This is a genomic window from Kitasatospora sp. NPDC018058, assembly GCF_044327205.1.
Classification (GTDB): domain Bacteria; phylum Actinomycetota; class Actinomycetes; order Streptomycetales; family Streptomycetaceae; genus Kitasatospora.
Genome location: NZ_JBIRFA010000016.1, coordinates 1 through 113954, shown reverse-complemented (window position 1 = coordinate 113954; position 113954 = coordinate 1). Strand labels below are relative to the sequence as shown.

The following is a 113954-nucleotide window of genomic DNA, read 5'->3' as shown; positions in this document are numbered from 1 at the left end:
CTGGTCACCGGACTGCCGGTCCCCGGGCAGGCCATCACCTTCAGCACCGGCACCCAAGCCCTGGGCACCGCCGTCACCAACGCTCAAGGCATCGCCCAACTCTCCGAGGCGATCACCTTCCCGCTGATCCTCGCCAACGGCGGCTACACCGCCGCCTTCACCGGCGCCCCAACCTGCTGCCCTCCACCGCCCACGCAGGCATCATCACCCCTTAGCCCCGACGGACTTGCCCTCATCGTCACCAACGCTGCTCCGTGTGCTCGCCCTCCAGGGATCGCACACGGAGTGGCTGCACGATGCGGGCCTTCACCGCGTTCCTGCGCCCGGGCGCCGGAGGAACCGGTGCCCCGCCTGGCCAACGATCCCGACCTCGAGGTCCGCGCCCATACGATCGTCAGCCCGCTGTAATCATCACCCTGTCCAGCGAACCGGTCTTGGCCTGGTCGAGGAGGTCCTGGAACTGGTCGACGCTCAGCTGGATCCGCTGGCCGAAGTCGTCGGTGATGCGGATCCGGCGCTCTTCGGGCGCGTCGGGGTCGACGAACACCTGCGGGCAGCCGCAGTTGCAGTTTCCGCAGAACCTCGCCACCGGCTCCTGCACGGACTCGGACACGGGACACCTCCGCTGGTTCATGGCGGGCACCAGGCACGGTGCCGCTCCGCAGGGTGTACCCGTTCGCTCGGCCATGCTCACCCATTGCGCCGTTCCGGTGGCCGAAAGTGTCGGGTTGGGAACGATACGGGGGAGCCCGCCCGGGGTGGTGGACGCGGGTGCCATGATGTCCCGGCCATGTCTGCCCCGAGAACCGAGCCCGTGCCCACGCCTGTACGTGCCGCCGCACTCGACCTTCGCGTACTGCGGGCGCTGCCCTTCGCGACGGTCTGCGTCGCGCTGGCCGCCGCCGGGCATGCGCTGGCGTCCGGCCGCGCGGTACCGCCGGGTGCGCTGCTGCTCGGGTGGACGCTCATCGGTACCGTCGCAGTGCTCGCGGCAAGGCGGGAGCGCTCACTGCGGGCCATCGTCGGTGGCCTGGCCGCAGGCCAGGGCGGCCTGCACGTCCTCTTCCACGCCGCGCAGTGCGGTCGGCAATCTCCAGCGACCGCCGGGCCGACCAACCCGTCCTCCTCCATGGCCTCGATGCCCGGGATGCATGGCATGTCCGGCATGGCTGGCATGTCCAGGGCCCTGTCGGTGGGCAGCGGGCGGCCCGGTCCATCAGTCACCCACGTCACAGTGGGAAACGGCGCCGCTCCGCACGTCGTCGTGGCGGCGACGCACGTCTCCTTCTGGAGCCACGCGACGCTCCTGGGGCTGAGTCCCGCGATGCTCGTCGCGCACCTGGTGGCGACCGTCGCCGCGGGGTGGTGGCTGTGGCGGGGCGAGGTGGCCGTCTGGCGGCTGGTCCGGCTGACCGCCGGGACCGTCACCACGGCGGTTCACGCCCGCGCGGCATCGCTGCGCGGGGCGCTGGCCCTGTTCGCGATGCTGCGCGGCGGGATGGACGGGCGGTCGCAGGCCGCTGCGACGCGCTTCGTGCCTGCCGACGGCCGGTGGTGGCTGCCGCAGTGGACGCTGTTGCGGCACGTGGTTATCAGGCGCGGTCCGCCGCTCGTGCCGGCCGCCTGACCGGAGCGGAACCGCTTCCGGGTCGCGGCCCTCCGCCCTCCCACCTGATCACACACGCGTGCTCCGCCTCCACGGGCAACGGCGCCGGGTCTCCCGCGCGCCCGCCGCCTGTGCGCACCGGTGTGCGCGTGCCTCCGACCTGGAGAGCACACAGCCATGAGCCTGTCCCTGAAGAAGCGTTTTGCCGCCGCCTGCGCGCTGGGCGCCGCGACCGTACTCGGCGCGGCCGTACCGGCGTCCGCGCACGTCATCGTGCAGCCGAACAGCGTGCCGAAGAACGCGACCGACCAGACCTTCGCGTTCCGCGTGCCGAATGAGGACGACAAGAACAGCACGGTGAAGGTGGAGATCGACTTCCCGACCGACCACCCGATCCCGTCCGTCAAGGTCGCGCCGGTGCCGGGCTGGACCGACAGCATCCAGACCACCAAGCTCGCCACCCCGATCCACACCGACGACGGCGACATCACCGACGCCGTCTCGCAGGTCGTGTGGACCGGCGGCCAGATCACCCCGGGCCACTTCCAGGACTTCACCGTCGACCTCGGCGCGCTGCCCGACGGCACGGACAAGGTCGTCTTCAAGGCCCTGCAGACCTACAGCGACGGCAATGTGCTGCGCTGGATCGAGGAGCCCCAGGCCGGCCAGCCCGAGCCGAAGAACCCGGCACCGGTGCTCAAGCTGACCGCCGCGACCGCCGGCGACTCCGATGCTCCCGCGGCGAGCGCCAAGGCCGACCCGGCCCTGGCGAGCACCGCGACCGCGAAGGCGAGTGGCAGCGACTCCACCGCCCGCGCACTGGGCATCGCGGGCATCGTGGTCGGCGTCCTCGGCGCGGTGACGGGCGTCGTGCTCGGCCGTCGTGGCCGTGGCACCGGCGCGGACGCCTCGGCGTAAGGGCCCGGGGTCGGTGCGGGACGCGCGTCCCGCACCGACCCCGACCGGCAATCGCGCACCGGCGGGGTCAGAAATCGAACAGGCCGTGCCAGACTCGGCCGCATGGAGCCCGGGACAGCGGTCCGCACAGCACGCGCGGGAGTGTTCACCGCGCTGCTGCTGGCACTGTCGGCCGGCGGCCACATCCTGCTGACCGGGACACCGCTGCCCGCCACCGTCATGGCCATCGCCGCCGTGGTGGTCTTCGGCACCGCGCTCCTGCTGTCCTCCGCCGAGCGGGCTTTCATCCAGATCGCCGTGGTCCTCTTCCCGCTCGAACTGGCGCTGAACGCCGTCTACAACGTCGGCCAGAACACCTGCGAAACCGACAGCCGCCCAAGCGGTGGCCTGCTGCCCGACCTGCTGTGCGGCGGTAGCCATCACCCTCACCCTGGAGAAGATCCGGCTCCTGGAGAACCCCGCCCACGTCCCCAGCTGCAACATCAACCCGATCATCAGCTGCGGCTCGGTGATGCGCACCCCCAGGCATCGGCCTTCGGCTTCCCCAACTCCCTCATCGGCGTCGGCGCGTTCGCCGTCGTCGCCACCATCGGGGTGTCCGTGCTGGCCGGAGCAACAGCTGCCGCGCTGGTTCTGGCTGGGCCTTGAAGCCGGCACCCTGTTCGGCGTCGGCTTCGTCCCCTGGCTGATGGACCAGACGCTGTACGAGATCGGCGCGGTCTGCCCGTACTGCATCGTCGTGTGGATCACGGATCGCCACCATCCCGCTGTTCTGGTACACCACCCTGCACAACGTCAGGCACGGGGTGATCCCGTTGCCCGCACGGTGGCGCCCGGCGACCGAACTGGCCGCCCGCAACCACTGGGTCGTCCCGGCCGTCTGGTGCCTGGTGATCGCCCTGCTCATCCTCAACCGCTTCTGGTACTACTGGCACACCCTGCTGTGAACCCGCACGGCAGCCGTGCACAGCGTTCTCGCCCGCCCCAACGGGAAGAAACGCCGCCCTGCTTGCGACTTTCCCACGGGTCACGCCGTCGGCCCGGCCTGCTTCAGGGCGCGTTTGCGACCGGGTTCGTTTGTATTCGATCGGCGCCCAAGCCGTCGGTGCCCCACCGCGCGGGAGGATTTTTCGGACGTTCTTCGGAACTTTCCCGGGCCTCGATCCGACTACCAGTGCCGGGTCCGCATCGGCTGGCCCCCTGCCCTCGGATCGTTCCAGGAGAGTTCCATGCGTTCTCGTGTTCTGTGCGGCATGGCCGCCACCGTCGCCCTGCTCGTGACGGGCTGCGGCAGCGATGGGGGCGCCAAACCTGGCGACGCGGGCGCCGCCACGGCCGCCGCGCCGGGTGCCGGGGCCTCCTCGGCCCCGGCCGTCTTCCCGGTCAAGGTCAAGGACTGTGCCGGGAAGGAGACGGTCTTCGGCTCCGCGCCGAAGAAGATCGTCACCAGCAACGCCTCCAGCCTGGAGATGCTGCTGAAGCTCGGCGCGGGCGACAGAGTCATCGGAACCGGCTTCCCGCCCGGCAAGGGCACGCTGCCCGCCGACGTCGCCGATGCCGGGGCGAAGGTCCCGGTCCTCGGTGACATGGTGATCCCGAAGGAGAAGCTGCTCGGCTCCGGCGCGGACCTGTACGTGGAGACCTTCGCCGACATGAGCGGCGGCATGGGCGGCGGCATGGGCACCGCCCCGACCGCCCAGGAGTACCAGGCCGCCGGGATCAAGCGGGTCTTCCTGCACTCCACCGCCTGCACGGCCATGGCCCCGGCCGCGGTGCAGGACCTGACCGGCGTCGAGGGCGACATCAAGAACCTCGGCCAGGTCACCGGCACCTCCGCCAAGGCCGACGCGCTGGTCGCGGACATGGAGAAGAAGGTCGGCGCCGTGAAGACCGCGCTGGCGGGCGTGGCGGCGGACAAGCGCCCCGGCTACTTCTTCTTCGACTTCGACGCGGGCACCAAGCAGCCGATGGCGGTGGGCGACCGGCAGGTGGCCAACGCGGTGATCACCCTGGCCGGCGCGCGCAACGTGTTCGGCGACGTCGACGGCGACTTCAAGCCCGTCTCCTGGGAGGACGTCGTCGCCAAGAACCCCGACTGGATCCAGCTCGGGGTGCGCAACCGGGGCAGCGACGCCGAGAACAAGAAGGCCTTCGACGACGCGGAGAAGTTCCTGCGTGAGTTCCCCGCCACCAAGGGCCTCAAGGCCGTCCAGGAAGGCCACTTCGTGCGCGTCGGTTCCGAGGTGACCACCATCGCCGGCACCCGCAACGCCGACACCGTCCAGCAGATCGCCCACACCCTCTTCCCCGACCAGGTCAAGGACGCCCAGTAGATGACCGCCGCCACCGCGGCGACCGGCCGCCGGCCCGCGCGCACCGCGCGGGCCGGCCTCGTCGCGTCCGCACTCTCCCTCGCCCTGGTCCTCGCCCTCACCCTCGCCGTCTCCCTCGGTGCGGTGGACATCCCCGTCCGGGAGGTATGGACCGTCGTCGGCCACCGGCTCACCGGTTCGGCCCCGGAAGCCGGCACCCGGGACCTGATCGTCTGGCAGCTGCGGGTGCCCCGCGCCCTGCTGGCCGCGATCGTCGGAGCCGGACTCGGCCTGGTCGGCACCGCCGTCCAGGCCCTGGTCCGCAACCCGCTCGCCGACCCCTACCTCCTCGGTATCTCCTCCGGCGCCTCGCTCGGCGCGGTCGCCGTCATCGTCCTCGGCGCCGGCACCGGCTTCGCGTTCGGCTTCGGCGTCTCGGCCGCCGCGTTCGCCGGAGCACTGGCCTCCTTCGCCCTCGTCTGGGCGATCGCCCGGCGCGGCGGCGGCTTCGCCCCCATGCGCCTGGTCCTCGCAGGAGTGGCCATCGGGCAGTTCCTCTCCGGCTTCACCAGCTTCCTCGTCCTCCAGGCCGGAGACGAGCAGCAGACCCGGGGCGTGCTGTTCTGGCTGATGGGCAGCCTCGGCGCCGCCACCTGGGACCAGCTCGCCGTCCCGACCGCCGCCGTCGCCCTGGGCTGGCTGGCCCTCCAGGGCCGCGCCCGGCACCTCAACGCGCTGCTGATGGGCGACGAGACCGCCGCCGGCCTCGGCGTCGACACCGCCCGGCTGCGCCGCGAAATGTTCGCCGTCACCAGCCTGCTCACCGGCGTCCTGGTGGCGGTCTCCGGCGCGATCGGCTTCGTCGGCCTGCTGGTGCCGCACGTGTGCCGGCTCGTCGTCGGCGGCGACCACCGCCGACTGCTGCCGCTCTCCGCTCTCACCGGCGCTGTCCTCCTGGTGGCCGTCGACACCGTCGCCCGCACCGCACTCGACACCCAGGAACTGCCGATCGGCGTCGTCACCGCCGTCATCGGCGCCCCCGTCCTGCTGTACCTCCTCGACCGGAAGTTGGAACGCTGATGAGGATCACCGTCGAGGACATCACCGTCACCCTCGGCGGGCGCGACGTCCTCTCCGACGTCGGCCTGATCGCCGCCGAGGGCGAGATCGCCGGTCTCGTCGGACCGAACGGCAGCGGCAAGTCCACCCTGCTGCGCACCGTCTACCGGCATCTGCGCCCGCACGCCGGGCGGGTACTGCTGGCCGATCGCGACGTACGGTCCATGGCCCCGGCCGAGGCGGCCCGGCACATCGCGGCGCTGCCCCAGGAGCGCGGCTCGGACTTCGAGTTCACCGTGCGCGAGGTTGTCGCGATGGGCCGGACCCCGTTCAAGCGGGCCTTCGCCGGGGACGACGAACGCGACCACGCGGCGGTGGCCGAGGCCCTGGAGCGGGTCGGTCTCCAGGCCTACGCGGAGCGCCGGTTCGCGGAGCTGTCCGGCGGCGAGCGCCAACGGGTCCTGCTCGCGCGGGCGTTCGCCCAGCAGCCGGATGTCCTGGTGCTGGACGAGCCGACCAACCACCTCGACGTCCAGCACCAGGTGGAGCTGCTCGCCCTGCTGCGCGAACAGCGCCGCACCACTCTGATCTCGCTGCACGACCTGAACGCCGCGGCCTCGCTCTGCGACCGGCTCCACGTCCTGCACGACGGCGCTCTCGTCGCCTCCGGGACACCCCTGGAGGTTCTCACCCCGGACTTGCTGGCGATGGTGTTCGGGGTGCGGGCCGCCGTGGTCGAACACCCGCTGACCGGGGATCCTCTGATCGCCTTCGACCACCGGAAGACCATGCCCGCCCCGCCTGCGGAGGAGTCACCCGTCACGGTGTGAGATCGGTGCAGGTGGCCCCCGTTCCCCCCACGGGACCGGGGGCCACCTGCACTGCCGGAGGTGGTCAGGAGGCCTCGAAGTGGCTGGGCCGGCCGTCGCGTAGCACCAGGGTGCCCTGCCGCTCGGCGTCGGCCCGGCGCATCAGCTGCCAGCTGCCGTCGGGCCGGTGGAGGACGGCGGAGTGCCACGGGGTGGTCCAGGCGTCGGGGGCGTCGAGCAGGCGGATGCCGAACTTGGCGGCGCCGCGCGGCTGGGGATGGATGGACAGGCGGACGGTGCGGGGGTGGTGCTGGGCGATGAGGTCGCCCCAGGCGCGGCTGCGCTGGATGACGCCGTAGGCGCGCTGCCGGCATTCGCGCTGGAGGGCCGACTTGGTGCCGGTGAAGTCGACGGTGTCCTCGGTGAGGAAGCGGGTGATGCCGCAGTAGAGGGCGAGGGCGTGGTGATCGCTCTTCACCTCGGCGCGCAGTTCCTCCACGGTCGGGGCGTGGGCGGCGTGGACGCGGGCGCGCTTCTCGTCGTACGGGAGGTCGCCGAGCACGTCGCGAAGGTCGAAGACGGACAGGTGGGTCAGGCCCTCGCGCCGGATCATGGCGGCGAGCTCGTCGGAGTAGGCGTCGATGTGCGGGTCGGGGACGCGGATCAGGTCGCCGAAGATGTGGCCGTCGGAGCAGATCTCCATCCGCGCGCCCGGCTCGTACACCTCGCCGACCGCGCGGCACAGGTCGTCGAGGAAGGTGAGGGAGAGCCGTTCGCCCTCGTCGGGGAGGTGACCGAGGACCTTGTCGGGGCTGGGGGACTTGCAGGGGAAGCCGGGCAGGGTGAACACGATCGGGTCACCCTGCTCGGCGAACTCGCCTATCTGGCACAGCTGTTCGGGGAAGTCGTCGACGGTGGCCGGGGTGGCGGTGTCGGTGGCCCGGCGGTGGGGCAGGAGCAGTTCCAGGATGGCGGCGCTGATCTGCCGGACGTCTCTGGACATGGGCGTGGCGGTACCGGTGGTGGTCATGCGGCTTCTCCGTGAGGGCATGGCGGGATGGCGTCCCGGCGCCCGCACCCTCCGGTGGGGGCGAGCGGGCCAGGACGCTTGAGATGGGCGAGTCGGGGCTCGCAGTGTGGCCGGGTCGGTCAGATGCGCTTGTCGTAGGCGACGGGAAGCTGGTTGACGCCGCGGGCGAGGACGGCCGGGATCCAGGTCAGGTCGTCCAGGGAGCCCGCGGGTCGCAGGCCGGGCAGGCGGGTGAGCAGGGTGACGATGGCGATCTGGAGTTCGGCGCGGGCGAGGGCGGCGCCGGGACAGAAATGGATGCCGTGGCCGAAGGCCAGGTGGGAGTTGGGGCTGCGCTCCAGGTCGAGCGTGTCGGCGTCCGGGAACTGTTCGCCGTCGCGGTTTGCGGCGCACAGCGAGACGATGACGGAGTCGCCGGCCGGGATGCGGGTGCCGTGCAGGTCGCTGTCCTCGGCGAAGAAGCGCCAGGTGGTGAGTTCGAAGGCGCTGTCGTAGCGCAGGAGTTCCTCGATCGCCCGGGGCATCAGGGCGGGGTCGTCCCGTAGCCGTTCCAGTTGGTCGGGGTGGCGGAGCAGGGTGATCAGCATGGTGGTGATCTGGTTGGTGACGGGCTCCTGGCCGGCGACCAGCAGCTGGAAGATCATCGAGTCGAGTTCCTCCTGGGTCAGCTCCTTGCGGTCCTTGGCGACGACCAGGCGGGAGAGCAGGTCGTCCTCCCAGTGCTCGCGCTTGTGGGCGACGACGTCGGCGATGTAGGTCTGCAGGCCGAGCAGCCGGGCCTCGTAGGCGGGGCGGCCCGGGTCCTGGGGGCCGACCGGCTGGACGACCTTGCCCCAGTCGCGGTCGAAGCGGGCGGCGAGCTCCGGGGGCAGGCCGATGACCTCGGCCAGGACCCGGAAGGGGTAGTGCGCGGCGAAGCCGGCGACCAGGTCGGCGCCGCCCTCGGCGGGCAGCTCGTCCACCAGGGCGTCGGCGATCTCCTGGAAGCGGGGCCGCAGGGATTCCACCCGGCGCGGGGCGAAGGCGTCCAGGACGAGGCGGCGCATCCGGGTGTGCTCCGGCGGGTCCTGGTGCAGCAGGTGCACCTGGAGCTGGGAATGCTGAGGCTCCGGCATGATCGAGGCGAGGGAACGCCAGTTGTCGTTGCCCAGACGATGGTTCTTGCCCAGGCGCGGGTCGTTGAGCGCGGCGTGGGCGGCCTCGTAGCCGGTGACGAGCCAGGCGGCGATGCCGGAGGGGAAGCGCACCCGGTGGACGGGCCCGGCGTCGCGCATCCGCCGGTAGAGGTCGTACGGGTCGGTCTTGTACGCGGCGCCGTAGAGCGGTATCGGTTCGCCGGCGGTGGCGCCGGTGACGGGGCAGCGGCCCTCGGTGCGGTCGGGGGTGGTCATGTCTGGGTTCCTCCGGGAGGGGTGGTGCGGTGGAGAGGTTCAGAGGGCGAGGGCGGGGCGGTGGTGGTCGAGCCAGAGCGCGAGGTCGACGACCCGTTCCAGGCGGAGGCGGTGGCCCCACTGGAGCTGGTCGGCGGGCGTGTCGAGGCTGGTCTTGATGACCGTCTCGTCGGCGATGTCGCGTACGTGCGGCGCGTCCAGGGCCTCCCGGGCGAGCCGTTGGAGGCCGGCGTTGTAGTCGGCGTGGTGGGTGGCCGGGTAGTGGTTCTTCGGCCGCCAGAGCACCGAGTCAGGGGCGATGCCCTGGCCGGTGTCGCGCAGCAGGCTCTTCTCCCGGCCGTCGTGGTTCTTCATCGCCCAGGGGGTGTTGAAGGCGTACTCGACGAGGCGGTGGTCGCAGTAGGGGACGCGGACTTCCAGGCTCTGGGCCATGCTCAGCCGGTCTTTGCGGTGCAGGAGTTGGCGCAGCCAGCGGGTGAGGGAGAGGTGTTGCATCTCGCGCTGGCGGTGCTCGGCCGGGGTCTCGCCGTCCAGGTGCGGGACGGCGGCGAGGGAGCTGCGGTAGGTGTTCTCGCGGAATTCGCGGATGCGCAGGTGGGCGGCGAGGTCGGGGTCGATCGGCATGGCGGCGTCGTCGCCGGTGACGAGCAGCCAGGGGAAGGTCTGCGCGGCGAGCGCCTTGGGGGTGTGGAACCAGGGGTAGCCGCCGAACACCTCGTCCGCCGCCTCGCCGGAGAGGGCGACCGTGGAGTGCTTGCGGATCTCGCCGAACAGCAGGTAGAGCGAGGTGTCCATGTCGCCGACACCGATCGGCGAGTCGCGGGCGACCACGACGGCCCGCCGGTTGTCCGGGTCGAGCAGGGCGCGCGGGTCGAGGATGACGGTGGAGTGATCGGTGCCGATGAAGGCGCCGGCCTCGGCTGCGAACGGGGTGTCGTGGCCGGTGCGCAGCACGTCGCCGGTGAACTGCTCGGCCTGGTCGCTGTAGTCGACGGCGTAGGAGCGAAACTTCGCCTCGGGGCCCTGGGTGCGGCGGATTTCGTCGGCGATGAGGGCGGTGACGACGGTGGAGTCGAGGCCTCCGGAGAGCAGACTGCACAGCGGGACGTCGGCCTCCAGCTGCGACCTGGCGGCGCGGTTGACGAGCTCGCCGATCCGCTCCTTGGTGACGTCCAGGTCGTCGTCGTGCGGGCGGGCGGTGAGCTCCCAGTAGCGGTGCTCACGGATGCCGTCGCGGTCGAGGACGAGCAGGCCGCCGGGGTGGACCTCGCGGACGCCGGCCCAGACGGTGGGGCCGGTGTTGAAGAGCAGGCTGTACGCCTCGCGCAAGCCGTCGGCGTCGACGGTGGGGGTGACCTCGGGGTGGGCGAACAGCGCCTTGGGCTCGGAGCCGAAGACCAGCCCGCCGTCGACGGCGGCCCAGAACAGCGGCTTGACGCCGAGCCGGTCCCGGACCAGCAGGAGCCGCTGCTCGCGCTCGTCCCAGATGCCGAAGGCGTACATGCCCTCCAGGTGGTCGACCAGGGCGTCGCCCCACTCCAGGTAGGCGCGGAGCACGACCTCGGTGTCACTGCGCGTCTCGAAGCGGTGGCCTCTGCTTCTGAGCTGGCCACGCAGTTCGTGGTGGTTGTAGACCTCGCCGCTGTAGGTGAGGACCACCTGCGGTTGATCGGTGCGGTCGGCCATTGGCTGGGCGCCGCCGTCGAGGTCGATCACGGCGAGCCGCCGGTGGCCGAGTGCGGCGTTGCGGCCGAGCCAGACGCCGGCGGCGTCGGGGCCGCGCAGGGCCATGGTGGCGGTCATCGCCTCGATGACGGGGGCGCTGTGGCGGACGTCCTGGTGGAAGGACACCCAGCCGGTGATTCCACACATGCGTGTGCTCCTGACGGTGAACGGGGTCGAAGAGGAGGGTTCAGGCCGTACGGGGCCCGGAGCGGCCGTGCGACGCCAGCAAGGGGACGGCGAGGCAGGCGCCGGCTGCGGCGAGGCCGAGGCCGGCGTGCAGGCCGGCCGTACCGGTGCCGCCGAGGCTCCAGGCGGCGGTGGCCAGGGCCGGACCGAGGGTGAAGCCGAGGCTGCGGGCGAGTTGGACGGTGGAGCTGGCGGTGGCCGTCGTCGCCGGGGTGGCGGCGCTCATCACGAGGGTCTGGGTCGGCCCGCCGTACAGGCCCATCCCGGCCCCGGCCAGGGCGAGGCGCCAGGCGATGTCCGGCAGGCTCCAGGTGTCGCCGAGCGGCACGAGCAGGAGGAAGCCGAACGCGGTGAGTGCGACCCCGGCGGTGGCGGTCGGCCGGGCGCCGAAGCGGTCGGCCAGTCGGCCGCCGAGCGGCCCGCCGATCCCCATGGCGAGGGGGAAGCACAGGATGGTCAGGCCGGTGGCGGTGGCGCTCTCGGCCTCGTCACGCTGCAGGTGCAGGGCGAGCAGGTAGTGGACGATCGCGAAGGCGGCCGCGACGGCCAGCACGGCCGTATTGAGCCCCACTGTCCGTCTCTCGCGCAGGACGGCCCGGACCGGGCGGCCGCCGCCCCGGCGCAGCCACCACAGGACCAGCGGAATCGCGGGAGCCGCCAGCAGCAGCCAGGCGGCCGCGTCGGCCGACAAGGTTAGCCCGAGCAGCAGCGCGGCCACGGATCCCCCGATCAGGCCCGCGTCGGCGAGCTCGGCCCGGCCGGGTGCGCGCAGGACGCCTCCGGCGGGGACGTGGCGGCGGGCGACCAGCCAGGCGGCCAGGCAGACCGGGAGCTTGACGAGGAAGATGGCCCGCCAGCCGAAGTGGTCGAGCAGCAGCCCGCCCAGGGCGGGGCCGGTGACCGCGCCGAGCGGCCCCAGCGTCGCCGGCACGCTCATCGCCCGGGCCCGCAGCTGTGGCCGCACCGAGCGCATCGCCAGCACCGGCATCAGGACGAACAGCACCGCGCCGAAGGCCCCCTGGACCACGCGCGCCGCGATCAGCACGCCGGCCCACGGCGCCGCGGCGGCGGCGACGCTGCCCAGCGCGAACCCGGCGACGGCGGTGAGCACGGCCGACCGGGTGCCGACGGCGTCCAGCCACCGTCCGGCGGGCAGGAGCAAGGCCACCAGCGGGAGTTGGTATCCCAGGACGGCCCACTGGGCGGTCTGCGCGGATATGTGGAAACCGTCGCCGATGTCCGCGAGTGCGATGTTGACGATGTTCATGTCGAGCATCGCCACGAACGACAGCATCCCGGCGACCGCGACCAGGCTCCAGCGGTCCGCCGCCTGCGGCACCTCCTGTGCCGTTGGCGCGCTCACCGGGCGATCCCCTTGACTGCGAATCTGCACCGGCGCGGAGAGCGTTCGTTGAGCCGCATACCCTGTCCTTCCTCCTGGAACCGGGCGCCGTCTGCAACGGCACCCGGCACACGAGTCGGACCGGAACCCCGGGAAGTTCCGAACACCTGCATGATTCTTTTCCGAACAGGAGAACGACCCCGAGTCGGGAGGCCCCACACGTCGCGCCGGGTCCGGCGGGCGAACCCCTCGACGGACGCACCCACAGCCCGAGCCCGCCGTCACCGCAAGGCCCGTCACCCCGTCGTCATCGGCGGTCAGCCCCAGGCGGACGCCGGAACGTGACCGTGGCCCTCTACCGCCACCCGCACCGTTGACGGACTATGGGCCCATGAGCTGCGCCGACTTCCGGGACGCGATGTCCGCCCACGTCGACGGCGAGGACACCGAGCGCCCCGGCTACCGCTCCGACCTCGACTCACATCCCGCGCGCTGCGCGGACTGCGCACACTGGCTGGCAGCGGTCCGGAGATTGAAGGAACTGGCTCGATCGGCCCGGCGCGTCCCGGCGGGCTGGTCCCTCCTGCCCTTCGAAGGGCTCGGCAGGACACCGTAGCGCGGCAGCCGCCGGCCCCGTGTACCAGAGCTGCTCCCGCACGAGTCCGGGCGGGTCGGGGCCAGGACCCGACCCGCCCGGGGAACTGCTCATCAGCGTCCTCGGAGTCAGCGGCCAGGTTCGCCGAGGCCGCCCGGCGGGACGGCCAGGGCATGCACCACCAGGTCGGGGGTGTCCTGGAACCGCAGGGTCAGCTCCAGCCGGTCGCCGGGGCGCAGCGCGGGCGGATGCGGCAGCAGCAGATCGGTTCCCTCGGGGCTCATCCGCAGCTCGCCCCGGGCGGGCACGGTCGCCGCCGCGACGGGTGTCCAGCTGCCGGAGCCGCCGCGGTGGACGTGCTCCTTGAGGACCGCCTCGCCGTCCGCGCCCCAGCGGGCCCCGGTCAGGCGGTCCGGTATGTCGCCGGGGTTGCGCAGGACCACGAGCGCGGCCGTGGGCGCACCTGGGGACGCGGGCACCAGGATCTTGGCGTCCACCGCCTGCACGGGCGCTCCCCGGCCGGCCTGGCCGGCCGCGCTCCAGGCGGTCAGCAGGACGAGGGTGGCGGCGACGGCGAGCGGTGGGAGCGCCGCCACGGCGCGGCGGCTCACCGGGTGCCCCGCCGGGCCGGAACGGGCTGCCAGGCGCGCAGGCGCAGGCTGTTGGCGACCACCAGCACGGAGCTGGCGGACATGGCGAGCGCCGCGATCATCGGGTTGAGCAGTCCGAGGGCGGCGAGCGGCAGCAGCACGGCGTTGTAGCCGAAGGCCCAGGCCAGGTTGGCGCGGATGGTGCCGAGGGTGCGCCGGGCGAGGCGGGCGGCCGTGACCAGGGAGTCGATGTCCCCACGTACCAGCGTCAGCCCGGCTGCGCCGATCGCGGCGTCGGTGCCGGAGCCCATGGCGATGCCGAGGTCGGCGGCGGCGAGCGCGGCCGCGTCGTTGACGCCGTCGCCGACCATGGCCACGCTCCGTCCGGCGGAGCGGAGTTCGGTGACCACGGCGGCCTTGCGCTCCGGCGTGGCGGCGGCGTGGACGGTGGTGATGCCGAGCTCGGCGGCGACGGCGCGGGCCGGTCCGGGGCGGTCCCCGGTGAGCAGCACCACGTCGGCACCGAGGTCCCGCAGTCTCCTGACGGCCCGCCAGCTGCCGGCCCGCACGGTGTCACCGACGGTGACCACGGCGGCCAGGCGGCCGTCGACCTCGACCAGGACGGCGGTGCGCCCTTCCTCCTCGGCCTGTGCCAGGGCGTCGCGCAGTGCGGCCTCCTGTGGTGGCGCCCCGGGTCGGCCGATGCGGACGTCATGGCCCTCGACGGTGGCCCGCACCCCGGTGCCGGCGGTGGCGGCGAAGCCGGTGGCGGCCGGGAGCGGGCCCGTCCGCTGCCGGGCCGCGTCCGCGACGGCACGGGCGATCGGGTGTTCGGAGTGGTGCTCGACCGCGCCGGCCACCCGCAGCACCTCGTCTGGGTCGACGCCCTCGGCGGGGGTGAGTCGGACCAGCTCCATCCGGCCAGTGGTGAGGGTGCCGGTCTTGTCGAGCACCACGGTGTCGATCCGGCGCAGGCTCTCCAGCACCTCGGGTCCGCGTACCAGCACGCCGAGTTCGGCGCCGCGCCCGGTGGCGGCGAGCAGCGCGGTGGGGGTGGCCAGGCCGAGTGCGCACGGGCAGGCGACCACGAGCACGGCGACGGAAGCTGTGACGGCGGCCTGGGTGTCGGCGCCTGCGCCGAGCCAGAAGCCGAGCACGCACACGGCGACGGCCAGCACGGTCGGGACGAACACGGCGGCGACGGCGTCGGCGAGCCGCTGGGCGCGCGCCTTACCGGCCTGGGCGTCCGTCACCAGGGCGGCGATCCGGGCGAGCTGGGTGTCCGCGCCAACCGCGGTGGCTCGCACGACCAGCGAGCCGCCGACGTTCAGGGTGGCACCGGTCACCCGGTCGCCCGGGGCGACCTCGACGGGCACGCTCTCGCCGGTCAGCACGCTGACGTCCACTGCCGAGCCGCCCTCGACCACCACGCCGTCGGTGGCGATCCGCTCGCCGGGGCGGACGGTGAACTCCTGACCGGGTATCAGCCATTCGATCGGGACGGTCCGCTCGTTGCCGTCCTCGCGCAGTGTCACCTCGCGGGTGCCGAGTGCGGCGAGCGCCCGCAGGGCCGCGCCGCCGCGATGGCGTGCCCGGCCTTCCAGCAGCCGCCCGCCCAGCACGAACAGCGGCACGCCGACGGCCGCCTCCAGGTACACATGCGCCTCGCCGCCGGAGGCGGTCAGCGACAGCGGCATCCGCATGCCGATAGCGCCTGCACCGCCGAACAGCAGCGCGTACGCGGACCAGCCGAACGACGCCACGACGCCCAGGCTGACCAGCGTGTCCATGGTGGCGGTGGCGTGCCTCAACCCCTGCCAGGCCCGCCGGTGGAAACCGGCGGCGCTCCAGCTGACCACTGGCAGCGCCAACGCGAAGCACAGCCACTGCCAGCCGGCGAACTGCCAGCCGGGCACCATCGACAGGGCCAGCACCGGCACCGCGAGCACGGCGGTGGCCAACAGGCGCAGCGGATCGCCGCGGTCCCCCTCCCCCTCCGCCCCGGCGTCGGTCGGCTCGTCGGTCACCGGTTCCGCGGTGTAGCCGGCCCGTTCGACGGCGGCGATCAGCTCGGCCGCGGGCAGCCCGACGGGGTGCAGCACCCGGGCCCGGCCGGTGACGAGGTTGACGCTGGCGCTGACGCCGTCCAGGCGGGCCAGGCGCTTCTCCACCCGGCCCACGCAGGCGGCGCAGGTCATCCCGCCGACGACGAGGTCGGTGACCTGGCTCTGCGCTGTGGCGCTCACCGACCGTCCTCCCCCATGCCGTCCATGCCGTCCATGCCGGGCATCCCGCCGTGTCCGCGTCCGGTCTCGGGTCCACTGGTGGTGGGGCGCAGGCCGGGGGCCACCGGGCCGACGGCGTGCCCGACGGCGTAGGAGGCGGCGAAGACGGCGGCGAGCAGCAGAGCGAAGCCCGCCAGGACAAGGGGGGGCCGGAGGGCCGGCTTGACTGTGTTCACGACCCACCAGTCGGGGCGGGCCCGGCCCGAGTTCCCGCTGTGACCGTCATCACCCGAACGACCCCGGCCGGAGCCAGCCGGTCGGGGGGGGGCGGATCGCGGCCGACCGGCCGGCGTCGCGGTGGGCGGCTGGCCTCGCCAGACGGGCGGTCAAAGGCGGTCCGCCAGGACGAACCCTGACTCGTCGACGGCCACCCGGACCCGGTCCTCGTCGACCGGGCCGGCGACGCTCACCGCCCTCGACGCCGCAGCCGTGCTCTGACCGACCACCGGCGGGGACGCCGGACCGGGCCGGGCTCACCCTCGCCGATGTCGGCGCCGTCGCCGCCACTGCCGGACCGGGCCTGTCCGGGGCCCTGTAGGTCGGCCTGGTCGCCGCCATGGGCTACGTCTGGCGTCCCGCTCTACGGCGTCCACCACCTCGCCGGGCCGAATCGCGTCAGCGCCACGGAACGGGCGGAGACCGCCGCGACGCCGAGCGCCACGATGCCCACGACGTTCCAGGCGAGCGTGGCGTACTCCAAGGCGAAGCCCCGGCGGAGCAGAGCGGCACGGCCGGTGTCGTTCACGGCCACCGCCCGAGTCTCTCAGGTCGCCCCGAGGCGCCATCGGCCCGGTTACACAGCGCATCCACTGCGGCAGGCGCTGGCCTACCGCCGGTCAGGTGCCGTGTGTGTCGGGGGGACAGCCGATTTCGGCTGTCCCCCCGACGGAATCGGTTTGCCGGCTGAGTCAGCTCACTGTTACGTCGTCGTACAGCGTGTACGTCGAGTCGCCGCTGTAGTTGTCGTCGTGCGAGGTCAGCGTGAGGGTGTAGGAGTGTCCCGTGGTCAGGGCGCTGCTGGCCTGGGTCCAGCCGGAGCCGGTGGCACAGGTCTTGGCCAGGACCGTGGCGGTGGTGTTGGTGGTGTTGTCCTTCAGCGTCGCCGTAGCCCAGTCGTAGCTGACCGTGTCCGGGCAGGTGACGTTGTACCAGAAGTGCAGGGTGCCGCCGCCGGTGGCGGTGAACGTCTGCGACGCGGAGGAGTCACCGTTGGTCGGGCCGGTGCCGCCGAGCTGGGCGGCGTAGGTGCCCGAGTGCGCACCGGAGTTCACGACCGTCGCGGTGCCTGCGGTGGTCCAGCCGGAGTACGAGCCGGTCTCGAAGCCTCCGTTGGCGATCGGGTTAGTCGGAGGGGCCGAGGCGCTCAGCGCGACATCGTCGTACAGCGTGTACGTCGAGTCGCCGCTGTAGTTGTCGTCGTGCGAGGTGAGGGTCAGGGTGTAGCTGTGCGCCGCAGTGACCGGGGTGGACACCTGGGTCCAGCCGGAGCTGGCGGCACAGGTCTTGGCCAGGACCGTGGTGCTGGTGCCGGCGGTGTTGTCGGCGAGGGTGGCGGTGGCCCAGTCGTAGGTCACGCTGTCCGGGCAGGTGACGTTGTACCAGAAGGACAGCGTGCCCATGGTGGATGGCACGGTGAAGGTCTGTGCGGCGCTGGAGTCACCGTTGGTTGCCGTGGTCGACCCCAGTCGTGCTGCGTACGTGCCGGAGTGGGCACCGCTGTTGACGACCGTCGTGGAAGCGCCGGAGGTGGTCCAGCCGGTGAGGTTGCCCGTCTCGAACCCGCCGTTGGTGATCCCGGGGCCGGCGGTGCCGTTGACCGTCAGCGAGAAGGTGGTTGTGTGAGTCGTTGAGGTCCCGGCGCCGGTGACGGTCACCGTGTACGTGCCGGCCGGCGTCGAGGTGGCGGTGCTGATGGTCAGCTGGGACGTACCCCCGGCTGACACCGAGGCCGGGTTGAACGACGCGGTGGCGCCCGCGGGCAGGCCGGAGGTCGACAGGTTCACCGTCTGCGCCGAACCGTTGGTGAGCGTGGTGGAGACCGTGGTGGTCAGCGAGCTGCCCGGGTTGACCGCACCCGAGCTCGGCGAGACGGCGATGGAGAAGTCGTTGCCGACGGTGCAGGTCGGGTCGCCGGACTGAACTGGGACGCTGACGGCGTCCCATGCGGCCTTGACCGTGTCGAACTGGGCGCAGGAGGGGTCGAGGTTCTTGGCCGCCTGCAACGTCCAAGTGCGGTACATCAGGTACGAGCTGGCGGAGTTCTTCATCAGCTGGGCGTTGTACAGGATCTTGAGGGCGTTCTGGATCCCGATGCCGGTGACGGTGGAGCCGTTGCAGGTGGGGCTGGTCGGGCCGCCGGCGGGGTTGGAGCCCTGCGCGAGCAGGTAGAACCAGTGGTTGCCGGGGCCGGCCGCGGAGTGCACCTCAGCGCTCGGAATGCTGCTGGAGTAGCAGTTCGGGTCGTTGTTGACCAGCGACGGGTTGTACATGTTGCGGATCGGGCCGCTGCCCACCAGGTTGACCTGGTCACCGACGAGGAAGTCGGGGACAGCGTACGGGGACGGCTCGTTGATGAAGAACTCGGTCGAGGCGCCGTAGACGTCGGCGATCCATTCCTGGGTGCCGTTGCCGGAGATGCCGCCGGGGGTGTGATCGTCGATGCCGTGGCCCATCTCGTGGGCGAGGACGTCGACGGCGCTGATCCACTGGTTGGCGTTGTTGTGTCCGACCTGGACCTGGGTGCCGTCGTAGTAGGCGTTGACGTCGGCCAGGCCCACGCGAATCGGCCAGGCTCCGCCGTTGCCGTCCATGCCGTTGCGGCCCAGCCACTGCGAGAGCATCCGGAACTCGCCTTGCGCCACGTACTCCGCGTCGACGCAGCCGGTCTCCTTGTTGGTGGCGTCGCCGTTGCCCCACGTGTCGGTGGACTTGGTGAACGTCGTGTTGGTCGCGGCGTCCTGACACGGCATGTTGGCGATGTTGGTGGGGCTCATCGAGAACGTGCCGCCGGAGGACGTGGTGTTGATGGTGAGCGGCTCGGGGCCGTTCCAGGCCCCGGTGCCGCTGCCGTGCATCACGTGCTCCTGAGTGTGCAGCACGGCACCGGTGTGCGCGTCGACGTCCACGCTCAGCCGGCTGTAGCCGTCGTCGCCGACGCCGTCCACGGTGGACTCCCACGCCAGGGAGGCCGGTGCCGTGCCCAGCGCGTACACCACCAACCGGGTGCCCTCGACCTTGGACACCGACTTCAGCTGCGCCGACGCCACTGATTCGGCCCTGGCACTGCTGAGGGTGGGACTGACCGACAATGTGCCGATCGGGTGCTCCTGGGCGACGGAGTTGAACATGACCTGGCCGGCGCTGTTGGTGACGATCACGAAGTCGCCGCCGATCACCGGAATGCCCGAGTACGTGCGCTCGTAGGGCACGTACTGCGTACCACCCGATGAGGCGACCTGATGCCGGGTGAACTGTTCGTTCGCGCTGGAGTGCAGGAACGCCGGACGGCTGGCCACAAGCTCGTCGGCGTTCTGGGCGGCCAGCGCCTGAGACGAATCGGATGTGGGCGGCGGCACTGCCGCGGTCGATGTCCCGGCGGCGGTCAGAGCGGCGATCACGAGTCCGGCGGCGGAGAGCGCCGCTGTGCCGGATCGGCCTATGCGGCGGCGATGAGCGTTTCTGGCATGAGTGTGCAACTGACGGCCCTCCCATATGGGGGTCGGAGCCTGGTGCGTGGGCATGCCTTCGTAGGGCTGCCGGTTGACGTACAGGCCCGAAGGTGGGGGAACGCGCACGTGCAGACGGGCCCAGACAGCTCGGCAGAGGTTCGGGACGTCAGCAGCAGCTGGTGACGGGTGCTCAACCGATTGGGGCGCCATGGGCATGCCGCGGGTTGGTGCTGAGCGCCTGTTGCGTCCAGCTGCAGAAAGGTAGCGGAGCGCGAACGGGCGAACAAGGCTGTTTCGGCGCCTCGATGAGCCATGACAAGGCGGGCTGTCGCCACTGGCGTCCTTGCGCCGATCCGCCGGCCGGTCGTCAGCGCTCGGTCCGCGCACTGACGCTGTGCCCGAACTCATGCTTTACCCACGGCAATGGACGCGGGCCGCGTAGGCGTTCGCTCAGCCCGCTGAGGCCGGTGCGGGGTTGGCGATCAGGTGGATGCGGTCGTAGTCGAACACGTTGCGGCTCGTCGAGGATGGGCCGATGCGGCGCAGACTCGCCAGCTCCTCAAGGTGCTCAAGATCCGTGTCGAGACCGGCGAGGCGCTCATCGACGGGTGTCGCGAGGGGAGCGACGACGTCGCCCCCTCCCCATCGCCGGCCGGGTCCCTGAACACGGCCGTCCGCAGACGGTGGGATGCCTGTGTCCGGTCTCGATGTGGCAGTACGCGTCATCATCCGTCCAGGGCGCCGCTCGACTCCGACTGCAGACCCCGAAGCACCCGTGTGCCGAGTCGTCGAGTCACGCGTTCCGTGAGGACTCGGCATAGACCGGTGGCCAGGCACGACACGAGGTCCTGGGAGCATGTCGGCCCCGGAACCACCACTGGTGCTGTCAGCGATCCAACGATCGGCCTCGTGGGTGATGCGGATGGGAACTGCCGTGAGCAGGGCTGCAGTGAGCACGTTGCCGATGGTCGGCGCATTGTTATGGGCGATCAAGATCGTAGCGACCACCCTGGGGGAGTCGGTCCGTCCGCCGCGGCTGTGCCCCCGCCCCCGGACCGGGCGCCGATGGGGTGGTGTCCAGGGGGCACACGGCGGGAGCAACCTTCAGGAACGCCCGCGGCCCGGGCAGGGGGCGGGCCGGGACGGCTGGGTTCAGCCTCGAGCGGGGTGGGTGAGGGTGTGCCAGGCGTTGTAGCCACCGATGAGGTCGGAGATGTCGGTGTGACCGTGGTGGCGCAGCAGGCTGGCGGCGATGGAGGAGCGGTGGCCGCTGGCGCAGTGGACGACCAGGGGGCGGTCGGTGGGGATCTCGTTCAGGCGGCGGGGGAGGTCGGCCAGGGCGATGTGCAGGGATCCCTCGATGAATCCTGTTTCGCGTTCGCCACAGCTGCGCACGTCCAGGACAGTAGGGGGCTGCTCGCCGGCGAGTGCGGTCCTGAGCTGGTCGGCAGTGAGGCGGCTGGCGGGGGTGACCTCGTCGGCCAGGGCGGACAGGGCGCTGCTGGGGCTGCGCAGGTAGCCGGCGATGCGATCGAAGCCGATGCGGGCGAGGCGGGTGATGACCTCGTTCTCACGGTCCTGCGGCGCGATGATCGCGATGGTGCTGTCAGGGGTGAGGACGGTGCCGGCCTGTTCGGCGAAGCGGCCGTCGATGGGGACGTTGATGGCGCCGCGGATGTGTCCCGCGCCGAAGTCCTGGGGGCTGCGGGCGTCGAGGACGACGGCGCCTGCGGCGCGGACTTCCTTGAAGCCTTCGGGGCACAGGGGGCGGTCGGCATTCGTGCGGTCGAGCAGCGGGTGGTCCTGCCGGTTGAGGGCGGCGTCGTGGCCGAAGTAGGCAGGGGTGGCGGGCTGACCGGCGGCGACGATGCGGACGAAGGCGTCCTCATCCATGGGCTGGCAGGCGTAGTTGGTCCGGCGCTGTGTGCCGATGGTGGACTGCTTCTCGGTGGAGAGGTTCTTGCCGCAGGCGGAGCCGGCGCCGTGAGCGGGGAAGACGCGGACCTCGTCGGGCAGGGCCATGAGCTTGCGGTGAACGCTGTCGTAGAGCATGGCGCCGAGATCCTCGGCGGTGACGCCGGCGGAAGCGAGCAGGTCGGGGCGGCCGACGTCGCCGATGAACAGGGCGTCGCCGGTGAGTACGCCGTAAGGGGCTTCGTCGGTCGCATACTCGTAGACGAGGATGCTGATCGACTCGGGGGTGTGTCCGGGGGTCTCCATGATCTGGAGGGTGACGTCGCCGAGGGAGACGCGTTCACCGTCGGTGAGGTGGCGGATGGGGTACTCGGTTTCGGCACGGTGGCCGTAGCCGATCCAGGCGCCGGTGCGGGCGGCGAGTTCGAGGTGGCCGGCGAGGAAATCGGCGTGGAAGTGGGTGTTGATGACGCCGACGACGGTCAGGCCACGCGCCGTCACGTCGGCGAGGTACTCGTCGACGTCCCGGCGGGGGTCGACGATCACAGCCTGGCCGGTGGTCTCGTCGGCGATCAGGTAGGACGCCTGGGAGAGGCAGTCAAGGTAGTACTGACTGAAGATCACGGGGTGTCTCCTTCGTTGGGGTCTGACCAGCTGGCCACACACTCAAGCATACCCCTGGGGGTATCTATTCCGACGGGCGCAACCGCCCGGCCCGCCTCTGTCGAGGTACGGCTCCCTACGATCGGCCACGTGGCCGCCGACGCCGATACACGAACCTGCTGGAGCCGCTCCCCTCTTGCCCTATCACGCGGCGGCGGTGCGACCGAACCGTCCTTCCCCCTCGATATCCGGGCTCCGTGAATTCGGTTGATCACCCCAGGGGGAACCCGTGCATGGCCCTGAGCTGGGGAGGATCCTCGAACTCGCGATAACTGGGCGAAGTACACGGGGGACCCTCCTGAGCGGCGTCGGGCGTCGCAGCGCGGTCGCGGATACCGAGATACCCCCCTCGGTATATGGGCCAGCATACGACCTCCGGGTCGATACGGGCGGGGGTATCGCCGAACAATTTCGACAATACCCCCGGGGGTACTATGGTGGACGTCGAGGGGGAACCGGCCGCCGCCGGACCGGACACCGTCCGGGTACGGGCGGAGCCGAGGAGAGGCCCGTGCCACCGCCACCGCCCGTTCGGGCACCCGCGTCGCGCACCGCGGCACCCCCGACGCGCCGGACCACTGCGGTCCGGCCCGCATCACTGGAGGAACCCATGTCCCCGCTGCCGTCCGCCCCCGGGCAGACCACCCCCACCCAGGCCCATGAACTGGCCCGCACCGGCGCCGCCGTGCTGCTCGACGTCCGCGAGGCCGCCGAGTTCCGTGCCGGGCACGCCCCCGGCGCGCTGCACCTGCCGCTGATCGGCCTGGCCGCCGGAGTCGAGCTGCCGCCCGAGGCCACCGGCCGGACCGTCCTCGCGATCTGCCGCTCCGGAAACCGCTCCCAGCGGGCGGCCGAGCTGCTCGCCGCGCGCGGTGTCGAGACGCTCAACGTCGCCGGGGGCATGGGCGCCTGGCAGCGGGCGGGCCTGCCGGTCACCACGCCCGACGGCGGCGCCGGACACGTGATATGACCACGCTGATCCTGGCGCTCGCCGCCGGCGCGGTGGTCGGGCTGGCGCTCGGCGGACTCGGTGGCGGCGGCAGCATGCTGGCCGTACCCGCCCTGGTCTACCTGCTCGGCTTCTCCCCCGCACTGGCCACCACGGCGAGCCTGGTGATCGTCGCCGCCACCTCGCTGACCGGCCTGCTCGCCCACGCCCGGGCCGGGCGGGTGCGGTGGCGCACCGGCGCGCTGTTCGCCGCCGCCGGACTGCCCGCCGCCGCGGCCGCCGGGGCACTGTCGGCCCACCTGCCGGGCGCACTGCTGACCGGCGCCTTCGCGGTACTGGCGGCGCTCGCCGCCTGGCGGATGCTGGTGCCGCCCAAGGCGGAGCGGCAGGAACGACCCGCCGCCGGAGCGGGCCGCTCGACGGCGGCCGGCGCCGGACTCGGTGCGGTCACCGGACTACTCGGCGTCGGTGGCGGCTTCCTCGCCGTGCCCGCGCTGGTCTCGGTGCTCGCCTTCACCATGGCCGAGGCGGTCGGCACCAGCCTGCTGGTCATCACCGCCAACTCCCTCGCCGCCCTGCTGCCCCGCCTCGGCACGACCGGCGCGATCGACTGGGCCGTGGCCGCGCCCTTCACCGGCGCCGCGATCCTCGGCGCCCGGGACGGCAAGCGGCTCGCCGACAAGCTCAGCGGACGCACCCTGCAGCGGGCCTTCGCGATCGCCCTGCTCGCCGTCGCCACGCTGATGCTGGTCACCACCCTCGGCTGACCCGCTCCCCTGCTCCGGCCACGGCCGGTCCGCCCATCCATCCCGAGAGGACCCCCACTCCCAGGGCGGCGTCCGGTTCGGCCGCGTCCATGACGTCGACCCGCCGTGCGCGCACCGGCACCGCCGCGCTGGCGGAGAGCAGGGCGGCCGTGCGGCGGGCGGCCTCCAGGTCGCGGTCGGCGATCACCAGTTCCTGGACGCCGGGGAGCCCGGCGACGGCACGGGCGGCGACGCGGCCCACCTCTCCGGCTCCGCCGAGGGCGAGCACCTTCATGGTCGGCATCCCTTCCGCTGGTTGATCGGGTTGACGGAGGTCGGGAACGGCCATGATGATGAATCTATCGCCATAGTTACGAACGTATAATTGCTGAACCTTTTGCGAGGGCGCCTATAGCTCGGCGGTCGCACCCGCCACGGACGGCGCCTCCTCCTCCGGCACGGCGGGCTCCGGCAGGGTGCGGAACAGCGCCCAGCCGAGCACCGGCATCGCCACCAGCGGCAGCAGCGCCGTCCGCAGCGAGGTGGCGTCCGCGACCGCGCCGATCAGCGGGCTGACCAGGCCGCCGATGCTGACCGTCAGCCCGAGGGTGATCCCGCTCGCGGTGCCGATCCGGGACGGCAGGTAGTCCTGCCCCAGCGTGACCTGCAGCGAGAACGGCGCGTACAGACCCGCCGAGGTGAGCGCCGTGAACAGGTACAGCGCCGGCCCCGGCACCAGCAGCACCCCGGCCACCGCCACCGCCGCGACCAGGTACGACCAGCGCGCCACCGCGACCCGGCCCCACCGGTCCGCCAGCGCGCCGCCCAGCACCGAGCCCACCGCGCTGCCCGCGTACAGCACCACCAGCGCCGCGGTGCCGGCCGCCGTCCCGCCGCCGAGGCGCTGGGTGGCGAACAGCGACAGGAAGGTGCTCAGGCCGATGAAGACGATCGAACGGCACACCACGGCCAGCGACAGCTTCACGAAGGAGGCCCGGTCGTCCCGGCCCGGCTTGCGCGCCGCACCCGCCCCGGCGGCACGCCGCCGCGCCAGCTCGCGCAGCACCGGCAGGCACAGCGCGGCGCCCGCGAGGGCCGGCACCGCCAGCAGCGGGGTCAGCCGTAGCCCGCCGGTGCCGACCACGGCGGCGACCAGCAGCGGCGCCGCCGCGAAGCCCAGGTTGCCGCCCAACGAGAACCAGGCCATCCCCCGGTGGCCGGCCCCGGCCCCCTGCGCGACCGAGCGGGCCACCCGCGCCGACTCCGGGTGGTACGCGGCCACCCCGACACCGGACAGCGCCACGCAGGCGAGCGTCAGCCCGTAGGAGCCGCCCACCCCGCTGAGCGCGATGCCCGCGCCGCCGAGCAGTGTGCTGACCGGAAGCAGCCAGGGCAGCGGCCAGCGGTCGGTGAGCATCCCGAACAGCGGCTGCGCGACCGAGGAGAGCAGGGAGGCGGCGAGCACCACGCCCGACACGGCGGCGTAGCCGTAGCCGCGCTCGGCCACCAGGAAGGGCACCAGGGCGGCGACGGCACCCTGGTAGACGTCGACGCAGGCGTGTCCGACGGACAGCAGCGTGATCGACGTGTGGTACAGCAGGCCGGTCGGCTTCTCCGACGCTTCTTCTGACGGTGGTTTCAGCACCCCGCCATGCTGGGGTCCGCGCCCCCGGTCGCACTTCCGATAATCTGCCAGCTGATGTCGAAGATCCGCCACGATCCCGTCGCCCCGACCCGCGCCCAGCTGCTGCCCTCCGGGACCGGGATCGACGCCCACCGCCACGACGACCACCAGATCGCCTACGCCGCCCGCGGCGTGGTCGCGATCACCACCGATGCCGGCTCCTGGGTCGCCCCCGGCAACCGCGCGCTCTGGATCCCGGCCGGCACCATCCACGCCCACCAGGCGCACGGCGACCTCGAACTCCACCTCGTCGGCCTGCCCGCCACCGAGAACCCGCTCGCCCTGGACCGGCCCACCGTCCTCGCCGTCGGCCCGCTGCTGCGCGAACTGATCATCGCCTACACCCGCGCCCCAGAGGACGACAGCCCCGAACGCTCCCGACTGCGCGCCGTCCTGCTCGACCAGCTGCGCGCCTCGCCCCGGCAGCCGCTGCACCTGCCCACCCCGACCACGCCGCTGCTCCACGCGCTGTGCGGGCTGCTGCACGAGGACCCGGCCGACCGCCGCACCCTCGCCGAACTCGGCCGCGCCGTCGGCGCCAGCGACCGCACCCTCTCCCGGCTGTTCCGCGCCGACCTCGGGATGACCTTCCCCCAGTGGCGCACCCAGCTGCGGCTGCACCACGCCCTGGTACTGCTCGCCGAGGGTGTGCCGGTCACCGCCGTCGCCCACCGCTGCGGCTGGGCCTCGGCCAGCGCCTTCATCGACGTCTTCCGCCGCACCTTCGGCCACACCCCCGGCGGCCCCCCGGCGCGCTGAAAGCCCCGGTTGTCCGTCCCGGGTGGCAGGCTTGGGGGCATGTGCGGCCGCTTCGTCTCCACCACCACGCCCCAGGACCTCGTCTCGCTGCTCGGAGAGCTCCGCTGGGACCCGGCCGAAACCTTCGCGCCGAGCTGGAACGTCGCGCCCACCGACCCGATCCCGGCCGTGCTGGAACGCCTCGACCGGGAGACCGGCGAGGTGCTGCGCCAACTGCGTCCGCTGCGCTGGGGGCTCGTCCCGTCCTGGTCCAAGGACCCGTCCGGCGGCGCCCGCATGATCAACGCCCGCTCCGAGACCGTCGACACCAAGCCGGCCTTCCGCAAGGCCTTCACCGCCCGCCGCTGCGTCATCCCCGCCGACGGCTACTTCGAGTGGCGCGAGGTCCCCGCCACCGCCGACCACAAGAAGTACAAGCAGCCGTACTTCCTCAGCACCGGCGGCGTGATGCTGATGGCCGGCCTCTACGAGTTCTGGCGCGACCGCACCCGTGCCGACGACGACCCGCTCGCCTGGCTCGCCACCGCCACCATCATCACCACCGACGCCACCGACGCGGCCGGCCGCATCCACGACCGGATGCCGCTCACCATCGCCCCCGACGACGTGCCCACCTGGCTCTCCCCCGCCCACACCGACCCGGCCGACCTCCACCACCTGCTGCGCCGCCCCGCCGACGGCGCCCTGCGGGTACGCGCCGTCCCACCCACCGTCAACAGCGTGCGCGCGCCCGACGGCCCGGAGCTGCTCGACACCGCCCCCGACCCGCTGGGGCTCGCCGACTGACGCCCCTCCCGCCGCTGATTCCGCTGACAGCGCGTTTGCTCTGCACTACGGTGGGCGGGCTAATGAGTTCACGGGGGTGGGGGCACCGAAGTGTTGATGGCCATGACGACGCACGTCCGGCCCGAGAGCGGCATGCCCGACCCGGAACCGTACGAGCAGCGGCGCCGCGCCTCACCGTCGGCGGCGGTGGGCGACCCGCACGCCGCAATCCTCCCGGCCGAAGCCGCGCAGGCCGCCGTGACGATCGCGGCGACCGCCCCGACTCCCAACCTGCCACCCCGCACCGCCGACCAACTCGTGGGCCGAAAGGCCGAGTTGCGGGCCGTCACCAAGGCCCTGGCGCACGACGACGGCGGCGGCCTGGTCACCCAGGCGACCACCCTGCACGGCCTCGGCGGCGTCGGCAAGACCAGCCTCGCCCTGCACTACGCCTACAGCCAGGCCGAGCACTACCGGCTGATCTGGTGGATCACCGCCGAGTCCGAGGGACAACTCGCCGAGGCCTTCGCCGGACTCGCCGTCCACCTCCACCCCAGCTGGGCGCTCACCGCCCCGCCCGGCCAGCAGGTCGAATGGGCCATCGCCTGGCTGCGCGCCCACGACCGCTGGCTGCTCGTCTACGACAACGCCGAGGACCCGGCCCACCTCACCCCCTACCTCGGCCGGCTACTCGGCTGCGGCCACCAGCTGGTCACCAGCCGCCGCGCCGGCGGCTGGCACCCTGGCATCCGGCCGGTACGCGTCGACGTCCTCGACGCCCCCGAGGCCGCCCAGCTGCTCTGCGGCACCGCGTACCCGCGCGCCGCCGTGGACGCCGCCGAGCGGAACGAGGCCCGCGCCCTGGCCGACGAACTCGGCCACCTGCCACTGGCCCTCGCCCAGGCCGGCGCCTACGTCCAGCAGACCGGCACCACCTTCGCCGCCTACCGCGAACTGCTGCGCGCCACGGGCCCGGTGGGCCCCGGCGCCGAGGACACCGTCGCCCGGCTCTGGCAGACCACACTCCGCACCGTCCAACACACCGCCCCCTTCGCCGTCGAGCTGCTGCGGACCCTGGCCTGGTACGCCCCGGAGGCGCTGCCGCGCGCGGCCCTCACCCCGTTCGGAGCGCGCCGGCCGGAGGAGGTGGAGCGCGCACTCCGGCTACTGGCCGACTACAACCTGATCACCCTCGGCGACACCGTCGCCGTGCACCGGCTGCTCCAGGCGGTGCTCCGCGACTCGGAGGGAGCCCGCCGACTACGGCAGCGGGCGGAACGGCACCTGGCGGGAGCAGCCGCCCGGCTCTGGCCGGACGCCGAACCGGGGCTGCGGCGGGCACTGCTTCCGCACATCCGCGGGCTGGCCGCCGGCGGGCCGTCGGAGGAGCCGACGGCAGAGACCGTCGCGCTCTACGGGCTGGCGGCGGGGGAACTCACCGACCGGGCGCAGCGGGTGTACGCCGTACCGCTGGTGGCGGCGATGGCGGACGGGCAGAGGCGGTTGCTCGGCGAGGACCACCCCGACACCCTGACCGCCCTCGGGCGGCTCGGCAAACTGCACGCCCAGACCGGTGAACCGGCACGGGCGGTCGAGCTGTGCCGGGAGGTGGTCGCCAAGCGGACCCGGGTCCAGGGACAGGACCACCCCGCCACCCTCGCCGACCGGCACACGCTCGCCCAGGCGTACCGCAAGGCGGGCCAACACGCGCTCGCGGTCCGGGAGTTCCGGACGGTCGTGGCCGAGCGTGCCAGGGTGCTTGGGGCGCACCACGCCGATACCCTGTGGAGCCGCGCAAGCCTGGCCTACGCGCTGCAAGTGGCTGGTCGACACCGGGAATCCGTGGCCGAGTTCGAGCAGTTGGTGGTGGACACGGAACGGGTGTTCGGCGTCGACCACCCGGACCTCCTGGCCCGCCGAAACGGGCTCGCCTTCGCCCAACTCGCGGCGGGTCAGCACGGGTTGGCCATCACGCTCTACGAGCAGGTGGTCGCCGACCGCACCCGCGTCCTGGGCGCCGACCACCCCGACACCCTGAACACCCGCGGCTGGCTCGCCGCCGCCCACGCCGAGGCCGGCGACTACCCGGCGGCGATGGCCGCGTACGAGGCGGTGGTCGCGGACCGCACCCGGGTGCAGGGCACCGACCACCCGCAGACCCTCCACGCACGCGGACGTCTGGCCTCCGTCCACCGAAAGTCCGGTCAAGCCGTCACCGCCGTCGCCGAGTTCACGGCCCTCATCGCCGACCACACCCGGGTGCTCGGCCCCGACCATCCGCACACCCTCGACGCACGCACCGGCCTGGCCCGCGCCCACCGCGAGGCGGGCGCGCCCCACCGCTCGGTCGAGCAGCACCGCCTGCTGGTCCGCGACCGCGCACACGTCCAGGGCGAGAACCACCCCGACACGCTGGAGGAGCGCAGCTACCTGGGGTACGCGCTACGCGCCGCCGGGGCGCCGGGCCTCGAAGTCGAGGAGCTGGAACGCCTGGTGGCCGACCGGGCCCGGACCCAGGGCCCCGACCACCCGGACACCCTGAACGAGCGCTCCGGTCTCGCCCGGGCCCTGCACGCCGCGGGCCGCCCGCGCGAGGCGCTCGCCGTATGGCAGCGACTCCACACCGACCGCGAGCGGCTCCACGGCCCCGAGCACTACGAGACCTTCGGTGCCCGCCTCGCCCTGGCCCGGGCCTTCAGCCACGTGGGCGAGCACCGGCGCGCGGCCAAGCTGTGCGACGAGCTGGTCGCCCACCGGGGGCGGGTCCTGACGCCCGACCACCCCACCGTCCTCCACACCCGGATCTGGCAGGCCTGGCTGCACGGCGAGGCCGGGAACCACCGGCTCGCCGTACAGCTGCGCGAGCAGCTGGTGGCCGACCGCACCAGGGTGTACGGGCCCGAGCACCCTGGCACGCTCGACTCCCGCAAGGGGCTCGGCTACGCCCTCCAGGCAGCGGGCCGCCTCCGGGAGGCGCGCGTCGTCCGCGAGGGCCTGCTGGCCGACCGCACCCGGCTCCAGGGCCCCGACCACGTGGACACCCTCAACGCCCGGCTCAACCTGGCCATGGCGCACGCCGAGGCCGGCCACCACCGCCTCGCCTTCGAGCTGGCGGCCGAGCTGGTCGCCGACCGCACCCGGCTGCAGGGCCCGGACCATCCGGACACCCTCGACACCCGGTTCTGGCTCGCGTCGGCGCACGGCGACGCCGACGACCACCGCCGCGCGACGGAGCTGTGCGACGCGCTCACGATCGACCGTGCCAGGGTGCTGGGCCCCGACCACCCCGACACCCTCAACACGCGCTACTGGCTCGCCGACAGCTGCCGGGAGGCCGGCGACCACCGACGCGCCATCGCCCTGTTCCGGACGCTCGTGGCCGACCTCACCCGCGTCAACGGGCCGGACCATCCCGAGACTCTGAACGCGCGCCTGGGCCTGGCCCAGGCGGTCACGGGCGCGGGTGACCACCGGCGGGCGCTGGAGTTGCACGACCTGCTGGTGACGGACCGGATCCGGGTGCACGGCCCGGACCACCCGTTCACCCTCAACGCCCGCTGGTGGCGGGCGAACTCCTTCACCGAAGCCGCCCACCACCGCCTCGCCGCCGAGCTGTACACCGAGCTGGCGGCCGAGCACAACCGCGTCCACGGCCCCGAGCACCCCGACACACTCCTGGCCCGCTGGTGGCAGGCCATCGGACACGTCCAGGCGGGCGACCACCGGCTTGCCGTGGAGCTGTACACCGTGCTGGTGGCCGACTGCATCCGGGTCCATGGCCCCGAGCACGCCCGCACCCTGGCCGTCCGGGGCGGCCTGGCCTGGGCCACCTCGGCCGCCAAGAACCACCACTGGGCCCGGGCCCTGTACGAGACGCTGATCGCCGACGACACCCGCGTCCTGGGTGCGGACCACCCGCTCACCCTGGGCTGCCGCAGTTCCCTCGCCTCGGCGACCGAGGAGGCCGGCGAGTTCGCCAGGGCGCTCAAGCTCTACGAGGACGTGCTGACAGACGGGACACGGGTCCGGGGTGCGGACCACCCGGACACACTGGCCACCCGGCGCTCACTGGCGTACACCCACCGCGAGGCGGGCGACCACCGCCGGGCCGCCGAGCTGTACGAGCGTCTGGTCCCGGACACGGAGCGGGTGCTGGGCCCGGATCATGTCACGACCCTGAACACCCGGTTCGGTCTTGCCCGGACCTGGCAGGAGGCGGGCGACCACGGCCGGGCCGGAGAGCTGTTCCGCGCCCTGGTCACCGACGCGCTGCACGCACTCGGACCGGGCCACCCCGTCACCCTGGACACCCGTCTCGGGCACGCCCGCTCGATGGTGGCGGCGGGCGGCTTCCGCGCCGCCCTGGAGCTGTACACGTCGCTGCTCGCTGACTGGGAGAGGGCGCAGGGCCCCGACCACCCCGAGGTTCTCAGCGCCAGATGGTGGCACGGCGCCGCCTGTCGCGAGGCCAGCGACCACCGCCGGGCCGCCGAGCTGTTCGGCGCCGTGGCCGTCGACCGCGCGCGGGTGCTCGGCGCCGACCACGACGACACCCTGAACACCCGCTGGTGGCAGGTCTACTCGTGCCGTGCCAGCGGTGACCTCGGGCGTGCCCTGCGGCTGTGCGAGAGCCTGCTCGCAGACCGCCTGCGGATCAACGGCCCCGACCACCCGGAAACCCTCGCCGTCCGATTCCTGCTGGCCTGGATCCACCGGACGTCCGGCGACCACCCGCTCAGCGCCCGGCTCAACGAGGCCCTGCTGCGCGACCGGATCCGTGTCCAGGGCCCCGACCACCCGGCGGTCCTCACCACGCGGAGCGACCTCGCCGACGACCGCCGGATCGCGGGGCTGTACCGACAGGCCGCCGCCCACCGCGAGCTGCTGGCCGCCGACCACGCCCGCGTCCAGGGGCCGGACCACCCCGACAGCCTCGCCGCACGATCCCAACTGGCCCGGGACGTCGGCGACATCGGCGACCTCGACCGCGCCGCCGCGCTGCTCACGGAACTGATCGCCGACCGGACCCGGATCCAGGGCCCCGACCACCCGGACACCCTGGACGAGCGGGGAAACCTCGCCCTCCACCACCGCCGCGCCGGCCGGCGCCGCCAGGAGGTCGGCGAACAGCAGACACTGGTCGCCGACCACGAGCGGGTCCACGGCCCGGACCACCCCGACACGATCACCGCCCGCGACAGCCTCGCCCACGCCCTCCGCCACCGGTGGAACCACGACCGTGCCGACGCGCTCTACCGGGCCGTCCTGGCCGATCGCGCCCGGATCCTGGGGGCCGACCACCCCGACACCGTCGACGTCTCGGACAGCATCGCGCTCAACCTCTTCGAGGCCGGCCGCTACGCCGAATCCGCCGCGTGCTACCGCGAGACGCTGGCCGTCGCCCGCCGGGCCTTCGGCCCCGAGAAGAACCTCCTCCTCGGGCTTCGGCACCACCGGGCCATGGCCCTGGTCCTGAACGGGGACCACGACGCCGCGATCGCCGAGCTGTCGCCGCTCGCCGACGACTGGACCCGGCCCGGCGGCATCGGCTTCCCCGACCTCGTCATCACCGGATGCACACTCGCCTTCGCGCGGCACCTGAGCGGGGAACACGAGGCCGCCCTGCGCCTGGCCGCCGACCTGGTCTCCGCTGCCACCGACACGCTCGGCAGCCCTTCCCTCGCGACCGTCACGGCCCGCGAGAGCCAGGCGCTGCTGCTGGCCTGCGGTGCCCGACCGCTGCGGGCCGTCGTCCGGCTGGAGGAGCTCGCGGAGGCCTGCGCGCAGAGCCACGGCGCGCGCCACCCCGTCACCCTGAGCGTCCGCCAGAGCCTCGCTCACGCACGGCTGCGGGCGGGGGACCCCGTCGGGGCGGTCCAGGTGTACGAGCGCATCATCGCCGACCGGGTCGCGGTCGCAGGCTCCTCGCCGACCGCCGCGCTGCTCGCCGGGCACCGGGAGGCCGACGACGTCGCCGTCTGCATCGGCGCCGGGCGTCCCGGTCCGCTGCCGCTGTTCCCCACCCTCGCGGTCGGCCTGGCCCAGGCACTCGCCGACGGCGGGCTCCGTGCTGCCGCCCGGGAGCTGCTGGAGGCCGTCCTCACCGGACGCGAGGCCCTGATGGACCCGGGCCACCCGCTGGCGGCCGAGGCCCGCGCCGCGCTGTCGCAGCTCGACCGCTCCGCGCCGGCAGCGGCCCCGCCCGCGCCCGTCCGCCCGGAGCTCAGCCGGAGCGCACCCGCCCCGGTCCCCCGCCGCTCCCGCGGCTCGATGCACCGCTCCGCCCAGCCGGCCGTCGACCGCCCCGCCTGGCGGCCCCGGCTCACCCTCACCGACGACCCCGCCGTGGGCGCCACCACCCATCTGGAGCTCCGCCTGGAACCCGCCGAGGACACCCCGCACGCCGATCCGGGAAGCCTCCCCGACCTGCGCCTGGTCGCCGCCGTGACCGCCGACGCCGCGCTGGACCCGCCCGTCGCCGACTACACCCCGACCGGCGAGCCCGCCCGGTTCGCGCTGACCCCGGCCTCGCCCGGCCCGCACACCCTGCGGATCACCGTCTTCGACCGGAGCCATGGCGCCGTCCTCCAGGACCTCTCCGCCGTGGTGGACGTACCTCAAGCCGCACGAACCCAGGAGCAGGAGTAATCAGCGTGCCCCGGGAGCTCCACGTCGACATCCTGCAGAACCCCTCCGCCGACTACACGCGGCTGCCCCGGCAGGCGGTCCCCGCGGCGGACCTCCCGCCCAAGGGCCGAGCCCCGCTGGACCTGGTGGTGTCGCTCAGGCGTCTGCGCGATGATTCCGTGCAGATATCCGCGTTCCGTCCCGGCGAGCGCACCCCCAGGACCCGCAGCCACTGGGCCTATCTCGCCGTCTCCGCGACCACCCTGCTGGCCAGGGCGGCCCGGCTGCGCACCGTCTGGCGCGACCGCCTGATCGCCTACGACCCCGACCCGCTCAACCCCTACCCCTTCGCGACCGCCGTCGACTTCAATCCTCTGGCCGCCGTCGCCGAGCGCAAGGTCGCCGAACTCGCCGAGGAGGGGCGGTACTTCCTGGAGACCATGTTCGAGGGCACCGACCCCGACCTGGTGCTCTTCCGCGAGTACCTCAACCGCACCCTCACCGAGCACGGCTCGCTGCGGATCAGCTTCGACTCCGACCTCCACCTACCCTGGCCGATGCTCGCCGTGGAGAGCGCCCAGGCCGACCCCTGGGCGGACTTCCTCGGCCACCGCCACCAGGTCGAGCAGACCGGCGCCGCCTACCCGCTGATCCAGCCGCCGTACCCGGCCCGGGCCAAGCCCGTCACCAGCCTGAACACCGACGACCAGCTCACCGGCATCGGCCGGGCGCCCGAGGTGCGCAAGCTGCTGGAGGACCGCTCCCAGCTGACCGTGCGCACTGAGTCGGACCTGCTGCTGGAGGCGCTGTCCACGGCCGTGCTGGACGAGGACGTCATGTACTTCTGGTGCCACGGCCAGTTCGTCGCCAACGACTCCCCGTACCAGCAGCTCGCCGTCCGGCTCTCCGACGAACGGCACATCGACGCCGAGCTGGTGCGCCGCCACCGCCGTCGGCACCTCAGCCGGCCGGACGCCGTGTTCCGGCCGTTCGTGCTGCTGAACGCCTGCCACACCGGGCAGTCGGCGGCAGCCGAACTCGACCACCTGGGGCGGGCGTTGGTGGACCTCGGCGCGGACGGCGTGCTCGGGCCGCAGCTCCAGATCCCGCAGGAGTTCGCCGCCGAGTACGCCTTCGCCTTCCTCGACCTCTACCTCACCGGCAAGTTCACCGCCGGGGAGATCACTCAGCAGCTGGTCCGGTGGTTCGCCCGCGAGTACCGCAACCCGCTGGCGCTGGCCTACTCCCTGCACTGCGGCATCGACAGCATCCTGGAGCTGAACCCGTGACGGCACCCCTGCGACCAACGCCCCCGACCGCCGTAGGGCCCGCGACCACCGTGCGGCCCGCGACCGTGGACCTGGACGAGAGCGGCCGCCTGCTGGTGCCGGGGACGAGGACCCCCGCCCCCGAGGCGCGGGTCGCCGACCACCTCGCCCGCCATCTGCGCATCCCCGAGTGGGCCACCGACCTCTTCGTCTACGTGCACGGCTGGCAGACCAGCCCCGAGGCCGCCGAGCGCACCGCCGCCGCGCTGATCGGCCGGGCGGCCGACCTGCACCGCTCGGCCCCGGCCGCCTACCCGGGGCTCGCGGCCGGGTTCCGTCCCTGGTGCGTGGTGGTGCGCTGGCCCTCGTCGAGCCTGCCGACCCTGGGCGGCTACCGGCGGATCCGCGAACGGGCGCACGCGATGAGCGCCCGGGGGCAGGCCGGGCGGATCCTCGGCCATCTGCTCGGATACCTCGACGCGGGGCGCGGCCGGCCGGACGCGCCCCGCGTCCTCGCCAACCGCCACGGCCAGTACCTCCACCTGCTCGGGCACTCGTTCGGCGGCCGTTTCCTCTGCGAGGCCGTCCAGTACGCGGCCGCCCGCCCGGCCGGTCCCCCGGTGCTGAGCTGGAGCCGGCCCGGCGACCCGACCCGCCCGTTCACCGTCGACAGCGCCCTGGTCTTCCAGATGGCCGCGCCCCGGGACGCCTTCGTCCGGCTCTTCCCCCGACTCTTCCTCGGCCCGGGCCGTCCCGGTGCCCCGCTGCGCGGCCCGCTGGTCCTCACCCACTCGCGCTGGGACCGGGCCACCGGTTTCTGGCACCTGCGGGCCGAGGGCCTCCCGGGCATCGGCCACTCCGGCACGGGCGCCGCCCCGGTCCCGCAGTTCAGCACCCGGCTCCGCGCGGCCGACTCGCCCTATCCGCACGCCGAGCTGGACCACCCGATCGTCAACATCGACGCCGGGCACGTCTACCGGGGCGGCCTGGCCACCCGGCTGCACCCCTCGGGCGCGCACTCCGACTTCCAGCACCCGGAGTCCGCCCACCTCCTGCTCAGCCTCGCCTCCCACTCCCGCTGAGCGTCCGCCCGGACGCGGCCGGACACCCCCGGGTACGGCCGGACGCCCCGGATACGGCCGGGGCCGGGTGCCCATGAGCACCCGACCCCGGTTCCGACCCCGCTGGCCGTCAGCGCTGACGCACCGAGGTGAAGCCGCAGACGGGCGTGCAGAGGGTGACGATGCCGCTGTAGCGGTGGGTCGTCCGCCCCCGGGTGATGCTGTGCACGGTCAGCTTCTCCCGCAGCGTCGGCTGGTGGCACCGCGGGCAGATCGCGGCGACCGGCTTGCCCCAGGGGCGGTTCGGGTTGAGCCTGGTGGCCGCCACCACCATCAGGACCACGGCGAGGCCGGCGCCGCCGAAGCCGACCACCCGCCACATGTCGTTCGAGGACTCCCGGCGGTCGATCATCTCGTCGTAGCTGTAGGTGCCCCCGCCACCGTGGTTGGACCAGATCCGGCACTCGGTGTCCCGGGTCATGGTCTTGCCGTCGCAGGTCGGGGCGCCGGTCGGGTCGGACTTGCCGACCACCAGCGCCAGGAACAGCCCGAAGCCGGCGAGGAGCCCCAGCACCACCAGCGCCGTCGTCCGGCTACGACCGCTGTGGAGACGTGTGCGCTCTTTCACCGCCGTATCGATCACAACGTGCGCCATGTTGCTGCCGTCGACCGCCACCGCAGATCTCCTGTTGTTCGGTTCTGTGCCCGGATGTTTCCCCCGGTCGGCCGGGGTTGACACGAACCCACCACGGTCGGGCCGCGTTCGCACGGAACTTGGCGATACCGTGACCTCGGACCGACGCCCCGTCGGACCCGCGGACCGGCGGTCAGGCCTGCGGCGCCACCGAGGCCAGATAGGCCTCCGACTTCCCCGGGTCGAGGAACCACTCCTCCAGGTCCGCCGGGTCGTCGAAGGCGTTGGCGAACCGGTCCCTCACGGCCGGGAGTTCACCACCCGCGACGAGCAGCTGGAGGACGTGCAGGGGCGGCGGCATGAGCATCGCGTTGCTCCAGACCGTGGCGACGCGCCCGGCCGTCGTCCAGAAGCGGTCGAAAGCGGCCTGCTGGAAGTCCCGGTCGAAGGGCTTGTCGCCATGGGCGAGGATCGCCTCCAGGTAGCCGGCGGCGCACTTGGCCGCGTTGTTGGAACCCTGGCCGGTGATCGGGTCGTTGGTGACGACCACGTCCGCGACGCCCAACACCGCTCCGCCGCCCGGAAGTTCGCCGACCGGACGGCGGACCGTCGGAGCGAACCGACCCGCCAGGGTGGCGCCGGGGTCGGCGAGTTCGACGCCGGAGCGGGTCCGGTCGTACTCCCAAGGCGTGAAGGTCTTCATCAACTCCAGCATCACCCGCAGGTGTTCGGCCGGGTCGCGGAGCCCGTCGAAGGCATCCGCCGGACCGCCCGGGACGGCCTCCCACAACAGGGCGTCGCAGGGCCCGGCCGCGGTCAGCACCGGCATGACGAAGAGCTCCCCGATGCCGGGCACCACGTTGCAGCGCACCGCCTGGAAGTCATGCTCAGGACGCGGCGCGAGCCCGTACACGTAGGCGGCGGCCAGCGCGCGCTGCGGCCGGGTGTACGGGGACCGCTCCTCGTCGCGCTCGAACAGCGAGGCCAGCGATCCCTTCCCGGAGGCGACCAGCACCAAGTCGTAGGAGCCGGCGAGGTGTTCGAGGTCGGCGGCGCTGACCTGCCGCAGTTCCACCCGGCCGCCGCGATCGGCGAACAGCTCCAGCCAGGTGGACATCTTCAGCCGCTGGTCGACGGACTGCGCGTGGCCGCCCAGCCGCCCGACCCAGTCGATCACCCGCGCCGACTCCGGCCCGCTGACCGACACGCCGACCCCCTCGATCCGGGGCGCCTCCTCGGCCCACAGGTCCAGGCCGAGGGTGCGCTCGGTGCGCAGCGCGGCGTCGAACATGCACTGGGTGGACATCACCCGCCCGTCCCGCACCTCCTGCGCGTCACGGTCGGTCAGCAACGTCACGTCGTACCCGTGGGACTGCAGCCCGAGGGCCAGTTGGAGGCCGGACTGCCCGGCGCCGACGATCAGGATCCTGCGCATCGCCCCTGCTCTCTTGATGGTCCGTCCGAGCCCGGCCGCCCGCTCCGCCCGGTTGCCAGTGGTCTGGATATCAGTCCTGGGCGCCCGCGTCCACGGCGCCGACACGCCGAGGCGGCATCCGGTCGATCGGGACGCCATCGGGATGTCGATTTGAAAAATTCTTCAAGTTCATACAGGGTGGCCTGTCGCCGACACCCCGCACCGACGGCCCGGACAGCACAGACAGTGCAGACCCACAGACAGGACAGCCAGAGCCAATGAGCGACAACCTCCCCCCGTGCCCGCAGTGCTCCAGCGAGTACACCTATGAGATGAACGCCCTCATGGTCTGCCCCGAGTGCGGCCACGAGTGGATGCCCGCCGAGGGCGGCTCCGAGCAGGCCGCCGGCGCCCGCGAGCGGGTGATCCGGGACGCGGTCGGCAACGTCCTCAGCGACGGCGACACCGTGACCGTGGTCAAGGCCCTCAAGGTCAAGGGCAGCGCCTCCGGCATCAAGGCCGGCACCAAGGTCCGCAACATCCGCCTGGTGGACGGCGTGGACGGCCACGACATCGACTGCCGGATCGAGGGCTTCGGCGCGATGCAGCTCAAGTCCAGCGTGGTGAAGAAGGTCTGAGGCCGGGAGCCTGAACAGCCGAACGGTGACGGCCCGTACGAGCATCCGCTCGTACGGGCCGTTTCCGCTGTCACTCCCCGGCGCGCTCTTCATCAGGCGGCGGCGCGACCGGGAAGAGGATCGGGCTGAGCAGGAACGGCTCCCGCCCCAGCGCCGGCCCGTTTTCCAGTCGGGGCGCCAGGACGGCCAGCAACTCCCCACCCAGCTCGGCGAGTTCCTCCGGGGTGAGCCAGAACGTGCCCTGCCGGTAGGACACCCCCTGTGCCGCCGGGTCCGCGTCCTCCTGGTCCAGGTAGGCGTTGAATTCCGCGAGCAGGACGGCCATCGCGGCCGCGAAGCCCCGCCGGTGGTCCTCCTTGGTCATCGCGGCGGCAGCGGCGGCGTCGATCACCGGGCGGTCCTTGCGCAGCCGATAGTGCCGCTCCACCGCACCGCGCACCCGCTGCTCCTGCGCCACCTCCAGGAACCCCGCCTCGGCGAGCAGCGCGACATGCCGGTAGACGGTCACCTTCGACACCCCCGACCTGCCCGACGATCCTGCTGTCCGCCGACCGCCCCCGCCGCGGCGGCGAACGCACCCACCCCGCCCTCCAGTCGCACCAGCGTCAGTGGGCGGACGCACTGCCGGACGGACGCTACGAAGCCGTCGACTCCGGACACTTCATCCAGGCGGAGCAACCGGCGCTGGTCGCCGACCGCATCCGCGAGCTGCTCGACCGGGGCTGAGGCCGAACTACCGATCCGGGCGTGCCAGTGGGGCCTTCGACGAGCGGGCCAACCAGCTGACCGCCCGCAATCTGACGCTGTCCCGCGAGGTCGGGGCGAGCAGGAACGCACCGCTGGGTGGGAGCTCAGCCCGGATCCAGGGGAAGCGCGCCCGGCCGGACTCCGACGAACCGCCCAGGGCGCTCAGCCGTTCTCCAGTGCCCGAAAGGCCTCGACGTTACGCGCGCGCCAGTCCGCGAAAGTCCGGGGCTTGCGTCCGAGCAACCGCTCGACCGTGTCGGTGCGGAACCTGACGGTGTCGGCGCGCAGGAGGACGAACGCCGGGCCGATCGCCATCGATCCAGACTGCGGCATTAGGCTTGTCCGGGCCCGAACGACCATTCGACCGACCGCACGGTCCGGGCATCGGGGCGCGGGCGGGCCTGTGACCAGGACATACACAGGGGGGACACAGCAGGATGCACGAGGAACAGGAGTACACCGACTTCGCCGAGCACGCGAAGTACGAGGAGTACGAGGAGTACGAGGACGAGCCGGCGCGCCGTTCGACCGCGCGCCGGGTCGCGTTGGTGGCGGTCGGAGGGGTGTTCGCCGCTCTGGTCGGGGTCGGCGGGTACGGCGCCTACAACCTGATGAGCGCCGTGTCGGGCGGCTCCTCCGGGGACGGGGGCGCCGACACGGCGGCCGCCGCGACGCGGTCGCCGCAGCAGCCGCCGGACGCGGCACAGGCCGAGGCGGTCGCCAAGGACTTCCTGGCGGCCTGGGGGCGGGGGGACTTCACGGTCGCCGCCGGGCTGACCGACCGTCCGGAGGCCGCGCGGATGGCACTGAGCGCGTTCCACGACGGGGTGCCGGCCAAGTCGCTCGCCCTGACCGGGACGGGCCCGGCCTCGTCCGGTACGCCGAGCGAGCCCGCCGTCGGCTTCAAGGTACGGGCGGAGTTCGACGGGGCCACGGAGGCCTGGGAGTACGACAGTGTGCTGGGCGTCATGCGCGCGGCCGACGGGCGCACGCTCGTACGGTGGGCGCCGAACGTGGTCCACCCCAAGCTCGGCGCGGGCAGGACGATCGCCGTGCGGCCGCTGCCCAACCCGGTGTCCAAGCCGACCGACCGCAAGGGCCGGCCGCTGGACTCCTTCCCGTCGCTGCGCAGCGTGCTGCCGCAGATCGCGCCCCCCGACGGCGCCACGGTGGTGACCGGGCAGGCCGTGGTGCTGTCCGGCGGCGGGGCACAGGATCCGGAGCAGTTGTTCGTTCTCACTCCGCCGAGCGCGCCGCAGGTCAAGCTGACCCTGGACGCCGACCTCCAGCAGGTGGCCGAGGAGGCGGTCAAGCAGCAGTCGGCGGGCGGAAAGCCGGCCTCGCTGGTGGCCGTCCAGCCGAGCACCGGGCAGATCCTGGCGATGGCGTACGCCCCGCAGGGCGGCTTCAACCGAGCGGTCGGAGGCGGGCAGGCGCCGGGTTCGACGATGAAGGTGATCACCTCGGCCGCGCTGTTGGAGGCCGGGGTGGGCCCGGACACCGTGGTGCCGTGCAAGGAGACCACCCACTCCCCCAGGACCTGGCACAACGACGAGCCCGGGGACTTCCCCAACTACACGCTCACCGACGACTTCACCCGCTCCTGCAACACCGGCTTCATCGACAAGGGTCTGGAGAAGCTGCAGCCGGGCATGCTGGCGACGGTGGCGCGCGAGCAGTTCGGTCTCGGCTTGCAGTGGCGCATCGGCATCCCGAGCCGGGACGCCACCATCCCGGTGCCGGGGAACAAGGACGAGACGGCCGCCGAGTTCATCGGCCAGGGCCAGATCCAGGTGAACTCGCTGCTGATGGCCTCGGTGGCCGCGACCGTGCAGAGCGGAACGTTCCGTCAGCCCGTGCTGCGGGAGGACGTCAAGCGCGTTACCGCGCCCGGGAAGCTGCCGGCGGATGTCGCCCGCGGCCTTCGCGCGATGATGGCCGAGACCGCGGCCCAGGGCACCGCCCGGGCCCCGATGTCCGGGCTGAGCGGCCAGATCGGTGCCAAGACCGGCACCGTCGAGGCCGGTTCGGGCCAGGCCACCAACAGCTGGTTCATCGCCTACCGCAACGACCTCGCCGTCGCGGCCGAGGTCGAGGGCGGCGGCCACGGCAACAGCGCGGCCGGTGTGGCGGCGGCCCAGGTGCTGCAGGCGGGCGGCAAGGGCTGACGGTCAGTCCCGCACTGACGACGTACGGAGCGGGAGGACTGATGGCCGTCACGATCGCGAGCCCGTACACCGGCGGCTACCTGGCCCAGGGGCGGGGGCACCGGAAGGAGGTGGACCTCGCCTCGGTCAGCCGGGCGGCCTGGTCCGCCCTCCTTGCGGGACGTGCTCGCCCGACTCCGCGAGGCCCCTCCACTCCTGTCGGCCGATCCGGCGCCGGCGGAGCTCAGGCTCGGGCCGTCAGCCCCCGAGATCCACCCCCGCCGGGCATCATGGCGGGATGCCTGAGCTGATCGATCCGACGGTCCGCCTGCGGACCTCGTTCCTGGCGGCGGTGGCCGAGTTCCACGAACTCGGCCACCCCGTCCCGTGGTTCGTCACCGACGTCGACCCGGCCGCCCTGACCGATCCCACCGCCTTCGCCGGCTACGTCGCCCGGGTCCTGGCCGAGCGCACCGAGGCGGGCATGCGCCCGGACGCGGCGGTGCCGATGACGACGCTCTGGTGGGCCGAGGGCGACCGGCTTCTGGGCCGGATCGCGATCCGCCGCCGGCTGACCCCGAGGCTGCGGCGGGTCGGCGGGCACATCGGCTACGACGTACGGCCCGGCGCCCGGCGCCGGGGCCACGCGACGGCGATGCTCGCCGCCGCCCTGCCGGTCGCCGCCGCGCTCGGCATCACCGAGGTGCTGCTGACCTGCGACGAGTCGAACACCGCCTCCCGGCTGGTGATCGAGGCCAACGGCGGCCGCCTGGTCGGCGTGGAGGAGGGCAGGCTCCGCTATCTGGCGCCGACCCCCGCTCAGCTGCCCGAGATCCGGAAGACCGGGTAGCCGGGGGCGATCCGCAGCAGTTCCTCGGTTGGCGCGTCGGGGCCGATGCCCCCCAGAGGCTGACGCCGGCCTTGGTGAGGCCGGCGACCACCCGGTGGACGACGTTGTTGGCGGCGGCGCCGAGCCGGGTGGTGGGCTTGATCTCGCGGGTGGTGGGGTCGGGCGACTGCGCGGGCTGGGACATCGGACTCCCTCGTTCCGTGACTACCGCTTCATTTCGAGAGCACTGCTCTCGGCGACGTCCCTCGACCCCGCCGCCGATTTCTTCGCCTGGACCGCCGAACAGACCGCCGACACCATCGGCCTCTGACCGCGCGACACCAGGACGACGACCGCGCGCCGCTGTCCCGACCGAAGCCACCACCGGGCGCCCCGGCCTCCTCGGCTGACCCTCAGTCGCCCAGCAGCCGCCGGGCGGCGAGGGCGATCCTGGCGCGGGTCAGCCCGGCGGGGTCGGTCAGGTCGAACTCCAGGACCTTGGCGATCTGTTCGAGCCGCCGGGCGACGCTGCTGTGGTGCAGGTGGAGAGCCTCGGCGGCACGGCGGAGCGAGCCGGTGGCGCAGTAGGTGTCCAGGGTCTCCAGGTCCTCCGGGGCGGCGGCCAGCCTGGTGACGGCGACGACGTCGGCGTTCTCGCGCAGGGTGTCCGCGGGTAGCTCGGCCAGCAGCGCCAGCGCGCCCAACTCGGCATGGCGGACGACGGGTTCGCGTGGGGTGGTGAAGCGCAGCGCGGTCCGGGCCTGCCGCCAGGAGCGCTCCGGGCTCCCGGCGGCGCCGACGCCCGCCCGTACGCCGTCCGGAAGCCGCGCCGGATCCGGGGCGGCGGCCAGGACGACACCCACCTCGGCCAGCGGTGCCGCCTTCACCGGCCGGCCCGGGCAGAGCAGGGCACCGATCCGGTCGAGCGGGAGCTCCGTACGGACGGCGACGACGCTGAGGGCCGCGCCGGGGGCGAAGCCCAACAGCCGCAACGCCCGGGCCCTGGCCGCCTCGTCGCCGTCGGCACTGATCGCCAGTTCGACCAGCGCCGGGTCGGCCATGGTGGTGCGGGCCGGGCCGTAGCGCTCGACGGCCGACGCGACGGCGATGGCGAGCCGCTCGAGCAGGACCTCGTCGAGCGGGCCCGCCGGGCCGGGGCGTTCCAGCCACACCGTGCCGATCTCCTCGTCGTCGAGGGTGACCGGCACCTCGCTGGACGCGGGAGTATGCGCGGCGGTCGCCTCCGTACCGTGCGGCGAGACCCGGGTGACCCACCCCGTGCCGTGCAGCCGGATGCCCGCCACGCACGCGGCCAGGCCCGCCGAGGCCCGCGCGAGCGCCGGCAGATCCACCCGACGGCGCATCAGCGTGTCGTAGAACCCGACGATCCGGATCGCCCCGTCGACGTAGGCATCGAGCCCCGACAGGCGTACGGCCAGTGCCTCCATACCAGCAGGATAGGGGGACGGGCCCGGCCGCAGGTGCGCCGATCGGCGCACGATCGGGCCGGGACGCGCGACGAATGGCGGGTGACCCGCGCGGGGACGGCCGCGAGGATGGTCGTCATGGATCCCGAACTCGAAGCGTTCATCCCGCTGTTCCCGCAGACCGACCTGGCCGATCCGCCGACCGCGCGCACCCGGTTCGCCGAACTCGCCACCGCGGCGCCCGCCCCGGAGACAGGGGACATGACGGTCGAGGACCACACGGTGCCCGGCGACCCGGACGTCCCCGTGCGGATCTACTCCCCGCACGGCGCCAGGGGCGCCGTCGTCTGGCTGCACGGCGGCGGCTTCGTGATGGGCAACCTCGACACCGAGCACCCCTGGGCGACCCGGATCGCGGCGGGCTCCGGCGCGGTGCTGATCTCGGTGGGCTACCGGCTGGCTCCCGAACACCCGTACCCGGCCGCCCTGGACGACGCCTACGCCGTCCTGCGCTGGACCGCCGAGCACGCCGCCGAGCTCGGCGTGGCCCCGGACCGGATCGCGGTCGGCGGCCACAGCGCGGGCGGCGGGCTCGCGGCCGCGGTCGCGCTGCGGGCACGCGACGAGCGGGGACCGGCGATCCGCTTCCAGCTGCTCAACCAGCCGGCGCTCGACGACCGGCAGGAGACCTGGTCGGCGCGGAACTTCACCGACACGCCCTGGTTCAACCGCGGCAAGGCGGCGACCGCCTGGCAGCACTACCTGGGCGGCGCACCGGCCACACCGTACGCCGCTCCGGCCCGGGCCGACGACCTGTCCGGCCTACCGGCGGCCTACATCGCCACCGCCGAGCTGTGCCCGAACCGCGACGAGGACCTCGGCTACGGACTGCGACTGCTGCAGGCGGGCGTGTCCGTCGAACTGCACCAGTGGCCCGGCACCTTCCACGGCTCGCAGGCCATCGTGTCCGCCGAGGTCTCCCAGCGGCAGAACGCCGAACTCGGCGCCGTCCTGCGCCGCGCCCTGGCGAACTGACGCACGGCACGGTGCCGCAACCCGTCGACGTCCCGTCGACAACCCATCGATCCCCGAATCCGGTCCCGAAAGGACAGCCGACATGGACCTGCGCCTGCCGCTCTGCGAAGCCGCTCCCCCCTCGACCGACCTCGACCCCGCCCGCCTGCAGTCCGCCCTGGACGATATCCACCGCGCGGGCGTGCCCGGGGTGTTCGCCGAGGTACGGGCCGCCGACCACGTCTGGCGCGGCGCCGCCGGGACGGCCGACCTCGCCACCGGCCGCCCGGCCCTGCCCGACCTGCGTCAGCGCGTCGGGAGCGTCACCAAGGCCTTCACCGCCGCCGCGATCCTGCGGCAGGTCGAGCAGGGCCGGATAGCGCTCGACGCGCCGATCGGCGACCAACTGCCGCACCTCGTACCGGGCGAACGCGGCCACAGGGTGACGGTCCGGATGCTGCTCAACAACACCAGCGGCATGGCCGACTACCTCCCGTACGCGTTCCCGTCCCTGCGGAACTTCCCCTCGGTGCCGGACATCTCCGCCGAGAGCCTGGACGACAACCGCTACCGCCGGTTCGACCCGGTCGAGCTGATCGAACTCGGCCTCGCCGCGCCGCCCGTCGGCGAACCCGGCGGCCCCACGGGCGTCTACTCCAACACCAACTACCTGCTGCTCGGCCAACTCCTGGAGCTGGTGACCGGAACCACGGCCGAGGAGTGCATCACCCGGGAGGTCATCGAGCCCGCCGGCCTGCGGCACACCGGGTTCCCGACCGGGCCATCCGTCGACGGGCCGCACCCGCGGATGTACGAGTCCTTCTACGGGAAGATCGACCCGCCGCGCGACTACAGCGTCTACGACCCGTCCTGGGTGGGCCCGGCGGCCGCGTTGGTGTCGACCATGGCCGACCTCAACCGCTTCTTCGCCCTGCTGCTCGGCGGACGGGTCGTCAGCCGCTCCTCACTGGTGGAGATGCAACGCACCGTCCCGGTCCGCGCCTTCGACGGCACGACCATCCAGTACGGCCTCGGCCTGCACCGCGTCGACCTCGGCTGCGGCACCTGCTGGGGCCACGACGGCTCCGCATGGGGCGCCGGGACGATCTCGCTGATCAGGGCCGATGGCGGGCGCCAGCTGTCCGCCACGGTCAACCTCCAGCGCTGGAACGTCCCGGACGCCTCCGGCCGGCCCCAGCCCCACCCGATCGACGGGGCACTCGCCGCGCTGTACCGGCAGGCCATGTGCGGCCACCAGCCGGACAGCCGGGGCGTCGAACCGGCGCGGTGACCGCGGATCAATCGAAGGCCCGGCCCGGGCGGCGGTGAGCCGACCGGGCGCCACACCGACTCGGTGGCGTTCGACGTGGAGATCGTGCAGGCTCGGGCGCATGGTATCGGTAGTGCAGAACGTGGCGATTGACTGTGCGAATGCCTATGAGCTGGCCCGGTTCTGGAGCAGGGTGACCGGCCGTCCGCTGCATCCGGAGGACAAACCGGGTGATCCGGAGGTCCAGGTGCTGCTGGCGGAAGGCCCGGTCCTGTACTTCAACCAGGTGCCCGAGGCCAAGACGGGCAAGAATCGGCTCCATCTGTGTCTGCGCCCGGAGACCTCGCGTGATCAGGAGGTGGAACGGCTGCTGGGCCTCGGCGCCACCTTTGTCGCCGATCACCGGAATCCCGACGGCTCCGGCTGGGCGGTCCTCGCCGACCCCGAAGGCAACGAATTCTGCGTCCTGCGCAGCGACTCCGACCGGGCCGCGACGACTTCCTGACGCTTCCGCGACCACGGGTCGGCCGGCCCGGTCGCGTCACACCGGCAGTGCTCCGGCGGGATGGCCGTGCTCCCGGCCACAGGCGGTCAGGGCGCTGCGGCCGGAGCACGCCGGACCCGCCGCAGGTCGGGGACGGCGGCGGCACCGCGTGACAACGGCCCCGCCCGAACGCGGGACGGGCTGACCCGGCCGTGCTCAGCAGTTGATGTAGCTCATCGAGACCCTGGTGAAGTAGGTGCCCGAAGGGGCGTACATGGTGATGGCACGGGACTTGCCCTTGCCCCCGGCCCAGTCGCTGTCGACGACACCGCCGCTGGAGAGGTCGCCACGCACGAACGGACAACGGCCGTCCGCCCTGGTGTCGTGCACCGTTCCGACGATCTTGGTGTTGTTGTTGCACCACTTGCCGTTGGCGTAGCCCTCGGCGGACTCGATGCTCCAGTTCCGGGTGCAGGAGTCGGCGGCCGGAGTGGCCTGGGCCTCGGCCACGGGGAACAGCAGGGCGGCGAGGGTCAGGGCGGCGACGGCGGCTCCGGGAACGGCGGGGCGGCGCTTGGACACGGGGACCTCCACACAGGGGTGCACGATGGGCGTCTGCGCCGGGGCACCGGGGCGCGACCGACGCGCCCGCCCCAGGCGGCCCTTCGATCCTGACGTGCCCGAACGACCACCGTCAACGGCGCGGCCGGGCACCCGTCGCCACAGGCGCACCGGCACTGCCCGAGGACCCCAGGGGTGCGCGCCCGCACCAGACGGTCGACGCCCGGACCCGTCCGTCCGTTCTCGTCCCACCCGAACATTCGACCCCGTCGTAGCCGCCGTCGAAGCGTCAGGCGCCGCTGCCGTCAGCGCGGTCGGCTGCCGGTCAGCACCCGCCGGCGGCCCCAGGATCAGCACGGCGCCGACCTGGTAGGCCCGCCGCTGCCCGCCACCGGATCGGACAGCAGACGGTCCGCCGCACGTCGACGAAAAGCGAAAGGCAAGGAGGTCATCGCCTCCTTGCCAGTACCAACTTACCGCGCCCGGGGGGCCTTGCGGCAAGGCCCCGGTCATGGCGCAGAATCGTCGCCCGAGGCCGGAACATACGAAATCTTCGGTTCGCGACATACCTACGCCTTCGTCCCGCGTACAGGCCTCGCGCGAACCCATGGGGGAAGTACCGATGATCGACGTGATCGTGGTCGGCGGCGGGCCGACCGGTCTGATGCTGGCGAGCGAGCTGCGGCTGCACGACGTGCGGGTGGTGGTGCTGGAGCGGCTGACCGAGCCGACCTCGCAGTCGCGCGGCCGGGGCCTGCACGTGCGCAGCGTGGAGATGATGGACCAGCGCGGGCTGCTGGACGGGTTCCTCGCGGTGAGCGGGAAGTTCTCGGTCGGCGGCTTCTTCGGCGGCATCCACAAGCCGTGGCCGGAGACCATGGACACCGCCCACCCGTACGGACTGACCACCCCGCAGCCGGTCACCGAGCAGCTGCTCAACGAGCACGCCCTCGAACTGGGCACCGACATCCGGCGCGGCCGGGAGGTGGTCGGGCTGAGTCAGGACGAGGACGGGGTGACCGTCGAGCTGGCGGACGGCACGCGGCTGCGCTCGCGCTACCTGGTCGGCTGCGACGGCGGGCGCAGTACGGTGCGCAAGCTGCTCGGGGTCGGCTTCCCCGGCGAGCCCTCCAAGGTCGTTACCCTGCTGGGCGAACTGTCGCTGACCGAGGACCCGGCGACCATCGAGGCCGTCGTCGCCGAGGTCCGCCGGACCCAGCTGCGCTTCGGCGTCATCCCCCAGGGGGACGGGGTGTACCGCGTGGTCGTGCCCGCCGCGGACGTGGTCGAGGACCGCGGCACCGCGCCCACCCTGGAGGAGTTCCGGCGGCAGCTGACGGGCGTCGCGGGCACCGACTTCGGCGCGCACTCGCCGCGCTGGCTCTCCCGCTTCGGCGACGCCACGCGGCAGGCCGAGCGCTACCGGGTCGGCCGGGCCTTCCTGGCCGGCGACGCGGCGCACATCCACCCGCCCACCGGCGGCCAGGGCCTCAACCTCGGCATCCAGGACGCCTACAACCTGGGCTGGAAGCTCGCGGCCGAGATCCGGGGCTGGGCCCCGGCCGACCTGCTGGACAGCTACCACGCCGAACGCCACCCGGTGGGCGCCCGGGTGCTGGCCAACACCCGGGCCCAGATGACGCTGCTGGGCACCGAGGCCGGTCCCACCGCGCTGCGGGAGCTGCTCTCGACGCTGATGGACTTCGAGGAGGTGAACCGGTACATGACCGAGATGGTCACCGCGGTCGGGGTCCGCTACGACCTCGGCGAGGGCCACGAACTGCTCGGGCGGCGCCTGCGGGACGTCCGGCTCAAGCAGGGGCGCCTCTACGAGCTGATGCGCGGCGGCCGCGGGCTGCTGCTCGACCGGACCGGCGGCCGCCTCGCGGTGACGGGCTGGGCGGACCGGGTCGACCACGTCGTCGACGCGGGTGAGGAGGTGGACGTCCCCGCCGTCCTGCTGCGACCCGACGGGTACGTGGCGTGGGTGGGCGACGACCGGCAGTCCCTGCTGGACGCGCTGGCCCGGTGGTTCGGCGCAGCCGCCTGAGCAGCCCGGGTCTCCCGCCCCGGGCGAAGTGAGTAGCCGTACGCATGCGGCCGGTGCCCGGTCCGCCGCCGGATCCTCGCCCGAACGGCGTAGCGCCGTCCCGGCCGGGCCGCCCACCTCGGGGTTTGACCCGGCCACCCCTTGTTGTGACGCTAGGTCAGTACATGTCACTGCGTTGGTTCTTGGGGAGAGCGTGGACAACCGGTTGCTGATCCGTGTCACCGACGCCGACCAGCCCCGCCCCGCCTGCCTGCCCAGCGCCTTGTGATCCAGCGACCGCACCGTGCGATAGCCGAGTTCGAGCGCGCCGGCGCCCCGGGCCGCCGAGGGCCGTCGGCCCTCGGCGGCCGGTCATCCCAGGTCGGCGAGGGCCGCCTCCACGGCGCGGTGGAAGGTCGGGTAGGCGAAGATCATGTGCCGCATCCGGTCGAGCGGCACCTGGGCCTGGATCGCGACCGCCAGCCCGTACAGCGCCTCGCCGCCGGTCGGCCCGGCGGACGTCGCTCCGACGAGCACTCCCCGGTCGGCGTCGGCGACGAGCTTGATGAAGCCCTCGTTGCCGGCCTTGTGGATCCAGCCGCGGGTGGAGGACGGCAGTTGGGTGATGCCGGTACGGACGTTCAGCCCGTCGTCGCGGGCCTGCTGTTCGGTCAGGCCGACGGCGCCGATCTCCGGGTCGGTGAAGGTGACTCGGGGCAGGGCGCGGTAGTCGGCTTCGGGGCCGGGGTCGCCGAGGATGTCGCGGGCGGCGATCTCGGCCTCGTACATGGCGACGTGGGTGAAGGCGCCGTGGCCGGTGACGTCGCCGATCGCCCACAGGCCGTCGGCGGCGCGTAGTTGCCCGTCGGTGGGGATGGCGCGGGCGCCTGGGTCGAGTCCGACGGTGTCCAGGCCGAGTACGCTGAGGTCGGCGCGGCGGCCGGTGGCGACCAGGAGGCGTTCGGCGGTCAGGGGTTCGCCGCCGTCCAGGTGGAGGGTGAAGGTCGGTCCGTCCTGCTCGGCGCCGACGGCCCGGGCGCCGGTGCGGATCTCGATGCCCTCCCGTTCCAGGATCGGCGCGATCAGCCCGCCGGCCTCGGGTTCCTCGATCGGCAGCAGGCGCTCCAGGGCCTCGACGACGGTGACGGCGGTGCCGAAGCGGGCGAAGACCTGGGCGAGTTCGAGGCCGATCGCGCCGCCGCCGAGCACCAGCAGGGATTCCGGCGGCTCCCTCACCGCGATGGCGTCGCGGTTGGTCCAGTACGGCACCTCGGCCAGCCCCGGGACGAACGGCGCGGTGGGGCGGGTACCGGTGGCGATCACGACGCCGCGCCGGGCGGTGAGCCCCTGGCCGTTCACTGACACTCTCCTCGGGCCGGTGAGGCGGGCCCGACCGCGGATGAAGCGGCCGCCCTTGCCGGTGAACCGGTCGACGGCGCCCTGGTCGTTCCAGTCGTCGGTGGCCTCGTCGCGGATCCGGTGCGCGACCGGGGTCCAGTCGGGGGCGACCTGGGAGCGTCCGGCCATCCCGGGGACCCGCCGGGTCTCGGCCAGCAGGTTCCCGGCGCGGATCATCATCTTGCTGGGGATGCAGCCCCAGTACGGGCACTCTCCGCCGACCAGCTCGGCCTCGATGCCGATCACGTCGAGGCCGGCCTCCGCGAGGCGTCCGGCGACGTGCTCGCCGCCGGGGCCGAGGCCGATCACGATCACGTCCGCCTGCTGCTGTCCGCTCATCGCCGGTCCTCCTCGCCGGGTCGACCCGTCACCCCCACCACGTTAGGCGCCCGGCCGACGACCGGCAGCGGACATGGCCGAGTGGCCGACAGTCCCCGCACGGCCGAGTGACCGACCGTCCCCGCACGGCCGGGCGAGCCCGGCCGTGCGGGCTGGGCGGGGTGCCGGATCACCCGGCCCCGCACAGGTCCGGCCCCACGCGACGCGAACGGAACCCGGTCGGTGGCGCCACCGCTCGTACGGCCTCCGCAGGGGCCACCATGTGGTGCATTCGCCGGACCGCCCGGCCTGACCGCCAGACCCCAGGAGGAGAGCCTCGATGATGCGTGCGACCTGGAACGGGAGCCAGGAGCCGAAGCGGTGAACGATCCGTACGACCTGGTCGTGATCGGCGCCGGCAGCGCCGGGTACGCGGTGCTCATCGCCGAGAAACCGAGAGAGGTGTCGGCCCCGTGACCGGCGACGGCATCGTGTTCTACTGGCGGCCCGGCTGCCCGTACTGCACCTGGCTGCGGCGCGGCCTGCGGGCGAAGCGACTGCCGTTCGGCGAGACCGACATCTGGTCGGCTCCGGAGGCGGCCGCGTTCGTCCGCTCGGTCGCGGGCGGCAACGAGACCGTTCCGACCGTGACCGTCAACGGGCATGCGATGGTCAACCCCAGCGTCACCGAGGTGCTGGCCGCGGTGGCCGAGCACGCCCCCGGGCTGCTGCCCACCGAGCGGCCCACGACACCGTGGTGGCACCGTCTGCGACGGGTTCGGCGGGTACGACCGTGAGCCGGGAGTCGGCGGTCCTCACTGCCGATGTGCCGGCGACGACCCGCGCCCCGGGGCGCTTCGGGGGCCCTGCGCGTCAGCACGAACAGGGCTGGCAAGCTGTGCTGGTCGGGCGCTGCTGGGCGCCCCTCGGCGAGGGGGTACTGATGGTGGGTGGAGCGGCGGTTCGGCGTGTGCCTCCTCTGGATCCGCAGGTGGGGGCGGCAGTGGCGGCCGCCGGCGAGCGGGCACGGGAGGTGCTCACCCCGGAGTGCCTGGCGGCGTGGCAGGAGCGGGACGTCGCCGCCCGGCCCCGTCCGACGGTCGACCGGTTGCGCGACGGTGGCCGGTTCGAGGTGGAGGAGTTGCGCGTGCCGCGGGCCGACGGCGGGGGCGACGTCACGCTCGTCAGCGCGCGGGCCGCCGGGGTCCGCGAGGCGCTGCCGTTGCTGTACTACCTGCACGGCGGCGGGATGGTGACGGGCAACGCGTGGTCGGTCCTGCCCCGGCTGCTGCGCGCGTGGGCGCTGCCGCTGGGGTTGGCGGTCGTGTCCGTCGAGTACCGGCTGGCGCCGCGCACCCGCTTCCCCGGGGCGGTCGAGGACTGCTATGCCGCGCTCGACTGGGTGGTCGAGAACGCGGACGTGCTGGGCGTGGACGCGCGGCGCGTGGTCATCGGCGGCAAGAGCGCCGGTGGCGGGCTCGCCGCGGCCCTGGCGCTGCTGGCCCGTGACCGAGGCGGTCCGGCGCCGGTCGGCCAGCTGCTGCTGAGCCCGATGCTCGACGACCGCGGCGACACCTTCTCCAGCCACCAGATGGCCGGCCACGACACCTGGGACCGCACCTCCAACGCCACCGCGTGGCAGGCCCTGCTCGGCGACCGGTACGGCGCCGCCGACCTCTCCCCCTACGCCGCCCCGGCCCGCGCCACCGACCTGTCCCGGCTGTCTGCGGCGTACGTCGACGTGGGGTCCGCCGAGACGTTCCGGGACGAGGCCGTCGCCTACGCCGACGCGATCTGGCAGGCCGGCGGCGATGCCGAACTGCACGTGTGGCCCGGCGCCTGCCATGGTTTCGACACCCTCGCCCCGCACGCGGTCATCTCCCAGGACGCCCACGACGCCCGCACCCGCTGGCTCCGGCGCATCCTCCAACGTTGACATCCTCCCCCGGCTGAAGCCGGGGGATTCCTCCCGCGCCTGCGGCACGGATGCCCGTGGTTCGCAGGTCGCCGAGGTGGGTTCCCCGTTCACCGGGCCGTGCCTGGCGTGGGATCGCCACGCGAGGTCTTGCCGGCCCTCCAGGGGCGTTTAGCCTGTCCGCCTGCCCGGCGGCCAGGATGTTGCGAGCAGCGTTGAGGTCACGGTCATGCAGGACGCCGCATGCGCCACAGGCCCATTCGCGCACCGTGAGGGGTTTGGGTCCGTCGCGGTGTCCGCAGTCCGAGCAGAGCTGGGAGGACGGGAACGCGCGGTTGACGACGTGGACGGTGCGCCCGTACCGGGCCGCTTTCTCTTCGAGGAGTCGCCGGAAGGTGGCCCATCCGGCTCGTGGACGGACTTGGCCAGGCGGCCTCGGGCGAGGCCGCGCACGTTCAGGTCCTCCAGGTAGACGGCTTGGTTCTCGCCGATCAACTTGGTGGTCTGCTTGTGCAGCCAGTCCATGCGGGTGTCGGCCACCTTGGCGTGCGCCTTGGCGACCTTGATCCGGGCCTTGGCCCGGTTCTTCGATCCCTTGGCCTTGCGGGACAGCTCCCGCTGCGCGGCCTTGAGCTTCCTCTCCGCCTTGCGCAGGAAACGCCGGCGTGCGCTCGGGGGCGCCCACCGTGGACCAGTTGCGGCGGGCGCTGCGCTCCGCACAGTAGCGGGAAGGGTCAGACGGCGCCGGCGGAGCGCAGTGAGCGGCCGAGGTCTCCGACGAGGACGCGCGGGTGTCGTCGCCACCACCACAGCTCGGGTGGCGGGATCCGGTGGTACCAGCCGAGCGCCAGGCCGTCGTCGTCGACGGTGGCGGCTCGGAACCGCCGGTCGAGCTCCTTGATCCTGGCCGTCCAGATCAGCACGGTCCGGTCGTCGAGCAGCAGCCACGCCTCGTGCAGCCAGTTCCGGCTGTAGAGGTCGTTGGCGTACTCCTCGGCCGTGTCCTCGTAGCCGCGCTCGACCGTACCGATCAGCCGGGCCCAGTTCTCCACCATCTCCTCGACGGTGAACGCCTTGCGCCAGCCGTGTCGGTGCAGCCGTTCGCCGACCGCCGCCTCGTTCCCGGAGCTCATCACCGTGAGGCTCTCACGCACCCGCGCGCCGGGCCAAGGGGCGGTTAACCCGTGGTCCCCGCGTCGGCTGTCCCGTAGCGTGCGTGGGTCGTGCTGACGGAGAGGCGGTTCGGGACGTGGTACCGGGGGTTGTGACGCGGGAGCGGTTGGCGGGGGCGGCGCGGGCGGCGCTGGGTGGCGGCCGGCGGTTGGCGGCGGTCGAGCGGGTGACCGGTGGCAGTAAGAAGGGCGTGTACCGCCTGGTGATGGACGATGCGACGACCGCGGTCGCCTATCTGTGGGACGACGCGGAGAACCACTGGCCGGCGGCCGAGGGGGACGAGGATCTCGCCGACCCGTTCTCGCCCGGTCTCTGGCTCGACCTGTTCGAGGCGGCACATGCGCGGCTGGCCGCGCTCGGTGTCCGGGTCCCGGCGATCCGGATGGTCGACCGCGACGGGGCGTACGGTCCGGCCGATCTGGCGGTCGTCGAGGACGTACGGGGCGAGAGCCTGGAGCAACTGCTCAGCCGCGACCCGCAGGCCGCCGCGCCGGTGGTGGCCCGGCTCGGGGAAGCGTTGGAGGCGATGCGGGGTCACCGCGCGCCCACCTACGGCAAGGTGGCCGTGGTCGACGACGGCGGGGCCTCGCACGGGACGTTCTGCGAGGGGGTCGTCCTGGACCGTGCCCTGCGGGACCTCGCCGAGGCGGCGTCGCGTGATCCGCGGATCGCGGCAGCCCGCGAGCGGCTGGAGGACCGGCTGCTCGCCCTGGCGGCGACGGTGCGGCCGCGCGCGGAGTACGGCGTCGTGCACGGCGAACTGGGGCCCGACCACGTCCGGATGGACGCCCACGGGAGCCCGGTGGTGATCGACATCGAGGGCGCGATGTACTTCGACGTCGAGTGGGAGCACGTCTTCCTGCGGATCCGCCTGCACGACGCCTACCGGCCGCTGCGGGTGGACGGTCTGGACGAGGACCGGCTCGCTCTCTACACCCTGGCCCAGCGGCTCTCCCTCACGGCGGGTCCGTTGCGGCTGCTCGACGGGGACTTCCCGGACCGGGCCGCCATGGCGGGCATCGCCGAGTACAACCTTCGCCGGGCACTGGATCTGGCCCGTGGATGAACGGGTCAAGGGGGCCGGTACCTGGGCGTTGATCCTGTGTTGATCGGGAGGTGGGAGCGTACGCCTGCCGCCGAAACCCGGCGGGCAACTCGGTAGAGAGGCGCACTCGGATGATCAAGCACCGCAGCAGCTCCCGTATCGCAGCCCGGCTCGCCTCCGTGGCGGTGGCCGTCGGGCTGGTCGTCCTGCCGCAGGTCGGCGCCTCCGCGCAGGCCCAGACGGCGGCCCGGGCGCAGACGCACGCGCACCAGATCACCGCGGACGGCACCGGTTCGGGTGGCGGCACCGGTTCGGGTGGCGGCAGCCGGATCGACGAGTGGAACGGCACCGGCGCCTGGTGCGTGTCCTGCCGGAAGCCGAAGTAGCAGCAGCGACGATCACGCCTCGGCGGGCAGCGCCACCAGCTCGCCGAGGAGGGTGGCGACGTCGGCGGCGTCCGGGAGGCCGAGGCGTTCGAAGATGGCGTGCGCCTCGTGCAGCCGGGCCCGGGAGTCGCCGGGGCGACCGAGTTCAGCGAGGGAGCGACCGAGGACGACCAGTGCGTACCCCTGGTCGCGCTGGGCGCCGGTCTCCACGGTGATCGCCAGGGCCGTCTCGGCCTCCGCCGCGGCCTGTTCCGGCTGGGACAGGGCCAGCAGGGCCTCCGCGAGGCGCACGCCCGCCAGGGCCTCCCGGTCGCGGCGCCCGGCGGTGGCGGCGAGGGCTCGGCATTCGCGGCAGCGGACGGCGGCCTCCTGGTAGCGGCCCAGGCCGTACAGGGCAAGGCCCAGCACGTAGAGCGTGTACGCGGTGTTGGCGGCGTCGCCGAGCGCGCGGACCTCGGGCAGCACCCGCTCGCAGGTCTCGGCCGCCTCCGCCGCCTGGCCGTGCCGCGCCCGGGCCAGCGCGGCGTTGACGGTGCCGGCCACCGCGCCGGAGCGGTGGCCCAGCCGGCGGGCCAGCTCGACCGACTCCTCGAAGCGGCGGATCGCCTCCTCGTTGCGGCGCAGCGCCTGGGCGATCAGGCCGAGGTCGTTGAGCACCTGGCGCAGGATGACGGTGTCCCCGGCCGCCCGGCTGGCCCGCTCCGCGAGTTCGGCTTCCGTACGGGCCTCGTCCAGCCGGGTGGCGGCGAGCCGCAGGCCGCAGAGCAGGAAGCGGGCCCGGCCCTCGGCGAAGCGGTCGCCGGTCGAGGTGGCGGCGCCGACTAGGGCCAGGACCGCCGCCTCCAGCCGGCCGCCGAGTTCGCCGGGGCCGAAGGGGCTGAGCGCGATCAACAGATCGGTGACGGCGCGGAGTTGAGCGGCGGGTCCGGTCTCGCCGGCCAGTCGGCCGGCCAGGGCGATCACGCCGGGGCTCTCCGCCCGGACCCAGGTCCGGGCGGCGGGCAGATCGGCGAGCACCGGCCCGGACGGCCCCGGGGAATCGCCGCCGAGCGCCCCGGCCACCGGGTCGCCGGGCACCGCGAGCTGGAACGCCTTGCGGGCTCCGGCCAGCAGGTGGCCCAGCAGCCGGCTGCGCGCCGCCTCGGATTCGACCCCCTGGGCCCGTGAGGTGCGGCGGGCGAAGCCCCGCAGCAGGTCGTGGTAGCGGTAGCGGCCGGCGGTGAGCGAGTCGAGCATGGCGGCGTCCACCAGGGACTCCAGCAGCTCCTCGACCTCCTCCGGCGCGAGGTCCAGCAAGGCCGCGGCGGCGTCCAGACCGAGGTCGGGCCCCTCGGCCCAGGCGGCCAGCCGGAAGGCGCGGGCCTGTTCCGGCGTCAGTTGGCGGTAGCCGAGTTCGAAGGCCGCGTCGACGGCCAGGTCACCCATCCGCAGTTCGTCGATCCGGCGCTGCTCGTCGGCGAGCCGTTCGCTGAGGCTGGCGATGGTCCAGCGCGGGCGCGCGGCCAGCCGGGCGGCGGTGATGCGGACCGCGAGCGGCAGGTAGCCGCAGGCCGCCGCCAGGTCCAGTGCCGCCTGCGGCTCGGCCGCCAGGCGCTGGGGGCCGATCACCCGCCCGAGCAGGTCGACGGCCTCCTCGGGTGTGAAGACGTCCAGGTCCAGCTGGAGGGCGGTGGGCAGGCTGGTCGGGCGGGTGCGGCTGGTGACCAGGGTTGCGCAGTCGGGCGAGCCGGGCAGCAGCGGCCGGATCTGCGCGGTGTCGCGGGCGTTGTCGAGGACCACCAGCAGACGCCGGCCGTCGGTCAGTGAGCGGAACAGCGCGGTGCGGTCGTCGATGCTGTCGGGTACGGCCTCGGAGCGGGTGCCGAGCGCGGTCAGGAAGCCGGCCAGCACGTCGGCGGGGCCGGCCGGGAGGGCGTCGGCGCCACGCAGGTCGGCGTACAGCTCGCCGTCGGGGAAGGCGCCCCGGGTGCCGTGGGCGGCGTGCACGGCCAGCACCGTCTTGCCGACGCCGCCCATGCCGACCACGGAGACCACGGGCAGCGCGTCCCGGGCGGGGGTGGTGAGGGCGGCCCGGATGGCCTCGACCTGGGCGGCCCGACCGATGAAGTCACCGGGTGCGGGCGGGAGTTGGGCCGGGCGGGGAAGACCGGCGGGCGCCGCCTCCGCCACGGACTGCTCGGCCGACACGGGCGGGTCGTCCACCGTCTGGGCCTCGTCCGCGGACTCCTCCCCGTTCAGGATCCGCCGGTGCAGCTCGGTCAGCTCCGGCCCCGGCTCCACGCCGAGCTGCTCCACCAGCACCTCGCGCACCCGCCGGAAGGCCGCCAGCGCGTCCGCCTGCCGCCCGCTGCGGCACAGCGCCCGCATCAGCAGGCCGTGCGGCCGCTCGCGCAGCGGGTGCTCGGTGGTGAGCGCGGTCAGCTCGGGCACGCAGCGCGCGGCCCGGCCGAGCGCCAGGTCGAGCGCGATCCGTTCCTCCAGCAGCGCGAGCCGTAGCTCCCCGAGCCGCTCGCGCTGGCGTTGCGCGTACGGGCCGGGGATCCCGGCCAGCGGTTCTCCCTGCCACAACTCCAGTGCCTCGTTGAGCAGTTGACGGGCCTGCGCGGCGCGTCCGGCGGCGGTCTCGGCCTCCGCGCGGGCGGCCAGCCGCTCGGCCCGCTGCGCGTCCACCGCGTCCGGGGGCAGCATCAGCCGGTAGCCGTCGCCGAGCGAGACCAGGACGGCGGGTGTGCCGTGGCCGGGTTCCAGCAGTTTGCGCAGTCGCCAGGCGTAGGTGCGAACGGTGGTGGTCGCGGCCTGCGGCGGTTCCTCGCCCCAGAGCGCCTCGATCAGGTCGGCGGCACTGGCGGCCCCGCCCGGGCGCAGTAGCAGGACGGCGAGCATCGCCTGCTGCTGCGGGCTGCCGAGCCGCAGCACCGTACCGTCGCGCCGGCCGCGCATCGGCCCCAACACCGAGAACCCGAGCTCCGTCTGGCCTTCGCCCACGCTGTTTCCCCCCAGCTCGGCCGCGGGTCGCGGCCGTCGATCGTCGTTGGTTGTCGCACAGGTTAGGCAGAGGACGGGCGCTGTGCCGAGCCCCCGGCGATCTTCGGCGTCGGCGCGTTGATCGGGCGTCGATCGGGGTCGTGGCGGCGTTGACCTTCGGTCGATCTTGTGTTGATCGGCCCTGCCTAATGTTTCTGATGTCGGAAGGGCCACGAAGCCTACGGAACACCGGTCAGGCACCGCGCCGGCCCTTCTGACGGAAACTCACTGGATCCCACGAAAGGTGGTTCGCCATGAACGACATCCTGGAGCTCGACGTCCTGGAGATCAGCGCCCCCGCGCAGGAGGAGACCGAGGCGCAGAACGCGGCCGCCAGCGGTTCCTGGCCGTTCTCCTGCAACTCGACCCGCAACTCGCGCTGCTGCGACTGACCCCGCTCCCGGTGCGGCGGCCGATCCCCTGGGCCGCCGCACCGGGCTTTCCCCGCTTCCCCTTCCCTTCTTCCCGTTCCCCTTTCGAGCCCTTTGGTAGGAGATCCCGCCATGTCGGACACGCCGACCTTCGCCTGCGGCGAGGTCGCCCTGCTGCGGGCCGCCGTCCGGCCGGCCCGTGCCCTGCCCGAGGCCCCGGCCTCACCCGGATCCGACCTGCGGCAGCTGCAGGCCGCCCTCGCCGACCCCCTGCTGCGTGAGGCCGTCGCCGTGTCCAGCCCCTCGCTCAGCCGGGTACTCGACCTGGTCGAGGCCGGTCTGCCGGTCAAGCCCAGGCAGGTGCGCAAGGCGGCCCGCGCGGTCACCCGGTACCGGCTGCGGATGTGCGACCGGGCCACCCCGTTCGGCCTGATGGCCGGGGTCGCCACCGCCCGCTTCGCCGAGCAGCCCGCCGTGCGCTGGGGCGGGCGGCCGCGCAAGGCGGCCCGCCCCGACCAGGAGTGGCTGACCGGGCTGGTCGCTGCGCTGGAGCGCGAGCTGCCGGTGCTGCGCGGGCTGCGGGTGACCGCCAACGACCTGTGCCGGCTGCGCGGCGACCGGCTGGTGCTGCCGTACCTCCCGGTGCCCGGCATCGAGCAGCACACGGCCGGGCGGGAGCTGTCGATCCGCCACACGGCCGCGATCCGCACCGTGCTGGACCGTGCCGCCGAGCCGCTGCCCTGGACCGAGCTGCACCGGGCGGTCGCCGCCGCGCATCCGCAGGTGGACGGCGCGGCCGTGGACTGGCTGCTCGGCGAGCTGGTGCGCACCCAGATCCTGCTGACCGACCTGCTGCCGCCGCTGGAGGAGCCGGACCCGATCGGGCACCTGCTGACCCGGCTTCCCCTTCCGGCCGCCAATGAACTGCACGCCGTGCAAGCCGATTTGGCGGCCTATGAGCGCACCGCGCCCGGCGAGGGCCTGCCCCGCTGGCGGGCGCTGACCGAGCGGATGCGTCGCCTGTACCCGGCCGAGCGGCTGGTGCAGGTGGACCTCGGCCTCGACGTCGAGGTGCGGCTGCCGACCGCCGTCCGCACCGAGGTCGAGCGGGCCGCGCACGTGCTGTGGGCGGTCTCGGCGGGCCGTCCGGGGCCGGCGCATCTGCGCCAGTACCACGAGGACTTCGTGGAGCGGTACGGGCTGGGCCGCGCCGTGCCGCTGCTCGAACTGCTCGACCCCGAGCGCGGCCTGGGCGCGCCCGCGGGCTACCAGCTGCCCCGCAGCACCCGCGCGCTGCGGCCCGGCGAGCCGGCCGACGCGCGTGACGAGCTGCTGCTGGCGCTCGCCCAGCGCGCCGCCGTGAGCGGGGAGCGCGAACTGCTGCTGGACGACGAGCTGCTGGCCCGACTCAGCGGCGCCGGCACCACCCCTCCCCCGTCACTGGACCTGCTGGTCGAGCTGCGGGCCGCCTCGCCCGAGGCGCTCGCGGACGGCGACTTCACCCTGGTGGTGAGCGGGACCGGCGCCACCGCCGGGGCGACGGCGGGCCGCTTCGCACCGCTGCTGGGCGAGGCCGGACGCCCGCTGACCGACACCATCCGCACCCTGCCCACCGACAACCCGGAGGCCGTCCGCGCCCAACTCGCCTTCCGTACGCCCCGCGCGCACACCGGCAATGTGGCCCGGGTACCACGGGTCCTGCCGTACCGCGTCACGCTCGGCCAGTTCGCCGACCGCGCGGACCAGGGCACCCTCGGCCCGGCCGACCTCGCGGTGGTCGCCGACCAGGACCGGCTGGCGGTGGTCTCCCGCCGGCTCGGCCGGGAGGTGGTCGCGACCGTGCCGCACATGCTGGCCACCGATGCGCACGCGCCCAACGCCGCCCGGCTGCTGGACGGGCTCGCCCACGGCACCTCGGCCGTCTGGCCGCGCTGGCGCTGGGGCGCCGCCGAGCCGCTGCCGTTCCTGCCCCGGGTCCGCTACGGGCGCACCGTGCTCAGCCCGGCCCGCTGGCGGCCCGAGGAGCCGGGGCTGCGCGACGCCGACCTGCCGTACGAGCAGTGGTCGGCGCTGCTGGAGCGGTGGTGCAGCCGCTGGCGGGTGCCGCGCACGGTGCAGAGCGTGAGCGACGACCAGCGGATCACCCTCGACCTGGCGGACAACCGCCACCGGGAGCTGCTGCGCCACGAGTGGACCGGCAGCGGTGGCGGGTACCTCCAGGAGCTGCCCGAGCAGCCAGCCGGCTGGTTGGGCGAGGGCGGCCGCACCAACGAGCTGGTCTTCTCCCTGGTCCGCCGCTCCCCCGGCACGACCCGCACCCCGGCTGTCGCCCCGCCCCGGCGGCGGACCGTCCACGGCCCCGGCTCGCCCTGGCTGTACGCCAAGCTGCACTGCTCCACGGCCCGGCAGGACGAGCTGCTCAGCCGGGAACTGCCCGCGTTGTCGGAGCGGCTTCCCGCGACGGTCGACCGCTGGTTCTTCATCCGCTACCTCGGCCCGCAACCGCACCTGCGGCTGCGCTTCCACGGCGACCCGACCGCCCTCTGCGCCGAGCTGCTGCCGGCCCTCGGCGCCTGGGCCGAGCGCCTGGCCGCCGACGGGCTCGCCGACCGGCTGGTCCTGGACGGCTACGAACCGGAGCTGGAGCGCTACGGCGGTCCGGCGGCGATGGCCGCCGCCGAGCGGGTGTTCGCGGCCGACAGCCGTTCCTGCCTGGCGCAGCTGCGTCTGCTCCGCGAACGCCGCCTGGACATCGACCCTTTGACGCTCGTCGCCGCCAACTACGTCGACCTGGCACACCACTTCGGCGACCTCGGTCTGCTCACCCGGCTCTACCGCGCCACCGAGCGGCACGAACTTCCGCTGCCCGTACGGGAACAGGCCAAGGCGCTGATCGATCCCAGCGGCCACTGGACCGAACTCGGCCGTCTGCCCGGCGGCAGCGAACTGCTCGCCTCCTGGGACGAGCGGGCCGCCGCCCTGGCTGCCTACCGCGCGCGGCTGGACGAGCGGTGGAGCAGCACCGACACGGCGCTCGGCGCGCTGCTGCACATGCACCACAACCGGCTGATCGGGGTGGACCGCACCGGCGAGGAGCGCTCGCTCGCCCTGGCACGGCGCACGGTGCGGGCGTACCGGGGCCGGGTGGCGGCGCTCGGCGCGGTCGGGGCCGTCGCATGAACGGCACGCCCGGTCCGAGCGACCGCGTCGACACCATCACGCCGCTGCGCGAACGCGCCGCCGCGGCCGTCGCCACCGCCGCCGAACGCCTCGCCGACCCCGACCGGGTGGCCGCCGAGCTCGCCGCATCCGGCCGCGCCTGGGACCCGAACGGGCTGGCGGGCGGCGCCCCCGGCATCGCCCTGCTGTACGCCGAACTCGCCCGACACGACGACACGTTTCGCGCCCAGGCCCACAACTGGCTCACCCTGGCGGCCCGTTCGGCCCGGACCGCAGCCCCCGGCAACGGGCTGTACGACGCCGTGCCCGCCCTTTGCTTCGCGCTGCCCCGGGCCGCCGCGACCGCGCAGGACTACCGCGCGGCCCGTACCCACCTGCGCGGCCAGACCGCCGTCCTCGCCGACCGCCTAACGCGGCGCGAGCGGCAGCGGATCACCGACGGCGCCGGCCACACCGCCCTGGAGTCCTACGACCTGATCTCGGGCCTGGCCGGGCTCGGCGCCGTCCTGCTCGACGACGACCGCCCCACAACGGAGCGGGTCCTACGGGCGCTGGTGCTGCTCACCGAGCCGCTGGCCGGGCTGCCCGGCTGGTGGGTCGCCCAGGACGTGCACAGCTACGCCGCCGTCGCGCCCGAGCTTGGCCACGCCAACCTCGGCCTGGCGCACGGCGCCCCCGGCCCGCTCGCGTTGCTCGCGCTGGCCCGGCGGCAGGGGCTGCGGGTGCCCGGCCAGGACGCCGCGATCACCCGGCTGGCGCAGTGGCTGCTCGGCGAGCTCCGTACGGACGCGGCCGGGCCCTGGTGGCCGGCCTCCGTCGAGTCCGCCTCCGTCGTTCCGGCGCCCGGCCAGGACGCGCCCGGGCGGCCGTCCTGGTGCTACGGGTCGCCGGGCATCGCCCGGTCGTTGCAGCTGGCCGGGCTGGCGCTCGACGTGCCGCAGTGGCGCCGAACGGCCGAGGAGGCGCTGCTCGCGGCCGTGGCCCGCGTCTCGGACCACGACGGCCTCACGGATGCCGGGCTCTGCCACGGCTGGAGCGGGCCGCTGCAGTGCGCCTGGCGGATCGCGCAGGACAGCGGCGACGCACGGGTGGCGCGGCAGCTGCCCGCCCTGGCCGAGCACCTGCTCCAACTCGCCGACCCCGCAGCGCCCTTCGGCTTCGAGGCACCCCGGACCCGGAACGGCTGGACCGACGACCCGGCCGGCTTCCTCACCGGCGCTGCGGGCGCCGCTCTCGCCCTGCACACCTTCGCCGTCGACCGCGCGCCCGCCACCACCTGGGACCGGGCGCTCCTGCTGGCCTGACCCGCGCCGCCGGCTCCCTTCCCCAGGGCCCCCGATCCGAAAGGCACCGCTATGCCCCCCGCGCCCTCACCCCCCGCCTGGCGCCTGCTCGCCCGCCAACTGCGGCCACAGCGCGGGCGCCTGGCGGCGGCCGGCACGCTCAGCCTGCTCGGCGGCCTGGTCGGCCTGGTCCAGCCCGCGGCGGCGCGATCCGCCCTGGACTCGCTCACCGACCACCGCCCGGCCACCGCGCCCGCCCTGATGCTCGCCGGGGTGATGCTGGCCGGCGTGCTGCTCAACGCCCTCGGCTCGTACCAGCTCCAGCTCATCGCCGAGACCGTGGTGCGGCGCTCGCGCGGCACGCTCGCCGCCCGGCTGCTGCGGCTGCCGGTGCCCGAGTTCGACCGGCTGCGCCCCGGCGACCTGATCTCCCGGGTCACCTCCGACACCACGCTGTTGCGCGCCGCCACCGCGCAGGCCCTGGTCGGCTCGGCGACCTCGCTGCTGCTGACGCTCGGCGCGCTGGTCGCGATGCTGCTGCTCGACCCGGTGCTGTGCGGCGTGACGGTGGGCGTGCTGCTGCTGATGGCCCTGCTCTCCGGCAGCCTGCTCCCCCGGGTGATGCGCGCGGCCAAGCAGGCGCAGACGGTGGTCGGCGAGCTGGGCGCGCTGCTGGACCGGGCGTTGGGCGCCTTCCGCACGGTCAAGGCGAACGGGCTGGAGCCGCAGCTCACCGCCCAGGCCGCCGGCGCCGCCGAGCGGGCCTGGACGAGCGGAAGCCGGGCGGCCGCCTGGGAGACGGTCACCGAGGCGGCCTCCGCGCTGGCCGTCCAGGTGGCCTTCCTGGCGGTGCTGGGCCTGGGGGCCGCCCGGGTGGGTGACGGCCGGCTCGGCGTGACCAGCCTGATCAGCTTCCTGCTCTACCTCGTCTACCTCGGCCCGCTGCTCTCCCAACTGGTCGCCGGCACCGGCCTGTTGCAGCGCGGTCTGGCGGCGGTCGAGCGGATCGCCGAGGTCGAGCAGCTGCCCGTCGAACCGCTCACCCCGGCCTGCGAGGCCCCTGCCGGGCAGGCCCCTGCCACCCACACCCCTGCCGGGCAAACCCCACCGCGCACCCCCGCCCGTGTCGCCTTCCGCGGCGTAGCCTTCCGCTACCCCGGCCGCGACCACCCCGTCCTCGACCGCCTCACCCTCGACCTGCCCGCCGGCGGCCTGACCGCCCTGGTCGGCCCCTCCGGCGCCGGGAAGAGCACCCTGTTCGCCCTGCTCGAACGCTTCTACGAGCCCAGCGCCGGCGCCATCACCCTGGACGGCCGCGACCTGCGCGACTGGCCGCTGACCGCGCTGCGCGCCGCCATCGGCTACGTCGAACAGGACACCCCCGTACTGGCCGGCACCCTGCGCGAGAACCTCAGCCTCGGCGCGCCGGGCACCGTCAGCGAGACCGAGCTGCGCCGTATCCTGGACCTGACCCGGCTCGACCACCTGGTCGCCACCCTGCCCGACGGCCTGGACAGCCAGCTCGGCGAACGCGGCCGCGCCCTCTCCGGCGGCCAGCGCCAACGGGTGGCGATCGCCCGCGCCCTGCTGCGCCGCCCCCGGCTGCTCCTGCTCGACGAGCCCAGCTCCCAGCTCGACGCCGCCAACGAGCAGGCCCTGCGCGAGGCCGTCGCCCAGGTCGCCCGCACCACCACCGTCCTGGTGATCGCCCACCGACTGGCCACCGCGGCCGACGCGGACCGGATCGTCGTCCTCGACGCCGGCCGCATCCGCGCCGTCGGCACCCACACCGACCTGCTCGCCCAGGACCGCCTGTACGCGGCCCTCGCCCGCACCCAGCTACTGGCCACCTGACGGCGATCACCCGTCTGCGATCATCTCCGCATGTTCGATGAACCGGACCCGATGTCCGCCCTGTGGCCGATCGCGCCGTCCAGCACCACCGACTGGCTGCGGGAGCTGTGCGACGACGACGGCCTGACCGGCTTCATGCCGCCCCCGATGCCCGACGCGGCCTGGGTGCTCAACGCCATGTACGAGCACGGGCGGGGCCCGGCCGAGGTGACGCACCACGAGCACCACCGGGCCCTGCTCGCGGCCGGGAGCATCGAACCCCACACCGTCCCGGGCCTCGACCTCGAAGCCGTCAGCGTCGTCACCGGAAGCGGCGTCGGGCGCGCCGAGCACCCCGGCCGCGGCTGGCGGCGCCTGCGCTGGGCCGAACTGGCCCGCCGCACCGGTGATCCCGTCGTGCCCGAGGGGGTGTACCCCGGCTTCCGGTGTTTCCCCTCCGCCCAGAAGGACAGCAGCTGGCCCCTGCGCATCCTCCCGCCCGCCGAGGGAAGCCTCGACCGCGAGACCTGGAACCGGCTGGTCCACGTCCTCACCGACCACAGCCCGGCCGGCCCGGACACCCGCTGCCTGGCCTACTACAACCCCCTCACCCTCGGCGCCGTCGAGTTCGAGAACCTCCACGTCCGCAGCGGCCTGCTCCGCGACGCCGAGGCCCTCTACGACACCACCGACACCGACTTCAGCCCCGCCAACCTCTGGGCCGAGGACCACTCCTGGGTCCTGTGCACCGACTACGACCTGTGGGCCACCAAGGTCGCCGGGCCCCCGGCCCTCATCGAGGCCCTCCTCACCGACCCCGAGCTGGAGGTCCTCCGCCTGCCCTGGGCGGCCTGACGGCCGGTCCGAAAACCGGTTGCCCCGGTGCCGGGGGGTCGTGCCAGGCTGACCCGGTGATCCTGGAGCTCTGTCCCGGCCGTCTCACCTGGGACACGGTGGACCCTGCCCGAAACCCCTTCGACCCCGAGTCGGCCGCCCGCGAGGTGCGCGCCCTCGGACCGGCCCGGAACGCGCCCACCCGGCCCGACCCGTCCCACCCCGATCTCAGGAAGATCAACTGGGATGGGACCGTGGCCAACCGGTGGACCGACGCCATGACGCTCGCCCTCGTCCGACACTTCGGCGACTGGGCCGCGGGCTGGCGCTATTCGACGGGCGAAGGGGGCATCGGCGGCGGGCCGGTCGGCAACTGGTGCTGCCCCGCGCACTCGGTCACCGCCCCGGAGGAGACGGTCGAGCGCGTCATCGCATCGCTGTGCGAGTGGCGCGAGTGGCTGGAGAGCCTCGCCGACCGGTTCGAGGTCTACCCGCTGGACCCGGCCACCCTCGATGACCAACGGATCCTGTGGGAACGCGCCGTTCGGAACCTGGTCCAGCAGGTGGTCGACCGCACCGGCGCCGAGAGCGGCTGGTACGGGCACTGTTACCAGGTGCTCACCTGGTTCCTCAGCCGCTGGGGCTTCGATCCCGAAGCCGCCGACAGCCTCGTCGGGCAGGCGATCGGCGGGCGCTTCAAGAGCTGGACCGCCCCGAAGCTGGTCCTGATCGACGACGTCGCCGAGCAGATCGCGGAGTCGCTGCCCCTCGCGGAGGCCGCCCCCCGCCCGGCCGAGCCCACCCCGGACCACCTGCGGAGCTGGCTCGCCCTGCGCGAGGCCGTCGCCTGGCCGGAGCCCTCGCCCGAGGCCGGGGACGGACCGGTGACCCCTGAGCGCGACGGCGCCGCCGACGACATCCGCAACTTCGACGCAGCTCTGGACGCGGCCCGCGCGACCGGCCTGCTCACGGCCCTCGACCTGCTGCGCGCCGACGCCGCACGCGGCGCCCGGCTCGACTTCGACCTGCTCCGCGGCTGGCAGCAGCGCGTCCTGGGCATGCCGGAGCCGCCGCCGTTCCGCACCCTGCCGGCCTTCGCCAAGGAAGGCCGGGAACGCTACGGCATCGACGCCGACACCCGTGCCCGTCTGGACGCCTGCCTCGCCGAGAGCACGGCCGACGGCGGACTCCCGCTCACCGCCCGGGCCGCACGCGCCTACCTCGACGTGTGCTTCTTCCACCCCTTCGACGACGGCAACGCCCGCACCGCCTTCCTCACCCTGCTCTTCGTCCTGGCCCGCGAGGGCATCGCCCTCGACGACGTCCTCCTCCTGCGCCGAGTGAGCTTCCAGGCCGACAACCCCGACGACCCGACGACCCTCGCCCGCTACATCGACCTCCACCTCAGGGAGACCCGGCGCAAAGCCGGCTGACCCGCCCTGAGGCCGTGGGGGACGTCGGCCCGGCCGACCTCCCACGCAGCGGGGACGGCACTCAGCGGAACCAGGTGCGGATCGCCTCCGCGGTCTCCCGGACGTCGGCGTTCCCGGCCCGGATACGGGCGGCGAGGTCGACAGCCTGCTTGGGTTCGGCGGTGACGATGACACCGGAGGCGCTCAGGTAGGAGGCGGCGACCACCGCGGCGAAGTGCTCGTTGACCGACTCCAGGGCCGGGACCCGGATCAGCTGGTGCATCAGCGCTGCCGCGCGCTGGTGCACTGCGCCGTAGACGGGCACCTCCATGACGGCGTCGGCGTGTCGGGCGACAGCGGCGGCGAGGGTGCCGTAGTCGGTGACGTCCGGGTCGCTCGGCAGGAACCGGTGGGCGATGTCGAGCAGCCACGCCCGGTCGACCCACAGGATCACGCCGCGTCCGCCGTGGCCTCGCGGGTGCTCCGCGGGTACGGCCCGAACTCCTCCTCGAACGCCGGCCCCCAGGCCTGCGCGAAGTGCGCGGCGGCGGTCAGGAACCGCTCCCGCCGCTCGTCCGCCTCCTCCGCCAGCACCTTGCGGGCGTAGTCCGGCAGGCTCATCCCGGCCGCCTCGGCGCGCCGCTCCAGGGCCTCGTGCACGGCGTCGTCCAGTCGGACGTTCAGCTGCTTCATAGCGGCGAGCGTAGCGTCGCGTATCGCCCGCTACAAGACGCGCTCGGACCGCCGGCGGGCGGCCCGGGGCGGGCCGTCCGCCAGGCCGTGCACCCGCTCCCTCTACGCGCCGTCCCGACGGTCCTCGACCCGGACGTCCAAAACCGGCCAGTGCGCCGCCCACCGGGCCAGCCGGTCCGCGTCCAACGGGCTCCGCGGGACCAACGAGCCGTCCGGCAGGAAGGTCACCCAGGTGCCGGTGGTCCCGTCGGGCTCGATCGGATCGAGGCCGGTCGCCGGGATGCCGTGCTCGTAGCGCTGGGTCCAGGCCCCGTTGAGGCGGCGGTTGGTGTGGAGCAGCCGGGTGCTGAGCGCCGCGACGACCGAAATGCCCCGGCGCGGCCGCCCGTCCGGGAGTCGCTCCGCCTCGGGCGCGTCGAAGAAGCGCAAATCCTTGGTCGCCATCACCGGCTTCTTGACCACCTCGCCGCGCTCGTCGACCCGGGTGTCGGTGCCCCGTCCGTCGTCCCGCACCGTGACCGAGCCGTCCGCGTTCAGCGCGACGACGCACCGCCCCTCGCCCCGGCTGGCCGCCTCGTCGGCCGCGTACGCGACCACCTCCAGCACGAGGTGCTCCACCCCACCCGGCGCGAAACCCCCGGGCTCGCGCCGGATGCCGGCGAGGTGGTCCGCGTCCACGGCGGCGGCCCAGTCGTGGGTGGTGTTGATCCAGTCAGCCCTTGATCCGTTCACCCGAGGAGTATCCCCCGACGGCGGGCGTCGCCCCTCCCGGCCCCCGCCGCCAGGTGGTCGCCCAACGCGCCGCGCCGGCACAGGACTTGCCGCCCGTCGCGGGCGCGCGCGTCCCCGAGGGCGGCGACGCGGCGGCTGGGGTGGGCCAGGCCTGCACCGTGTGTCCGGGAGCCCCGAGCCGGCTCAAGACGGCCTACATGGCCTGCTCCTCCCTGGGTGGCAGCGCCGGCTCCTGACTCGGGGTGCGGACCGGGGGCGGGCCGGCTGGTGGGGCCCGTGCGCGCTGCCGGCCGCGCTGGCCGCGCTCGCCCTCGGCCGTCACCTGCTCGCCGTCCGCGGAGACGCGGGACCGGTTCCGGTCAGCCGGTGACCAGCCGCCGCCCGCTGATCTCGGCCGGCCTGATCCGCACCCACTTCGGCCGGTAGCCGCCCGCCCAGGGGGCCGCGCCGGGGAGGCCGTCGAGACGCCGCAGTTCCTCCGGGTCGTCCACGTAGTGCGCCTCCCCGAGGGCGAGCACGCTCCAGCCGCGCCCCAGGCACTCGTCGATGTGGTCGACCTGGAAGGACACCTCGGCGCCCTCCTCCGGGGCGGTGGCGGCGCGTTCGCCGGTGCGGTAGGCGAAGGAGTCCAGGTCGACCACGTAGTTGACGGGGTGGACCACCGGTCCGGGCCGCACCGGCAGGCCGATCCGGCCGACGCCCTGGGTGCCGACCGCCTCCCAGCACTCGGCCTCGGCCAGGTGGAGCAGCCGGGGCCGCAGGCCCGGTCCGCCGCGGCCGGGCGGGGCGTCGGCACGTCCCTCCAGGAGTTCGTCCGGGCTGGTGCCGAGGGCGGCGGCGATCCGCACGAAGCCGCCGGGGTCGAACGCGGGCCCGGCTTCGAGCAGGTGGCGCAGGTAGCGGGGGGCCATCGCCGCCCGGTGGGCCAGGAACTCCTCGGTGAGGCCGAGTTGCTCGCGCCGCTCGGTGATCCGGCGGGCCGCGGCGGCGGGGTCGGGATCGGTCGTCTCGTTCACGGTGGTGGCTCCTCGGCTTGCCAAGGGACGGTGTCCGGACGCTCATCCGGACGGTGACCAGGCCGGATCCATCCAAGCGCCCGGCTCACCCCAAGTCGAGGAACAGCACGGCCCCGTGCGTGTCGGAGCGGCTCCGCGCACACCCCACGGGCACTCCACGGGCATCCGCCCCGGACTCGACGAGCACCCGCCCCGAACCCGACCTTGATCCGCCACCCCTCGACTGCGATCATCCATCTGACGCGGAATCAGGTCCGCGTCGCGAACGGGGAACAACGGGGAAACAAGGAGAGACATCCGTGATCGTCGTGACGGGTGCCACCGGTACGGTCGGCTCCAACGTGGTCGTGGGGCTGCGTGAGCGCGGCCGGGCGGTTCGGGCACTGGTGCGCGCCGGGTCCGAGGGCCCGGCGGAGTGGGACGAGGCGGTCGAGCGGGTCGCCGCCGACTTCGCCGACCCGGACTCGCTGGACGCGGCCCTCGCCGGGGCGGACACCGTCTACCTGCTGGTGGCGGTGCACCCGGAGATGGCCGCCCATGAGCGGAACGTGATAGACGCCGCCGTCCGCACCGGCCGCCGCCCGCGGATCGTGCTGCACGCGGCGGCCGGAGTCGAGTACCGGCCGGAGGGCGTGCGCTTCGTCGGCTCGCACGTCGCGGGCCTGGACCACCTGAAGGCCTCCGCCCTGCCGTGGACGGTGCTCGGGGCGAACGGCTTCTACCAGAACTTCCTCGGCATGGCCGAGTCGGTCAAGGCCGGCACCCTGGCCGTGCCGGGTGGCGACGGTGCGGTGTCGTACGTGGACGCCCGGGACGTCGCGGCGGCCGCCGTCGAGGTGCTGGTCACCGAGGGGCACGAGGGCGCGATCTACACCCTGACCGGCCCGGCCGCGCTCACCCACGGGGAGCTGGCCGAGCAGCTGGCCGCCGTCGCGGGCCGCCCGGTGTCGTACACCGCGCTCGCGCCGGAGCAGGCGCTGGCCCGGATGCTCGGCGCGGGCTGGCAGGCGTGGCGGGCCGAGGGCATGGTCGAGCTGTACGGGCTGTACGCGGCCGGGCAGGCCTCTACGGTCGGCTCGGACGTGGAGAAGCTGACCGGCCGCCGGCCGCGCTCCTTCGCCGAGTTCGCCGCCGAGCACGCGGACGTCTTCCGCGCCTGAACCACCGCCTGGGCCACCGACTGGGCCGCTGATCCATCACCGGACAGCCGTCCGGGCGCGCCGTCACTCCGCCGTGACGGCGCGCCCCCGGTCCGAGCGGCGGTCCCACAGCGCCGGGACGAGGGCCGCCGGCATCACCGCCGCCGTGAGCGCGAACGCCCACGGGTAGCCCGTCCCGCCCGCGACCGCGCCGAAGGCCACCGCGCCGACGCCCATCGCCCCGTCGTAGGCGACGTTCCACAGCGCGGTGACGGTCCCGAACCCGGCGGGCGGCACCCGCGCGTACATGAGCGCCAGCGTGGCGTTCTGCGCGGCGCCGAACCCGAGCCCGAACACCACGGCCCCCGCCACCACGGCCACCGCGCTGCCCGTCCAGGTCAGCAGCACCACCCCGCCCGCCGAGGCCAGCAGCGCGGGCAGCACCAGCCTGGCCGCGCCGCGTCGGTCGCCGTACCGACCGGCCAGCCAGCGGCCGAGCGTCGCAGCGCCCGGCTGGACGAACAGCGCCACCGCGACGGCACCCGCGGACGGCACGGCGAGCGGCAGGAAGGTCACGATGATGCCGGCCGCCAGCGCCGTCGAGGCGAACACCACGGCCGGGCGCAGCAGTCCGCCGTCGCGCAGCCCCTGCCGGATGCCGACGGCCGGGCCGCCCGACCGGTCGCGCTCGGGCAGCCCGGGGACGGAGGCGACCGCGACCAGCGGGGCCGCCGCGCCGATCGCGAACACCCAGCCGTAGCCGAGGTGTCGGGCCAGCCAGACGCCGAGCGGCAGCCCGAGCACGGCGGGCACGCCGGAGACCAGGCCGACCAGGGCGAGGCCCTCGCCGCGCCGTTCGTCGGGGATCAGCGAGGCGGTCAGCGCCCCGCCCGCGACCAGGGTGATCGCGAAGCCGAACCCGCGCAGCAGGCAGACCGTGACCACCGCCGGCATGCCGCTGGTCGGCATGCCGGCGATCGGCACGAGCACCAGCGCGGGCGCGCCCAGCAGCACCAACCCGACGGCCAGCACCGGCCGGTAGCCGTAGCGGGTGGTCAGCGTGGGGGTGACGAGCTCGCCGATCACGGTGGTGAGCATCAGCGCGCCGGTGGCCAGGCCCGCCGCGTGTTCGCCGCCGCCGGTCTCCCGGGCGTACAGCGGGACGGTGGACAGCAGCAGGTTGAAGCCGATGGAGCCGCCGAGCAGGGAGACGAAGCGCACCGACAGGGCCCTGGTCACCAACGGCGGGCGGGTGGAACCGGAGTGCCGGGACTGGGAGTTCGTCGTCGTGGTCACCCGGTGACGGTACCCGGCGCCGCGGCGGATCGCCGGTGCGCAGCGGCCGCCGGCAACGATGCGTCAAGATCCCGCCGCACACGCCTTACCGTGCGGGCCGGCCGGGCGCATACTGTGCTGCGCGCGGCGAGCATCCGGCGACAGGGCCACCCCGGACCCGGCCCGGCTGCGCCGCGACGGGGAGAAGGTAGAACAGCGTGGCAGTACTCGTGGTCGTCGTCGTGGTCGTCCTGCTCTGGCTGATGACCGGCGTGCGGGTGGTGCAGCAGTACGAGCGCGGCGTGGTGTTCCGGCTGGGCCGGGTGCGCGGGTCGGTCCGCGAGCCGGGTCTGACCCTGCTGGTGCCGATGCTCGACCGGATGCGCAAGGTGAACGTCCAGGTCGTCACCATGCCGGTGCCCGCCCAGGAGGGCATCACCAAGGACAACGTCTCGGTGAGCGTCGACGCGGTGCTGTACTTCCGCGTGGTCGAGCCGATCAGGGCCACCGTGGACGTGCAGAACTACAGCTTCGCCATGCTGCAGGTCGCCCAGACCTCGCTGCGTTCGATCATCGGCAAGAGCGAGCTGGACGACCTGCTGTCCGGCCGGGAGCACCTGCACCAGGCGCTGGAGGTCATGTTGGAGAGCCCGGCGGCGGGCTGGGGCGTCCACATCGACCGGGTGGAGATCAAGGACGTCAGCCTGCCCGACTCGATGAAGCGCTCGATGGCCCGTCAGGCCGAGGCCGACCGCGAGCGCCGGGCCCGGATCATCACCGCCGACGGCGAGTTCCAGGCGGCCGCCAAGCTCGCCGAGGCGGCGGGGATGATGGCCGAGGCCCCGGCGGCGATGCAGCTGCGCATGCTGCAGACGGTGGTCGAGGTGGCGGCCGAGAAGAACTCGACGCTGGTGCTGCCGTTCCCGGTGGAGCTGCTGCGCTTCTTCGAGGCCTCCACGGCACGCCTCGCCGACGGTGCGGCCGCTGCGGCTCCGGCGCCGACCGTCCCGCCGCAGACCCCGACCGTCCCGCCGCAGGCGCCCGCCGACGGCAGCTGACAGCGACCCGGCCGGCCCCGGATTATTCCCGGGCCGGCCATAGGTTCACTCTATGGCGTCATAGATCAGCACCGACTACACCTCCGCGCGACCAGCGGGTTGGCTGCAAGGGTCCAGACCACTGGCCTCCCGCTGCGCCCGACCGGAGGAACCCCCGCATGACCCGCCCGATCAGAGTCGCGATCGTCGGAGCCGGCCCCGCCGGCATCTACGCCGCGGACGCCCTGTTGAAGTCCGACGCCGCCCAGACGCCCGGGGTCTCGATCGACCTGTTCGAGCGGATGCCCGCCCCGTTCGGCCTGATCCGCTACGGCGTGGCGCCCGACCACCCGCGCATCAAGGGCATCGTCACCGCCCTGCACCAGGTGCTCGACAAGCCCCAGGTCCGGCTGTTCGGCAACGTGGACTACCCCTCCGACCTCGCCCTGGACGACCTGCACCGCTACTACGACGCCGTGGTCTTCGCCACCGGCGCGACGGCCGACCGGGCGCTCGGCATCCCCGGCATCGAGCTGGACGGCTCCTACGGCGCGGCCGACTTCGTCTCCTGGTACGACGGCCACCCGGACGTGCCCCGCACCTGGCCGCTGGAGGCCGAGAAGATCGCCGTCCTCGGCGTCGGCAACGTCGCCCTGGACGTCGCCCGGATCCTCGCCAAGACCGCCGACGAGCTGCTGCCCACCGAGATCCCGCCGAACGTGCACGAGGGTCTGAAGCGCAACCGGGCCGTCGAGGTGCACGTCTTCGGCCGCCGGGGCCCGGCGCAGGCCAAGTTCAGCCCGATGGAGCTGCGCGAGCTGGACCACTCGCCGAACATCGAGGTGATCGTCGCCCCCGAGGACATCGAGTACGACGACGGCTCGATCGCCGAGCGCCGCTCGGTCAAGCACGTCGACCTGGTCGCCTCGACCCTGGAGAACTGGGCGATCCGCGATGTCGGCGACCGCCCGCACCGGGTCCACCTGCACTTCTTCGAGTCCCCGGTGGAGGTCCTCGGCGCGGACGGCCGGGTGGTCGGCCTGCGCACCGAGCGCACCGAGCTGGACGGCACCGGCAACGTGCGCGGCACCGGGGGCTTCACCGACTGGGACGTCCAGGCGGTCTACCGGGCCGTCGGCTACTACTCGGACGAACTGCCCAAGCTGCCCTTCGACCCGGCCTCCGGGACCGTCCCGCACGAGGCCGGGCGCGTCCTGGAGGGCGACGGCTCGCATCTCACCGCCACCTACGTCACCGGCTGGATCAAGCGCGGCCCGGTCGGCCTGATCGGCCACACCAAGGGCGACGCCAACCAGACCGTCGCCTGCCTGCTGGCCGACCACGCTTCCGGCAGGCTTCCCGGCGCCGTCGAGCCGGATCCGACGGCGGTCGAGGAGTACCTGCGCGAGCGGGGCGTCCGCTACACCACCTGGGAGGGCTGGCAGCTGCTGGACGCCCATGAGCGCGCGCTCGGCGAGGCCGAGGAGCGGGAGCGGGTCAAGGTGGTCGAGCGCGAGGAGATGCTCCGCCGCAGCGGGGCGTGACCGGGTCTCACGGTCACGGCCGGACGATCGGCAGCAGCACCTCGTCCACGATGGCCGCCGGGTCGAGGTTCACGGTGTCGCCGCCGCACATCTTGATCCGGTACAGCATCAGCGCCGGGACGACGTCGGTGACCAGCGGGGTGACCGCCCCCGGGCGGACCTCGCCCCGGGCGGCGCCCCGGTCCAGCACCTCGGCGATCAGCGCGGTGGTGGGCGCGACCACCCGCTCCAGCACGAGCTTCAGGAAGGCGTGCGCACGCCGGTGGTCGAGCTCGCTCATGATCGCCCGGACCGCGGCGCCCAGCTCGCTGAACATCGCGGTGCGCAGCCCGGTCACCACCTCCAGCAGGTCCCCGCGCAGGCCGCCGGTGTCGGGGGCGGGCCGAGCCTGCGGCAGGTTGGCCCGCAGCGCGTCCATCACCAGTTCCTCCTTGGAGGACCAGCGGCGGTAGAGCGCGGCTTTGCCGGTCTGCGCGGCGGCGGCGACGCCCTCCATGGTGAGTCGCGCATAGCCGTCGGTGGTGAGCTGCTGGAGGGCCGCCTCGTAGATGGCGTTCTCCAGCGCCTCGCCGCGCCGCCGGAGCGGGGCGGCGGTCGCCGCTGTGCGCGCGGTGTCGGTTTCAGCGGACATGGCTGCGCACCTTCCGGGGGGTTCCTGTTCACCAGGCCTACCGCCAATGTTAGTGAACGAACCCGTTCCCTCCCAAGCACCGCGCGAGGTTCGGCCCCGGTCCGTGGTCCCGGAGGCCGGGGCATCGGCTCGGCCCCCGCGTCCCGCACGACCTCCGCGGCTCTGTTCGAGTGACTCCCGGGCGCTGCCGCCCCGGCGACGGCGGGCGGTTCCGCTACGAACGAGGGGCACCGTCCCCCACCGAGAGGAAGTCCCCGCCGTGGCCGCACCCACCACCTTCGACCAGAACGCGACCGGATACAGCCTCGCCCACGCCTACTGCCTGGCCAGAGCCGCCGACCTCGCCTACCGGGACGGCGCCACCATCGACCGGCAGGCCCGGGACTGGGGCTTCGACACGGTGCGCCACCACGAGACCCGGTTCACCCCGCCGTTCCCGCTCCAGGACACCCAGGCGTACACGATGGCGAGCGACCGGATGATCGTCATCGCCTTCCGCGGCACCGAACCCAAGGAGATCCGCGACTGGCTGACCGACTCCACCACCCCGCCCTCGCCCGGGCCCGCCGGGACGGGCTACGTCCACTACGGCTTCGCCGAGGCCCTCGAATCGGTCTTCCCGGACGTCCGCAAGGCCCTCACCGAACTGCGCACCGACGGCCAGACCGTCTGGCTCACCGGCCACAGCCTCGGCGGCGCCCTGGCGATGCTCGCCGCCGCCCGCCTCCACCTGGAGGACCCGCGGCTGACCGCCGACGGCGTGTGCACCTTCGGCCAGCCCCGCACCTGCGACCGCATGCTCACCGCGGCGTACAACAAGGCCCTCAAGGACCGCAGTCACCGCTTCGTCAACAACAACGACATCGTCCCCCAGCTCCCGCCCGAGCCGGCCTTCACCCACGTCGACGCCCTGCGTTTCATCGACTCCGCCGGCACCGTCCACCAGGGCGCCAGCAGCCTCCTCGCGGGCGTCGCCAACCGAGCCAAGGGCCTGACCTCCGCCGCCTTCGAGCCCACCGGCGAGGGCGTGCGCGACCACTTCATGCGCACCTACCTGACGGCGCTGGAGAGGAATCTGTGAGCACCCGGATCACCGGGGCCGCCCTCGCTTTCACGCTCGGTCCGCGTGACCGGGCCCAGGCGATCGTGGCCCGGTCACCGACCTCCTGCCGCCGGCCGGCAGCGGCTGGACCGTGCTGGCCTCCCACCCCGGCACGGCGAGCCTGGACTTCGTCCGCGGGAGGCTCTTCGACCACTCGGCGATGCGCGTGCTGCCGCCCTGCCGGCCTGCCGGCCTCCGTCCCGCACCCGGCCCGGGCGCCGCACGGGACGCCGAGCATCAGTTCGCGATCGGCGGATTGGGCCGGGTCAGCCCTCGGTCGTAGGCGAAGATCACCGCCTGGACCCGGTCCCGGGCGCCGATCTTCGCCAGCACCCGGCTGACATGCGTCTTGACGGTGGATTCGGCGAGCACCAGGCGCTGGGCGATCTCGCTGTTGGTCCAGCCGTGGGCGATGGCCACCAGGATCTCCCGCTCGCGCTCGGTCAGCGCGTCCAGCCGGGGGTCCTCGACCGGCGCCGAGCCGGGCGGGCGGACCGGCAGGTGGTGGGCGTAGGCGTCGAGCAGGCGGCGGGTGATGGCGGGGGCCACCACGGCGTCGCCCTCGGCGACCGCGCGGATCCCGGCGAGCAGTTCCTCCGGACGCGCGTCCTTGAGCAGGAAGCCGCTGGCCCCGGCGCGCAGCGCGGCGTGGGCGTACTCGTCGAGGTCGAAGGTGGTCAGCACGAGGATGCGTGAGCGTCCGCCGGTGGCGACGATCTGACGGGTGGCCTCGATGCCGTCCATGCCGGGCATCCGGATGTCCATCAGCACGACGTCGGGTCGCAGGTCGGCGGTCAGCCGGACGGCCTCGGCGCCGTGGGAGGCTTCGCCGACCACCTCGGTGTCGGGCTGGCTCTCCAGCAGCATCCGGAAGCCGTAGCGCTGCAACGGCTGGTCGTCCACGATGAGGACGGTTGTCACGTCGGGCCGCCTGTCCGGTCGGGGGTGAGGTCGAGTACGGCCTCCACGGTCCATCCTGCCCCAGGGCCGGGGCCCGCCGTGACGGTGCCGCCGTACAGGGCCGCGCGCTCGCGCATCCCGGCCAGGCCGTGTCCCTCGCCGGCCGGTCTGACCGGCCGGGGGCCGCCGCCGGGCGGGCCGCTGTCCTGAACGCGCACCCGCAGCCGGGTGGCGTCGGCGGTCACGGTCACGTGCGCCCGGGTCTCGGGGCCGGCGTGTTTGAGGGTGTTGGTGAGGGCCTCCTGGACGATGCGGTAGGCCATCAGCTGGACGCCGCGGTCGAGCTGGTCCAGGTCACCGCCGACGGTGTACCGCACCTGGGGGCCGGCGGCGCGGATGCGGGCGCACAGCCCGTCGAGGTCGGCGATGCCGGGCTGGGGGTTGAACTCGGCGGTCTGGTCGCCCTGGTCGCGCAGCACGCCGAGCATCCGGCGCAGTTCGCCGAGCGCCTGGCGGCTGGTCTCGCCGATCAGCTGCAGCGCCTCCCGGCCGCGCTCGGGGGAGGCCTGGGCGGCGTAGGCGCCGCCGTCGGCGAGGGTGACGATGACGGAGAGGTTGTGGCCGATGATGTCGTGCATCTCCCGGGCCACCCGGGTGCGTTCGGTGGCCGCGGCGAGGCGGCTGCGCTGGTCGCGCTCGATCTCCAGCCGGGCGGCGCGCTCGCGCAGCCCGGCGAGCTGGGCGCGGCGGATGCGCACCGCGATGCCGAGGGCGACGGCCGCGGTCTCGGCGCTGATCAGGAAGAACAGCGCGTCACCGATGGGCAGCCCACCGCCGGAGACCTCGACGGCGACCAGAGCCATCGCGCCGGCCATCACCACGCAGGACCAGGCCAGGTGCCGCAGCCGTCCGTGCAGGGCCAGGCTGTAGAGGGCGACCAGCAGGGCGGCGTCGGCGCGCAGGGCGACGCCGAACGACCACTGCAGCACGAACACCGCCATGATCGCGGCGAAGGCCTCGGTGGGGCGTCGGCGGCGCCACAGCAGTGGCAGGACCAGGCCCGCCTGGAGGGCCAGCATGGCCGGCAGCGGCGGGCGGAGCAGGACGACCCGGTGCTCGTGCGGGGACTCGCCGTGGCCGGGGAAGAGATCGGGGAGGCAGAACATCAGGAAGACCACCGCGACCACGGCGGTGTCCAGCACCCAGGGGTGGGCGCGGTCCGCCTCCCGCACCCGCTGGCCGATCCGGGCCAGCCTGGCGAACAGCGGGTGGCCGGACAGCGTGTCGGCGGCCACGAGCGGGCCGGTGGAGGGGGCGTGGTCCTCGCGCACCGGTGGCGTCTCCCTGGTGGTGGTACGGGTGGTGCGGCGCCGGTCGGTTCCGACGCCGCACCGGGAGTGTCTCAGGTCTCGGCCCGCGGACGGCCTCAGGCGCCGTGCGCGCTCGGGCGTCCGTGCGGCCTCAGGCGTCCGTGCGGCCTCAGGCGTCCGTGCGGACCAGCCGGACGGCCGCGCCGGCCAGGGCGAGCACCGTCCAGCCGAGGAAGACCAGCAGGCCGGCCGTCGGCGAGAGGGTGGTCGTGTCGTGGTGGAGGGCGAACATCGCCTCGCCCGCGTGGCTGGGCAGGTAGGGGCTGATGTGGTCCTGCCAGGAGCTGGGCAGCAGCGAGACCAGCCCGGGGATCAGCATCAGCGAGGCGACCAGCACCGAGATGCCGCCCGCCACCGACCGCAGCAGCGCACCGAGGGCGACCCCGATCACGCCGACCAGTCCGAGGTAGAGCCCGGCGCCCAGCAGGCCGCGGACCACCCCGGCGTCGGAGAGGGTCATCGCCGCCCGGGTGCTGGACAGGATGCCGCTGTCGGCCACGAACGTGGCGAACACCCCGACCGTGCCGAGGACCAGCGCGATCACGCCGTACACCGCGGCCTTGGACCACAGCACCGGCAGGCGGCGCGGCACGGCGGCCAGGGTGGAGCGGATCATGCCGGTCGAGTACTCGCCGGCCGCGACCAGCACACCGAGCACGCCCAGCGCCAGCTGGGCGAAGTTGGTGCCGAACAGGGACAGGCTCAGCGCGCTCGCGCTGGCGAAGTCCCGGTCCATCGGGCGGCCCGAGGTGATCCGCGACTTGAACTGGAACGCGGCGATCAGGCCGAAGGCGACCAGGAAGAGCAGCGCCAGGCCGAGCGTGATCCAGGTCGAACGGAGCGACCACAGCTTGGCCCACTCGGAGCGCAGCACACGCAGCGCCGTCACCTTATAGGCCGGGCGGGCGGGGCGCGGGTCGGCGGGCGCGGTCGGCTCGGACGTCACGACAGTGCTCATGCCGCGCTCCTCGGGGTCTCGGTCTCGATGCGGGCGGTGGTGGTGCCGTGGTACTCCACGGCGTCCCTGGTCAGGTCCATGAACGCCTCCTCCAGGGAGACCGTCCGGGGGGTGAGCTCGAAGACGGCGATGCCGTGCTCGGCGGCGGTGAGCCCGATCTCGCGGGCCGTACGGCCGGTGACCAGCAGTTCCTCGGAGCCGGACCGGCCGGTGATCTCCACGCCGGGCCCGGCGAGCGCCGAGCGCAGCCGGGCCGAGTCGGCGCTGGCCACCTTGACGGCGTCGCCGCCGGCCTCGCGGATCAGGTCCTGCACGGTGGTGTCGGCCAGCAGCCGGCCGCGTCCGACGATGATCAGGTGGTCGGCGACCAGCGAGACCTCGCTCATCAGGTGCGAGGAGACGAAGACGGTCCGGCCCTCGGCGGCGAGGGAGGTGAGCAGGTTTCGGATCCACAGGACGCCCTCGGGGTCGAGGCCGTTGACCGGCTCGTCCAGCATCACCGTGGCCGGGTCGCCCAGCAGGGCGGCCGCGATGCCGAGCCGCTGGCCCATGCCGAGCGAGAACGCCCCGGCCCGCTTGCGGGCCACCGACTGCAGGCCGGTCAGCTCGATGACCTCGTCGACCCGGCGGCGCGGGATGCCGTGGGTGTGGGCCTGGGCCATCAGGTGGTTGAACGCGGAGCGGCCGGGGTGGATCGACCTGGCCTCCAGCAGCGCGCCGACCTCCTGCAGCGGCGCGGCGTGCTCGGCGTAGCGACGGCCGTTGACCCGTACCGACCCGCTGGTGGGCGCGTCCAGTCCGACGATCATCCGCATCGTGGTGGACTTCCCGGCCCCGTTGGGCCCGAGAAACCCGGTCACCGTCCCCGGCCGGACCGTGAAGTCCAGCCCGTCCACGGCGGTCTTCTCCCCGTACCGCTTCGTCAGCTGGTGCGCCTCGATCATCGCTCACCCTTACGCTCAGGGGCCGGTCCGTCCCGGCCGCCCACGCTTCCACGCTAGGTGCGGCCGGCGCCCGATCCGTGGCACCGCGGGCTGAACATCGGCCGGGGCGTAGTACCGCGGTACCACTCCGCCACCCCACCCCGGCCGCTCTGGCGCGAAATCCGGTTCCGCCGCCGCCCGCGGCCGGTCGACGATGGGGGCATGGACGTTCAGAAGGTGACCCTGCGACGGATGACGCCGTCGGAGTACGAGGCGGCGACCAGGCACCGCGAGGCCGCGGTGGTCCTCGAACTCGCGAAGCGCATGCCTGAGGAGCCGGCCCGGGAACGCGTCCGCCGCGGCACCGCCCAGTACCTCCCGGACGGCCTCGACACCGCCGACCACCACCTCCTGTCGGCCGTGAACGAGTCCGGCGAGGTCGTCGGCACCGCCTGGATCGGCCCCGACCCCCGCGAGGCCTTCGGCACCGCCACCTCCGCCTGGCTCTACGACCTCCACGTCTTCGCCGCGTTCCGCCGCCATGGCTACGGCTCCGCCGTCCTCGCCGCCGCCGAACGACTGGTCGCCGCCGAGGGCCTGACCTCGCTGGCCCTGAACGTCCTCGGCGACAACGAGGCGGCCATCGCGCTGTACCGCCGCAGCGGCTACGGGGTGTCGGCGATGTACCTGCAGAAGGACGTGCAGCGGTGACGGACGGCGCGGGCGATCGTGACAGGGGCCCGGGGCCCTGCCGGGAGTGTGGTGCGCGGGACTGCGAGGGGCTGTTCCACGCGCTGTTGGCGTTGGACCACGCGCGGGAGGAGCCGTGGGGGCCGTTGCACGGGGTGTCGGTGTCGTGCTTCCTGCTGCAGCATCCGAGTCGGCTGCCGGCCGACGACGGGGCGCGGGCTCGGGAGTTCCTGCGGGCCCACCTCGACGGGGGCCTGGCCGAGGTGGACCGGCTGGTCGGGCGGGCGCGGGCGGCCAATTCGCACCGGGTGAAGGAGCGGGCACCGGAGGTGGTGCGGGAGGCCCCGGTGGAGGCGCCGCGGGGCGGGTACGCCGTCACGATCGCGGAGGTCGCGGTCGACGGGACCTTCCCGGCCGAGGGCTTCCCGGAGCGGGTCCGGGCCTGGGCGGCGGCGACGGTGGAGGCCTGGGGGCGGCCGTGAGCCGCCACTCGGAGCGGCCCGGGGCCGGTCGGTCAGGTGGTGCGGCGGCCGATCCGGCGGAAGCCGAGCCCCACCAGCAGGGCCGCCGCGAGGGCGTAGAGCGCGGCCTCGATCAGCTGGAACGGCCAGTACCGTGTCTCCGGGTGGTAGGTGGCGGTGACATGGAGGTCCAGCTTCGCCAGGCAGTCGATGGACCGACCGAACTGACCCGGCGCCATGCAGGCGTTGAGTCGACCGGGGTCGGGCGGAGCGCCCGAGGCGTCGACCGCGTGGCCGGCGGACACCACCCACGCGTCCGGTAGCGAGACCGTGCCGATCGTCAGCGTGGAGCCGTTCAGGATGATGCCGTCGGCGTGGTTCAGCGTGGTCGCGTCGAGCCGGATGTCGGCGGTGCGCGGCGGCAGGTAGTGCGGCCGCAGGGCCGTCGGTACGGCGAACTGCAGTCCCGTGAAGACCGCGAGGGTCAGGCCCATGGCGGCCACCGGCCGACGCAGCAGCAGGCCGGTGACGGCTCCGAGCGCCACCGCGAAGGCGGCGTACGCGAACGGTACGAGGCCTCGGGCGCCGAAGACCAGCGGTGCGAAGCGATCGCCCTTGACCGCGTCGTACGGGCTCGCGCTCCAGGTCAGCAGCAGGCCGAGCAGGCCCGCGACGGCGACCGCGGACAGCCCGGTGAACGCCAGTTTGACGGCCAGCCAGCGAGTCCGGGCCACGCTCTGGTGCCAGGCCAACCGCTGTGTCCCGGCGGCGAGTTCGGCGCTGATCAGCGGAGCTCCCCAGAACACTCCGAGCAGTCCGGGAACGGCCGCCAGGAGTAGGTCGGCGATGGTGAGGACGGTGTCGTAGCGGCCCTCGAACCCGGCGACCAGGCCGGGCGCGCAGCGGGCGGGGAGGCAGCCGGACAGGGTGTCGGCGTAGTCGCCACGGATGCGGAGCCCGAGGACGAGGAGGCAGAGCGCGCCGATCCCGGCGGTGATCGCACCGGTGATCGCCTGGGTGCGGAACTGGCGCCAGGTCAGCCACAGCATCGGAGACCCTCCCCCGCCTGCCGCGCGCCCTCGGCCAGGTAGGCGAGCACCAGCTCCTCCAGGCCCAGCGGTTCGGCGCCGGGGTACCCGGCGGGCAGCGGTTCGGTGGTGCGGACGACGAGGGTGCTCCGTGCGTCGGTGCGCTCCTCGTGGACGACCGTCGCCCCCTCGGGAAGCCCGGCCCGGCGCCCGGTGATCCGGCGGTGCCGGGCGAGCAGTTCCTCGCACGGTCCGGCCAGTTGGACCCGGGAGGCGGAGAGCAGGACCAGGTGGTCGCAGACCCGTTCCAGGTCGGTGATCACATGCGAGGACAGCACGACGGTCCGGCCCGCCCGCTCCCCCGCGAACGCCACGAGGTCGCGGAGGAAGGTGTGCCGGGCCAGCGGGTCCAGGGCGGCCACCGGCTCGTCCAGCAGCAGGAGTTCGGGCTGCTTGGCCTCGGCGAGGGCGAGCGCCAGCTGGGCGCGCTGCCCGCCGGAGAGCCGGCCGGCCTTCCGGCGGGGGTCGAGCCCGAGCCGGTCGATGCGGCGCCGCGCGGCCGCCGCGTCCCAGCCGGGGTTCATCCGGGCGCCGAAGCGCAGGTGCTCGGCGACCGTCAGATCGGCGTACACCGGGGTGTCCTGGGCGACGAACCCGACCCTCGCCAACTGCTCCCGGTCCGCGCCCGGGCGCCGCCCGAGGACCCGGATGGTTCCGGTGGTCGGGGTCGACTGGCCGGACACCAGGCCGAGCAGGGTCGACTTGCCGGCGCCGTTCGGGCCGACCAGGCCCACCACCCGGCCGGCCGGGATCGAGAGGGTGCAGTCGGACAGGGCCCAACGGCCCCGGTAGCGCTTGCCCAGGGCTTGGGCCTGGATGGCGGCGGTCATAGTTCTCCCTCGCTGTGCGGCGGTCGGTGACGGCTCCACAGTGCGGGGGAGGCGGTCCGGGATCGTCGGTCCTGGGGCCGGACTTCGGTCGCGCCGGCCGGCTCCGGGTACACCTCGTCGCGTCAGTCCGCAGACTGACGCGGGACCTCACGTCCGGCGGCTACATTGCGATCATGGAGTCGTTTCAGCCACCCCCGCTCAAACGCCTGAGCCCCGGGCACCGGGTCGTGCTCGACTGCGCGGCCGCGGTGCTGGCGATGGTCTTGTGCACCCTGGCCTGGCAGGGCACGGCCCACGTCGGCGGGCCGACGGCGGCCGACGGCGTCACCGCCGCGCTCGCCGTGCTCGCCGTGGCATTCCGGCGGCGCCGGCCGCGCGCCCTGCTCGCACCGGTCGTGATCGTCGGAGCCGCCGCCACGTTCGCGCGCGGCGGGCCGGTACCGCTGGTGGCGGTCGCCTTCGTGATGTACACCGTTCCGCAGCGATTCCCGCGACGCGCGTCGCTCCAGGTGCTCACGGCCACCTTGCTGGTGATGGTGCCGGCCGCCGGGCTCACCGGGTTCCTCCACCTGCCGTACGGCCCGCCCGCCCAGCACAGCGCCGCGCTGCTCGTGGAGGGTGCGTTGCTCGTCACGGTGGCCTGGACGATCGGCTACGCGGTACAGCAGCAGCGGCTGTACACGGCTGGACTGCGAGCGCGGGCCGAGGAGCGGGCGCAGGCCCGGGTCGCCGAGACGAAACGCGCGCTGGTCGAGGAACGGCTGCGGATCGCACGGGAGTTGCACGATGTGGTGGCGCATTCGATGAGCGTGATCGCCGTCCAGGCGGGGGTGGCGAACCATGTCGCCGCCGAGCGGCCGGAGGAGGCGCGGCGGGTGCTGTCCTCGATCGAGGAGACCAGTCGCACGGCGCTGCGCGAGATGCGGGCGCTGCTCGGCGTCCTGCGGCGGGAGGACGAGCGCTCCGAATCCTCCTCGCCCGCGCCCGGGTTGGCCGACCTCGAAGCCCTGGTGGAGCGGGCCGCCGAGGCCGGGGTCCGGGTGGAGCTGCGCATCACCGGGGACCGGCCGGGGCTCTCCGCGGGCCTGGACCTGGCGGCCTACCGGATCGTGCAGGAGGCGCTCACCAATGTGATCAAGCACGCCGCCACCGGCCACTGCCGGGTGAGCGTCGACTACGTGCCGGACGGACTCGCCGTCGAGGTGGTGGACGACGGGCGGGGCGCCGCGGACCCGGGCAGCGGGCACGGCCTGGTCGGGATGCGCGAGCGGGTGGCCGTGTACGGCGGAGAGTTCACTGCCGGCCCGCTGCCCGGGCGGGGCTTCCGGGTGGCCGCCCGGTTCCCGTTGACGGCCGGTGTCGCCGCGTGATCCGCGTACTGGTGGCGGACGACCAGGCCCTGGTCCGCGGCAGTTTCCGGGTCCTGGTGGACACCGCGCCCGACCTGGAGGCGGTCGGGGAGGCTGCCACCGGCGCCGAGGCCGTCGAACTCGCCGGGCGGGAGCGGCCCGACGTGATCCTGATGGACATCCGGATGCCGGTCCTGGACGGCATCGAGGCGACCCGGCGGATCACCGCGGACCGGGCGACCTCGGCCGCGAAGGTGCTGATGCTCACCACCTTCGACCTCGACGAGTACGTCTTCTCCGCGCTGCACGCGGGCGCGAGCGGATTCCTGCTCAAGGACACCAGGCCGGCCGACCTGCTGGAGGCGATCCGGGTCGTCGCCGCGGGTGACTCGCTGCTCGCGCCCGGGGTCACCCGACGGCTCATCGAGGAGTTCACCCGCCGCCCGGAGGCCGGACGGCAGCCGGCCGCCGAGCTGGCCGAGACGACCGGGCGGGAGCGGGAGGTGCTGACGCTGGTCGGCCTCGGGCTGTCCAACCACGAGATCGCCGCCCACCTCCACGTCAGCCTCTCCACCGCCAAGACCCACGTCGGCCGCCTGCTGATGAAGCTCGGCGCCCGCGACCGCGCCCAGCTGGTGATCGCCGCGTACGAGACCGGCCTGGTGCGGTCGTCCTACGGCGCCGCTCCGCGGGAGTGAGCGGCCCCGAGCGGCCTCGTACGGCTCTGACCGCCCCCGACCGGCCCCGACAGGCGCCGGTCGCGGCCAGCGCCGATACTGAGGCCGCAACCCGAGGTGGCCCCGGCGGCCGGGTACGGCCGTCGAGGTGCCGCGGAACCGAGGAGTACACCGTGACCGGATCCGTTGTCGTCGGCTTCGACGGCTCGCCCGAGAGCCTCGCCGCCACCGAGTGGGCGGTGCGCGAGGCGCAGCGCCGCGAGCTCGGTCTCGAGGTCGTCCAGGCCTGGCCCTGGCCGAAGCGGGACGTGGTCGGCAGCGACCAGACCTACCACCGCGCCCTGGCACACCTGGCCGACCGCGAGGCCGGACTGCATGCCCTGGCCCCCGGGGTGCCGATCACCTCCTCGCCCGTGGCCGCCGACCCGGTGGAGGTCCTGGAGACCGCTTCGCGGACCGCCGCCCTTCTGGTGCTCGGCTCGCGGGGGCTGGGCACCGTGCGCGGTTTCCTGACCGGTTCGGTGAGCCAGGAGGTGCTGCGCCGGTCCGCCTGCCCGGTGGTGCTGGTCCGGGCCCAGGGGAGCGAGCCGACCGGTGCCGTGACGGTGGGCCTCGATCTGGCGCACCCCGCGCAGGAGGTGCTGGCCTTCGCCTTCGAGGCCGCCGCGATCCGCTCGGCGCCGCTGCGCGTGGTCCACGTCTGGTCCCCGCCGGCCGGCAGCGAGTACATGTCCTACGGCGCCATCGGCGGGCTGGAGCACGAGGTCTCCGCCGTCGAGCGGACCGGGCTCGCCGAGGCCCTGGCGCCCTGGCGGGCCCGTCACCCCGAGGTGGAGGTGACGGACGAGCTGGTGCGGGGCAAGCCCGCGGTCGCGCTGGTGGACGCGGCGGCGACGGCTCGGCTGCTCGTGGTCGGCCGCCGCACCCGGCACGCACCGCTGCGCCACCATCACCTCGGCCCGGTGGCGCACGCGGCGATCCACCATGTGCGCTGCCCGGTCGCCGTCGTGCCGTACGGCTGATCCGGAGGGAGGCGAGATCCCGTCCGCTACCCACGGCTGTTCGGCCCACCCTGGACGTCATACGTTTGACCTCCCTGTTTCGGCCCACCCCTGAGGAGTACGTCATGGCCGATCACACCCGCGCCCACCTGCTCGCGGCCATCGATCTCGCGGCCTCCGCCCGGGCGCACGGCAACCACCCCTTCGGCGCGCTGCTGACCGACCCCGACGGGAGCGTCCTGCTCACGGCCGAGAACACCGTGCTGACGGACCACGACGTCACCGCCCACGCGGAGACCAACCTGGTCCGGCAGGCCTCCCGCGCCCTGGCCCCGGCGCAACTCGCCAAGGCCACCCTGTACTCCAGCACCGAGCCCTGCGCGATGTGCGCCGGCGCGATCTTCTGGAGCGGCATCCGCCGGGTGGTCTACGCGCTCGCCGCGACCGACCTGAACGCGATCGCGGGCGCGGACCCGGAGGAGCCGGTGCTCCACCTGCCGTGCCGCCAGGTCTTCGCGGCCGGCGGCAGCTCCGTGGAGGTCTCCGGACCGCACCTGTTCGAGGAGGCCGCCGCGGTGCACACGGGGTACTGGAGCTGACCCGCCGGACCATCCGGGCGGCACCGTGGCCCGGTGCCCGGTACGGGGCAGGGCACCGGTCGAGCAAGGTGCCGCACCCCGGGGCGTACGGCGACGGCGGAGCACGCCCGGGAGCCAGCGCCGACGACGGCACCGGCGCAGGCTGGAAGTAGCGAACCGGTGGACAGGCGGGAGCCGGCGATGGACACGACGCGACAGGCGCCGGACGAGACCGGGGCATGGGTGGTCACCCGCCCCGGCGCGGTCGGTACGGCGGGCCCGGGGCCGTTGCTCTGGGAGCGCCGGCCGCTGGCCGGGCCGGGGCCCGGGGAGATCCTGGTGGAGGTGGAGGCCTGCGGGGTGTGCCGCACGGACCTGCACCTGGCGGAGGGGGACCTCGCCCCCAGGACGCCGAGGTGCACGCCCGGGCACGAGGTGGTCGGCCTCGTCCGGGCGGCCGGCTCCGGGGTCGAGGGGTTCGCGGTCGGGGACCGGGCCGGGGTGGCCTGGCTGGCCCACACCTGCGGCGGCTGCGCGTACTGCCGGGCCGGGCGGGAGAACCTCTGCCCGGACTCCCGCTACACCGGCTGGGACCGGCACGGCGGCTACGCCGAGCACGTGCTCGCCGACGCCCGGTTCGCCTACCGGCTGCCCGAGGGCCCGCCCGCCGAGGAGCTCGCCCCGCTGCTGTGCGCCGGGATCATCGGCTACCGGGCCCTGGAGCGGGCCGACCTCCCGCAGGGCGGGCTCCTGGGCATCTACGGCTTCGGTGCGTCCGCGCACCTGACCGCCCAGATCGCCCTGGCCCGGGGTGCGCGGGTGGCCGTGTTCACCCGGGGTGCGCAGGCCCGACGGCTGGCCCTGGAGCTCGGTGCCGGTTTCGCGGGCGATTCCTACGACCCCGCCCCGGAGCCGCTGGACGCCGCCATCCTGTTCGCCCCGGCCGGCGAACTGGTGCCGGTCGCCCTCGCGGCACTGGATCGCGGTGGCACGCTCGCGGTGGCCGGCATCCACCTCAGCGACATCCCGACGCTCGACTACCAGCGGCACCTGTTCCAGGAGCGCACGCTGCGCAGCGTCACCGCCAACACCCGGGCCGACGGCCGGGCGTACCTGGCGGAGGCGGCCCGGACCCGCCCGGCCGTGCATGTGCGCCGCTACCCGCTGCGGCAGGCGGACACGGCGCTCGCGGACCTCGCCGCCGACCGGGTGACCGGGGTCGCGGTGCTCGTCGCGGAGTAGCGGAGTGGCGGGGTGACGGAGTAACGGGAGCTACCGAGAACGCAGGAGCGGTGCCCGTCGGCTCCCCGTGTCTTACCGAAGCATGACGCGCCGACCGCTTCGGCCGGTCGGCCCGCCGCCGGGCGGTAGCGTCGCCGGTCATGAGGATTCTGGTCACCGGCGGCGCCGGTTTCATCGGTTCGGCGGTCGTACGGTCTCTGACGGCTGCGGGCCACGAGGTCCGGGTCCTGGACGCGCTGCTGCCCGCCGTCCACCCCTCCGGGGCCGTGCCCGCACTGCCGGCCGGCGTGGACTTCCGGCACGGCGACGTGCGGGACGCCGTGGCGGTCGAGCAGGCGCTGGCCGGGGTGGACGCGGTCTGCCACCAGGCGGCGATGGTGGGCCTGGGGCTGGACCTCGACGACGCGCCCGCCTACGCGGGCTGCAACGACCTGGGCACGGCGGTCCTGCTCGCGGCGATGGCCCGCTCGGGCGTGCGGAGCCTGGTGCTCGCCGGGTCGATGGTGGTCTACGGGGAGGGCCGGTACCGCTGCCCGGCGCACGGCGACGTCTCGCCCGGTCCGCGCCGCCCGGACACGCTGGACACCGGGCGTTTCGAGCCGCCCTGCCCGCAGTGCGGCGCCGCGCTGCGCCCCGAACTGGTGGCGGAGGACGCGCCGGCCGACCCGCGCAACGTGTACGCGGCCACCAAGTTGGCCCAGGAGCACCTGGCCGGCGCCTGGGCCCGCGCCTGCGGGGGCCGCGTCATGACGCTGCGTTACCACAACGTCTACGGGCCGGGGATGCCGCGCGACACCCCGTACGCCGGGGTGGCCTCGCTGTTCCGCTCGGCGCTGGCCCGCGGCGAGGCGCCGCGGGTGTTCGAGGACGGCGGGCAGCGCCGGGACTTCGTCCACGTCCAGGACGTCGCGGCGGCCAACCTCGCCGCGCTGGCCGCGGTCGGCGGCCGACCGCCGGGCAGCACCCGGGCGTACAACACCGGCAGCGGCGAGGTCCGCACGGTCGGCGAGATGGCCGAGGCGCTGGCCGCCGCGTACGGCGGCCCGGCGCCGGTGGTGACCGGCGAGTACCGGCTCGGCGACGTCCGGCACATCACTGCGGACTCCTCCCGGTTGCGCGAGGAGCTCGGCTGGCGGGCCCGGGCGGCCTTCGCGGAGGGCATGGCGGAGTTCGCGGCGGCGCCGCAACGCGTGTGACGTCAGGTCCGGGCGGTGAGTTCCGGGCGGTCAGCTCCGGGCAGCGGGGAGGACGATCTCGAAGCAGCAGCCCCCGGCGGTGTTGCTGACCCGGGCACGGCCGGCGTGGGCCTCCACGATGCCGCGGACGATGGCCAGCCCGAGTCCGGCGCCGCTGCCCCCGCCGTCACCCCGCTCCCCCGGGGCGCCCGGGTCGGCCGGGCGGGGCGTGCGGGCGGGGCTGCCGCGCCAGCCCGTCTCGAACACCCGGGGCAGGTCCTGCTCCGGGATGCCACCGCAGCCGTCGGTGACCGAGAGCACCACCTCGTCCGCCTCCCGGCGGGCGGAGACGGCCACCACGCCGTCCTCGGGAGTCGAGCGGATCGCGTTGACCAGGAGGTTGCCGAGCACCCGGGTGATCTCGCCGCTGTCCACCTCGACGGGTTCGGCGGCGACCTGTCGGCCCTCCAGCCGGACGCCACACTGCCGGGCCAGCGGGTGGGCCCCGGCCAGCGCGTCGTCGACGAGGTCGTAGACGGACACCCGGGACAGCGACAGGGCCAACGCCCCCGCCTGGATGCGGGAGAGCTCGAACAGGTCGTCCACCATCCCGGTCAGCCGCTCGACCTCGGTGCGCATCCGCTGCAGGTACTGCTGGGGATGCTCGGCGACGCCGTCCTCCAGCGCCTCCGCCATGGCGCGCAGGCCCGCGAGCGGGGTGCGCAGGTCGTGCGAGATCCAGGCGATCAACTCCCGCCGGGAGCCGTCCAGGGCCTGGGCGCGGGCCCTGGACTCGGCCAACCGGGCGCTGGTGGCGGCGAGTTCCGCGCTGAGCTGGGCCAGCTCCAGGCCGAGCGGGGGCTTGGGCGCGGTGAACCCGGTGTCGCTGCCCACCGTCCGGGCGGCCGCGGTCAGCGCCCTTCCCCCGGCCGCGACCTGACGTCCGAGCAGTGCGGCGGTCGCCAGCGACACCACCGAGGCCATCACCAGCACCGTGATCACCACCCCGAGGTCGTGCCGGGACAGGAACATCGCCTGGGCGACGGCGAAGGTCCCGGAGGTGACCGCCAGCACGGTGACGGCGGCGACGCAGAACAGCGACAGCGCGAGCGAGCGCCGGCGCAGCAGCCGGACGGCCGCCCAGCCGAGCAGGCCCGCCCCGCCGGCGCCGAGCGCGGCGAACATGGCGATCAGCAGCAGGTCCTTCACGCCGGGCCGTCCTGCTCCCCCGTCGCCGGGTCGTAGCGGTAGCCGACGCCCCAGACGGTGGTGATCAGCGACGGCGCGGCGGGGTCGTGCTCGACCTTCTCGCGCAGCCGACGGATGTGGACGGTGACCGTGGAGAGGTCGCCGAAGTCCCAGCCCCACACGCGCTCCATCAGCTCCTGCCGGGAGAACACCGTCTGCGGGTGCCGCAGGAGGAACGCCAGCAGGTCGAACTCCCTGAGCGTCAGGAGCAGTTCACGCCCGCCGCGGTGCGCCCGGCGGGCCTGCGGGTCGAGCGCGATGTCACCGGAGACCAGCGGCCCGGCGGGAGGCTGGGCGGGCGCGGACGCCCGGGAGCGGCGCAGCACCGACTGGACCCGCAGGACGAGTTCGCGCGGGCTGAACGGCTTGGTGACGTAGTCGTCCGCACCCAGTTCCAGGCCCAGGATGCGGTCGGTCTCGTCCCCCTTGGCGGTGAGCAGCACCACGGGCAGGTCGGCGCCGTCCGCGTCGGCGCGCAGCCTGCGCAGGATCTCCAGGCCGTCGATGCCGGGGAGCATGAGGTCCAGGACCAGCAGGTCCGGGCGGTGGGTACGGGCCAGGGCGAGCCCCTGCGGGCCGTCGGCGGCGCGGTCGACGTGGTGACCTGCCCGGGTGAGGTAGCCGGCGACCACCTCGGCCACGGTCGGGTCGTCGTCGATCACCAGGATGCGGCCGGGACGGGGTGGTCCGGCGGTGGCGGGGCTCTCGTTCACCTCGCCGAGGATACGAGGCGGCGACCGCGGCCGGGGCGCGCCGGGGCCCACGTCCGAGTTCCGTAAGATCCCCCGGACGGCCCCGGCCGCGCGGACGTAGCACTTCCGTAAGGGCGCGGTTCGGCCCCGGCGGTACCGGCCGCGGTTAGCGTGACCGGCGTGACTCCTCCCCTCCCCCCTCTGCCGATCGCCGACGTCGTTCTGCCGTGCCTCGACGAGTCCGCCGCCCTGCCGTGGGTGCTCGACCGGATCCCGGACGGCTGGCGGGCGATCATGGTGGACAACGGCTCCCAGGACGGCTCCGCCGAGCTCGCCCGCTCGCTGGGCGCGACCGTGGTCGTGGAACCCCGGCGCGGCTTCGGCGCCGCCTGCCACGCCGGACTGCGCGCCGCCACCGCCGACCTGGTCTGCTTCATGGACTGCGACGGTTCGCTCGACCCCGCCCAGCTCCCCCGGGTCACCGGCCCGGTGCTGGCCGGCACCGCCGATCTGGTGCTCGGCCGCCGCCGGCCGGCCACCGCCGGTGCCTGGCCGCTGCACGCCCGGCTCGCCAACACCGTCCTCGCCCGCGGGCTGCGGGCCCGCACCGGCGCTCCCCTGCACGACCTCGGACCGATGCGGGCCGCCCGCCGCGAGCGGCTGCTGGCCCTGGGCCTGGGCGACCGGCGCTCCGGCTACCCGCTGGAGATGGTCCTCGCCGCCTCGGCGGCCGGGCTGCGGATCGCCGAGACCCCCGTCGACTACCTGCCGCGCGCGGGCCGTTCCAAGGTCACCGGCACCCTGCGCGGCACCCGCCAGGCCGTCCGCGACATGCGGGCGGTGCTGGCCGCGCCGCCGCCCACGCTGCTGGTGATCGCCAAGGCGCCCGTCCCCGGCCGGGTGAAGACCCGGCTCACCCCGCCCTTCAGCCCGTCCCAGGCGGCGGACCTCGCCGAGGCCGCGCTCACCGACACCCTGCACACCCTGGCCGCGATGCCCGCCGGGCGGCGCCTGCTGGTCCTGGACGGCGAGCCCGGCGGCTGGCTGCCGCCGGGTTGGGAGGTCCTCCCGCAGTGCGGCGGCGGGCTGGACCGGCGGCTGGCCGACGCCTTCGCGCACGCCGCCCGGCTCGCCCCGCACTCCCCCGCGCTGCTGGTCGGCATGGACACTCCGCAGCTGGACGCGGCCGCGCTGGCCGAGCCGCTGTCCGCCGCCCGGCGGCACGGCACGGACGCCTGGTACGGCCCGGCGGCCGACGGCGGGTTCTGGGCGCTGGGCCTGGCCCGGCCGACCCCGGGGCTGGCCGCCCGGCTCCTGCACGGCGTGCCGATGTCCACCCCGGGGACGGGCCCGGCACTGCTCCGCCGCCTGGCACAGGCCGGTCTGACCGTCCGCCACCTGCCCCCGCTGACCGATGTGGACACCGTCGAGGACGCCCGGCAGGTGGCCGTCGAGGCGCCGCACAGCCGCTTCGCCGACCGGCTGCGCGCCGTCGACGCCGCGCCGGAGGTGGCGAGTTGACGGTCGCCGCACCCTGGGTGGACGACCCCTTCGCGGAGGCCGTCCGCAGCGGCCGCGGCCCGCTCTGGCTGCGCCGCGAGGACGGCCGGAGGCAACGTCTGGACATCGAACGCTGGTGCGCTCCGGCGGCCGGCGCGGACTTCAGCCTGCTGCTGCGCTGCGCCCGGCTGACCGCTCCGGTCCTGGACCTCGGCTGCGGCCCCGGACGGCTGGTGGCCGCGCTGCTCGACCTCGGTGTGCCCGTGCTCGGGGTGGACGTGACCGGGGCGGCGGTCGCCCGCACGGTGGACCTCGGCGGCCCGGCGCTCTGCCGCTCGGTCTTCGACCGCCTGCCCGCCGAGGGCCGCTGGGGCGCCGCGCTGCTCGCGGACGGCAACCTCGGCATCGGCGGCGACCCGGACGCGCTGCTCCGCCGGGGCGCCGAACTCATCGCCCCGGACGGGCTGTTGCTGGTGGAGGTGGAGCCGGAGGAGGTGGATGAACGCGTCGTCGTCCGGGTGGAGGGGCCGGACGGCCGGCTCGGCCCGGCCTTCCCCTGGGCCCGCCTCGGCACGACCGCCACCCTGCGAAGGGCCTGCCTCGCGGGCCTCGTCGAGGCGGAGCGCTGGGCCTCGCACGGCCGCCGCTTCCTCGCGCTGCGCAAGGGGTAGCCGGCCGGAGGCCCCGGCCGAGGTGACCGGGAGACCGTCCGGCGCCACAGGTGGCAGGACACGGAGGGACAGCAGCGGGCATGGACGTCGTCCGGGAGTCGGGGACGGCACTCGGCTGCGGCGACACGGCGGCGGTGCGGGCCGGTCCGGGCCACCCGCGCGGCAGCGAACGGCGGGTCGCCCGGCCGGACCACCTCGGCAAGCCGGCCGGCGTGGTCGCCTACTCCGCCGACTCGCCGGCGCCGATCCTCGCCGCCGGCCGATCCGGTCCGGCCTGCCATTGCGGGTGCTCGCGCTCGGCCCAGCTCCGCTCCACCAGCCCGGTCCGCATCCCGAGCCGCGCCTCCCGGTCCCGCCAGGCCATCCGGACGTGCCCGGCGACCACGACCGCGATGGCGGCGGCCAGCCAGTCGTGCACGAAGGTCGCGCCGGTCCGCCAGGCCGGCGGGGCGAGGTGGGTGAGCCACATCAGCAGCCCGGTGCCGACGATCACCAGCATCGATCCGAGCGTCCACTGCGCGTACAGCTTCTGTCCGGCGTTGAACTTCCCGGCCGGCCGGTGGACGGCCCGGGCGCGGACGGCCCGCAGCCACTGCCAGTCCGCCGGGGTGAACCGGCTCAGCCGGGCGACGTCCGCCCGCAGCGCCCGGGAGGCGAGCCCGAGCAGCAGCGGCACCGGCAGCGCCAGGCCGCACCACACGTGCACGGTGACGACCAGCGGCCGGTTGCCGACCAGTTCGGCGAGCGGCGCGAGGTAGAGGCAGGCGGCGGTGGCCAGGCAGACGCCGATCAGTGCGGCGGTGGTCCGGTGCACCCAGCGCTCGGCCCGGGTGAAGCGGAGGACCAGTTCAGCTCGTGGGCGCATCGTCCCTCCCGTTCGACCGGCCGACCCAGGCGTCGACGTCGTATCCGTTCTGCTCCCAGTAGCCCGGCTCGACCGAGCCGGTGACGGTGATGCCGGAGAGCCACTTCGCGGACTTGTAGAAGTACATCGGCGCGACGTACAGCCGCACCGGCCCGCCGTGCTCGTGCGCGATCGGGTTGTCCTGCATGCGCAGCGCGACCAGCACGTCGTCCCGCCGGGCCTGCTCCAGGGTGAGGCTCTCGGTGTACGCGCCGTCGAAGCAGCTGAAGCGTACGGCCTTGGCTTCCGGCTTCACCCCGGCGGCGTCGAGGAGGTGGGCCAGCGGTACCCCTTCGAACGGGGTGTCCGGCACCCGCCACCCGGTGACGCACTGGACGTCCTTGACCAGCCGCCGCTGCGGCATCGCCTGCAGGTCGGGCAGTCGGTGGGTGGCGGGGCGCTCCACCAGTCCGTCCACGGTGAGGGTGTAGTCGCCCGCGTCCCGTTCGGGGACGGAGGTCACCACCGAGTAGTACCGGAAGCCGTTGTTGCCCGGCAGCAGCCCGGACAGGCCGCTCGGATCCCGTTGCGCGAGCGCCGACTCGGCCCGCTGCAGGTACGGCCCGGCGGCCACCCCGAGCGCGCCGAGCCCCAGCAGGCCGAGCACCACCCGGCGTCCGACCGGGGTGCCCCTGCCCTCTTCGTTTCCACTGTTCACGGGACGATTCGACCAGGTCCGCCCCGGCGGCCGCCAGGGCCGGGGGCGTCCCGTCAGACTTTCGTCATCTCCGGCCGCGCCCCACGGGTCGGACGGGCCGGCGCGGCGGTCATGAGGCGGCGCAGCACCGGCACCACGAGCACACAGACCAGGGCGACTCCGTAGGCGACGCGCTGGGCGTCCTCCCCGCCGACCAGGTAGAGCACCTGGCCGGCCGCGGGAACCGCCAGCCACTCCCAGCGCCCGTCCAGCGCGACCAGGGCCACCACCAGCAGTCCGTACCAGGGGTAGCCGGGCGCGACGAGCAGCAGGGCCGTCCCGGTCACCAGGAGCGCGCCCCGCCATGGCCGGTGGGGGTCGCCGCGCCGCAGTACCCACAGCACCACGGCCGCCAGCACCAGGGCGGCCGCCCACGGGGCCCACCGGTCGGGCAGCACCGCCCGCAGCAGGCCGAAGCGGTCGAGGTGGCCCTGCTCGTACCCCTCCTCCCGCAGGTAGCCGGGCAGGTACCCCAGCACGCCGGCGCCGGAGGCCGCGACGTACGGAAGGTAGGCCGCCGCGAAGGTCCCGAGGGCGGCGGCGACCAGGACCAGGTCGTCTTTCCCGGGCCGCCGGGCCAGCAGGCCGGACAGCGCTCCGGGCAGGGCGAGCGCCGGCAGCAGCTTGGTCGCGACCGCCGCTCCCAGCAGGGCGCCGCCGGCCCCGGCCCGGCGGCGGGCCACGCAGCCCGCTCCGGCCACCATGAGCAGCGCGCCGAGGGTGTCGACGTGTGCGTCGTTGACCGCCCACACGGTGATTCCCGGGCACCAGCCCCACAGCGCCGCCCGCCGGCTGCGCCCGCCGACGGTGAGCAGCACACCGGTGGTGGCGACCGCCAGCAGGGCGCCGCCGACCTGCACGCCGCGCACGCCGCCGCCGAAGGTGTGTTCGGCGAGGAACCACGCCTCCGCGACCGGTGGGTAGACGGTGTGCACGGCGGGCCGGTTGATCCGGGTGCAGTCCCCGGCGGCGGTCCGCCGTTCGTCCCAGGCCGCGCAGCCGTCCCCGACCGGGAACAGGCCCGGGTCGCGCAGCCGGGCCAGCGCCGGGTCGTCGGGGGTGCGGGCGTACGGGGAGGTGCCGGCCGCCTGGACCCGCCCGTCCCACACGTACCGGTAGGCGTCGTCGCTGGTGCGCGGCGGGGCCAGCAGCCCGGCCCCGGCGACCAGGACGCTTCCGATCAGCACGAGCGGCGCCACCTGGCGGGCCCTCACCCTGCGCAGGAGGAGCAGCGCGAGGGCGAAGAGGGCGGCGTCGAGTGCGTACCAGCCGTAGAGCGGGGGCCGGTGGGCGAGCGTCCCGCCGCCGGTCACGGTCAGCGCGAGGGCCGCCACCAGGGCGGTGAGGGCGAGGGCGCAGGGCAGGAGGGTCCGGGTCGGCACGTGCTCGCCGGTCAGGAGCCCGGGACGCCGGGAAGGCCGGTGGTGAGGCCGTCCAGGGCGTGCGAGCAGACGCAGTCCCGCTCGTCGGGCAGGACCTCCAGGGCCTTGAAGAGCACGCCGCGCAGCCGGTCGACGTTGCCGGCGAAGACCTTCAGCACCTCGGCGTGGGTGACGCCCTCGCCGGTCTCCACTCCGGCGTCGTGGTCGGTGACCAGCGCCAAGGAGCTGTAGCAGAGGCCGAGTTCGCGGGCGAGGACGGCCTCGGGGTGGCCGGTCATGCCGACCACGGACCAGCCGTTGGCGGTGAACCAGCGGGACTCGGCGCGGGTGGAGAAGCGCGGGCCCTCGATCACCACGAGCGTGCCGCCGTCCACCGGCTCCCAGGCGGCCCCGCGCGCGGCGTCCAGGACCACCCGCCGCCCGGCCGGGCAATACGGGTCGGCCATCGAGACGTGCACCACCTCGGACACGGTGCCGTCGGGCAGCGGCTTCCCGTCGTAGAAGGTCTGCACCCGCCCCGAGGTGCGGTCGACGAACTGGTCCGGGACGAGGAGCGTGCCCGGGCCGTACTCCGGGCGCAGGCCGCCCACCGCGCACGGCCCCAGCACCTGCCGCACGCCGAGTGAGCGCAGCGCCCACAGGTTGGCGCGGTAGTCGATCCGGTGCGGCGGCAGCTTGTGGCCGCGCCCGTGCCGGGGCAGGAAGGCCACCCGGCGCCCGGCCACCTCCCCCAGGAACAGCGCGTCACTCGGCGGACCGTACGGCGTGTCGACCCGCACCTCGGCCACCTCGTCCAGCAGCGCGTACAGCCCCGAACCGCCGATCACACCCAGCTCGGCCCGCGCGGTGCCCTGATCGATCGTCACCTGTGTCACCTCTCGTCCGAAGAACGTCCCGGCCACTGTAGGAGCGGACCGGGGCGGACTCCGAGCATCGTGGTCTTACGATTCGCGAACATCGCATGGCCGAGCGCGGATCCGCCCGGCGGGGTCGACGTGCACGGCCGGCCGGCTGCTGTCCGTGCGATCGAGCTGTGGCAGGCTACGCCGTCGCCCTCGCCGACCGGGGCTCCGAGGCCGGGCCGGGGGCCGACCTCGGCTCCTGGACCGCCTTCGGGTCCTGATCCGCTTTCGGGTCATGACCCGGCTTCGGGTCCTGATCCGGCTTCGGGTTCGGCCGGGCCAGGCAGGCGACCGCCGTGGCGAGGGCCGCCAGCACGACCGCACCCACCACCGAACCGTGCAGGCCACTGGTGACCGCCTCCCCGACCGCGTCGCGGACGTCCGCCGGCAGGCCGGTGAGCGCCGCTGGGGTGAGTCCACCGCCACCGGTGAGCCGGGCCGCCGGTTCGGCGCCGAGCCGCTCGGCGAGGGCGTCCGTCATCCGGGCCGTGTAGACCGCGCCGAGCGCCGCCATGCCCAGCGAACCGCCGATGCTGCGCAGCAGGGTGACGACCCCCATCGCGGCGCCCATGTCCCGGCGCGGGACGGCACCCATCGAGGTCAGCAGGGTGCTCTGCATGAGCAGGCCGATCCCCACCCCGGTGACCGCGGTGAGCCCGGAGGCGACCGCCCGCGGCGTGCCCGTGCCGAGGAGCAGCAGCAGCGCCGCTCCGATCAGGGCGACGGCGCCGCCGATCAGCGGGTAGCGCCGCTCGCCGCCGCCCCGGCTCATCAGCTTGGCGGTGACGAGCTGGGTGCCGATCATGCCGAGCATCAGCGGCAGCAGCAGGAGGCCGCCGGCGGTCGGTGAGGCGCCCTGGACGAACTGCAGGTACTGCGGCAGGTAACCGATCAGGGCGAGCATCAGCGCGCCGGTGAGGAAGCCGAGCACCTGGGCCACGGTGAAGTTGCGGTCGCGGAACAGCGCGGGCGGCACCAGCGGTCCGGGAACCCTCCGCTCCACCCGGGCGAACCAGGCGAGCGCGACCACCGCGACGGCCGCCGTGCCGAGGATCCACGGCGACGTCCAGGCGTAGGTCGCACCACCCCGGCTGCCGATCAGGGTGAGCGCGACGATGCCGGCGGTCAGCAGGGCGAGGCCCGCCCAGTCGAAGGGCGCGCGGACGCGTTCCGTCCGCAGCCGCACCCCGAGCCCGACCGCCAGCAGGGCGAACAGCCCTACCGGCACGTTGACGTAGAACGCCCAGCGCCAGCTCAGCCGATCGGTCAGGAAGCCGCCCAGCAGCGGCCCGCCGACGAACGCGACCGGCATCAGGATCCCGATCACCGACTGCACCCGCCCCCGGTCGGTCGCCGGGACGAGCACCCCGATCACCGAGAGCGCGCCGACCATCAGCCCGCCGGCACCGATCCCCTGGACCGCGCGGAAGGCGATCAGCTCGGCCATGTCGCGCGACAGCCCGGAGAGCACCGAGCCGGCCAGGAACAGCACCACCGCCCACTGGTACGCGCCCTTGCGCCCGTACAGGTCGCCGAGGCGGCCCCAGACCGGGGTGGTGGCGGCGGAGGTGAGCAGGTACGCGGTGACCACCCAGGAGAGGTGGTCCAGCCCGCCGAGGTCGCCGACGATCGTGGGCAGCGCGGTGCCGATGATCTGCCCGTCGAGCGCGGAGAGGAAGATGCCGAGCATCAGTCCGAGGATGCCGAGCAGCGGCGGCTTGGGGCGCTCCTCGACCGGTTCCGTCACCATGGTTCGTCCGCCTTTCCCTTGTTCCAGTGGTCCGCTCGTCCGGGTCAGGCCGCGAACGGGCGGATCCGCCGGGCCTCGCGCAGGGCCTGCGCCCACCAGGCCAGCTGGTCGAGCATCGTCTTGGCGGCGGCGTCGGCCGCCGGGTCGAGGGCCTTGCCGTCGGCGTCGAAGCGCTGCGCGGCGCCGTGGAAGCTGACCGTGCTGCGGATCGTCGTGGCGTTCAACTCTGCGAGCACCACCCGAAGTTGTTCCACGGCGCGGAGACCGCCGGAGAGCCCGCCGTAGGAGACGAAGGCGACCGGCTTGCCGTGCCACTGGCGGTTGTGCCAGTCGATGGCGTTCTTCAGCGGGGCCGGGAAGCTGTGGTTGTACTCGGGCGTGACGATCACGAAGGCGTCGGCGGACTCCAGGCGGGGCGAGACGGCGGCGAGCAACTCGGCGTCGGCCGGGTCGAGTTCGCCGCCGAAGGACGGGAAAGTGGTCGGCAGCGGGGTGTCGACCAGATCGACGAGGTCGGCACTCATGTCGCCGCGGGTGCCGAGGTGGCCGAGCAGCCAGTCGGCGACGACCGGCGCGAACCGGCCGTTGCGGGTGCTGCCGACGAGAACGGCCACCCGCAGCCGCTCCCGGGCCGGCCCGGGCTGCGCCTGCTGCTGGTCGATGGACATGGGGGTCCCCCTTCGAGTCGATGTGTACGCCGTATCGGCGAGATACAACGTACACACGGGCGCGTACGTCGTCCACTTCGGATACGTTGTACGCACGTAGTGGTACGGTGGGCGGACATCCAGCCGGAAGGAACCCGTCACCATGCCCGCCCCGCAGGCCCCCACGGGGGACGACGACCGGACCAAGCCCCAGACCTCGCTCTGGGAGCGCCTCGCCCGTCCGGCCCCCGCCCCGCGCACCACGCTCAACCCGCACCGGATCGCCGAGGCCGCGGTCGAGATCGCCGACGCCGAAGGCCTGGACGCCGTCACCATGCGCCGCCTGGCCACCGCCCTCGGCGTCGCCCCGATGGCCGCCTACCGGTACGTGTCGGGCAAGGACGAACTCATCGAGCTGATGGTCGACTTCGTCTACGGCCGGCTCCCCCTGGACGCCCCCACCACCGGCTGGCGCGACACCATGCGCACCCTGGCCGTCCACCTGCGCGCCATGAACCTGTCCCACCCGTGGACCGCCCGGGCCGCCGCCTCCGCCCTCAGCCCCAACCAACTGGCCGTCCCGGAGCGCGCGTTCGCCGCCCTCGCCGAGCACGGCCTGGACCCCGACACCACGATGGCGGTGTTCCGCACCGTCACCGGCTACGTCGGCGGCTCGGTCTCCGCCGAGATCGCCCTGCTGGAGCTGCAACGCGAGCACGGCTGGGCCGACGGCGACCAGACCCGCGCCGGCCTGGCCTCGCGCATGTCCTGGCTGATCAACACCGGCCGCTACCCCGCCTACCAGCGCTACCTCCGCGAGGCCACCCGCAAGGACGACCAGGACTGGCAGTTCGAAACCGGACTCGACTGCGTCCTCGACGGCATCGCCGCCCGCCTCGGCATCTGACACCGCCGGCCCGAAGCCCGGCGGCCGACCGGGAGCGTTCCCGAACGGCGGTCCGCCTTGACGGCGAAACGTCCCTTCCTGTCCTGCTCCGCAGGCGACGGGCTTCACCCTCGGGCCGAAGCCCGAGGCGCCCACCCGCTTTCCCGGTGGCACGGCTGGGAGCAGTCGGCCACCGCCCTGCGCACAGTCGAGCGCGCCCTGTGGCAGGGCGAGCGGTAGGCCCAGGCCCCCTGCACCGAACAGCAGTCGGCCCGGCCGCGGGAGGGCGCTCCGGCCGCTTCACCCCCGGCTACAGCCGCCCTCCGGGGCTGTCGGCGGACAGCCGCTGGGCCAGGTACACCGGCACCACGGAGAGCAGCACCAGGACCGCGGCCACCACGTTGACCACCGGCGCCTGGTTGGGCCGGGACAGGTTGGCGTAGATCCAGATCGGCAGCGTCCGGACGCCGGGGCCGGCGGTGAAGGTGGTCACCACGATCTCGTCGAAGGAGAGCGCGAACGCCAGCAGCCCGCCCGCCAGCAGCGCCGACCGCACCGCCGGGAAGGTGACGTACCGGAAGGTCTGGAAGGTGTGCGCGCCGAGGTCGGCCGAGGCCTCCTCGGCGGAGGGCGACAACCGGCGCAGCCGGGCGATGACGTTGTTGAAGACCACGACGATGCAGAAGGTGGCGTGCCCGATGATGACGGTGAGCATGCCGAACCCGATGCCCGCCGGGCCGAGCACACTGCGGAACGCGGCGTTGAGCGCGATGCCGGTGACGATGCCGGGCAGCGCGATCGGCAGGATCACCAGGAACGACACCGTCTGCCGGCCGAAGAACCGGTACCGCTGGACCGCGAACGCGGTCATGGTTCCCAGGACCAGGGCCACCAGGGTGGCCCCCGCGCCCGCCCGCAGTGAGGTGACCAGCGCGCTGCGGGCGCCCTCGGACTGCCAGGCCCGTACCCACCACTCGGCGGTCAGTCCGGTCGGCGGCCAGGCGAAGGAGCGGTCCCGGTTGACCGAGTTGAGGAGGATCAGCAGCAGGTAGACGACGGCGAGGCCGGCGGCCATGGCCGCGCGCAGCGCGATCCGGGCACGGCGGGAGAGGATCACTGGTGTTCGACTCCTAGAGCGAGTCCAGGGCGCCGGTCCGGCGCACGGCGAGCAGGTAGCCGACGATCATGGCCACGGGTACGCAGGACAGCGCGGCGGCCAGTGGCAGGTTGAGCGTCACGTTGTCGGCGATCGCGGTGCCCAGCACCTGCGTCCCCAGGGCGACGGTGGCCGAGGCCGAGCGGCTGGGCCTGGCGGTGCTGGAGGTCCCGTACGAGACGCCGTTCATCGCGGTGAACCGCCTGGTCGCCGAACGGGTCACGGCCGAGGACCACAGCGCGCAGCGGCGGCTGGTGGATCAGCACGATCTGCTGGTCCAGGCCCTGCTGACCGGCGAGGGCCTGACCGCGCTGCTGGGGGTGCTGCGGCGGGCCTGCGGGTCCGAGGTCGCCGTCCTCGACCGCCGCGGCTCGGTCCTCGCCGCCGCCCCGGAGCGTTCCGGCGCCCTGGTCGAGGAGGTGCGGGCGGCCGGGCTGACGTCCCCGGACGAAGCCGGTCACGTCGGTCCGTTGTGCCTGCCGGTGCAGGTCGACGGGATGGTCGCGGCGTTCCTCTGCCTGCGGTCGGCCGGCCCCGCGGCGGACGTGCTCCCGTACGCGGTTCGGCTGGTGGGCCTGGAGCTGGCCCGTCGGCAGGCCCACCTGGCCGGGCGGCGGGAACTGGTCGGCCAGGTCGTCGAGGACATCGTGCGGGACGTGCTCGCCCCGGCCGCCGCCGAGCGCAGGCTCGCCGCGTTCGGGCTGGACGCCAAGGCCGCCCACCGGGTCGTCCTGGGCTGCCTGGCACCGGACGGCGCAGGGGCGGCGGCGGACCGGCGGCTGGCGCGGCTGCCCTGGCTGACCGCGGGCCGCCCCGAATCCCCCGAGCCGGTGCTCACCGCCGTGGTCAACCGGTACCTGGTGGCGGTGGTCCCGCAGTCCGCGCCCGTGGACAAGCTGGCCCGGCGCTTCGGCACGGCGCTGTCCGGCCTCGACACCCGCGCCGCGGTCGGGATCGGCGGCTGCTACCGAGGCGTCGACGGCCTGCGCTGGAGCGGGTTCGAGGCCCAGGCGGCCCTCACCCGGGGCCCCGGGGTCCACGCCGGCGACCCGCTCAACCTTCCCCGCCTGCTGCTGTCCAGCCCCGACCTGCCGTTGAAACAGCTCGCCGCCGAGGTGCTGCGCCCGCTCACCCGGTTCGACGAGACCAACAACGCCGATCTCGTCACGACCCTGCACGCCTACCTGGCCGCGGACTGCTCGGTCCAGGCGGTCGCCGACCGGCTGTACGTCCACCGCAACACCGTCCGCTACCGGCTGGACCGGATCGAGCGCCTCACCGGCCGATCGCTGCAGTCCATGCAGGACCGCTTCCAGCTCTGGCTCGCCCTCCTCGCCGCCTTCCCCGACCGGACATCGGCGGTTCCCCGGCATGATTGATCGTTTCCGACGATCAGCCGGGAGCCGCCGGGGCGACGGGGCGGTCAGGGGTGTCGCAGGGCTTCGGTGAGGCGGTTGGCCGCCTCGACGACGGCCTGGGAGAAGTGCGCGCCGGGGTGGCGGGTGAGGCGTTCGATCGGGCCGGAGACGGAGACGGCGGCCACGACCCGGTTGGACGGGCCGCGGACGGGTGCGGAGACGGAGACCACACCGGGCTCGCGCTCGCCGGCGGACTGGGCCCAGCCGCGGCGCCGGACGCCGCTGAGGGCGGTGGCGGTGAAGCGGGCGCCCAGGAGGCCGCGGTGGAGGCGCTCGGGTTCCTCCCAGGCGAGCAGGATCTGGGCGGCGGAACCGGCCTTCATGGGAAGGGTGACGCCGACGGGGACGGTGTCGCGAAGGCCGGAGAGCCGCTCGGCGGCGGCCACGCAGATCCGGACCTCGCCCTGGCGGCGGTAGAGCTGCGCGCTCTCGCCGGTGACGTCGCGCAGGTGGATGAGGACCGAGCCGGCGGCCGCCAGCAGCCGGTCCTCCCCGGCCGCCGCCGAGAGCTCCCCGAGCCGGGGGCCGAGGACGAACCGGCCCTGGAGGTCCCTGCCGACCAGGCGGTGGTGTTCCAGTGCGACGGCGAGCCGGTGGGCGGTGGGCCGCGCCAGGCCGGTGGCGGCGACGAGTCCGGCCAGCGTGGCGGGACCTGCCTCCAGGGTGCCGAGGATCGAGGTGACCTTGTCGAGCACGCCGACGCCGCTCGTGTTCTCCATGGATGGGTACTCCAGTCTCAAACCCCGTGAGCGACGGGTGGGTTCCGCTCACGGAGGCTCCCCGCGGGGAGCGGGGGGTGGTCAGCGGGAACGGGCCGGAGAAGTCGGCCGATCGCCTGCGCCGGGCACGAGACGGGTACGCGAAAGGGCCGGGGCGGGAAGCGCCCGGGCGAAGGACAGCACAGAGAGCACCGTGTCTCCTCATCTTTCCCGCGCCACGTTGGCGACAGGCCGGAGTTGGCACTGATCCCGGACGGCGCGGCGCGTACTTCGGACGCCGAGTCGACCGGGGAGTTGCCGGGGCTTCGTAGGGCCGGTCCCTCCACCCCTCTGGATGATTCGCGAGGAACCATACAAGACTCCCCGGCCGACCCGCCAAACCTTCCCCTCCCGTGCGGACGCTCCGCATCATCCGGTCAGGGGGTTGGCCGCCGGTTGGCCTCCGCTAAAGGCGAGCCCCGAAGGCCACCTCCGTCAACCCAGGGTGCGGTCGAGGTTGTAGGCGGCGCTGATCAGCGCGAGGTGGGTGAACGCCTGTGGGAAGTTGCCCTGTTGCTCGCCGGTGTGGCTGATCTCCTCGGCGTACAGGCCGAGGTGGTTGGCGTAGGTGAGCATCTTCTCGAAGGCGAGCCGGGCCTCGTCCAGGCGGCCGGCCCGGGTGAGGGCCTCGACGTACCAGAAGGAGCAGATCGAGAAGGTGCCCTCCTCGCCGATCAGGCCGTCCGGGCTGGCCTGCGGGTCGTACCGGTAGACCAGCGAGTCGGAGACCAGGTCGGCGCTGAGCGCGTCCAGCGTGGAAAGCCACTTGGGGTCGGTGGGTGCGATGAACTTGGCCAGCGGCATCATCAGCACCGCGGCGTCCAGCACCTGGTCGTCCTCGTGCTGGACGAACGCCTTGCGCTCCGCGGACCAGCCCCGGTCCATGATCCGCCGGTAGACGGCATCACGCGCGGCACCCCAGCGCACCAGGTCGGCCGGCAGGCCGCGGCGCCGGGCGATCCGGACGGCCCGTTCGATCGCCACCCAGCACATCAGGCGGGAGTAGAGGAACCTCTTGCGCCCGCCGCGGGTCTCCCACACGCCCTCGTCGGGCTGGTCCCAGTTGGCACAGACCCAGTCGACCACGGCGCACACGGCGTCCCACTGCTCGCTGGAGATCGGCTGACCCCACTTGTCGTACAGGTAGACGGAGTCCAGCAGGGCGCCGTAGATGTCGAGCTGGAGCTGGTCGACGGCCGCGTTGCCGACCCGCACCGGAGCGGACCCCCGGTAGCCCTCCAGGTGCGGAAGCTCGCGCTCGGGCAGTTCGCAGCGGCCGTCGATGCCGTACATGATCTGCAACGGGCCGGAGGGCCGGGTCTCGTCCCGGTCGATCCGGGCGGTCAGGAAGCCCATGAACGCCTCGGCCTCGCCGGTGAAGCCCAGCCGCAGCAACGCGTACACGCAGAACGCGGCGTCCCGAACCCACAAGTAGCGGTAATCCCAGTTGCGTGCGCCACCGATCCGTTCCGGCAGGCTGGTGGTCGGCGCGGCCACCATCGCGCCGGTCGGGGCATAGGTGAGCAGTTTGAGCGTCAGCGCCGAGCGGTGCACCATCTCCCGCCACCGCCCTCGGTACCGGCTCTGCGCCAGCCACCCCCGCCAGAACGCCACCGTGGCCTTGAACTCCACCTCCGCCTCGCGGTGGGCGCAGCCCCTCGGCGGCACGGCGCCGTCGACCCGGTCGAGCGCGAATACCGCCGTCTCGCCCTGGCTGAGCTTGAAGTCGGCGGTCACGTCCCGCTCGTCGCACTCGAACGCCACCGTGGAGGTGAGCGCCAGTGACAGCGCGTCGGACTCGAAGATCGCCAGACAGTCCCCCCGCCGCCGCACCACATGCGGCTGCGCCCCGTAACCGAACCGCGGTGCGACCCGCACCCGGAACGGCATCGAGCCCCGCACACACACCACCCGCCGGATCAACCGATGCCGCCCGGTCTCACCCGCCACATGACCACCGACGATCGGCATGAAGTCCTGGATCTCACCGACGCCGTCCTCGGTGAGAAAGCGGGTGATCAGCACATTGGTGTCGGGGAAGTAGAACTGCCTGGTCCGGCACGGCACGGCCGCCGCCAACTCGAACGCCCCGCCCCGATCCGCGTCCAGAATCGCCCCGAACACACTCGGCGCGTCGAACGACGGACAGCAGTACCAGTCGATCGTCCCATCCGTGCCCACCAGCGCCACGGTCCGCAGGTCGCCGATCAGCCCGTGCTCGGCCACCGACAGATAGCGCTCCACCTCGCCCGGCGCCCGGGGCCCCAATCCTTCACCCATCGCGGCACACCTCTCCTCACCCAGTCTGCCGCGCGCCCGGACCACGCGGCCACCGGGCCCGTCCGGTGGCACTCCTCCCAGCAGGACGGCCGGACCGGTACGGCCGGGTTCGGTGACCGCGGTGTGACCCCGGATGACCTGACAGTGACCCCGCCTGCCGCCACGAGGACACCCTCGACGAGCTCGGCCACCCGGTAAACCCCGACAACGGGCCCGCCCCGGAGATCAGGACCCTGCTCGGCAACCGCGCCTGGGCGGCACGGCCGTCCGCTCCTGAGCCGCGAACGGCGCCGGGCAACGACCTCACCGACCGGGGCCGGTGCCGTCCGGTCGCGACGGCCACCGGACGGCACCGGCCTCGCGGCGTCGACGGATCAGGACAGGTAGTCCTCCAGCCCGCCGTCGCGCCGGATGTCCAGGGTGACGCAGTGGAAGCCGCCTCCGAGCACCCGGGAGTGCCGCAGCCGGTGCGGCAGGACAGTGATCCCGGAGTGCTCCAGCAGCTTGATCAGGCTCTCCTGACCCGACTCGACGATCGCCGTGTCCGGGGAGACCATCAGCAGGTTCATGCTGATCCAGCTCTCGCTGAGCGCGTGCTCGGGCGTGTCGCCGGAGGGCTCAGCCGGCGGGCACCACAGGATGTCCCAGCCCCGCAGCGGCTCCGGGACGGTCTCCGGGCTGATCCGCTCCGGGTTGAGCAGCACCAGCCCCGGCCGCAGCAGCGCGATGGTGCTGTCGATGTGGGTGTAGCCGTAGATGTCGCGCAGCGGGTGCAGTCGCAGGCCGCCGTCGCCGAGCAGGCCGAGCGTGGACTCCAGCCACTGCAGGCCGAGTTCGTTCCCGCTGCGGGAGACCTGGTAGAACACGTCCCGGCCGAGCCGCAGCACGTTCGCGGCGTCGAAGACCGGCTCGGCCTCGCCCAGCAGCGGGAGGCCGTCCGCGTCGAACTCGAAGAGCTCGTCCCTCAGTTGCGGCCTGGGAGCGGCCAGCCAGCGCGCGCCGCGGCGCAGGTAGTCCTGGAAGAGTCCACGCAGCCCGAAGACCTCGAAGTAGCGCTGCCGCATCGGGCTCGCCACCTCGATCACCGTCTCGCCGACCACCAGGGTCAGGTCCCGCGGGCAGTAGGAGTGGAAGCCGCCGTCGGCCTTCCACAGGGGGGATGAGAACTCGGCCGCGTGGTCGATCACTTCGGGCTGGTGGACGGTGACGCCGAGGCCCCGCAGGGTGGCCACCAGCGCGTCCAGGTCCTCCTCGGTCTCCTCCACGACCTGCTGGGAGTAGGGGCCGACCTCGATGGAGGCGAGGTCGGCGGCGCTGGTCTTCGGGAAGCAGGACAGCCAGGAGGACGGCTCGGTCTGCTCGGGCAGCCGGGCGCCGACGGCGGTGCCGACCACGACCTCCCGAAGTGTGGTGAATTCGTCCCAGCTGTGGACCGGACGGGCCGAATTGGACATGACTCCCCCTTGACACGGGTTTAGGGAAACGCGGATACGGCGGCGAACGCGACGGCTTTGACATGCACGGCAGGACGGCCGGGCGGGGTGAGCGCCGAACGGCCGCCGGCCGCCGACGGAGCGAGGTCCGCCGAACAACGCGGAACCGGCGATGGAAATCGGTACGGATTAATCGCCGGACCGCCTCCGGGCCGATCACGGCGTACGGGAAATCACCGACCGGGCAGCCGAATTCGCCTTTCGACGGGCCGGGATCGACCGTCAAGCTACCCGCCCGGCCGACGGCGGCGCAAGGACCGTGATCGGCACCGAATACGCCGCCGCGACGAACCGACGGTTGATCCTCCCTTTGTTCAACTCCGCCATTCCGGCGCTGATCAATACCCGGGTGACGGCCCGAACGAGGCGCTCGCGGGAACGACCGGCAGCCACACCGCGCGCGGCCCGGCGCTCACCACCGCCAGGCCCGACGGATCCGGCTCCCGCCCGCCAGTGCCAGCAGCGCCCCACTCGCCATGGCGACTCCGGCCACCGCCAGGTTCTGGCGCTGCGCCCGGCGCCGGTCGGCGGCGGCCGCCCGCGCCGAGGCCACCAGGAAGGCCCGCTCGACGCCGGCCGGAGCCAGCTCGCCGGCCGCCACCCGCCGCCTGAGCTGGTCCAACCGGACGCCCCGGTACAGCAGTTCAGGATCCCGGTCGGCGGCCGCCCAATCCCGCGCGGCCGCGGTGAGCCTGCGCCGCTCCCCCAACCCCTCCCGGCCCTCCGCCAACCATCCGCGCAGCCTGGGCCAGGCCTGCGAGAGCGCGTGGTGGGACAGCTCGACGGTGTCCCGGTCCACCACCACGAGCCGCGCCCGGACCAGCCGTTCCATCACCTCCGGTACGCCGGGGTCCTCGAACTCGGTCCGCCTCACCGGCCTGCGGGTGCCCTCGTCGCCGCCCGACACCAGCTCACCGCCGGGCGTCAGCGCGTCGCCCAGTGCCGTCCCGCCACCGGCGGGGTCCTCACCGGCACCGAGCAACTCCCCGCCGAGCCGCAGGAACACCGCCTGCGCCCGGGTCCGGTCGGATGCCTCCAGCCCGTTGTACAGCGCCTCCGCCGTCCGGGCCAGCGCACCCTCGAAACCTCCCGTGGCCTGGAACCCCGCCAGGGTGAGCGCGTTACCGCTGCGCCGCCGCCAGGTCTCCAGCAGCGCCGCGGACAACAGCGGGAGCGCGCCCGGCTGTTGCGCGGCGGTCGAGATGAGGACGGCCAGCAGGGCGCCCTCGACGGTGCAGCCGGCCCGCAACGCCGGTTCGGTGATCGCCCGCCGCAGCTCGTCCGGTGCCGGACGCCCCACCGACAGCACCCCGTGGCGACCGGCGTCGGCCAGCCCCGGGTGCTCGGCGAACAGCGGCCCGCTCTGGTCCGAGCGGACCACCAGCACCACCCGGCACCGGGCCGGCGCCGCCACCGGCAGCTCGGCCAGGGCCTCGCCCGAACCGCCCGAGGCCGTCGCCACCAAGGCGTCCAGGAAACGCGCCCGCTCGGCGGCGTCCCGGCAGCGGGTGCGCAGTTGCTCCCCCTGGTCCACCACCAGCACCGGGTCGCCGGCCGTCGCTCCGGACGCTCCGCGCGTCGCCTCCCCGACTCGCTGCCCGAGCCGGGCGAGCGCGAGCGCGTACGCCTCCATCGGCCGTTCGCCCGGCGTCAGCAGTGCCACCGGGACACCGCCCCCACCGGCCGGGGCCCGCCGCGTTCCGCCCCTGGCACCGCTCCTCCCGGCAGCCGCGCCGGCGGCGGGAGCCCCGCCCAGCCGGTCCAGCAGACCGGCTCTGACCAGCGAGGACTTCCCCGCCCCGGACGGCCCGGTGAGGATCACCAGCCGCCGTTCGGCCAGCAGGGCGACCAGCCGGTCCAGCATCGCCTCGCGGCCGAAGAACCGCTCGGCGTCGGCCGCCTCGAACGCCGCGGCCCCGGGGTAGGGAGCCCGTCCGGCGTCCTGGGCGCGCCGCCGGGCGGCGCTGTCGGCGGCCAGTTCGGCGGCGAGCAACTGCCAGCGGTGCCGCCACTCCCGCACGTCCCCGCCGCAGGCCTGCACGTAGGCGAGGGTGACGGCGAGGCTGGGCAGCCGCCGACCTCCTGCGGCCACCGAGAGGCTGGCCGCCGAACAGTGCGCCCGAACGGCGAGTTGGCGGTACGGCGGACTTCCGGCGCGCTCCCGCAGGGCCCGCAGATCGCCCGCGAACCGCAGCAGCGGACCATCCCCAGGGTCCAGTGGACTTTCCCGACGCGGCACTACAGCCCCCTTCTTCGTTGAAGCGGTGTCCTGACACCCTTGCGTGCCCACGCGCCCACGCGCGTCGCGCGTGTCTCGTGTCCATCCCCCGGTAATTCATCATGCACAGCGCAGTTGGCGTCAAACAATGGTGCGTGCGGGTCGGTTGTTCCGAGTTGATGTTCAATGTCCAGCCGCACGGCGCCGAACAAAGCCGGTGGGATAGAACCGGGACCCGCAGCCTTCGCTGACTTCGGAGATATCCATGAAGTTCACGCGGTACTGCCGTTCCCTACTGTCCACACCCGCGATGGCGGTGGAGCGGTACAGCAAGAGCCACCAGTCCGGGGCCGACATCGCCATGGTCGACCTGGAGGATTCGGTCCCACCCGCCCGGAAGGAGGAGGCCCGCCGACTCGCCGAGGAGTTCTTCACGCTCCCGTCCACCAAACTCGCGCGCAGCGCGGTGCGCATCAACACCCTTTCCGGACCGGACGGTCTGCGCGACCTGATCGCCATCACCCGGTACCGCGTCAAACCGGACCTCGTGCTGATCCCGATGGCGGAGTCCCCCCGGGACATCGAGATCGCCGCCGGCGCGCTCGGTCCGGACTGCCCGGAGACGGAGTTCCTGGCCGTCGTGGAGACCCCGCTGGGCATCGAGCACGCGCCCGCCATCGCGGCCGCCGGGCACCGGTTGCGCGGGCTGGTCTTCGGCTCGGCCGACTACGCCTTCGCGGTCGGCGCCCGGCTCTCCTGGGAGGCCCTGGCCCATGCCCGCGCCCGGGTGGTCAACAGCGCCCGCGCCGCGGGGATGGAGGCGATGGACGCGCCGTTCTTCGAGGTCACCGACCTGACCGGGCTGCGCCGGGAGGCCGGGCTCGCCCGGGACTTCGGGTTCAGCGGCAAGATCGCCGTCCACCCGCGCCAACTCGCGCTGATCAATGAGACGTTCAGCCCGGACGAGGAACTGCTGGCGCGGGCCCGCCGGGTGGTCGCGGCCGGTCTGGAGAACGGCCGCTCGGTCACCGTGGTGGACGGAGTGATGGTCGGCATGCCGTTCTTCGAGGCCTCGCAGCGCCTGATCGAGCAGTTCGACCCACCCCGGCCCGAGGGCCACCTGCCCACCGACCCCCCGAACCACGCGACGGAGAAGTGACCATGACCGAAGGATCCATCCTGGGCCCGCGCCGGTACCGCAACGCCGAGACCATGCTGGCCGCCGCCGACCCGGTCTGGCAGGCGGCCGCCGCCAACGGCCTGATCGGCATCACGGTGGACTCGGAGTCCAACAACCGGCTGATCGTCCGCGAGACCGGCCACGAGTTCGCCAACATGGTCTCCTGCGCCTACCTGGGCCTGAACAACCACCCCTCGGTCGCGGCCGCCGCGGTGGACGCGCTGACCGAGTCCCGCAGCACCTGGCTGGTCACCTCCACCACCCGGATCCGGCACAACCTGCTGGTCCGCCTGGAGGAGGAGCTGGGCGAGCTGTTCGGCGCGCACATCCTGCCGGGAGCGTCCTGCACCTCGCTCACCGCCGGCATCCTGCCGCTGATCGCCTCCGGCCACCTGGACGGCACCTGTCAGAGCGGCGGCGGGCCCCGGGTGATGGTCTTCGACCGCTTCTGCCACTTCTGCATGGCGTACGTGAAGCCGATCTGCGCGGACGAGTCGCTGGTGCTGACCTGCCCGCACAACGACCTGAACTACCTGGAGGACATCTGCCGCAAGCACCCGCGGGTCGCCTACGTGGCCGACGGCGCGTACTCGATGGGCGGCGCGGCGGCCCTCGACGGGCTGCTCGAACTCCAGGACCGCTACGGGCTGTTCCTCTACATCGACGACTCCCACTCGCTGTCCATCATGGGCGAGCGCGGCGAGGGCTTCGTCCGCTCCCGGCTGGAGATGAACCCGCTGACCGTCATCGTCGCGAGCCTCGGCAAGGGCTTCGGCACCGGCGGCGGCGTCGCGATGCTCGGCAACCGCGAGCAGTTCGAGTTCCTGCACCGGCACGCCGGCCCCGTCGGCTGGTCGCAGAACGTCGCCCTGCCGCTGGTCGGCGCCTCGCTGGGCAGTGCCGCCATCCACCGCTCCCCGGAACTGGGCGAGCTTCAGGCCAAGTTGAACCGCAACATCGACCTCTTCGACGAACTGCTGCCGACCACCTTCGCGGGCAACGGCCTGCCGGTGCGCCGGGTCGACGTCGGAGACGCCGAGCGGGCGGTCAAACTGTCCGCCCAGCTCTTCGAGCGCGGCTTCTACAGCTCGGCGGTGTTCTTCCCGATCGTACCCAAGGGCGAGGCCGGGCTCCGGCTGATGATGCGCGCCGACATGGACGAGCGACTGATCCGCGAGTTCGCCGGCCACGTCAAGGAACTCACCGCCGAATAACAGGAGTTGGGGGAACCCGCGATGGACGGAACCGAACCCGCCGGCTACCGGCGGATCGGCGAGCGCCGCTACCGCGAGGTGGTCGGGCGCTACTACGAGGAGTTCGAGGTCGGCGAGGTGGTCGAGCACCGCCCCGGTCGGACCGTCACCGAGCTCGACAACGTGCTGATGAGCATGCTGAGCATGAACGACGCCCCGCTGCACATCGACGCCGCCTACAGCCGGCACACCCCCTGGGGGCGGCCGATCGTCTCCAGCCTGGTGACGCTCAGCATCGTCGGCGGGATGACCGCCCGCTCGACGAGCGGGCGCACCATCGCCAACCTGGGCTGGGAGAACATCCGGATGACCCACCCGGTGTTCGCCGGCGACACCCTCTACGCGGAGACCGAGACCCTCGCCAAGCGGCTGTCCAAGAGCCGTGCCGGGCAGGGCATCGTCAGCTGCCGCACCACCGGGACGAAGTCCACGGGAGAGGTCGTGGTGGAGTTCGAGCGCAGCTTCCTCGTCCCGCTGCGCGGCCACGGCCTGGACGAGGTCGCCGGGTACTGACCGGGCACCGGGCCCGACAGCGGACTGTCGGGCCCGGTGCGCAGGCAGGCTCGGCTCTAGTAGGGCTTTGTTAGGTGCGGTGGTGTGGTTCGGGTTCCGGGGCAGGTTGGCCACATATGGAGCAGGCGCCGGTCCAGGTGGCCAGGAGGGCCTGGAGTTCGCGGAGGACCGCGTACAGGGTCAGGCCGGCGCAGGGGCTTTGGGGTCGAGCCGTAGCAGGGTGCAGAAGGCCTGGGCGAGGGAGGCGAGGGTGGTGTGGCGGTGCCAGCCAGGGTAGTTACGGCCTTCGAAGTGGTCCAGGCCCAGGCCGTCCTTGAGTTCGCGGTAGTCGTGCTCGACGCGCCAGCGGATCTTGCAGATGCGGACCAGTTCGCGTAGCGGGGTGTCGGCGGGCAGGGTGGACAGCCAGTAGTCGGTGGGCTCGGCCGAGCCGGGTGGCCACTGGGCGATCAGCCAGCACTCGGGCAGGGAGCCGTCGACGGCGCGGCGGATCTGCCGGTTGGCCGGGCGGACCCACAGCGCCAGGAACCGCGAGCGCATCTCGGCACGGGGATTGTGCTTGCCGGTCTTACCGCCCTGGCGCCAGGTCACCGTCCGGAGCGCGGATCGCCCGGCTTCCAGAACGAGTTGGCGCAAGGTGGTGTGCGGGTCGGGGTAGGCCGGGCCGGGCGGGCGCC

The 113954-nt window shown here is 73.8% G+C and carries 101 protein-coding genes, 5 pseudogenes and 1 riboswitch (1 of these 107 running past the window's edge); of the genes and pseudogenes, 55 read left to right on the top strand and 51 right to left on the bottom strand.

The genetic code is table 11. The features are described from left to right. Positions 1–408 carry the 3' end of an IPT/TIG domain-containing protein gene (locus tag ACH4E7_RS23290; protein ID WP_396250934.1) on the top strand. Its footprint begins 471 nt before the window's first position, so only the last 408 of its 879 coding nucleotides appear in the window; its start codon lies beyond the left edge, outside the window; its stop codon occupies positions 406–408. Here ACH4E7_RS23290 and ACH4E7_RS23285 read toward each other — a convergent pair. Further along, the gene (locus ACH4E7_RS23285) at positions 395–613 is read right to left on the bottom strand and encodes a hypothetical protein (protein ID WP_396250933.1); all 219 of its coding nucleotides are present in this window, start codon (positions 611–613) and stop codon (positions 395–397) included. The genes ACH4E7_RS23290 and ACH4E7_RS23285 overlap by 14 nt on opposite strands. Before the next feature lie 201 nt (positions 614–814). Here ACH4E7_RS23285 and ACH4E7_RS23280 point away from each other — a divergent pair, with 201 nt between their 5' ends. The 7 genes and pseudogenes from ACH4E7_RS23280 (at position 815) to ACH4E7_RS23250 (ending at position 6725) form a co-directional block, all read left to right on the top strand. Continuing rightward, positions 815–1627, top strand: coding sequence for a hypothetical protein (locus tag ACH4E7_RS23280; RefSeq protein ID WP_396250932.1), 813 nt, complete (start codon positions 815–817; stop codon positions 1625–1627). 156 nt (positions 1628–1783) lie between these two features. After that, positions 1784–2524: a YcnI family protein gene (locus ACH4E7_RS23275; protein ID WP_396250931.1), complete on the top strand. Its 741-nt coding sequence runs from the start codon at positions 1784–1786 to the stop codon at positions 2522–2524. 382 nt (positions 2525–2906) lie between these two features. Next, positions 2907–3215: pseudogene (locus ACH4E7_RS23270) on the top strand (vitamin K epoxide reductase family protein); the annotation flags it as partial. A 124-nt stretch (positions 3216–3339) separates the two neighbouring features. Next, positions 3340–3471 carry a hypothetical protein gene (locus tag ACH4E7_RS23265; protein ID WP_396250930.1) on the top strand — a complete coding sequence of 44 codons (132 nt, stop codon included), beginning with the start codon at positions 3340–3342 and terminating at the stop codon, positions 3469–3471. Positions 3472–3753: 282 nt separating this feature from the next. Continuing rightward, positions 3754–4857, top strand: coding sequence for an ABC transporter substrate-binding protein (locus ACH4E7_RS23260; protein ID WP_396250929.1), 1104 nt, complete (start codon positions 3754–3756; stop codon positions 4855–4857). After that, positions 4858–5916 (top strand): FecCD family ABC transporter permease, encoded by a 1059-nt coding sequence (locus ACH4E7_RS23255; protein WP_396250928.1) that lies wholly within the window; start codon positions 4858–4860, stop codon positions 5914–5916. Then, a complete protein-coding gene (locus ACH4E7_RS23250) occupies positions 5916–6725 on the top strand; it encodes an ABC transporter ATP-binding protein (RefSeq protein ID WP_396250927.1) in 810 nt (269 codons plus the stop codon). Before ACH4E7_RS23255 ends, ACH4E7_RS23250 begins: the two co-directional genes overlap by 1 nt. A 64-nt stretch (positions 6726–6789) precedes the next feature. Here the strand turns inward: ACH4E7_RS23250 and ACH4E7_RS23245 are convergent, their stop codons facing one another. The 4 genes from ACH4E7_RS23245 to ACH4E7_RS23230 all read right to left on the bottom strand — a co-directional run bounded on the left by ACH4E7_RS23245 (position 6790) and on the right by ACH4E7_RS23230 (position 12399). After that, entirely contained in the window at positions 6790–7734 is a 945-nt protein-coding gene (locus ACH4E7_RS23245) for an L-tyrosine/L-tryptophan isonitrile synthase family protein (protein WP_396250926.1), read from the bottom strand. A gap of 119 nt (positions 7735–7853) precedes the next feature. Then, complete coding sequence (locus ACH4E7_RS23240) at positions 7854–9125, bottom strand: cytochrome P450 (RefSeq protein WP_396250925.1); 1272 nt, start codon at positions 9123–9125, stop codon at positions 7854–7856. A gap of 39 nt (positions 9126–9164) precedes the next feature. Then, a complete protein-coding gene (gene asnB / locus ACH4E7_RS23235; RefSeq protein WP_396250924.1) occupies positions 9165–10997 on the bottom strand; it encodes an asparagine synthase (glutamine-hydrolyzing) in 1833 nt (610 codons plus the stop codon). A 40-nt stretch (positions 10998–11037) separates the two neighbouring features. After that, positions 11038–12399, bottom strand: coding sequence for an MFS transporter (locus tag ACH4E7_RS23230; RefSeq protein WP_396250923.1), 1362 nt, complete (start codon positions 12397–12399; stop codon positions 11038–11040). Positions 12400–12769: 370 nt separating this feature from the next. Here ACH4E7_RS23230 and ACH4E7_RS23225 point away from each other — a divergent pair, with 370 nt between their 5' ends. Next, positions 12770–12994, top strand: coding sequence for a hypothetical protein (locus ACH4E7_RS23225; protein WP_396250922.1), 225 nt, complete (start codon positions 12770–12772; stop codon positions 12992–12994). A gap of 107 nt (positions 12995–13101) precedes the next feature. Here the strand turns inward: ACH4E7_RS23225 and ACH4E7_RS23220 are convergent, their stop codons facing one another. The 6 genes from ACH4E7_RS23220 to ACH4E7_RS23195 all read right to left on the bottom strand — a co-directional run bounded on the left by ACH4E7_RS23220 (position 13102) and on the right by ACH4E7_RS23195 (position 22054). Continuing rightward, positions 13102–13584 carry a copper chaperone PCu(A)C gene (locus ACH4E7_RS23220; RefSeq protein ID WP_396250921.1) on the bottom strand — a complete coding sequence of 161 codons (483 nt, stop codon included), beginning with the start codon at positions 13582–13584 and terminating at the stop codon, positions 13102–13104. Next, positions 13581–15761 (bottom strand): heavy metal translocating P-type ATPase, encoded by a 2181-nt coding sequence (locus ACH4E7_RS23215; protein WP_396251060.1) that lies wholly within the window; start codon positions 15759–15761, stop codon positions 13581–13583. Before ACH4E7_RS23215 ends, ACH4E7_RS23220 begins: the two co-directional genes overlap by 4 nt. 44 nt (positions 15762–15805) lie before the next feature. Further along, complete coding sequence (locus ACH4E7_RS23210) at positions 15806–16024, bottom strand: hypothetical protein (protein ID WP_396250920.1); 219 nt, start codon at positions 16022–16024, stop codon at positions 15806–15808. Between the two features lie 404 nt (positions 16025–16428). Beyond that, complete coding sequence (locus tag ACH4E7_RS23205; protein ID WP_396250919.1) at positions 16429–16599, bottom strand: hypothetical protein; 171 nt, start codon at positions 16597–16599, stop codon at positions 16429–16431. Positions 16600–16756: 157 nt separating this feature from the next. Beyond that, positions 16757–19276 carry a M4 family metallopeptidase gene (locus tag ACH4E7_RS23200; RefSeq protein WP_396250918.1) on the bottom strand — a complete coding sequence of 840 codons (2520 nt, stop codon included), beginning with the start codon at positions 19274–19276 and terminating at the stop codon, positions 16757–16759. Positions 19277–20668: 1392 nt separating this feature from the next. Continuing rightward, positions 20669–22054, bottom strand: a complete 1386-nt coding sequence (locus ACH4E7_RS23195) for a rhodanese-like domain-containing protein (RefSeq protein WP_396250917.1) — start codon at positions 22052–22054, stop codon at positions 20669–20671. A 649-nt stretch (positions 22055–22703) separates the two neighbouring features. Here ACH4E7_RS23195 and ACH4E7_RS23190 point away from each other — a divergent pair. Both ACH4E7_RS23190 and ACH4E7_RS23185 read left to right on the top strand, forming a co-directional pair. Continuing rightward, the gene (locus ACH4E7_RS23190; protein ID WP_396250916.1) at positions 22704–23063 is read left to right on the top strand and encodes a rhodanese-like domain-containing protein; all 360 of its coding nucleotides are present in this window, start codon (positions 22704–22706) and stop codon (positions 23061–23063) included. Continuing rightward, positions 23060–23809, top strand: coding sequence for a sulfite exporter TauE/SafE family protein (locus ACH4E7_RS23185; protein WP_396250915.1), 750 nt, complete (start codon positions 23060–23062; stop codon positions 23807–23809). The genes ACH4E7_RS23190 and ACH4E7_RS23185 overlap by 4 nt, the downstream gene beginning before the upstream one ends. Here ACH4E7_RS23185 and ACH4E7_RS23180 read toward each other — a convergent pair. Further along, positions 23793–24083, bottom strand: coding sequence for a hypothetical protein (locus ACH4E7_RS23180; protein ID WP_396250914.1), 291 nt, complete (start codon positions 24081–24083; stop codon positions 23793–23795). The genes ACH4E7_RS23185 and ACH4E7_RS23180 overlap by 17 nt on opposite strands. A gap of 114 nt (positions 24084–24197) precedes the next feature. Continuing rightward, the gene (locus tag ACH4E7_RS23175; RefSeq protein ID WP_396251059.1) at positions 24198–25388 is read right to left on the bottom strand and encodes an MFS transporter; all 1191 of its coding nucleotides are present in this window, start codon (positions 25386–25388) and stop codon (positions 24198–24200) included. A gap of 99 nt (positions 25389–25487) precedes the next feature. On the opposite strand from ACH4E7_RS23175, the gene ACH4E7_RS23170 reads away from it, so the two are divergent. From ACH4E7_RS23170 to ACH4E7_RS23150, 5 genes are all read left to right on the top strand, one after another. Further along, positions 25488–26231, top strand: a complete 744-nt coding sequence (locus ACH4E7_RS23170; RefSeq protein ID WP_396250913.1) for an AraC family transcriptional regulator — start codon at positions 25488–25490, stop codon at positions 26229–26231. 39 nt (positions 26232–26270) lie between these two features. Then, entirely contained in the window at positions 26271–27017 is a 747-nt protein-coding gene (locus ACH4E7_RS23165) for an SOS response-associated peptidase (RefSeq protein WP_396250912.1), read from the top strand. 102 nt (positions 27018–27119) lie between these two features. After that, complete coding sequence (locus tag ACH4E7_RS23160; protein ID WP_396250911.1) at positions 27120–33644, top strand: tetratricopeptide repeat protein; 6525 nt, start codon at positions 27120–27122, stop codon at positions 33642–33644. Positions 33645–33649: 5 nt separating this feature from the next. After that, positions 33650–34912, top strand: a complete 1263-nt coding sequence (locus tag ACH4E7_RS23155; RefSeq protein WP_396250910.1) for a CHAT domain-containing protein — start codon at positions 33650–33652, stop codon at positions 34910–34912. Then, complete coding sequence (locus ACH4E7_RS23150) at positions 34909–35973, top strand: hypothetical protein (protein ID WP_396250909.1); 1065 nt, start codon at positions 34909–34911, stop codon at positions 35971–35973. Before ACH4E7_RS23155 ends, ACH4E7_RS23150 begins: the two co-directional genes overlap by 4 nt. A 109-nt stretch (positions 35974–36082) precedes the next feature. On the opposite strand, the gene ACH4E7_RS23145 is transcribed toward ACH4E7_RS23150, so the two are convergent. Continuing rightward, entirely contained in the window at positions 36083–36529 is a 447-nt protein-coding gene (locus tag ACH4E7_RS23145; protein WP_396250907.1) for a hypothetical protein, read from the bottom strand. Positions 36530–36779: 250 nt separating this feature from the next. Next, positions 36780–38021: a styrene monooxygenase/indole monooxygenase family protein gene (locus ACH4E7_RS23140; protein ID WP_396250906.1), complete on the bottom strand. Its 1242-nt coding sequence runs from the start codon at positions 38019–38021 to the stop codon at positions 36780–36782. A 257-nt stretch (positions 38022–38278) separates the two neighbouring features. On the opposite strand from ACH4E7_RS23140, the gene ACH4E7_RS23135 reads away from it, so the two are divergent. After that, the gene (locus tag ACH4E7_RS23135; protein ID WP_396250905.1) at positions 38279–38638 is read left to right on the top strand and encodes a zinc ribbon domain-containing protein YjdM; all 360 of its coding nucleotides are present in this window, start codon (positions 38279–38281) and stop codon (positions 38636–38638) included. 70 nt (positions 38639–38708) lie between these two features. On the opposite strand, the gene ACH4E7_RS23130 is transcribed toward ACH4E7_RS23135, so the two are convergent. Together ACH4E7_RS23130 and ACH4E7_RS23125 are read right to left on the bottom strand one after the other, a co-directional pair. Then, a complete protein-coding gene (locus tag ACH4E7_RS23130; RefSeq protein ID WP_396250904.1) occupies positions 38709–39146 on the bottom strand; it encodes an ArsR family transcriptional regulator in 438 nt (145 codons plus the stop codon). Positions 39147–39547: 401 nt separating this feature from the next. Further along, positions 39548–39700: a hypothetical protein gene (locus ACH4E7_RS23125; RefSeq protein ID WP_396250903.1), complete on the bottom strand. Its 153-nt coding sequence runs from the start codon at positions 39698–39700 to the stop codon at positions 39548–39550. Positions 39701–39822: 122 nt separating this feature from the next. Here ACH4E7_RS23125 and ACH4E7_RS23120 point away from each other — a divergent pair, with 122 nt between their 5' ends. The 3 genes from ACH4E7_RS23120 (at position 39823) to ACH4E7_RS23110 (ending at position 42692) form a co-directional block, all read left to right on the top strand. Continuing rightward, positions 39823–41553, top strand: a complete 1731-nt coding sequence (locus tag ACH4E7_RS23120; RefSeq protein WP_396250902.1) for a penicillin-binding transpeptidase domain-containing protein — start codon at positions 39823–39825, stop codon at positions 41551–41553. Positions 41554–41830: 277 nt separating this feature from the next. Next, positions 41831–42382 carry a GNAT family N-acetyltransferase gene (locus ACH4E7_RS23115; RefSeq protein WP_396250901.1) on the top strand — a complete coding sequence of 184 codons (552 nt, stop codon included), beginning with the start codon at positions 41831–41833 and terminating at the stop codon, positions 42380–42382. Positions 42383–42476: 94 nt separating this feature from the next. Next, positions 42477–42692, top strand: a complete 216-nt coding sequence (locus tag ACH4E7_RS23110; RefSeq protein WP_396250900.1) for a hypothetical protein — start codon at positions 42477–42479, stop codon at positions 42690–42692. An 82-nt stretch (positions 42693–42774) separates the two neighbouring features. Here the strand turns inward: ACH4E7_RS23110 and ACH4E7_RS23105 are convergent, their stop codons facing one another. Beyond that, positions 42775–43809, bottom strand: a complete 1035-nt coding sequence (locus ACH4E7_RS23105; protein WP_396250899.1) for a helix-turn-helix domain-containing protein — start codon at positions 43807–43809, stop codon at positions 42775–42777. 117 nt (positions 43810–43926) lie between these two features. Here ACH4E7_RS23105 and ACH4E7_RS23100 point away from each other — a divergent pair, with 117 nt between their 5' ends. From ACH4E7_RS23100 to ACH4E7_RS23090, 3 genes are all read left to right on the top strand, one after another. Further along, complete coding sequence (locus ACH4E7_RS23100; protein ID WP_396250898.1) at positions 43927–44823, top strand: alpha/beta hydrolase; 897 nt, start codon at positions 43927–43929, stop codon at positions 44821–44823. A gap of 82 nt (positions 44824–44905) precedes the next feature. Beyond that, positions 44906–46093, top strand: a complete 1188-nt coding sequence (locus tag ACH4E7_RS23095; RefSeq protein ID WP_396250897.1) for a serine hydrolase domain-containing protein — start codon at positions 44906–44908, stop codon at positions 46091–46093. 100 nt (positions 46094–46193) lie between these two features. After that, positions 46194–46577 carry a VOC family protein gene (locus ACH4E7_RS23090; protein WP_396250896.1) on the top strand — a complete coding sequence of 128 codons (384 nt, stop codon included), beginning with the start codon at positions 46194–46196 and terminating at the stop codon, positions 46575–46577. Between the two features lie 195 nt (positions 46578–46772). On the opposite strand, the gene ACH4E7_RS23085 is transcribed toward ACH4E7_RS23090, so the two are convergent. Continuing rightward, on the bottom strand, positions 46773–47138 hold the full coding sequence (locus ACH4E7_RS23085; RefSeq protein WP_396250895.1) for a hypothetical protein: 366 nt from the start codon (positions 47136–47138) through the stop codon (positions 46773–46775). Between the two features lie 601 nt (positions 47139–47739). Between ACH4E7_RS23085 and rox the strand changes: the two genes are divergently transcribed. Then, on the top strand, positions 47740–49167 hold the full coding sequence (gene rox / locus ACH4E7_RS23080; RefSeq protein WP_396250894.1) for a rifampin monooxygenase: 1428 nt from the start codon (positions 47740–47742) through the stop codon (positions 49165–49167). A gap of 351 nt (positions 49168–49518) precedes the next feature. Here the strand turns inward: rox and ACH4E7_RS23075 are convergent, their stop codons facing one another. Further along, positions 49519–50883 carry a dihydrolipoyl dehydrogenase family protein gene (locus ACH4E7_RS23075; RefSeq protein ID WP_396250893.1) on the bottom strand — a complete coding sequence of 455 codons (1365 nt, stop codon included), beginning with the start codon at positions 50881–50883 and terminating at the stop codon, positions 49519–49521. Positions 50884–51335: 452 nt separating this feature from the next. Between ACH4E7_RS23075 and ACH4E7_RS23070 the strand changes: the two genes are divergently transcribed. Both ACH4E7_RS23070 and ACH4E7_RS23065 read left to right on the top strand, forming a co-directional pair. Next, positions 51336–51659 carry a glutaredoxin domain-containing protein gene (locus tag ACH4E7_RS23070; RefSeq protein WP_396250892.1) on the top strand — a complete coding sequence of 108 codons (324 nt, stop codon included), beginning with the start codon at positions 51336–51338 and terminating at the stop codon, positions 51657–51659. Between the two features lie 146 nt (positions 51660–51805). Beyond that, positions 51806–52798 carry an alpha/beta hydrolase gene (locus ACH4E7_RS23065; protein ID WP_396250891.1) on the top strand — a complete coding sequence of 331 codons (993 nt, stop codon included), beginning with the start codon at positions 51806–51808 and terminating at the stop codon, positions 52796–52798. Here ACH4E7_RS23065 and ACH4E7_RS23060 read toward each other — a convergent pair. From ACH4E7_RS23060 to ACH4E7_RS23050, 3 genes and pseudogenes are all read right to left on the bottom strand, one after another. Further along, the gene (locus tag ACH4E7_RS23060) at positions 52737–53297 is read right to left on the bottom strand and encodes an RNA-guided endonuclease InsQ/TnpB family protein (protein ID WP_396251058.1); all 561 of its coding nucleotides are present in this window, start codon (positions 53295–53297) and stop codon (positions 52737–52739) included. The two genes, ACH4E7_RS23065 and ACH4E7_RS23060, sit on opposite strands and share 62 nt — an antisense overlap. Then, positions 53273–53497: pseudogene (locus ACH4E7_RS23055) on the bottom strand (transposase); the annotation flags it as partial. The pseudogene ACH4E7_RS23055 and the gene ACH4E7_RS23060, both read right to left, overlap by 25 nt. 14 nt (positions 53498–53511) lie before the next feature. Beyond that, on the bottom strand, positions 53512–53910 hold the full coding sequence (locus ACH4E7_RS23050; protein WP_396250890.1) for a hypothetical protein: 399 nt from the start codon (positions 53908–53910) through the stop codon (positions 53512–53514). A gap of 131 nt (positions 53911–54041) precedes the next feature. Here ACH4E7_RS23050 and ACH4E7_RS23045 point away from each other — a divergent pair, with 131 nt between their 5' ends. Together ACH4E7_RS23045 and ACH4E7_RS23040 are read left to right on the top strand one after the other, a co-directional pair. Continuing rightward, the gene (locus tag ACH4E7_RS23045) at positions 54042–55016 is read left to right on the top strand and encodes a phosphotransferase family protein (RefSeq protein ID WP_396250889.1); all 975 of its coding nucleotides are present in this window, start codon (positions 54042–54044) and stop codon (positions 55014–55016) included. 110 nt (positions 55017–55126) lie between these two features. Next, positions 55127–55381 carry a hypothetical protein gene (locus tag ACH4E7_RS23040; protein WP_396250888.1) on the top strand — a complete coding sequence of 85 codons (255 nt, stop codon included), beginning with the start codon at positions 55127–55129 and terminating at the stop codon, positions 55379–55381. A gap of 12 nt (positions 55382–55393) precedes the next feature. Here ACH4E7_RS23040 and ACH4E7_RS23035 read toward each other — a convergent pair whose 3' ends face one another. After that, positions 55394–58366, bottom strand: coding sequence for a BTAD domain-containing putative transcriptional regulator (locus tag ACH4E7_RS23035; RefSeq protein ID WP_396250887.1), 2973 nt, complete (start codon positions 58364–58366; stop codon positions 55394–55396). Between the two features lie 293 nt (positions 58367–58659). On the opposite strand from ACH4E7_RS23035, the gene ACH4E7_RS23030 reads away from it, so the two are divergent. The 6 genes from ACH4E7_RS23030 to ACH4E7_RS23005 all read left to right on the top strand — a co-directional run bounded on the left by ACH4E7_RS23030 (position 58660) and on the right by ACH4E7_RS23005 (position 67339). Further along, positions 58660–58797, top strand: coding sequence for a hypothetical protein (locus ACH4E7_RS23030; protein ID WP_188310224.1), 138 nt, complete (start codon positions 58660–58662; stop codon positions 58795–58797). 111 nt (positions 58798–58908) lie between these two features. Further along, positions 58909–61956 carry a lantibiotic dehydratase gene (locus ACH4E7_RS23025; protein WP_396250886.1) on the top strand — a complete coding sequence of 1016 codons (3048 nt, stop codon included), beginning with the start codon at positions 58909–58911 and terminating at the stop codon, positions 61954–61956. Then, the gene (locus ACH4E7_RS23020; protein ID WP_396250885.1) at positions 61953–63260 is read left to right on the top strand and encodes a lanthionine synthetase C family protein; all 1308 of its coding nucleotides are present in this window, start codon (positions 61953–61955) and stop codon (positions 63258–63260) included. Before ACH4E7_RS23025 ends, ACH4E7_RS23020 begins: the two co-directional genes overlap by 4 nt. A 51-nt stretch (positions 63261–63311) precedes the next feature. Beyond that, positions 63312–65093, top strand: a complete 1782-nt coding sequence (locus ACH4E7_RS23015; protein ID WP_396250884.1) for an ABC transporter ATP-binding protein — start codon at positions 63312–63314, stop codon at positions 65091–65093. 30 nt (positions 65094–65123) lie between these two features. Beyond that, on the top strand, positions 65124–65927 hold the full coding sequence (locus ACH4E7_RS23010; protein ID WP_396250883.1) for a hypothetical protein: 804 nt from the start codon (positions 65124–65126) through the stop codon (positions 65925–65927). Between the two features lie 56 nt (positions 65928–65983). After that, a complete protein-coding gene (locus tag ACH4E7_RS23005; RefSeq protein WP_396250882.1) occupies positions 65984–67339 on the top strand; it encodes a Fic family protein in 1356 nt (451 codons plus the stop codon). A 61-nt stretch (positions 67340–67400) separates the two neighbouring features. Here ACH4E7_RS23005 and ACH4E7_RS23000 read toward each other — a convergent pair whose 3' ends face one another. From ACH4E7_RS23000 to ACH4E7_RS22985, 4 genes are all read right to left on the bottom strand, one after another. Further along, positions 67401–67772, bottom strand: coding sequence for a fic family toxin-antitoxin system, toxin component (locus tag ACH4E7_RS23000; protein WP_396250881.1), 372 nt, complete (start codon positions 67770–67772; stop codon positions 67401–67403). Continuing rightward, on the bottom strand, positions 67769–68011 hold the full coding sequence (locus tag ACH4E7_RS22995; RefSeq protein ID WP_396250880.1) for a plasmid mobilization protein: 243 nt from the start codon (positions 68009–68011) through the stop codon (positions 67769–67771). The genes ACH4E7_RS23000 and ACH4E7_RS22995 overlap by 4 nt, the downstream gene beginning before the upstream one ends. 102 nt (positions 68012–68113) lie before the next feature. Next, on the bottom strand, positions 68114–68743 hold the full coding sequence (locus ACH4E7_RS22990; RefSeq protein WP_396250879.1) for an ATP-binding protein: 630 nt from the start codon (positions 68741–68743) through the stop codon (positions 68114–68116). A gap of 359 nt (positions 68744–69102) precedes the next feature. Then, entirely contained in the window at positions 69103–69759 is a 657-nt protein-coding gene (locus tag ACH4E7_RS22985; RefSeq protein ID WP_396250878.1) for a helix-turn-helix domain-containing protein, read from the bottom strand. 299 nt (positions 69760–70058) lie between these two features. Between ACH4E7_RS22985 and ACH4E7_RS22980 the strand changes: the two genes are divergently transcribed. Beyond that, positions 70059–70919: an NAD(P)H-binding protein gene (locus tag ACH4E7_RS22980; protein WP_396250877.1), complete on the top strand. Its 861-nt coding sequence runs from the start codon at positions 70059–70061 to the stop codon at positions 70917–70919. A gap of 63 nt (positions 70920–70982) precedes the next feature. On the opposite strand, the gene ACH4E7_RS22975 is transcribed toward ACH4E7_RS22980, so the two are convergent. Continuing rightward, positions 70983–72194 carry an MFS transporter gene (locus ACH4E7_RS22975; RefSeq protein ID WP_396250876.1) on the bottom strand — a complete coding sequence of 404 codons (1212 nt, stop codon included), beginning with the start codon at positions 72192–72194 and terminating at the stop codon, positions 70983–70985. 242 nt (positions 72195–72436) lie between these two features. Between ACH4E7_RS22975 and ACH4E7_RS22970 the strand changes: the two genes are divergently transcribed. Both ACH4E7_RS22970 and ACH4E7_RS22965 read left to right on the top strand, forming a co-directional pair. After that, positions 72437–73231: a slipin family protein gene (locus tag ACH4E7_RS22970; RefSeq protein WP_396251057.1), complete on the top strand. Its 795-nt coding sequence runs from the start codon at positions 72437–72439 to the stop codon at positions 73229–73231. Positions 73232–73389: 158 nt separating this feature from the next. Further along, positions 73390–74754, top strand: a complete 1365-nt coding sequence (locus tag ACH4E7_RS22965) for an FAD-dependent oxidoreductase (RefSeq protein WP_396250875.1) — start codon at positions 73390–73392, stop codon at positions 74752–74754. A gap of 13 nt (positions 74755–74767) precedes the next feature. Here ACH4E7_RS22965 and ACH4E7_RS22960 read toward each other — a convergent pair whose 3' ends face one another. Further along, positions 74768–75385 (bottom strand): TetR/AcrR family transcriptional regulator C-terminal ligand-binding domain-containing protein, encoded by a 618-nt coding sequence (locus ACH4E7_RS22960; RefSeq protein ID WP_396250874.1) that lies wholly within the window; start codon positions 75383–75385, stop codon positions 74768–74770. A 259-nt stretch (positions 75386–75644) separates the two neighbouring features. On the opposite strand from ACH4E7_RS22960, the gene ACH4E7_RS22955 reads away from it, so the two are divergent. Beyond that, positions 75645–76466, top strand: a complete 822-nt coding sequence (locus ACH4E7_RS22955) for an Mbeg1-like protein (RefSeq protein WP_396250873.1) — start codon at positions 75645–75647, stop codon at positions 76464–76466. An 82-nt stretch (positions 76467–76548) separates the two neighbouring features. Next, positions 76549–76770, top strand: a pseudogene (locus ACH4E7_RS22950) (hypothetical protein); the annotation flags it as partial. Here the strand turns inward: ACH4E7_RS22950 and ACH4E7_RS22945 are convergent. From ACH4E7_RS22945 to ACH4E7_RS22930, 4 genes are all read right to left on the bottom strand, one after another. Further along, positions 76725–77408, bottom strand: coding sequence for a response regulator (locus tag ACH4E7_RS22945; protein ID WP_396250872.1), 684 nt, complete (start codon positions 77406–77408; stop codon positions 76725–76727). The pseudogene ACH4E7_RS22950 and the gene ACH4E7_RS22945 overlap by 46 nt on opposite strands. Beyond that, complete coding sequence (locus ACH4E7_RS22940; protein WP_396250871.1) at positions 77405–78718, bottom strand: sensor histidine kinase; 1314 nt, start codon at positions 78716–78718, stop codon at positions 77405–77407. Before ACH4E7_RS22940 ends, ACH4E7_RS22945 begins: the two co-directional genes overlap by 4 nt. 148 nt (positions 78719–78866) lie before the next feature. Then, complete coding sequence (locus tag ACH4E7_RS22935; RefSeq protein ID WP_396250870.1) at positions 78867–79715, bottom strand: ABC transporter permease; 849 nt, start codon at positions 79713–79715, stop codon at positions 78867–78869. Next, complete coding sequence (locus ACH4E7_RS22930; RefSeq protein WP_396250869.1) at positions 79712–80659, bottom strand: ABC transporter ATP-binding protein; 948 nt, start codon at positions 80657–80659, stop codon at positions 79712–79714. Before ACH4E7_RS22930 ends, ACH4E7_RS22935 begins: the two co-directional genes overlap by 4 nt. Before the next feature lie 201 nt (positions 80660–80860). Between ACH4E7_RS22930 and ACH4E7_RS22925 the strand changes: the two genes are divergently transcribed. Both ACH4E7_RS22925 and ACH4E7_RS22920 read left to right on the top strand, forming a co-directional pair. After that, a complete protein-coding gene (locus ACH4E7_RS22925; protein ID WP_396250868.1) occupies positions 80861–81349 on the top strand; it encodes a GNAT family N-acetyltransferase in 489 nt (162 codons plus the stop codon). Beyond that, the gene (locus tag ACH4E7_RS22920) at positions 81346–81810 is read left to right on the top strand and encodes a DUF5946 family protein (protein WP_396250867.1); all 465 of its coding nucleotides are present in this window, start codon (positions 81346–81348) and stop codon (positions 81808–81810) included. Before ACH4E7_RS22925 ends, ACH4E7_RS22920 begins: the two co-directional genes overlap by 4 nt. Positions 81811–81842: 32 nt before the next feature. Here ACH4E7_RS22920 and ACH4E7_RS22915 read toward each other — a convergent pair whose 3' ends face one another. After that, positions 81843–82838, bottom strand: a complete 996-nt coding sequence (locus ACH4E7_RS22915) for a transporter (RefSeq protein WP_396250866.1) — start codon at positions 82836–82838, stop codon at positions 81843–81845. Continuing rightward, on the bottom strand, positions 82826–83707 hold the full coding sequence (locus tag ACH4E7_RS22910; protein WP_396250865.1) for an ABC transporter ATP-binding protein: 882 nt from the start codon (positions 83705–83707) through the stop codon (positions 82826–82828). The genes ACH4E7_RS22915 and ACH4E7_RS22910 overlap by 13 nt, the downstream gene beginning before the upstream one ends. Positions 83708–83880: 173 nt before the next feature. On the opposite strand from ACH4E7_RS22910, the gene ACH4E7_RS22905 reads away from it, so the two are divergent. The 6 genes from ACH4E7_RS22905 (at position 83881) to ACH4E7_RS22880 (ending at position 89750) form a co-directional block, all read left to right on the top strand. Next, on the top strand, positions 83881–85077 hold the full coding sequence (locus tag ACH4E7_RS22905) for a sensor histidine kinase (RefSeq protein ID WP_396250864.1): 1197 nt from the start codon (positions 83881–83883) through the stop codon (positions 85075–85077). Beyond that, positions 85074–85754, top strand: coding sequence for a response regulator (locus ACH4E7_RS22900; RefSeq protein WP_396250863.1), 681 nt, complete (start codon positions 85074–85076; stop codon positions 85752–85754). The genes ACH4E7_RS22905 and ACH4E7_RS22900 overlap by 4 nt, the downstream gene beginning before the upstream one ends. 152 nt (positions 85755–85906) lie before the next feature. Beyond that, complete coding sequence (locus ACH4E7_RS22895; RefSeq protein WP_396250862.1) at positions 85907–86755, top strand: universal stress protein; 849 nt, start codon at positions 85907–85909, stop codon at positions 86753–86755. Positions 86756–86859: 104 nt separating this feature from the next. Further along, on the top strand, positions 86860–87333 hold the full coding sequence (locus tag ACH4E7_RS22890) for a nucleoside deaminase (RefSeq protein WP_355671595.1): 474 nt from the start codon (positions 86860–86862) through the stop codon (positions 87331–87333). 180 nt (positions 87334–87513) lie between these two features. Continuing rightward, on the top strand, positions 87514–88554 hold the full coding sequence (locus ACH4E7_RS22885; RefSeq protein WP_396250861.1) for a zinc-dependent alcohol dehydrogenase family protein: 1041 nt from the start codon (positions 87514–87516) through the stop codon (positions 88552–88554). Between the two features lie 140 nt (positions 88555–88694). After that, positions 88695–89750: an NAD-dependent epimerase/dehydratase family protein gene (locus ACH4E7_RS22880; protein WP_396250860.1), complete on the top strand. Its 1056-nt coding sequence runs from the start codon at positions 88695–88697 to the stop codon at positions 89748–89750. Between the two features lie 30 nt (positions 89751–89780). Here ACH4E7_RS22880 and ACH4E7_RS22875 read toward each other — a convergent pair whose 3' ends face one another. Both ACH4E7_RS22875 and ACH4E7_RS22870 read right to left on the bottom strand, forming a co-directional pair. Then, the gene (locus ACH4E7_RS22875) at positions 89781–90938 is read right to left on the bottom strand and encodes a sensor histidine kinase (protein ID WP_396250859.1); all 1158 of its coding nucleotides are present in this window, start codon (positions 90936–90938) and stop codon (positions 89781–89783) included. Further along, positions 90935–91690: a response regulator transcription factor gene (locus tag ACH4E7_RS22870; RefSeq protein ID WP_396250858.1), complete on the bottom strand. Its 756-nt coding sequence runs from the start codon at positions 91688–91690 to the stop codon at positions 90935–90937. The genes ACH4E7_RS22875 and ACH4E7_RS22870 overlap by 4 nt, the downstream gene beginning before the upstream one ends. A gap of 159 nt (positions 91691–91849) precedes the next feature. Between ACH4E7_RS22870 and ACH4E7_RS22865 the strand changes: the two are divergent. The 3 genes and pseudogenes from ACH4E7_RS22865 to ACH4E7_RS22855 form a co-directional block, all read left to right on the top strand. Further along, a pseudogene (locus tag ACH4E7_RS22865) lies at positions 91850–92560 on the top strand (glycosyltransferase family 2 protein); the annotation flags it as partial. 102 nt (positions 92561–92662) lie between these two features. Next, positions 92663–93190 (top strand): DUF2064 domain-containing protein, encoded by a 528-nt coding sequence (locus ACH4E7_RS22860; protein ID WP_396251056.1) that lies wholly within the window; start codon positions 92663–92665, stop codon positions 93188–93190. After that, complete coding sequence (locus ACH4E7_RS22855; RefSeq protein WP_396250857.1) at positions 93187–93840, top strand: SAM-dependent methyltransferase; 654 nt, start codon at positions 93187–93189, stop codon at positions 93838–93840. Before ACH4E7_RS22860 ends, ACH4E7_RS22855 begins: the two co-directional genes overlap by 4 nt. Before the next feature lie 220 nt (positions 93841–94060). On the opposite strand, the gene ACH4E7_RS22850 is transcribed toward ACH4E7_RS22855, so the two are convergent. From ACH4E7_RS22850 to ACH4E7_RS22825, 6 genes are all read right to left on the bottom strand, one after another. Next, complete coding sequence (locus ACH4E7_RS22850; protein WP_396250856.1) at positions 94061–94705, bottom strand: cytochrome b/b6 domain-containing protein; 645 nt, start codon at positions 94703–94705, stop codon at positions 94061–94063. Beyond that, on the bottom strand, positions 94689–95402 hold the full coding sequence (locus ACH4E7_RS22845; protein WP_396250855.1) for a molybdopterin-dependent oxidoreductase: 714 nt from the start codon (positions 95400–95402) through the stop codon (positions 94689–94691). The genes ACH4E7_RS22850 and ACH4E7_RS22845 overlap by 17 nt, the downstream gene beginning before the upstream one ends. Positions 95403–95455: 53 nt before the next feature. Beyond that, positions 95456–96823, bottom strand: a complete 1368-nt coding sequence (locus ACH4E7_RS22840; protein ID WP_396250854.1) for a glycosyltransferase 87 family protein — start codon at positions 96821–96823, stop codon at positions 95456–95458. Positions 96824–96834: 11 nt separating this feature from the next. Continuing rightward, on the bottom strand, positions 96835–97689 hold the full coding sequence (locus tag ACH4E7_RS22835) for an S-methyl-5'-thioadenosine phosphorylase (protein ID WP_396250853.1): 855 nt from the start codon (positions 97687–97689) through the stop codon (positions 96835–96837). Positions 97690–97864: 175 nt separating this feature from the next. Next, on the bottom strand, positions 97865–99475 hold the full coding sequence (locus tag ACH4E7_RS22830) for an MDR family MFS transporter (protein WP_396250852.1): 1611 nt from the start codon (positions 99473–99475) through the stop codon (positions 97865–97867). 44 nt (positions 99476–99519) lie between these two features. Then, positions 99520–100143 (bottom strand): NADPH-dependent FMN reductase, encoded by a 624-nt coding sequence (locus ACH4E7_RS22825; protein ID WP_396250851.1) that lies wholly within the window; start codon positions 100141–100143, stop codon positions 99520–99522. 142 nt (positions 100144–100285) lie between these two features. On the opposite strand from ACH4E7_RS22825, the gene ACH4E7_RS22820 reads away from it, so the two are divergent. Continuing rightward, positions 100286–101029, top strand: coding sequence for a TetR/AcrR family transcriptional regulator (locus ACH4E7_RS22820; protein ID WP_396250850.1), 744 nt, complete (start codon positions 100286–100288; stop codon positions 101027–101029). Between the two features lie 289 nt (positions 101030–101318). Here ACH4E7_RS22820 and ACH4E7_RS22815 read toward each other — a convergent pair whose 3' ends face one another. Beyond that, positions 101319–102125, bottom strand: coding sequence for an ABC transporter permease (locus ACH4E7_RS22815; protein ID WP_396250849.1), 807 nt, complete (start codon positions 102123–102125; stop codon positions 101319–101321). Between the two features lie 13 nt (positions 102126–102138). Next, positions 102139–102252, bottom strand: a pseudogene (locus tag ACH4E7_RS22810) (ABC transporter permease); the annotation flags it as partial. A gap of 10 nt (positions 102253–102262) precedes the next feature. Here ACH4E7_RS22810 and ACH4E7_RS22805 point away from each other — a divergent pair. Then, entirely contained in the window at positions 102263–103543 is a 1281-nt protein-coding gene (locus ACH4E7_RS22805) for a helix-turn-helix domain-containing protein (RefSeq protein WP_396250848.1), read from the top strand. A gap of 44 nt (positions 103544–103587) precedes the next feature. On the opposite strand, the gene ACH4E7_RS22800 is transcribed toward ACH4E7_RS22805, so the two are convergent. The 4 genes from ACH4E7_RS22800 to ACH4E7_RS22785 all read right to left on the bottom strand — a co-directional run bounded on the left by ACH4E7_RS22800 (position 103588) and on the right by ACH4E7_RS22785 (position 110352). Further along, positions 103588–104301 (bottom strand): IclR family transcriptional regulator, encoded by a 714-nt coding sequence (locus ACH4E7_RS22800; protein ID WP_396250847.1) that lies wholly within the window; start codon positions 104299–104301, stop codon positions 103588–103590. Positions 104302–104499: 198 nt separating this feature from the next. Further along, a riboswitch (SAM riboswitch) is annotated at positions 104500–104642 on the bottom strand. 133 nt (positions 104643–104775) lie between these two features. Then, the gene (locus tag ACH4E7_RS22795; protein ID WP_396250846.1) at positions 104776–106620 is read right to left on the bottom strand and encodes a glycoside hydrolase family 15 protein; all 1845 of its coding nucleotides are present in this window, start codon (positions 106618–106620) and stop codon (positions 104776–104778) included. Positions 106621–106994: 374 nt separating this feature from the next. Next, on the bottom strand, positions 106995–108074 hold the full coding sequence (locus tag ACH4E7_RS22790) for an inosamine-phosphate amidinotransferase 1 (protein ID WP_396250845.1): 1080 nt from the start codon (positions 108072–108074) through the stop codon (positions 106995–106997). A 451-nt stretch (positions 108075–108525) separates the two neighbouring features. Next, on the bottom strand, positions 108526–110352 hold the full coding sequence (locus tag ACH4E7_RS22785) for a hypothetical protein (protein ID WP_396250844.1): 1827 nt from the start codon (positions 110350–110352) through the stop codon (positions 108526–108528). Positions 110353–110596: 244 nt separating this feature from the next. On the opposite strand from ACH4E7_RS22785, the gene ACH4E7_RS22780 reads away from it, so the two are divergent. From ACH4E7_RS22780 to ACH4E7_RS22770, 3 genes are read left to right on the top strand one after another with little or no spacing between them, the layout of a single operon-like run. Then, positions 110597–111490 (top strand): HpcH/HpaI aldolase/citrate lyase family protein, encoded by an 894-nt coding sequence (locus tag ACH4E7_RS22780; protein ID WP_396250842.1) that lies wholly within the window; start codon positions 110597–110599, stop codon positions 111488–111490. 2 nt (positions 111491–111492) lie between these two features. Beyond that, positions 111493–112725 carry an aminotransferase class I/II-fold pyridoxal phosphate-dependent enzyme gene (locus ACH4E7_RS22775; protein WP_396250841.1) on the top strand — a complete coding sequence of 411 codons (1233 nt, stop codon included), beginning with the start codon at positions 111493–111495 and terminating at the stop codon, positions 112723–112725. 21 nt (positions 112726–112746) lie between these two features. Then, positions 112747–113277 carry a MaoC family dehydratase gene (locus ACH4E7_RS22770; RefSeq protein WP_355671618.1) on the top strand — a complete coding sequence of 177 codons (531 nt, stop codon included), beginning with the start codon at positions 112747–112749 and terminating at the stop codon, positions 113275–113277. 180 nt (positions 113278–113457) lie between these two features. Here the strand turns inward: ACH4E7_RS22770 and ACH4E7_RS22765 are convergent. Further along, a partial coding sequence (locus ACH4E7_RS22765; RefSeq protein ID WP_396250840.1) for a transposase occupies positions 113458–113954 on the bottom strand: 497 nt, incomplete at its 5' end.

Coding starts and splice junctions, on each gene's coding strand:
- asnB (WP_396250924.1), bottom strand. CDS start 10,997: ATGTGTGGAATCACCGGCTGGGTGTCCTTCCACCAGGACGTCCGCCAC.
- ACH4E7_RS22910 (WP_396250865.1), bottom strand. CDS start 83,707: ATGACCGCCGCCATCCAGGCCCAAGCCCTGGGCAAGCGCTACCGGGGC.
- ACH4E7_RS23225 (WP_396250922.1), top strand. CDS start 12,770: ATGAGCTGCGCCGACTTCCGGGACGCGATGTCCGCCCACGTCGACGGC.
- ACH4E7_RS22860 (WP_396251056.1), top strand. CDS start 92,663: ATGCCCGCCGGGCGGCGCCTGCTGGTCCTGGACGGCGAGCCCGGCGGC.
- ACH4E7_RS23190 (WP_396250916.1), top strand. CDS start 22,704: ATGTCCCCGCTGCCGTCCGCCCCCGGGCAGACCACCCCCACCCAGGCC.
- ACH4E7_RS23250 (WP_396250927.1), top strand. CDS start 5,916: ATGAGGATCACCGTCGAGGACATCACCGTCACCCTCGGCGGGCGCGAC.
- ACH4E7_RS23180 (WP_396250914.1), bottom strand. CDS start 24,083: ATGAAGGTGCTCGCCCTCGGCGGAGCCGGAGAGGTGGGCCGCGTCGCC.
- ACH4E7_RS22930 (WP_396250869.1), bottom strand. CDS start 80,659: ATGATCGAGGCGCACCAGCTGACGAAGCGGTACGGGGAGAAGACCGCC.
- ACH4E7_RS23170 (WP_396250913.1), top strand. CDS start 25,488: ATGTCGAAGATCCGCCACGATCCCGTCGCCCCGACCCGCGCCCAGCTG.
- ACH4E7_RS22800 (WP_396250847.1), bottom strand. CDS start 104,301: ATGGAGAACACGAGCGGCGTCGGCGTGCTCGACAAGGTCACCTCGATC.
- ACH4E7_RS23025 (WP_396250886.1), top strand. CDS start 58,909: ATGTCGGACACGCCGACCTTCGCCTGCGGCGAGGTCGCCCTGCTGCGG.
- ACH4E7_RS22885 (WP_396250861.1), top strand. CDS start 87,514: ATGGACACGACGCGACAGGCGCCGGACGAGACCGGGGCATGGGTGGTC.
- rox (WP_396250894.1), top strand. CDS start 47,740: ATGATCGACGTGATCGTGGTCGGCGGCGGGCCGACCGGTCTGATGCTG.
- ACH4E7_RS23105 (WP_396250899.1), bottom strand. CDS start 43,809: ATGGAGGCACTGGCCGTACGCCTGTCGGGGCTCGATGCCTACGTCGAC.
- ACH4E7_RS23065 (WP_396250891.1), top strand. CDS start 51,806: ATGGTGGGTGGAGCGGCGGTTCGGCGTGTGCCTCCTCTGGATCCGCAG.
- ACH4E7_RS23090 (WP_396250896.1), top strand. CDS start 46,194: ATGGTATCGGTAGTGCAGAACGTGGCGATTGACTGTGCGAATGCCTAT.
- ACH4E7_RS23100 (WP_396250898.1), top strand. CDS start 43,927: ATGGATCCCGAACTCGAAGCGTTCATCCCGCTGTTCCCGCAGACCGAC.
- ACH4E7_RS23240 (WP_396250925.1), bottom strand. CDS start 9,125: ATGACCACCCCCGACCGCACCGAGGGCCGCTGCCCCGTCACCGGCGCC.
- ACH4E7_RS23010 (WP_396250883.1), top strand. CDS start 65,124: ATGTTCGATGAACCGGACCCGATGTCCGCCCTGTGGCCGATCGCGCCG.
- ACH4E7_RS22880 (WP_396250860.1), top strand. CDS start 88,695: ATGAGGATTCTGGTCACCGGCGGCGCCGGTTTCATCGGTTCGGCGGTC.
- ACH4E7_RS22915 (WP_396250866.1), bottom strand. CDS start 82,838: ATGCTGTGGCTGACCTGGCGCCAGTTCCGCACCCAGGCGATCACCGGT.
- ACH4E7_RS22890 (WP_355671595.1), top strand. CDS start 86,860: ATGGCCGATCACACCCGCGCCCACCTGCTCGCGGCCATCGATCTCGCG.
- ACH4E7_RS23075 (WP_396250893.1), bottom strand. CDS start 50,883: ATGAGCGGACAGCAGCAGGCGGACGTGATCGTGATCGGCCTCGGCCCC.
- ACH4E7_RS22995 (WP_396250880.1), bottom strand. CDS start 68,011: ATGAAGCAGCTGAACGTCCGACTGGACGACGCCGTGCACGAGGCCCTG.
- ACH4E7_RS22820 (WP_396250850.1), top strand. CDS start 100,286: ATGCCCGCCCCGCAGGCCCCCACGGGGGACGACGACCGGACCAAGCCC.
- ACH4E7_RS23160 (WP_396250911.1), top strand. CDS start 27,120: ATGACGACGCACGTCCGGCCCGAGAGCGGCATGCCCGACCCGGAACCG.
- ACH4E7_RS23125 (WP_396250903.1), bottom strand. CDS start 39,700: ATGGCGATCGGCCCGGCGTTCGTCCTCCTGCGCGCCGACACCGTCAGG.
- ACH4E7_RS23185 (WP_396250915.1), top strand. CDS start 23,060: ATGACCACGCTGATCCTGGCGCTCGCCGCCGGCGCGGTGGTCGGGCTG.
- ACH4E7_RS23165 (WP_396250912.1), top strand. CDS start 26,271: ATGTGCGGCCGCTTCGTCTCCACCACCACGCCCCAGGACCTCGTCTCG.
- ACH4E7_RS23260 (WP_396250929.1), top strand. CDS start 3,754: ATGCGTTCTCGTGTTCTGTGCGGCATGGCCGCCACCGTCGCCCTGCTC.
- ACH4E7_RS22790 (WP_396250845.1), bottom strand. CDS start 108,074: ATGTCCAATTCGGCCCGTCCGGTCCACAGCTGGGACGAATTCACCACA.
- ACH4E7_RS22970 (WP_396251057.1), top strand. CDS start 72,437: ATGACCGGCGTGCGGGTGGTGCAGCAGTACGAGCGCGGCGTGGTGTTC.
- ACH4E7_RS22825 (WP_396250851.1), bottom strand. CDS start 100,143: ATGTCCATCGACCAGCAGCAGGCGCAGCCCGGGCCGGCCCGGGAGCGG.
- ACH4E7_RS22775 (WP_396250841.1), top strand. CDS start 111,493: ATGACCGAAGGATCCATCCTGGGCCCGCGCCGGTACCGCAACGCCGAG.
- ACH4E7_RS23015 (WP_396250884.1), top strand. CDS start 63,312: ATGCCCCCCGCGCCCTCACCCCCCGCCTGGCGCCTGCTCGCCCGCCAA.
- ACH4E7_RS22795 (WP_396250846.1), bottom strand. CDS start 106,620: ATGGGTGAAGGATTGGGGCCCCGGGCGCCGGGCGAGGTGGAGCGCTAT.
- ACH4E7_RS22935 (WP_396250870.1), bottom strand. CDS start 79,715: ATGAGCACTGTCGTGACGTCCGAGCCGACCGCGCCCGCCGACCCGCGC.
- ACH4E7_RS23215 (WP_396251060.1), bottom strand. CDS start 15,761: ATGACCTGCGCCGCCTGCGTGGGCCGGGTGGAGAAGCGCCTGGCCCGC.
- ACH4E7_RS23275 (WP_396250931.1), top strand. CDS start 1,784: ATGAGCCTGTCCCTGAAGAAGCGTTTTGCCGCCGCCTGCGCGCTGGGC.
- ACH4E7_RS22770 (WP_355671618.1), top strand. CDS start 112,747: ATGGACGGAACCGAACCCGCCGGCTACCGGCGGATCGGCGAGCGCCGC.
- ACH4E7_RS22850 (WP_396250856.1), bottom strand. CDS start 94,705: ATGCGCCCACGAGCTGAACTGGTCCTCCGCTTCACCCGGGCCGAGCGC.
- ACH4E7_RS22830 (WP_396250852.1), bottom strand. CDS start 99,475: ATGGTGACGGAACCGGTCGAGGAGCGCCCCAAGCCGCCGCTGCTCGGC.
- ACH4E7_RS23040 (WP_396250888.1), top strand. CDS start 55,127: ATGATCAAGCACCGCAGCAGCTCCCGTATCGCAGCCCGGCTCGCCTCC.
- ACH4E7_RS23030 (WP_188310224.1), top strand. CDS start 58,660: ATGAACGACATCCTGGAGCTCGACGTCCTGGAGATCAGCGCCCCCGCG.
- ACH4E7_RS22960 (WP_396250874.1), bottom strand. CDS start 75,385: ATGTCCGCTGAAACCGACACCGCGCGCACAGCGGCGACCGCCGCCCCG.
- ACH4E7_RS22905 (WP_396250864.1), top strand. CDS start 83,881: ATGGAGTCGTTTCAGCCACCCCCGCTCAAACGCCTGAGCCCCGGGCAC.
- ACH4E7_RS23115 (WP_396250901.1), top strand. CDS start 41,831: ATGCCTGAGCTGATCGATCCGACGGTCCGCCTGCGGACCTCGTTCCTG.
- ACH4E7_RS23020 (WP_396250885.1), top strand. CDS start 61,953: ATGAACGGCACGCCCGGTCCGAGCGACCGCGTCGACACCATCACGCCG.
- ACH4E7_RS22925 (WP_396250868.1), top strand. CDS start 80,861: ATGGACGTTCAGAAGGTGACCCTGCGACGGATGACGCCGTCGGAGTAC.
- ACH4E7_RS23050 (WP_396250890.1), bottom strand. CDS start 53,910: ATGAGCTCCGGGAACGAGGCGGCGGTCGGCGAACGGCTGCACCGACAC.
- ACH4E7_RS22965 (WP_396250875.1), top strand. CDS start 73,390: ATGACCCGCCCGATCAGAGTCGCGATCGTCGGAGCCGGCCCCGCCGGC.
- ACH4E7_RS23135 (WP_396250905.1), top strand. CDS start 38,279: ATGAGCGACAACCTCCCCCCGTGCCCGCAGTGCTCCAGCGAGTACACC.
- ACH4E7_RS23140 (WP_396250906.1), bottom strand. CDS start 38,021: ATGCGCAGGATCCTGATCGTCGGCGCCGGGCAGTCCGGCCTCCAACTG.
- ACH4E7_RS22780 (WP_396250842.1), top strand. CDS start 110,597: ATGAAGTTCACGCGGTACTGCCGTTCCCTACTGTCCACACCCGCGATG.
- ACH4E7_RS23255 (WP_396250928.1), top strand. CDS start 4,858: ATGACCGCCGCCACCGCGGCGACCGGCCGCCGGCCCGCGCGCACCGCG.
- ACH4E7_RS23245 (WP_396250926.1), bottom strand. CDS start 7,734: ATGACCACCACCGGTACCGCCACGCCCATGTCCAGAGACGTCCGGCAG.
- ACH4E7_RS23095 (WP_396250897.1), top strand. CDS start 44,906: ATGGACCTGCGCCTGCCGCTCTGCGAAGCCGCTCCCCCCTCGACCGAC.
- ACH4E7_RS23120 (WP_396250902.1), top strand. CDS start 39,823: ATGCACGAGGAACAGGAGTACACCGACTTCGCCGAGCACGCGAAGTAC.